Origin of the sequence: Citrobacter sp. CK199 (genome assembly GCF_030333285.1) — a bacterium.
GTDB classification, from domain to species: Bacteria; Pseudomonadota; Gammaproteobacteria; order Enterobacterales; family Enterobacteriaceae; genus Citrobacter_B; species Citrobacter_B koseri.
On sequence record NZ_JAOWGF010000024.1, the window covers coordinates 57,672 to 173,014 of the forward strand.

General features: G+C 53.5%; 99 protein-coding genes and 1 riboswitch (1 of these 100 only partly in view). Of the genes, 49 read left to right on the top strand and 50 right to left on the bottom strand.

Features of this window, described 5'->3' with window-relative positions:
• The 3 genes in view from ddpC to OGX75_RS04465 are tightly spaced (each overlapping or abutting the next) and all read left to right on the top strand, a layout consistent with a single transcriptional unit that may run on beyond the window.
• Nucleotides 1-696, top strand: partial view of a D,D-dipeptide ABC transporter permease gene (ddpC, locus tag OGX75_RS04455; RefSeq protein ID WP_012132395.1) — the 3' portion only. The gene continues 201 nt to the left of window position 1, outside the view; the window shows 696 of its 897 coding nt (coding positions 202-897); its start codon lies beyond the left edge, outside the window; the stop codon is at nt 694-696.
• A complete protein-coding gene (locus OGX75_RS04460; protein ID WP_047463664.1) occupies nt 693-1,679 on the top strand; it encodes an ABC transporter ATP-binding protein in 987 nt (328 codons plus the stop codon). The genes ddpC and OGX75_RS04460 overlap by 4 nt, the downstream gene beginning before the upstream one ends.
• Nucleotides 1,672-2,616 (top strand): oligopeptide/dipeptide ABC transporter ATP-binding protein, encoded by a 945-nt coding sequence (locus tag OGX75_RS04465; protein ID WP_286451328.1) that lies wholly within the window; start codon nt 1,672-1,674, stop codon nt 2,614-2,616. Before OGX75_RS04460 ends, OGX75_RS04465 begins: the two co-directional genes overlap by 8 nt.
• Nucleotides 2,617-2,718: 102 nt before the next feature.
• On the opposite strand, the gene osmC is transcribed toward OGX75_RS04465, so the two are convergent.
• Nucleotides 2,719-3,150 carry a peroxiredoxin OsmC gene (osmC, locus tag OGX75_RS04470; RefSeq protein ID WP_012132392.1) on the bottom strand — a complete coding sequence of 144 codons (432 nt, stop codon included), beginning with the start codon at nt 3,148-3,150 and terminating at the stop codon, nt 2,719-2,721.
• 169 nt (nt 3,151-3,319) lie between these two features.
• Between osmC and sra the strand changes: the two genes are divergently transcribed.
• Together sra and maeA are read left to right on the top strand one after the other, a co-directional pair.
• Nucleotides 3,320-3,463 (top strand): stationary-phase-induced ribosome-associated protein, encoded by a 144-nt coding sequence (gene sra / locus OGX75_RS04475; protein ID WP_024130331.1) that lies wholly within the window; start codon nt 3,320-3,322, stop codon nt 3,461-3,463.
• Nucleotides 3,464-3,636: 173 nt separating this feature from the next.
• Nucleotides 3,637-5,334, top strand: a complete 1,698-nt coding sequence (maeA, locus tag OGX75_RS04480) for a malate dehydrogenase (RefSeq protein ID WP_012132390.1) — start codon at nt 3,637-3,639, stop codon at nt 5,332-5,334.
• A gap of 139 nt (nt 5,335-5,473) precedes the next feature.
• On the opposite strand, the gene fdnI is transcribed toward maeA, so the two are convergent.
• The 3 genes from fdnI to fdnG are packed head-to-tail and all read right to left on the bottom strand — an operon-like array spanning nt 5,474 to nt 10,068.
• Nucleotides 5,474-6,130: a formate dehydrogenase-N subunit gamma gene (gene fdnI / locus OGX75_RS04485; RefSeq protein ID WP_012132388.1), complete on the bottom strand. Its 657-nt coding sequence runs from the start codon at nt 6,128-6,130 to the stop codon at nt 5,474-5,476.
• The gene (gene fdxH / locus OGX75_RS04490; protein WP_012132387.1) at nt 6,123-7,007 is read right to left on the bottom strand and encodes a formate dehydrogenase subunit beta; all 885 of its coding nucleotides are present in this window, start codon (nt 7,005-7,007) and stop codon (nt 6,123-6,125) included. The genes fdnI and fdxH overlap by 8 nt, the downstream gene beginning before the upstream one ends.
• Before the next feature lie 13 nt (nt 7,008-7,020).
• Nucleotides 7,021-10,068, bottom strand: coding sequence for a formate dehydrogenase-N subunit alpha (gene fdnG, locus OGX75_RS04495; protein ID WP_286451327.1), 3,048 nt, complete (start codon nt 10,066-10,068; stop codon nt 7,021-7,023).
• Nucleotides 10,069-10,302: 234 nt separating this feature from the next.
• On the opposite strand from fdnG, the gene yddG reads away from it, so the two are divergent.
• The 3 genes from yddG (at nt 10,303) to OGX75_RS04510 (ending at nt 13,374) form a co-directional block, all read left to right on the top strand.
• Nucleotides 10,303-11,184 carry an aromatic amino acid efflux DMT transporter YddG gene (yddG, locus tag OGX75_RS04500; RefSeq protein WP_012132385.1) on the top strand — a complete coding sequence of 294 codons (882 nt, stop codon included), beginning with the start codon at nt 10,303-10,305 and terminating at the stop codon, nt 11,182-11,184.
• A 568-nt stretch (nt 11,185-11,752) separates the two neighbouring features.
• Entirely contained in the window at nt 11,753-12,853 is a 1,101-nt protein-coding gene (ompC, locus tag OGX75_RS04505; RefSeq protein ID WP_047463657.1) for a porin OmpC, read from the top strand.
• 80 nt (nt 12,854-12,933) lie between these two features.
• Nucleotides 12,934-13,374 (top strand): GFA family protein, encoded by a 441-nt coding sequence (locus OGX75_RS04510; RefSeq protein WP_024130326.1) that lies wholly within the window; start codon nt 12,934-12,936, stop codon nt 13,372-13,374.
• A 1-nt stretch (nt 13,375) separates the two neighbouring features.
• Here OGX75_RS04510 and OGX75_RS04515 read toward each other — a convergent pair whose 3' ends face one another.
• Complete coding sequence (locus OGX75_RS04515; RefSeq protein ID WP_012132380.1) at nt 13,376-14,863, bottom strand: MFS transporter; 1,488 nt, start codon at nt 14,861-14,863, stop codon at nt 13,376-13,378.
• 118 nt (nt 14,864-14,981) lie between these two features.
• On the opposite strand from OGX75_RS04515, the gene OGX75_RS04520 reads away from it, so the two are divergent.
• The 9 genes from OGX75_RS04520 (at nt 14,982) to OGX75_RS04560 (ending at nt 27,780) form a co-directional block, all read left to right on the top strand.
• Complete coding sequence (locus OGX75_RS04520; RefSeq protein WP_058669179.1) at nt 14,982-15,560, top strand: TetR family transcriptional regulator; 579 nt, start codon at nt 14,982-14,984, stop codon at nt 15,558-15,560.
• 217 nt (nt 15,561-15,777) lie between these two features.
• Nucleotides 15,778-17,172, top strand: coding sequence for a NarK family nitrate/nitrite MFS transporter (locus OGX75_RS04525; protein ID WP_104868660.1), 1,395 nt, complete (start codon nt 15,778-15,780; stop codon nt 17,170-17,172).
• A 124-nt stretch (nt 17,173-17,296) separates the two neighbouring features.
• Nucleotides 17,297-21,037, top strand: coding sequence for a nitrate reductase subunit alpha (locus tag OGX75_RS04530; protein ID WP_058669180.1), 3,741 nt, complete (start codon nt 17,297-17,299; stop codon nt 21,035-21,037).
• Nucleotides 21,034-22,578, top strand: a complete 1,545-nt coding sequence (gene narH / locus OGX75_RS04535) for a nitrate reductase subunit beta (protein WP_286451326.1) — start codon at nt 21,034-21,036, stop codon at nt 22,576-22,578. Before OGX75_RS04530 ends, narH begins: the two co-directional genes overlap by 4 nt.
• On the top strand, nt 22,578-23,273 hold the full coding sequence (narW, locus tag OGX75_RS04540; protein WP_286451325.1) for a nitrate reductase molybdenum cofactor assembly chaperone: 696 nt from the start codon (nt 22,578-22,580) through the stop codon (nt 23,271-23,273). The genes narH and narW overlap by 1 nt, the downstream gene beginning before the upstream one ends.
• Nucleotides 23,270-23,950, top strand: a complete 681-nt coding sequence (gene narI / locus OGX75_RS04545) for a respiratory nitrate reductase subunit gamma (RefSeq protein WP_012132374.1) — start codon at nt 23,270-23,272, stop codon at nt 23,948-23,950. Before narW ends, narI begins: the two co-directional genes overlap by 4 nt.
• A gap of 333 nt (nt 23,951-24,283) precedes the next feature.
• Nucleotides 24,284-25,492 (top strand): ribokinase, encoded by a 1,209-nt coding sequence (gene rbsK / locus OGX75_RS04550; RefSeq protein ID WP_286451324.1) that lies wholly within the window; start codon nt 24,284-24,286, stop codon nt 25,490-25,492.
• Nucleotides 25,493-25,505: 13 nt separating this feature from the next.
• Nucleotides 25,506-26,432 carry a nucleoside hydrolase gene (locus OGX75_RS04555; RefSeq protein WP_115181632.1) on the top strand — a complete coding sequence of 309 codons (927 nt, stop codon included), beginning with the start codon at nt 25,506-25,508 and terminating at the stop codon, nt 26,430-26,432.
• Nucleotides 26,433-26,454: 22 nt separating this feature from the next.
• Nucleotides 26,455-27,780: an APC family permease gene (locus tag OGX75_RS04560; protein WP_286451323.1), complete on the top strand. Its 1,326-nt coding sequence runs from the start codon at nt 26,455-26,457 to the stop codon at nt 27,778-27,780.
• 35 nt (nt 27,781-27,815) lie between these two features.
• On the opposite strand, the gene nhoA is transcribed toward OGX75_RS04560, so the two are convergent.
• A complete protein-coding gene (gene nhoA / locus OGX75_RS04565) occupies nt 27,816-28,661 on the bottom strand; it encodes an N-hydroxyarylamine O-acetyltransferase (RefSeq protein ID WP_286451322.1) in 846 nt (281 codons plus the stop codon).
• 234 nt (nt 28,662-28,895) lie between these two features.
• On the opposite strand from nhoA, the gene OGX75_RS04570 reads away from it, so the two are divergent.
• Both OGX75_RS04570 and OGX75_RS04575 read left to right on the top strand, forming a co-directional pair.
• Nucleotides 28,896-29,465 (top strand): flavin reductase family protein, encoded by a 570-nt coding sequence (locus tag OGX75_RS04570; RefSeq protein WP_286451321.1) that lies wholly within the window; start codon nt 28,896-28,898, stop codon nt 29,463-29,465.
• Between the two features lie 107 nt (nt 29,466-29,572).
• Nucleotides 29,573-30,622 carry a GGDEF domain-containing protein gene (locus OGX75_RS04575; protein ID WP_286451348.1) on the top strand — a complete coding sequence of 350 codons (1,050 nt, stop codon included), beginning with the start codon at nt 29,573-29,575 and terminating at the stop codon, nt 30,620-30,622.
• 24 nt (nt 30,623-30,646) lie between these two features.
• Here OGX75_RS04575 and OGX75_RS04580 read toward each other — a convergent pair whose 3' ends face one another.
• On the bottom strand, nt 30,647-31,264 hold the full coding sequence (locus OGX75_RS04580) for a glutathione S-transferase family protein (RefSeq protein WP_049009879.1): 618 nt from the start codon (nt 31,262-31,264) through the stop codon (nt 30,647-30,649).
• Between the two features lie 296 nt (nt 31,265-31,560).
• On the opposite strand from OGX75_RS04580, the gene ansP reads away from it, so the two are divergent.
• On the top strand, nt 31,561-33,060 hold the full coding sequence (ansP, locus tag OGX75_RS04585) for an L-asparagine permease (RefSeq protein WP_024130324.1): 1,500 nt from the start codon (nt 31,561-31,563) through the stop codon (nt 33,058-33,060).
• A 104-nt stretch (nt 33,061-33,164) separates the two neighbouring features.
• On the opposite strand, the gene yncE is transcribed toward ansP, so the two are convergent.
• Complete coding sequence (gene yncE, locus OGX75_RS04590; RefSeq protein ID WP_230032108.1) at nt 33,165-34,226, bottom strand: 7-bladed beta-propeller protein YncE; 1,062 nt, start codon at nt 34,224-34,226, stop codon at nt 33,165-33,167.
• A 265-nt stretch (nt 34,227-34,491) separates the two neighbouring features.
• Here yncE and pqqU point away from each other — a divergent pair, with 265 nt between their 5' ends.
• On the top strand, nt 34,492-36,615 hold the full coding sequence (pqqU, locus tag OGX75_RS04595) for a TonB-dependent receptor PqqU (protein ID WP_112002078.1): 2,124 nt from the start codon (nt 34,492-34,494) through the stop codon (nt 36,613-36,615).
• Between the two features lie 74 nt (nt 36,616-36,689).
• On the opposite strand, the gene curA is transcribed toward pqqU, so the two are convergent.
• Entirely contained in the window at nt 36,690-37,727 is a 1,038-nt protein-coding gene (gene curA / locus OGX75_RS04600) for an NADPH-dependent curcumin/dihydrocurcumin reductase (RefSeq protein ID WP_286451320.1), read from the bottom strand.
• A gap of 48 nt (nt 37,728-37,775) precedes the next feature.
• The gene (locus OGX75_RS04605; RefSeq protein WP_286451319.1) at nt 37,776-38,351 is read right to left on the bottom strand and encodes a helix-turn-helix domain-containing protein; all 576 of its coding nucleotides are present in this window, start codon (nt 38,349-38,351) and stop codon (nt 37,776-37,778) included.
• Nucleotides 38,352-38,388: 37 nt separating this feature from the next.
• Between OGX75_RS04605 and OGX75_RS04610 the strand changes: the two genes are divergently transcribed.
• Nucleotides 38,389-38,907 carry a GNAT family N-acetyltransferase gene (locus OGX75_RS04610; protein ID WP_071258341.1) on the top strand — a complete coding sequence of 173 codons (519 nt, stop codon included), beginning with the start codon at nt 38,389-38,391 and terminating at the stop codon, nt 38,905-38,907.
• On the top strand, nt 38,904-39,353 hold the full coding sequence (locus OGX75_RS04615; protein ID WP_047463644.1) for a DMT family transporter: 450 nt from the start codon (nt 38,904-38,906) through the stop codon (nt 39,351-39,353). Before OGX75_RS04610 ends, OGX75_RS04615 begins: the two co-directional genes overlap by 4 nt.
• A gap of 82 nt (nt 39,354-39,435) precedes the next feature.
• On the opposite strand, the gene OGX75_RS04620 is transcribed toward OGX75_RS04615, so the two are convergent.
• Nucleotides 39,436-39,669, bottom strand: coding sequence for a YdcY family protein (locus tag OGX75_RS04620; protein ID WP_012132361.1), 234 nt, complete (start codon nt 39,667-39,669; stop codon nt 39,436-39,438).
• Between the two features lie 17 nt (nt 39,670-39,686).
• On the bottom strand, nt 39,687-41,285 hold the full coding sequence (locus OGX75_RS04625; RefSeq protein WP_024130321.1) for an ABC transporter substrate-binding protein: 1,599 nt from the start codon (nt 41,283-41,285) through the stop codon (nt 39,687-39,689).
• A gap of 282 nt (nt 41,286-41,567) precedes the next feature.
• Here OGX75_RS04625 and OGX75_RS04630 point away from each other — a divergent pair, with 282 nt between their 5' ends.
• From OGX75_RS04630 to OGX75_RS04640, 3 genes are read left to right on the top strand one after another with little or no spacing between them, the layout of a single operon-like run.
• Entirely contained in the window at nt 41,568-42,899 is a 1,332-nt protein-coding gene (locus OGX75_RS04630) for an SrfA family protein (RefSeq protein ID WP_049008496.1), read from the top strand.
• Nucleotides 42,900-42,903: 4 nt separating this feature from the next.
• Nucleotides 42,904-45,885, top strand: a complete 2,982-nt coding sequence (locus tag OGX75_RS04635) for a virulence factor SrfB (protein WP_286451318.1) — start codon at nt 42,904-42,906, stop codon at nt 45,883-45,885.
• Nucleotides 45,882-48,044: a virulence factor SrfC family protein gene (locus OGX75_RS04640; RefSeq protein ID WP_286451317.1), complete on the top strand. Its 2,163-nt coding sequence runs from the start codon at nt 45,882-45,884 to the stop codon at nt 48,042-48,044. The genes OGX75_RS04635 and OGX75_RS04640 overlap by 4 nt, the downstream gene beginning before the upstream one ends.
• A 64-nt stretch (nt 48,045-48,108) precedes the next feature.
• Here OGX75_RS04640 and OGX75_RS04645 read toward each other — a convergent pair whose 3' ends face one another.
• Entirely contained in the window at nt 48,109-48,282 is a 174-nt protein-coding gene (locus tag OGX75_RS04645) for a GhoT/OrtT family toxin (RefSeq protein ID WP_047464087.1), read from the bottom strand.
• A 191-nt stretch (nt 48,283-48,473) separates the two neighbouring features.
• Between OGX75_RS04645 and yncL the strand changes: the two genes are divergently transcribed.
• Nucleotides 48,474-48,569 carry a stress response membrane protein YncL gene (yncL, locus tag OGX75_RS04650; RefSeq protein WP_071818853.1) on the top strand — a complete coding sequence of 32 codons (96 nt, stop codon included), beginning with the start codon at nt 48,474-48,476 and terminating at the stop codon, nt 48,567-48,569.
• A 98-nt stretch (nt 48,570-48,667) separates the two neighbouring features.
• On the opposite strand, the gene patD is transcribed toward yncL, so the two are convergent.
• The 6 genes from patD to OGX75_RS04680 form a co-directional block, all read right to left on the bottom strand.
• Nucleotides 48,668-50,092, bottom strand: a complete 1,425-nt coding sequence (gene patD, locus OGX75_RS04655) for an aminobutyraldehyde dehydrogenase (RefSeq protein ID WP_060816081.1) — start codon at nt 50,090-50,092, stop codon at nt 48,668-48,670.
• A gap of 320 nt (nt 50,093-50,412) precedes the next feature.
• Entirely contained in the window at nt 50,413-51,822 is a 1,410-nt protein-coding gene (locus OGX75_RS04660; protein ID WP_047463638.1) for an aminotransferase-like domain-containing protein, read from the bottom strand.
• Nucleotides 51,823-51,872: 50 nt separating this feature from the next.
• Nucleotides 51,873-52,289, bottom strand: a complete 417-nt coding sequence (locus tag OGX75_RS04665; RefSeq protein WP_125337124.1) for a type II toxin-antitoxin system HicB family antitoxin — start codon at nt 52,287-52,289, stop codon at nt 51,873-51,875.
• A gap of 46 nt (nt 52,290-52,335) precedes the next feature.
• Nucleotides 52,336-52,512 carry a type II toxin-antitoxin system HicA family toxin gene (locus OGX75_RS04670; RefSeq protein ID WP_071818852.1) on the bottom strand — a complete coding sequence of 59 codons (177 nt, stop codon included), beginning with the start codon at nt 52,510-52,512 and terminating at the stop codon, nt 52,336-52,338.
• Nucleotides 52,513-52,733: 221 nt separating this feature from the next.
• Nucleotides 52,734-54,695 (bottom strand): peptidase U32 family protein, encoded by a 1,962-nt coding sequence (locus tag OGX75_RS04675; protein ID WP_286451316.1) that lies wholly within the window; start codon nt 54,693-54,695, stop codon nt 52,734-52,736.
• Nucleotides 54,696-54,773: 78 nt separating this feature from the next.
• Nucleotides 54,774-55,310, bottom strand: a complete 537-nt coding sequence (locus tag OGX75_RS04680) for a helix-turn-helix domain-containing protein (RefSeq protein WP_286451315.1) — start codon at nt 55,308-55,310, stop codon at nt 54,774-54,776.
• 92 nt (nt 55,311-55,402) lie between these two features.
• Here OGX75_RS04680 and OGX75_RS04685 point away from each other — a divergent pair, with 92 nt between their 5' ends.
• The gene (locus OGX75_RS04685; RefSeq protein WP_200030223.1) at nt 55,403-56,569 is read left to right on the top strand and encodes a benzoate/H(+) symporter BenE family transporter; all 1,167 of its coding nucleotides are present in this window, start codon (nt 55,403-55,405) and stop codon (nt 56,567-56,569) included.
• On the opposite strand, the gene OGX75_RS04690 is transcribed toward OGX75_RS04685, so the two are convergent.
• A complete protein-coding gene (locus tag OGX75_RS04690) occupies nt 56,546-57,421 on the bottom strand; it encodes an AraC family transcriptional regulator (RefSeq protein ID WP_012132344.1) in 876 nt (291 codons plus the stop codon). The genes OGX75_RS04685 and OGX75_RS04690 overlap by 24 nt on opposite strands.
• Before the next feature lie 193 nt (nt 57,422-57,614).
• On the opposite strand from OGX75_RS04690, the gene OGX75_RS04695 reads away from it, so the two are divergent.
• A complete protein-coding gene (locus tag OGX75_RS04695) occupies nt 57,615-58,523 on the top strand; it encodes a DMT family transporter (RefSeq protein WP_286451314.1) in 909 nt (302 codons plus the stop codon).
• A 32-nt stretch (nt 58,524-58,555) separates the two neighbouring features.
• On the opposite strand, the gene OGX75_RS04700 is transcribed toward OGX75_RS04695, so the two are convergent.
• From OGX75_RS04700 to tehA, 3 genes are all read right to left on the bottom strand, one after another.
• Nucleotides 58,556-59,224 (bottom strand): DUF3313 domain-containing protein, encoded by a 669-nt coding sequence (locus OGX75_RS04700; protein WP_012132342.1) that lies wholly within the window; start codon nt 59,222-59,224, stop codon nt 58,556-58,558.
• 151 nt (nt 59,225-59,375) lie between these two features.
• A complete protein-coding gene (gene tehB / locus OGX75_RS04705; RefSeq protein WP_012132341.1) occupies nt 59,376-59,972 on the bottom strand; it encodes a tellurite resistance methyltransferase TehB in 597 nt (198 codons plus the stop codon).
• The gene (tehA, locus tag OGX75_RS04710; RefSeq protein ID WP_058669188.1) at nt 59,972-60,973 is read right to left on the bottom strand and encodes a dicarboxylate transporter/tellurite-resistance protein TehA; all 1,002 of its coding nucleotides are present in this window, start codon (nt 60,971-60,973) and stop codon (nt 59,972-59,974) included. Before tehA ends, tehB begins: the two co-directional genes overlap by 1 nt.
• A 112-nt stretch (nt 60,974-61,085) precedes the next feature.
• On the opposite strand from tehA, the gene ydcK reads away from it, so the two are divergent.
• Entirely contained in the window at nt 61,086-62,066 is a 981-nt protein-coding gene (ydcK, locus tag OGX75_RS04715; RefSeq protein ID WP_286451313.1) for a YdcK family protein, read from the top strand.
• Here ydcK and rimL read toward each other — a convergent pair.
• The 6 genes from rimL to OGX75_RS04745 all read right to left on the bottom strand — a co-directional run bounded on the left by rimL (nt 62,058) and on the right by OGX75_RS04745 (nt 68,925).
• The gene (gene rimL, locus OGX75_RS04720) at nt 62,058-62,603 is read right to left on the bottom strand and encodes a 50S ribosomal protein L7/L12-serine acetyltransferase (RefSeq protein WP_012132338.1); all 546 of its coding nucleotides are present in this window, start codon (nt 62,601-62,603) and stop codon (nt 62,058-62,060) included. The genes ydcK and rimL overlap by 9 nt on opposite strands.
• 141 nt (nt 62,604-62,744) lie before the next feature.
• A complete protein-coding gene (locus OGX75_RS04725) occupies nt 62,745-62,969 on the bottom strand; it encodes an HP1242/YdcH family protein (protein WP_012132337.1) in 225 nt (74 codons plus the stop codon).
• Nucleotides 62,970-63,147: 178 nt separating this feature from the next.
• Nucleotides 63,148-64,803, bottom strand: a complete 1,656-nt coding sequence (locus tag OGX75_RS04730) for a glucan biosynthesis protein D (RefSeq protein ID WP_286451312.1) — start codon at nt 64,801-64,803, stop codon at nt 63,148-63,150.
• A 244-nt stretch (nt 64,804-65,047) separates the two neighbouring features.
• Nucleotides 65,048-66,556 carry a carboxylesterase/lipase family protein gene (locus OGX75_RS04735; RefSeq protein ID WP_112002072.1) on the bottom strand — a complete coding sequence of 503 codons (1,509 nt, stop codon included), beginning with the start codon at nt 66,554-66,556 and terminating at the stop codon, nt 65,048-65,050.
• 41 nt (nt 66,557-66,597) lie between these two features.
• Complete coding sequence (gene hglS, locus OGX75_RS04740) at nt 66,598-67,941, bottom strand: 2-oxoadipate dioxygenase/decarboxylase HglS (protein WP_286451311.1); 1,344 nt, start codon at nt 67,939-67,941, stop codon at nt 66,598-66,600.
• A gap of 81 nt (nt 67,942-68,022) precedes the next feature.
• Nucleotides 68,023-68,925 (bottom strand): DHHA2 domain-containing protein, encoded by a 903-nt coding sequence (locus OGX75_RS04745; RefSeq protein ID WP_112002071.1) that lies wholly within the window; start codon nt 68,923-68,925, stop codon nt 68,023-68,025.
• Between the two features lie 75 nt (nt 68,926-69,000).
• Nucleotides 69,001-69,073, bottom strand: a riboswitch (Fluoride riboswitch).
• A 230-nt stretch (nt 69,074-69,303) separates the two neighbouring features.
• Here OGX75_RS04745 and OGX75_RS04750 point away from each other — a divergent pair.
• Entirely contained in the window at nt 69,304-70,227 is a 924-nt protein-coding gene (locus tag OGX75_RS04750) for a LysR substrate-binding domain-containing protein (RefSeq protein WP_012132331.1), read from the top strand.
• Between the two features lie 62 nt (nt 70,228-70,289).
• Here OGX75_RS04750 and OGX75_RS04755 read toward each other — a convergent pair whose 3' ends face one another.
• The 4 genes from OGX75_RS04755 to cybB form a co-directional block, all read right to left on the bottom strand.
• Complete coding sequence (locus OGX75_RS04755; RefSeq protein ID WP_200073719.1) at nt 70,290-71,978, bottom strand: methyl-accepting chemotaxis protein; 1,689 nt, start codon at nt 71,976-71,978, stop codon at nt 70,290-70,292.
• A gap of 169 nt (nt 71,979-72,147) precedes the next feature.
• The gene (locus tag OGX75_RS04760; RefSeq protein WP_115626707.1) at nt 72,148-73,266 is read right to left on the bottom strand and encodes an S-(hydroxymethyl)glutathione dehydrogenase/class III alcohol dehydrogenase; all 1,119 of its coding nucleotides are present in this window, start codon (nt 73,264-73,266) and stop codon (nt 72,148-72,150) included.
• Nucleotides 73,267-73,298: 32 nt separating this feature from the next.
• On the bottom strand, nt 73,299-73,574 hold the full coding sequence (locus OGX75_RS04765) for a metal/formaldehyde-sensitive transcriptional repressor (protein ID WP_012132328.1): 276 nt from the start codon (nt 73,572-73,574) through the stop codon (nt 73,299-73,301).
• 203 nt (nt 73,575-73,777) lie between these two features.
• A complete protein-coding gene (gene cybB, locus OGX75_RS04770) occupies nt 73,778-74,308 on the bottom strand; it encodes a cytochrome b561 (protein WP_012132327.1) in 531 nt (176 codons plus the stop codon).
• Nucleotides 74,309-74,498: 190 nt separating this feature from the next.
• Here cybB and gap point away from each other — a divergent pair, with 190 nt between their 5' ends.
• Nucleotides 74,499-75,500, top strand: a complete 1,002-nt coding sequence (gap, locus tag OGX75_RS04775) for a type I glyceraldehyde-3-phosphate dehydrogenase (protein WP_286451310.1) — start codon at nt 74,499-74,501, stop codon at nt 75,498-75,500.
• A gap of 132 nt (nt 75,501-75,632) precedes the next feature.
• Nucleotides 75,633-76,559, top strand: coding sequence for an alpha/beta hydrolase (locus OGX75_RS04780; protein WP_047463615.1), 927 nt, complete (start codon nt 75,633-75,635; stop codon nt 76,557-76,559).
• Nucleotides 76,560-76,598: 39 nt separating this feature from the next.
• Here the strand turns inward: OGX75_RS04780 and aldA are convergent, their stop codons facing one another.
• Entirely contained in the window at nt 76,599-78,038 is a 1,440-nt protein-coding gene (gene aldA / locus OGX75_RS04785) for an aldehyde dehydrogenase (protein WP_286451309.1), read from the bottom strand.
• A 204-nt stretch (nt 78,039-78,242) separates the two neighbouring features.
• Nucleotides 78,243-79,043 carry a YdcF family protein gene (locus tag OGX75_RS04790; protein WP_199972067.1) on the bottom strand — a complete coding sequence of 267 codons (801 nt, stop codon included), beginning with the start codon at nt 79,041-79,043 and terminating at the stop codon, nt 78,243-78,245.
• A gap of 270 nt (nt 79,044-79,313) precedes the next feature.
• On the opposite strand from OGX75_RS04790, the gene OGX75_RS04795 reads away from it, so the two are divergent.
• The 3 genes from OGX75_RS04795 to OGX75_RS04805 are packed head-to-tail and all read left to right on the top strand — an operon-like array spanning nt 79,314 to nt 83,463.
• The gene (locus OGX75_RS04795; protein WP_502873181.1) at nt 79,314-80,966 is read left to right on the top strand and encodes an MFS transporter; all 1,653 of its coding nucleotides are present in this window, start codon (nt 79,314-79,316) and stop codon (nt 80,964-80,966) included.
• Between the two features lie 41 nt (nt 80,967-81,007).
• Nucleotides 81,008-82,090: an HlyD family secretion protein gene (locus tag OGX75_RS04800; protein WP_047463610.1), complete on the top strand. Its 1,083-nt coding sequence runs from the start codon at nt 81,008-81,010 to the stop codon at nt 82,088-82,090.
• Nucleotides 82,087-83,463 (top strand): efflux transporter outer membrane subunit, encoded by a 1,377-nt coding sequence (locus OGX75_RS04805; RefSeq protein WP_230011036.1) that lies wholly within the window; start codon nt 82,087-82,089, stop codon nt 83,461-83,463. The genes OGX75_RS04800 and OGX75_RS04805 overlap by 4 nt, the downstream gene beginning before the upstream one ends.
• A 2-nt stretch (nt 83,464-83,465) precedes the next feature.
• Here the strand turns inward: OGX75_RS04805 and OGX75_RS04810 are convergent, their stop codons facing one another.
• Entirely contained in the window at nt 83,466-84,101 is a 636-nt protein-coding gene (locus tag OGX75_RS04810) for a LysE family translocator (protein ID WP_071259026.1), read from the bottom strand.
• 128 nt (nt 84,102-84,229) lie between these two features.
• On the opposite strand from OGX75_RS04810, the gene OGX75_RS04815 reads away from it, so the two are divergent.
• Nucleotides 84,230-85,135: a LysR family transcriptional regulator gene (locus OGX75_RS04815; protein ID WP_110494241.1), complete on the top strand. Its 906-nt coding sequence runs from the start codon at nt 84,230-84,232 to the stop codon at nt 85,133-85,135.
• An 8-nt stretch (nt 85,136-85,143) separates the two neighbouring features.
• On the opposite strand, the gene hrpA is transcribed toward OGX75_RS04815, so the two are convergent.
• The gene (hrpA, locus tag OGX75_RS04820; RefSeq protein WP_047463604.1) at nt 85,144-89,046 is read right to left on the bottom strand and encodes an ATP-dependent RNA helicase HrpA; all 3,903 of its coding nucleotides are present in this window, start codon (nt 89,044-89,046) and stop codon (nt 85,144-85,146) included.
• Nucleotides 89,047-89,247: 201 nt separating this feature from the next.
• On the opposite strand from hrpA, the gene azoR reads away from it, so the two are divergent.
• On the top strand, nt 89,248-89,853 hold the full coding sequence (azoR, locus tag OGX75_RS04825) for an FMN-dependent NADH-azoreductase (RefSeq protein WP_049011899.1): 606 nt from the start codon (nt 89,248-89,250) through the stop codon (nt 89,851-89,853).
• Nucleotides 89,854-89,925: 72 nt separating this feature from the next.
• Here the strand turns inward: azoR and OGX75_RS04830 are convergent, their stop codons facing one another.
• The 8 genes from OGX75_RS04830 to OGX75_RS04865 form a co-directional block, all read right to left on the bottom strand.
• A complete protein-coding gene (locus tag OGX75_RS04830) occupies nt 89,926-90,795 on the bottom strand; it encodes an aldo/keto reductase family oxidoreductase (RefSeq protein ID WP_047463600.1) in 870 nt (289 codons plus the stop codon).
• 117 nt (nt 90,796-90,912) lie between these two features.
• Complete coding sequence (locus OGX75_RS04835) at nt 90,913-91,236, bottom strand: YdbL family probable chaperone protein (RefSeq protein ID WP_024130313.1); 324 nt, start codon at nt 91,234-91,236, stop codon at nt 90,913-90,915.
• Nucleotides 91,237-91,243: 7 nt separating this feature from the next.
• The gene (locus OGX75_RS04840; protein ID WP_012132311.1) at nt 91,244-91,426 is read right to left on the bottom strand and encodes a YnbE family lipoprotein; all 183 of its coding nucleotides are present in this window, start codon (nt 91,424-91,426) and stop codon (nt 91,244-91,246) included.
• Nucleotides 91,423-94,062 carry a YdbH family protein gene (locus OGX75_RS04845; RefSeq protein WP_286451308.1) on the bottom strand — a complete coding sequence of 880 codons (2,640 nt, stop codon included), beginning with the start codon at nt 94,060-94,062 and terminating at the stop codon, nt 91,423-91,425. Before OGX75_RS04845 ends, OGX75_RS04840 begins: the two co-directional genes overlap by 4 nt.
• A 344-nt stretch (nt 94,063-94,406) precedes the next feature.
• The gene (locus OGX75_RS04850) at nt 94,407-94,850 is read right to left on the bottom strand and encodes a DUF417 family protein (protein ID WP_049011902.1); all 444 of its coding nucleotides are present in this window, start codon (nt 94,848-94,850) and stop codon (nt 94,407-94,409) included.
• Nucleotides 94,851-94,897: 47 nt separating this feature from the next.
• Complete coding sequence (locus tag OGX75_RS04855) at nt 94,898-95,359, bottom strand: helix-turn-helix transcriptional regulator (RefSeq protein WP_112002060.1); 462 nt, start codon at nt 95,357-95,359, stop codon at nt 94,898-94,900.
• A gap of 48 nt (nt 95,360-95,407) precedes the next feature.
• Nucleotides 95,408-96,520 (bottom strand): YadA-like family protein, encoded by a 1,113-nt coding sequence (locus OGX75_RS04860; RefSeq protein ID WP_115181610.1) that lies wholly within the window; start codon nt 96,518-96,520, stop codon nt 95,408-95,410.
• A 34-nt stretch (nt 96,521-96,554) separates the two neighbouring features.
• Nucleotides 96,555-97,190 carry a hypothetical protein gene (locus OGX75_RS04865; RefSeq protein WP_123907487.1) on the bottom strand — a complete coding sequence of 212 codons (636 nt, stop codon included), beginning with the start codon at nt 97,188-97,190 and terminating at the stop codon, nt 96,555-96,557.
• A 788-nt stretch (nt 97,191-97,978) separates the two neighbouring features.
• On the opposite strand from OGX75_RS04865, the gene ldhA reads away from it, so the two are divergent.
• Nucleotides 97,979-98,968, top strand: coding sequence for a D-lactate dehydrogenase (gene ldhA / locus OGX75_RS04870; RefSeq protein WP_012132304.1), 990 nt, complete (start codon nt 97,979-97,981; stop codon nt 98,966-98,968).
• Between the two features lie 113 nt (nt 98,969-99,081).
• On the top strand, nt 99,082-99,504 hold the full coding sequence (hslJ, locus tag OGX75_RS04875) for a heat shock protein HslJ (RefSeq protein WP_047463583.1): 423 nt from the start codon (nt 99,082-99,084) through the stop codon (nt 99,502-99,504).
• Here the strand turns inward: hslJ and OGX75_RS04880 are convergent.
• The gene (locus tag OGX75_RS04880) at nt 99,501-99,767 is read right to left on the bottom strand and encodes a putative hemolysin (protein ID WP_012132302.1); all 267 of its coding nucleotides are present in this window, start codon (nt 99,765-99,767) and stop codon (nt 99,501-99,503) included. The two genes, hslJ and OGX75_RS04880, sit on opposite strands and share 4 nt — an antisense overlap.
• 275 nt (nt 99,768-100,042) lie before the next feature.
• Between OGX75_RS04880 and nifJ the strand changes: the two genes are divergently transcribed.
• The 5 genes from nifJ (at nt 100,043) to ttcA (ending at nt 107,080) form a co-directional block, all read left to right on the top strand.
• A complete protein-coding gene (gene nifJ, locus OGX75_RS04885) occupies nt 100,043-103,567 on the top strand; it encodes a pyruvate:ferredoxin (flavodoxin) oxidoreductase (protein ID WP_286451307.1) in 3,525 nt (1,174 codons plus the stop codon).
• A gap of 364 nt (nt 103,568-103,931) precedes the next feature.
• Nucleotides 103,932-105,056 (top strand): porin OmpC, encoded by a 1,125-nt coding sequence (ompC, locus tag OGX75_RS04890; RefSeq protein WP_071258364.1) that lies wholly within the window; start codon nt 103,932-103,934, stop codon nt 105,054-105,056.
• Nucleotides 105,057-105,197: 141 nt separating this feature from the next.
• The gene (locus OGX75_RS04895; RefSeq protein WP_012132297.1) at nt 105,198-105,416 is read left to right on the top strand and encodes a KTSC domain-containing protein; all 219 of its coding nucleotides are present in this window, start codon (nt 105,198-105,200) and stop codon (nt 105,414-105,416) included.
• A 75-nt stretch (nt 105,417-105,491) separates the two neighbouring features.
• Nucleotides 105,492-105,926, top strand: a complete 435-nt coding sequence (gene uspF / locus OGX75_RS04900; RefSeq protein ID WP_012132296.1) for a universal stress protein UspF — start codon at nt 105,492-105,494, stop codon at nt 105,924-105,926.
• 218 nt (nt 105,927-106,144) lie between these two features.
• A complete protein-coding gene (ttcA, locus tag OGX75_RS04905; RefSeq protein WP_047463577.1) occupies nt 106,145-107,080 on the top strand; it encodes a tRNA 2-thiocytidine(32) synthetase TtcA in 936 nt (311 codons plus the stop codon).
• Nucleotides 107,081-107,175: 95 nt separating this feature from the next.
• Here the strand turns inward: ttcA and dbpA are convergent, their stop codons facing one another.
• The 3 genes from dbpA to zntB all read right to left on the bottom strand — a co-directional run bounded on the left by dbpA (nt 107,176) and on the right by zntB (nt 110,020).
• The gene (gene dbpA, locus OGX75_RS04910; RefSeq protein WP_112002057.1) at nt 107,176-108,549 is read right to left on the bottom strand and encodes an ATP-dependent RNA helicase DbpA; all 1,374 of its coding nucleotides are present in this window, start codon (nt 108,547-108,549) and stop codon (nt 107,176-107,178) included.
• A 29-nt stretch (nt 108,550-108,578) separates the two neighbouring features.
• On the bottom strand, nt 108,579-108,761 hold the full coding sequence (ynaL, locus tag OGX75_RS04915; RefSeq protein WP_072025335.1) for a proline-rich small protein YnaL: 183 nt from the start codon (nt 108,759-108,761) through the stop codon (nt 108,579-108,581).
• 275 nt (nt 108,762-109,036) lie between these two features.
• The gene (gene zntB / locus OGX75_RS04920) at nt 109,037-110,020 is read right to left on the bottom strand and encodes a zinc transporter ZntB (RefSeq protein ID WP_049011948.1); all 984 of its coding nucleotides are present in this window, start codon (nt 110,018-110,020) and stop codon (nt 109,037-109,039) included.
• Between the two features lie 537 nt (nt 110,021-110,557).
• Between zntB and OGX75_RS04925 the strand changes: the two genes are divergently transcribed.
• Nucleotides 110,558-111,790 (top strand): sensor domain-containing diguanylate cyclase, encoded by a 1,233-nt coding sequence (locus tag OGX75_RS04925; protein WP_012132290.1) that lies wholly within the window; start codon nt 110,558-110,560, stop codon nt 111,788-111,790.
• Between the two features lie 40 nt (nt 111,791-111,830).
• On the opposite strand, the gene smrA is transcribed toward OGX75_RS04925, so the two are convergent.
• On the bottom strand, nt 111,831-112,394 hold the full coding sequence (gene smrA, locus OGX75_RS04930; protein WP_012132289.1) for a DNA endonuclease SmrA: 564 nt from the start codon (nt 112,392-112,394) through the stop codon (nt 111,831-111,833).
• Between the two features lie 521 nt (nt 112,395-112,915).
• Between smrA and ogt the strand changes: the two genes are divergently transcribed.
• From ogt to ydfZ, 3 genes are all read left to right on the top strand, one after another.
• Nucleotides 112,916-113,431 carry a methylated-DNA--[protein]-cysteine S-methyltransferase gene (gene ogt, locus OGX75_RS04935; protein WP_049008189.1) on the top strand — a complete coding sequence of 172 codons (516 nt, stop codon included), beginning with the start codon at nt 112,916-112,918 and terminating at the stop codon, nt 113,429-113,431.
• Between the two features lie 194 nt (nt 113,432-113,625).
• Entirely contained in the window at nt 113,626-114,378 is a 753-nt protein-coding gene (fnr, locus tag OGX75_RS04940; RefSeq protein WP_003020397.1) for a fumarate/nitrate reduction transcriptional regulator Fnr, read from the top strand.
• 511 nt (nt 114,379-114,889) lie between these two features.
• Nucleotides 114,890-115,093 (top strand): putative selenium delivery protein YdfZ, encoded by a 204-nt coding sequence (gene ydfZ / locus OGX75_RS04945; RefSeq protein WP_024130312.1) that lies wholly within the window; start codon nt 114,890-114,892, stop codon nt 115,091-115,093.
• Nucleotides 115,094-115,343 lie beyond the last annotated feature (250 nt).

A 115,343-nucleotide genomic window follows, 5' to 3' on the forward strand; every position in this document is an offset into this window, starting at 1 on the left:
CTTGCGCCCTCTGCGACGCACTGGTTCGGCACTGACGAAGTGGGACGCGATCTGTTCAGCCGCGTACTGGTCGGCAGCCAGCAATCCATTGTCGCCGGGCTGGTCGTCGTGGGGATTGCCGGTGGAATCGGCTCCTTGCTTGGCTGTCTTTCCGGCGTCATGGGCGGGCGCGCCGACGCCATTATTATGCGCCTGATGGATATTATGCTGTCGATTCCTTCGCTGGTGCTGACAATGGCGCTGGCCGCCGCGCTGGGGCCAAGCCTGTTTAACGCCATGATGGCGATCGCCATTGTCCGTATTCCTTTTTATGTGCGCCTGGCGCGGGGGCAAACGCTGGTCGTGCGCCAGTTTACCTATGTACAGGCTGCCCGAACGTATGGCGCTTCTCGCTGGCACCTTATCAGCTGGCATATCTTACGTAATTCGCTGCCGCCGCTTATCGTGCAGGCGTCGCTGGATATTGGCAGCGCGATCCTGATGGCCGCCACGCTGGGCTTTATTGGCCTTGGCGCACAACAGCCCTCCGCTGAATGGGGCGCAATGGTGGCTATTGGTCGTAACTATGTCCTCGACCAGTGGTGGTATTGCGCCTTTCCTGGGGCGGCGATCCTGATTACCGCTGTCGGGTTTAACCTGTTTGGCGATGGTATTCGCGATCTGCTTGACCCTAAAGCCGGAGGAAAACAGTCATGACCCAACCCGTGCTGGAAATTGAGGATTTACACCTGAGCTTTCCGGGTTACAAAGCCGATGTTCACGCCCTTAACCACGTATCGTTGCGTATCGACCGGGGCGAAATCGTCGGCGTGGTCGGCGAGTCCGGGTCAGGTAAATCCGTCACCGCCATGCTGGCAATGCGGCTGCTGCCGGAAGGCAGCTATCACATTCATCAGGGCCGCGTATCGCTGCTGGGCGAGGATGTGCTGAATGCCAGCGAAAAGCAGATGCGTAAATGGCGCGGCGCGCGCGTGTCGATGATCTTCCAGGAGCCAATGACGGCGCTGAATCCCACCCGGCGCATTGGACAACAAATGGTGGAAGTCATTCGCCATCATCAGGCGGTGAGCCGCCAGGCGGCGCGGGAAAAAGCCATCGCCCTGCTGGAAGAGATGCAAATTCCCGATGCGGCGCAGGTTATGGCGCGATTTCCGTTTGAGCTTTCCGGCGGGATGCGCCAGCGGGTGATGATCGCGCTGGCATTCTCCTGCGAGCCGGAGCTGATTATTGCCGACGAACCCACTACCGCGCTGGACGTCACGGTGCAGCTACAGGTTCTGCGTTTGCTGAAACTAAAAGCGCGAGCCAGCGGTACTGCGGTGCTGTTTATCAGTCATGATATGGCGGTGGTATCGCAGTTGTGCGATCGGCTGTATGTCATGTACGCCGGAAGCGTGATTGAGAGCGGCCCCACGCAGACGGTTATTCGCCGCCCCACGCATCCCTATTCCATTGGTTTGTTGAAATGCGCGCCGGAGCACGGCGAACCTCGCGCGCCGCTGCCCGCGATTCCAGGGACGGTGCCTAACCTGACCTGTCTGCCAACCGGATGCGCCTTCCGCGAACGCTGTTTTGCCGCCGGGACGCTGTGCGAGGCTGTCCCGGCGCTGGAGAATCATGGCGAACCTGAACAACAATCCGCCTGCTGGTATCCACAACAGGAGATGACGCATGTCTGACATATTGCTCTCGTTACGGGATGTCCATATCACCTTCCCCGCCCGTAAAAACTGGTTGGGGCGGGTGACGGAGCGCGTACATGCCCTGAACGGTATGGATTTGCAGATTCGCCAGGGAGAAACGCTTGGCATCGTGGGGGAATCCGGCTGCGGGAAAAGTACGCTGGCGCAACTGCTGATGGGAATGTTAAAACCCAGCCACGGCGAGTGCTCGCGGCCTGGCGTTGCGCGCACCAGCGCCAACAGCGGGATGCAGATGGTCTTTCAGGACCCGCTCTCTTCGCTGGACCCCCGATTACCCGTCTGGCGGATTATCACCGAGCCCGTCTGGCTCCAGAAGCATAACAGCGAACGTGAACGGCGGACGCTGGCGGAAGAACTGGCCTTACAGGTTGGCATCCGGCCTGAGTACCTCGACAGGCTTCCCCATGCGTTTTCCGGCGGACAACGCCAGCGCATCGCCATTGCCCGCGCCTTATCGTCAGAGCCGGACGTTATCGTGCTTGATGAACCAACTTCCGCGCTGGATATCTCCGTGCAGGCGCAGATCCTGAATTTGCTGGTTGCGCTACAGACGCGCCGTAAACTGACGTATGTGCTGATTTCACACAACGTGTCGGTTGTGCGATACATGAGCGATCGGGTGGCGGTGATGTATCTCGGGCAAATTGTTGAACTGGGCGACGCACAACAGGTGTTGACCACGCCTGCGCATCCCTATACCCGGCTGTTGCTGGATTCCGTGCCGAAAACGGGTGCGCCGCTGGCAGAAGATCTGGTGCTGCGCAAAACGGAATTACCGGGGAACCGCCACCTGCCGCAAGGGTGTTATTTTCGCGATCGCTGTCCGCTGGCAACCCGTGGCTGTGAAAAACCGCAGGCATTATTGACGCGGGGATCGGAGAGCGACGTTCGCTGCTGGCGAGCGGTGGAGTAAGAGCCAGACAATCGCCCGGTGGCGCTGTCGCTTACCGGGCCTACAGAGTGTTTTGTGGAGCCGACCCGACGCTCAATCACCGGGCCGTCGAGATTGATGCCGTTATGACGTCAACTGATAATCCAGCGTGATTTCTGCTTTCAGCACCTGCGAAACCGGGCACCCGGCTTTCGCTTTCTGAATAATGCCGTCAAAGGTGGATGCATCAATGCCGGGTACGGCCACTTCACTGTGCAACGCAATTTTCGTGATCGCAAAACCCGCGTCGACTTTATCCAGCGAGACATCGGCTGTCGTGTCGATTGACGATGGGGTAAAACCCGCTTCGCCCAGCATCAGCGAAAGCGCCATCGAGAAACAGGCCGCGTGGGCCGCGCCGATCAACTCTTCCGGGTTGGTTCCTTTTACGCCTTCAAAGCGTGTATTAAAGCCATAGGGTTGTTGATTCAACACGCCGCTTTCGGTCGATACCGTACCTTTTCCACCTTTAATATCGCCTTCCCAGTGTGCCTGACCTTTCTTATGGATTGTCATTCTTGCTCTCCTGTTGGCTCAAAACAGAAAGTATAGACCAACTCTGTTACACGCGTTCGGTCGCCTTCCCGGGAAAACCTGCTATGCTGTACCAGCAACCTAAGGGGTTACGTTTCTTTCGCAATTGCGAATTTGTCCTTAAAACTAGCAACAGGATTGAGGAGTTAAAATGAAATCGAACCGTCAGGCCCGTCATATTCTTGGACTGGACCATAAAATTTCCAACCAACGCAAGCTCGTGACCGAAGGCGACAAAGTCAGCGTGGTCAACAACCCTACTGGCAGAAAACGTCACGCTGACAGCCAAAAGTAAGCGCTCTGTTCTGATATGACGATAAACACCATTGCAACCGCAATGGTGTTTTTGCTTACAAAAGCCTGGATTCATTCACAATGCTTTATACTCTTTGCCCGACGCCCTGGTGAAAACCTAAGTACGCCCATAAAACAGCACCAGGAACGGATATTCGAAAAAGAGTGAGTGACATGGAAACCAAAATCAAGAAACAGCGTTCCCTTTATATTCCTTACGCTGGCCCTGTGCTGCTGGAATTTCCTCTCCTGAATAAAGGAAGCGCTTTCAGTATAGAAGAACGCCGTAACTTCAACCTGCTGGGGTTACTGCCGGAAGTGGTCGAATCGATTGAAGAACAGGCGGAGCGCGCCTGGATCCAGTATCAGGGATTCAAAACGGAAATCGATAAACATATCTATCTGCGCAACATTCAGGATACCAACGAAACCCTGTTCTACCGACTGGTGCAAAACCATCTCGATGAGATGATGCCGGTTATCTATACCCCAACGGTGGGCGCCGCCTGTGAGCGCTTCTCTGAGATCTACCGCCGCGCGCGCGGCGTGTTCATCTCTTATCAGAACCGCCACAACATGGACGATATCCTGCAAAACGTGCCTAACCACAATATCAAAGTGATTGTGGTGACGGACGGGGAACGCATCCTCGGTCTTGGCGATCAGGGCATTGGCGGAATGGGGATTCCAATCGGAAAACTGTCGCTGTACACCGCCTGTGGCGGCATTAGCCCGGCCTATACCCTGCCGGTGGTGCTGGACGTCGGCACCAACAATCAGCAGTTGCTGAACGATCCGCTCTATATGGGCTGGCGTAACCCGCGTATCACCGATGACGAATACTATGAATTCGTCGATGAGTTTATTCAGGCGGTGAAACAGCGCTGGCCGGACGTTTTGCTGCAATTCGAAGATTTCGCGCAGAAAAACGCGATGCCGCTGCTTAATCGCTATCGCGATGAAATCTGCTCTTTCAACGATGATATTCAGGGAACGGCGGCCGTGACCGTCGGTACTCTGATTGCCGCCAGCCGTGCGGCGGGCAGCCAGTTGAGCGAGCAGAAAATCGTCTTCCTTGGCGCGGGTTCTGCCGGTTGCGGGATTGCTGAACAGATCATCGCGCAAACCCAACGCGAAGGGCTCAGCGAAGAAGCCGCTCGCCAGAAAGTGTTTATGGTGGATCGCTTTGGTCTGTTGACGGATCAGATGCCTAACCTGCTCTCATTCCAGACGAAGCTGGTGCAAAAACGCGAGAACCTGCAACACTGGGACAGCGAAAGCGAAGTGCTCTCCCTGCTTGATGTTGTGCGCAACGTGAAGCCGGACATTCTGATCGGCGTGTCGGGGCAAACCGGACTCTTTACTGAAGAGATCATTCGCGAGATGCACAAGCACTGCCCACGTCCGATCGTGATGCCGCTGTCTAACCCGACGTCCCGCGTTGAAGCCACGCCTCAGGACATCATCGCCTGGACTGAAGGTAATGCGCTGGTCGCGACCGGCAGTCCTTTCGCGCCGGTGGCCTGGAAAGATAAAATTTACCCTATTGCGCAATGTAATAATGCCTACATCTTCCCGGGGATCGGCCTGGGCGTGATTGCGTCCGGCGCGTCGCGTATTACCGACGAAATGCTGATGTCGGCAAGCGAAACGCTGGCGAAATACTCTCCGCTGGTGCTCAACGGCGAAGGTCTGGTATTGCCGGAGCTGAAAGATATTCAGACCGTGTCGCGAGCGATTGCCTTTGCCGTGGGTAAAATGGCGCAGCAACAGGGCGTGGCGGTAAAAACGTCCGCAGAAGCGCTACAGCAAGCCATCGACGAGAATTTCTGGCAAGCGGAATACCGCGATTACCGCCGTACCTCTATCTGAGTGTTTGCCCGGTGGCGCTACGCTTACCGAGCCTGCGTTTTATACGGTTGTCGGCCGGATAAGCGCAGCGCCATCCGGCATTCTGTTGGCAAAAAAAAAAAGCGCTACAGACGTAGCGCTTTTGTCTTTTGAAAGCGGGTTATTGTAATCCCTCTTTACTTTCCTTTTTCGCTTCGACCTTCTCGACGTCGCGATACCAGCGCGGGTGGTGTTTCTTCGCCCAGCGACGACTCACCTTACCTTCGATCATCCCTTTAATCGATCCTTTCACCCAGAATGCCATATACATATGGATGAGGATGGCGTGCATCAGGATGATGCCTGCCGCCGCATGGATCAGCAGACTATAACGCACGACCTGCATCGGGAAGAACTGCGCAAAGTACGGACGCCAGATAATCACGCCCGTCACCAGCAGCACGAAAATCATGCTCATGATCGACCAGAACATCATTTTCTGCCCGGCATTGTACTTACCGACATCGGCGACTTTGTGTTCATTGCCCTTCAGAACTTCCACAATATTTTTCAGCCACGGAAGATCTTTCTTGTCCGGGATGTTGTGGTGTACAAAGCGCACAAACATGAACATCAGTGCGACAAAAATCGCTACGCCGAAGAACGGGTGCAAAATACGCCCCATCTGCGGCGTCCCGAAGGTTTGCGTCAGCCATTGCAGCGTCGGGAAGAAAAACGCAATTCCCGACAGCGACACCAGGAAGAAGCAAATCACCACCGTCCAGTGACAGGCGCGATCGATAAATTTCGTGCGCACAATCATTTTCGACTTACTCATGATGGTCCTCCTCTTCATCGTCCACTTCCTTGTTCGGGCCAATACCAATGTAGTGATAGATAAGCCCGGCGAAGGTGGCGATAAACCCGGCGGCAGCCAGAGGTTTCAGCGCCCCTTTCCACAAGTTGATAGAGGTATCGATCTGTGGATCTTTCGGTAAGCCGTGATACAGCTCCGGCTGGTTCGCGTGATGCAGAACGTACATGACGTGCGTACCGCCCACACCTTGTGGGTTGTAAACACCGGCATGTTCGAAACCGCGCGCTTTGAGTTTCTCCACGCGCTGCTCCCCCATCTCCAGCATCTCTTTCTTGGTGCCGAAATGGATTGCCCCGGTCGGGCAAGTTTTCACGCAAGCCGGTTCCTGACCGATACTGACGCGATCCACACACAGCGTACATTTATAGACGCGGTTGTCCTCTTTATTGAGGCGCGGAACATTAAATGGACACCCGGCGATGCAGTAGCCGCAGCCAATACAATGTTCGGACTGGAAATCAACAATCCCGTTAGCGTACTGGATGATCGCGCCGGCAGACGGGCATGCCTTCAGGCAGCCCGGATCTTCACAGTGCATACAGCCGTCTTTACGAATCAGCCATTCCAGCTTGCCGTTCTGTTCGGTTTCGCTAAAACGCATCACCGTCCAGGATTTCGCGCTAAGATCGGCCGGGTTGTCATACACCCCGACGCAATGACCTACCTCGTCACGAATGTCATTCCACTCGGAACAAGCCACCTGGCAGGCTTTACAGCCTACGCAGGAGGAGACGTCGATCAGTTTTGCGACTTCCGCTTTATAATCACGCGCCTGGGGAGGCGGCGTGATCGGGTTTGTTGCAGACCGTTTGATGATGTCCTGCGTTTCCAAAGACATATGTTCGCCTCCCTTACGCCTTCTCGATGTTAACTAAAAACGCTTTATATTCCGGCGTTTGCGAGTTGGAATCACCGACATTTGGCGTCAGGGTGTTCGCGATATAGCCTTTACGCGCAACCCCTTCAAAGCCCCAGTGCAGCGGAATACCCACGGTTTCAACCTGCTGACCATTGACGTTCAGCGTTTGCAGACGTCGGGTCACCACGGCAACCGCCCGGATGAATCCACGTTTGCTGCTGACTTTCACTGCGTCGCCGTTGGCAATCCCTTTCGAGGCCGCCAGGTTTTCGCTGATTTCCACAAACTGCTCTGGCTGAGCAATCGCATTCAGCAATGCGTGCTTGGTCCAGGTGTGGAAATGTTCGGTCAGACGATAGGTTGTACCGACATACGGGAACTGATCTTTCTTGCCCATACGCCGCGCATCTTCTTCGTACAGACGAACGACCGGGCTGGAGATCACGTTCGGGTGCAGCGGGTTGGTGCCCAGCGGCGTTTCCATCGGCTCGTAGTGTTCCGGGAACGGCCCTTCCGCCAGCTTATCGATGGCGAACAGACGTCCCAGCCCTTCCGGCTGCATGATAAACGGCCCGGTTGCGCTACCCGGTGCGGCGGTGTTGAAGTCCGGGATATCGTTCCCCGTCCACTTCGACCCGTTCCACTGGATCAGCATCCGTTTCGGGTCCCACGGTTTACCCTGTGGATCTGCCGAGGCGCGGTTATACAGTACGCGGCGGTTCAGTGGCCATGCCCATGCCCAACCCAACGTATTGCCGAGACCTGACGGGTCGGCGTTGTCACGGTTAGCCATCTGGTTGCCCTGCTCGGTCCAACTGCCGGTATAAATCCAGCAGGAGGACGACGTTGTTCCATCATCGCGTAACTGGGCAAAACTGCTCAGCAACTGGCCTTTCTTCGCCAGCAGGACGCCGTTGGCGTCATAGAGATCTTCCAGCGCGTAGCCGTTGTTCTCTTTCGCAATCTCTTCAGACTCAGGATGATCCGGCTGTTTGTAGTCCCAGCTCATCTTCAGTAGCGGTTCAACGCCTTTACCCCCTTCGCTGCGATACATCTCACGCAGACGGTGGTAAATACCGGCCAGAATTTGGCCGTCGTTGCGGGCTTCGCCCGGCGCATCCTGACCTTTCCAGTGCCACTGCAACCAGCGGCCAGAGTTGGCGATAGAGCCATCTTCTTCGGCAAAACAGGTTGACGGCAGACGGAAGACTTCAGTCTGGATCGACGCCGGATCGACGTCGTTAGACTCGCCGTGGTTCTGCCAGAACGTGGAGGTTTCCGTCACCAGCGGGTCAATGACCACCATGTACTTCAACTTGCTCAGCGACTGCACCACTTTGTTTTTGTCCGGGAAGGACGCAACCGGGTTAAAGCCCTGACAGATGTAGCCGGTCACTTTACCGCTATCCATCATGTTGAAGTATTTAATGACGTCGTAGGCCTGATCCCACTTCGGCAGCCATTCAAAGCCCCAGTCATTCTCTTTCTGCGCCGCATCGCCGTAGAACGATTTCATCAGACTGACGAAGAACTTCGGATAGTTGCCCCAGTAGTTCACCTGGTCGGCCAGCGTGGCTTTCGGCGTGTTTGCGCTCAAATAGGTTTGCAGATCCGCCTGCTTCTCGGACGGCAGAGTCAGATAACCGCTCAGGCTGGTGGAAAGCAGACCTAAATCCGTTAACCCCTGGATGTTAGAGTGGCCGCGTAAGGCGTTGACACCGCCGCCTGCCATCCCCATGTTGCCGAGCAGCAACTGGATCATCGCCATCGTACGGATGTTCTGCGCACCAACGGTATGTTGCGTCCAGCCCAGCGCGTACAGGAAGGTAGTGGTACGATCGGCGGCGCTGGTGGAGGCCAGCACTTCACACACTTTCAGGAAATCGGCTTTTGGCGTACCGCAGATGTTTTCGACAACATCCGGTGTATAGCGGGAAACGTGTTGTTTCAGCAGATGCCATACGCAGCGCGGATGGCTCAGCGTCTCATCACGTTTTGCATAGCCGTTTTCGTCGAACTGATAGTTCCAGGATGACTTGTCATACTGGCGTTTTTTGGCGTCATAGCCGCTAAACAGACCATCATCGAAAGCAAAATCGTCCCGCACCAGCAGGCTGGCGTTGGTGTAATGCTTAACGTATTCGGCATTGATTTTATTGTTTTCAATCAGATACAGCAGTACGCCGGACAGGAAGGTAATGTCCGTACCGGAACGAATAGGCGCGTAAATATCCGCGACCGAGGCTGTACGTGTAAAACGTGGATCGACGACAATCAGCGTTGCGTCGTTGTTGTTTTTCGCTTCTATCGCCCAGCGGAATCCCACCGGATGTGCTTCAGCGGCGTTACCGCCCATCACCATAACGACGTTGGCGTTTTTGATATCAACCCAGTGGTTGGTCATCGCACCGCGACCAAATGTTGGAGCAAGACTTGCTACCGTTGGTCCGTGTCAGACGCGTGCCTGGTTGTCTACTGCCAGCATGCCGAGGGAACGCGCGAACTTCTGCGTCAACATGCCTGTTTCGTTACTGGCGGCGGAGGCGCAAAGCATCCCCGTGGAAAGCCAGCGGTTTACCGTTACACCCTGTTCGTTCTTTTCAATAAAGTTGGCGTCACGGTCGGCTTTCATCAACTTTGCGATGCGGGTGAACGCGTCATCCCAGCTAATGCGTTGCCATTTATCTGAACCGGGCGCGCGATACTCCGGGTAACGCAAGCGGTTTTCACTGTGTACATAGTCCAGCAAACCTGCGCCCTTCGGACACAATGCGCCACGGCTGACCGGATGATCCGGGTCCCCTTCGATGTGATAAATTGCTTCTTTTGCGTTTTTTGCTCCATCGCCCAGGCTATACATTAATAGCCCGCAACCTACGGAACAGTATGTGCAGGTGTTTCGGATCTCTTTAGCGCGTAACAGCTTATAATTTCGCGCTTGAGCCAGTGCCATTTTGGGTGCAAAACCCAGAGCAGCGACTGTTGTTCCCGCCATACCGCCCGCGCAGATTTTAAAAAATTGTCTGCGGCTGACGTCCATTGCTTTCCTCTTTTTTCCAGGGATGTAACTTCGCGAGGAAACTAACAGCAATATCCATAACTTTTTTGCGTCAAATCAATAACGAATCGGTTCCGCTACTAAATAGTTCTTTTTGTCGAGTTTATATACCACCAAAGGAGTATCAGAAAGACAATGAATTAGCGCGGGAAGGTGTAAAAGTGCTATAAATTTCAGCGATATTTTTTTGACCAGGAATGGGGATAAACGGAGAGAATGACGACACAAAAAGCAACGTTAATTGGGCTTATTGCCATCGTACTCTGGAGCACGATGGTCGGGCTTATTCGTGGGGTAAGTGAAGGTCTTGGGCCTGTTGGCGGCGCTGCCGCTATTTATTCGCTAAGCGGATTATTGCTCATCTTTACCGTTGGGTTCCCCAATATTCGTCGTTTTCCTGTTCGTTATTTAATCGCTGGCAGCGTACTGTTTGTCAGTTATGAAATATGTCTGGCGCTCTCGCTGGGATATGCAGCAACGCGTCACCAGGCGATTGAAGTCGGCATGGTCAACTATTTATGGCCCAGTCTGACGATTCTTTTTGCTATTTTGTTCAATGGACAAAAAACAACCTGGCTGGTTGTTCCTGGATTAATTGTCGCGTTAACCGGCGTCTGTTGGGTTTTAGGCGGTGAACATGGACTCCATGCTGATGAAATTATCAGCAATATTGCAACCAGCCCATTAAGCTATTTTCTCGCTTTTCTCGGCGCGTTTATCTGGGCAACCTACTGTACCGTCACTAACAAATATGCCAGAGGGTTTAATGGCATTACGATATTTGTCCTCCTCACTGCTGCAAGTTTATGGGTACATTATTTTCTGACGCCGCAGCCGGAGATGATTTTTAGCACGCCTGTCGTTATCAAACTGTTTTCTGCTGCCCTGACGTTAGGATTTGCTTATGCAGCATGGAACGTGGGTATTTTGCATGGCAACGTCACGATTATGGCTGTGGGGTCCTATTTTACCCCGGTACTGTCATCTGCGCTGGCCGCTGTCCTGTTAAGCGCGCCGCTGTCATTTTCATTCTGGCAAGGTGCGGTTATGGTGTGTGCGGGTTCCCTGCTTTGTTGGTTAGCGACGCGTCGCGCCTGAAGCCAGTGATCGGGGCGGATTATCTTTCGAGTTCTGTGGCTGCCCCGACTCTCTTCCTGCTGTATTAATTTCGGTTAAATGAATATTGCGATCGGCGTTATTTCTTCAAAAATTCTTATTTGCTTTTTTTCTGGCTTCTTGCCATATAGTTATTTAAATGAAAATTTGTTGTTGCTGATGAATGGCGAACGGAGTGTATAATACTTCATCACTTGTTTTGTTTTTGTTAAAATTATGATATTCAATTGATAAAATAAAGCATTTTATGTTCATTTGTAACTGTATTTTCGTATATAGTCAGCAAGCGTGACTAGAGACAATAAAACCATCACCCGCAAAACAATTCCTTTTGAAAATATATTATCTCAGGATATACCCATCTAAAATTAATACCATGAGATCTATTATGTAGATCTGGATCACACAACTTCAAATAATTTGTAATCTTATGAAACTTATTATTGAATTAGTACCACGACGTCTATTAAAAATAGTCTGCCATTGACAAGCGGCCTCGTTTAGAAATGGTTTAGGAAACACGCTAAGAAAATTATAAGGATTAATTAAAATGAAACTTAAATTAGTTGCAGTGGCAGTGACTACCCTGTTGGCAGCAGGTGCGGTAAACGCAGCTGAGGTATATAACAAAGACGGCAACAAACTGGACCTGTACGGTAAAGTAACCGCTCTTCATTATTTCTCTGACGACAAGGGTGATGATGGCGATAAAACTTATGCGCGTCTGGGCTTCAAAGGCGAAACTCAGATCAACGACCAACTGACCGGTTTCGGCCAGTGGGAATATGAATTCAAAGGCAACAACGACGAGTCCAACGGCACCAAAGGCAACAAAACGCGTCTGGCGTTCGCTGGTCTGAAATTTGATCAGTTCGGTTCTCTGGACTACGGCCGTAACTACGGCGTCGTTTACGACATCGGCGCATGGACTGACGTTTTGCCTGAGTTCGGTGGCGATACCTGGACCCAGAGCGATGTGTTCATGACTGGCCGTACTACCGGCGTTGCAACCTACCGTAACACCGACTTCTTCGGTCTGGTTGAAGGTCTGAACTTTGCTGCTCAGTATCAGGGTAAAAACGAACGTAGTAACAGCGATAAAATCTACGGCGCTGACATCACTAAAGCGAATGGCGACGGTTTCGGTATCTCCTCTACCTATGAGTTCGACGGTTTCGGCGTGGGTGCATCTTATGCAAAATCTGACCGTACTGACGCGCAGGTGAATTCTGCTGCGAACGAACTGAACGCAGGCGGTAAAAACGCAGAAGTTTGGGCTGCTGGTCTGAAATACGATGCGAACAACATCTACCTGGCGACCACCTACTCTGAAACCCGCAATATGACTGCTTACGGCAGCGATCACATTGCGAACAAAGCGCAGAACTTCGAAGCTGTTGCTCAGTACCAGTTTGACTTCGGTCTGCGTCCGTCCATCGCTTACCTGAAATCCAAAGGTAAAGACATCGGTAGCTGGGGCGACCAGGATCTGGTTGAGTACATCGATGTGGGCGCGACCTACTACTTCAACAAAAACATGTCTACCTACGTTGATTACAAAATCAACCTGGTTGACGACAGCCGCTTCACCGAAGCAGCTGGCGTTAGCACTGACAACATCGTTGCTGTTGGTCTGACCTACCAGTTCTAATCTTTCTTGATTTGAACATAAGCCAGCCCATGATGGGCTGGCTTTTCTCCAGATGTTGATCCGGTCATAAGGAGTATGCCGTGCAAACGTTCACAGGACGTTGCCTCTGTGGGCAGAGTCATTTTACCGTTGACGTTGAAATGCTCGATGTTTATGCCTGTCACTGCACGCTGTGTCAAAAATGGTCTGGTGGTATTGCGATGTACCTGGAAGCCTGCGGTCGTCCGCTTATGGCTCCCCATTCACCAGAGCCCTCTCACTTCTCTTCTTCTTTGCGTGGCGAACGCTACTTCTGTTCAGGTTGTGGGTGTCCGCTGTGGTTCCGGCTGACGGAAAGCGACCGCTATTTTATGCCCTGGACGCTGTTGGAATTAACCGAAGATGAGCGGCGTCGTCTGATCCTGGCAGCCGAAATCTATACCGAAACGCAACCTGCGTTCTGGCGGTTGACGGGGCAATACGCTCGCCTGAGCGGTAAAGAGATCGAAGCGATGGATTACCCCTGTCAATTAGCACATTAGGTTAGCCGCGTTTTACTTTTGCCAGACTAAACCACATCCCTACTGCTAACAGAATTAACATGCTTCCGGCACTGCTCAGCGCCACGCTGTGCGACCAGGTAAACGCCTGTCTGGCGGCGTCCAGTATCGCCTCACCAAGTGAAGGCGAGAGCGTATCCGCCAGCTGTACCGCTTCTCCCATTGACGACGATGCGCGTTCGATTTCCTCTGCGTTCAGGCCGGAAGGAAGCAGGATAGATGCGGAAAAGCTGCGGCTTAACAACAAACCAAAGATTGCAATGCCAAGCCCGGCGCCCAGTTCATAGGCCATGGTTTCTATCGCCCCGGCCGCCGCCGCTTTTTCTGCGGGCGCGGCGGCCATAATGGCGGCGGTAGAGGCGAGCAACGCGCTGGCGGCGCTAAAACCCAGCAGCGCCATCAGGCACCAGGCCTGCCATTGCTGCGTGCTGAAATCCGTCATTGCCAGGCCATAAAAGCTCAGCGCGCTTAGCGCCATGCCGCCAGTCGCCACTGTTCGCAATCCCAGTCGTGAAACCAGCATCCCGGCAAGGGGGCCGCTGAATCCACTTGCGAGCATCACCGGCAGCATAAACAGCCCTGCTTCATACGGCGTTAAGCCATGAACAAACTGAAGCTCCTGCGCCATCAGCAACTCGAAGCCGACCAGCGTGATCATCGCCGTCATCGCCATCACAACGCCGCTCAGAATGATGCGATGCGTAAACAGACGCATATCGATCATCGGGCGCGCGGCGGCGAGCTGCGTGCGGATAAACATGCCCAACAACAGCGCGCCGATCATCAGCGTCAGGGCGATAACGCCGCTGGCCAGTTGCCCTTTCAGCGCGGTTTTCGCGCTGTATACCAGCAGCAGGATGGCGATAATCAGCATGACCGCATGGCTAAAGTTCAATGGCTGATCGCGGCGACCGGACTGGCGAGGCACAAAGCGCGCCGTTAACGCCATCACCACCAGAACAATGGGCACATTGATCAGAAAGACCGATCCCCAGTAAAAGTGCTCCAGTAACATACCGCCGACCAGCGGGCCGAACGCGGCGCCGCCCGACCCTACGGCCGCCCAGACGCCAAGCGCCATATTACGGTGACGGGCCTCAGAAAACGTGGCGCGGATACCGGCCAGCGTCGCCGGAACAATCATCGCCGCGCCGATAGCCAGAATCGCGCGGGTAGCAATCAGCCAACTGGCGCTGTGGGCGAACGCTGCCGCCAGCGACGCAAGACCGAATAAGCCTCCCCCCAGCAACAGCAGGCGTTTAAAGCCGATTCGATCGCCCAGCGCGCCCATCGGCAATACCATCCCTGCCATCACCAGAGAATAAATATCAATGATCCACAACAGCTCGTTGCCACTGGCGCCCAACGTCATGCTCAGCGTGGGTGCGGCAACGTGCAGCACCGTTGCATCAATCGCAACAGGGATGTAGACCAGTACAATAATCATTAACGTTAACCACTGACGAAACATAAAACGTCCTTTGAAAGCAAAAACTGAACACATGTTCAACTCTCACGATCCTACGGAAAGTTGAACGCATGTCCAGCTTTTTGTTACACTGCGCCAACTGCGAAAATGGGAGAAAGCCATGAGTTATCTGAATCGGGATGAGCGCCGTGAGGTGATCCTGCAAGCGGCAATGCGCGTCGCGCTGGAAGAGGGATTGAGCGGCATGACGGTAAGGCGAATCGCGCAGGAAGCCGGCGTCGCGACCGGACAACTCCACCACCATTTCAGCAGTTCGGGCGAGCTTAAATCTCAGGTATTCGTTCGTCTGATTCGCACCTTGCTGGATGCCAGCCTGGTGCCCGAGCACTGCACCTGGCGCATGCGGCTGCACGCCATGCTGGGGAGTGACGATGGCGGATTAGAGCCCTACATTAAACTCTGGCGGGAAGCGCAGATCCTGGCGGATAACGACCCGGAAATTAAAAGTGCCTACCTGCTGACCATGCAAATGTGGCATGAAGAAACGACCGCCATCATTGAAGGCGGTCAGGAGGCAGGAGAATTTTCATTGGCCTCAGCCGCCGCTGATGTCGCCTGGCGATTAATCGCATTAGCCTGCGGGCTGGACGGCATGTACGCCCTCGGTATGCCTGAAATGACCGACCCTGCCTACCAGCAGCATCTGGACCGCATGATTACGCTGGAGTTATTTCGCTGATGTTATACGTGAGTTAACAATACATCCTGTATGTTTACATTTGGTAACACTTAAGCAACTTATTAACCGCCCTTCACTCCTCGTGGTCTCGCTTTTTTATCTATCCTTTCAATCAATATTCTTAAAAGTCTTCAATAAATTCTAAAAAGGGCCCGCGCGCCCTTCCTGGACTTAATTTCTTTTTTTTTCATGAACGACGTGTGCGTGTGAGGGCAATATGGCGCTACAAAATGAGAAAAATAATCGTTATCTTTTGAGTGACTGGAGGCCAGAACAACCCGCTTTCTGGGAAAACAAAGGTAAACACATTGCCCGAAGAAATCTTTGGATATCAGTGGCTTGTTTATTGCTCGCATTCTGCGTCTGGATGTTATTTAGCGCCGTCGCCGTTAATTTGAATAAAATTGGTTTTAATTTCACCACTGACCAGCTCTTTTTATTAACCGCTTTACCTTCGCTGTCCGGGGCTATATTACGCGTGCCCTACTCCTTTATGGTACCTATATTTGGCGGGCGTCGCTGGACGATTTTTAGCACATTTATTCTGATTATTCCCTGTATCTGGCTCGGTTTTGCGGTGCAAAACACATCCACCCCTTTTGGAGTATTTATTATCATTGCGCTGCTGTGCGGTTTTGCTGGCGCTAACTTTGCCTCCAGCATGGGCAACATCAGTTTTTTCTTCCCGAAAGCAAAGCAAGGTAGCGCCCTCGGCGTGAACGGCGGTTTAGGCAACCTTGGCGTCAGCGTGATGCAACTTGTCGCCCCGCTGGTGATTTTCCTGCCCATGTTCACTTTTCTGGGCGTACAGGGCGTGCCGCAGCCCGATGGCTCGCTGCTTTCGCTGACGAACGCCGCGTGGATCTGGGTGCCGTTATTGCTTATCGCGACCCTCGCAGCCTGGACCGGGATGAATGATATCGCCAGTTCGAAAGCCTCTGTCGCATCTCAACTGCCGGTGCTGAAACGCTTTCACCTTTGGCTGCTCAGCCTGCTCTATCTCGCCACCTTTGGTTCTTTTATCGGTTTCTCCGCAGGATTCGCCATGCTGGCGAAAACCCAGTTTCCCGACGTCAATATTCTGCAACTGGCCTTCTTTGGCCCGTTTATCGGCGCGCTTGCGCGTTCTGCGGGCGGCGTTATTTCTGACAAGTTCGGCGGCGTTCGCGTCACGCTGATTAACTTCGTTTTCATGGCGCTGTTTACCGCCCTGCTGTTTCTGACATTACCGGGCTCCGGCTCAGGAAGTTTTATCGCCTTCTATCTGGTGTTTATGGGGCTTTTCCTGACGGCGGGTCTGGGAAGCGGCTCGACCTTCCAGATGATTGCGGTCATTTTCCGCCAGATCACGATCTACAGAGTGAAACTGCGCGGCGGCTCAGATGCGCAGGCCCAGCGTGAAGCCGTGACCGATACGGCCGCCGCCCTCGGTTTTATCTCTGCGATTGGCGCAGTCGGCGGTTTCTTTATCCCTAAAGCTTTTGGTTCTTCTCTGGCGTTAACCGGCTCGCCGGTTGGCGCAATGAAAATCTTTCTGGTGTTTTACATCGTTTGCGTACTGGTGACCTGGCTGGTTTATGGTCGCCGTAAACCGGCAGCAACAAAAAAATAAAACATATTCATCACAGGTTCGGACGTAGGCCGGATAAGACGCCGGGCGTCGCCATCAGGCAATCGCGCAGCGCCTTATCCGGCCTACAAGACCGCCTGACACATTATGGAGCAGGAGAAATGTCATGAGTAAACTGTTGGATCGCTTTCGCTATTTTAAGCAAAAAGGCGACACTTTTGCGGACGGTCACGGTCAGGTGATGCATACCAACCGGGACTGGGAGGACAGTTATCGTCAGCGCTGGCAGTTCGATAAAATCGTGCGCTCCACGCATGGCGTGAACTGCACCGGCTCCTGTAGCTGGAAAATCTACGTTAAAAATGGTCTGGTGACCTGGGAAACGCAGCAGACGGACTACCCCCGAACCCGCCCGGATCTGCCTAATCATGAACCGCGCGGCTGCCCACGCGGCGCCAGTTATTCCTGGTATCTCTATAGCGCTAACCGCCTGAAGTATCCGCTGGTGCGTAAACGCCTGATTGAACTGTGGCGTGACGCCCTTTCCCGCCAGCCTGATCCGGTACTGGCGTGGGAGTCGATCATGAACGATCCGCAAAAGTGCCAAAGCTACAAGCAGGTGCGCGGACGCGGTGGGTTTATTCGTTCTAACTGGAAAGAACTTAATCAGCTGATCGCGGCGGCCAACGTCTGGACCGTCAAAAACTATGGCCCTGACCGTGTCGCCGGGTTCTCGCCGATTCCGGCGATGTCGATGGTCTCCTACGCCGCCGGAACCCGTTATCTCTCGTTGCTCGGCGGAACCTGCCTGAGTTTCTATGACTGGTACTGCGATCTGCCGCCCGCATCGCCGATGACGTGGGGCGAGCAAACCGATGTCCCGGAATCCGCAGACTGGTACAACTCCAGCTATATCATCGCCTGGGGCTCTAACGTGCCGCAAACGCGCACGCCGGACGCACACTTCTTCACAGAAGTGCGTTACAAAGGCACCAAGACGATTGCCATTACGCCGGACTACTCAGAAGTCGCCAAGCTGTGCGACCAGTGGCTGGCGCCGAAGCAAGGTACTGACAGCGCGCTGGCGATGGCAATGGGCCACGTCATCCTCAAAGAGTTTCATCTCGATAACCCCAGCGACTATTTCCTGAATTACTGTCGCCGCTATACCGACATGCCGATGCTGGTCATGCTTGAAGCGCGCGAAGACGGCAGCTATGTGCCGGGTCGCATGATGCGGGCGTCCGATCTGGTCGACGGGCTGGGTGAAACCAATAACCCGGAATGGAAAACCGTCGCTTATAACCGCGCGGGTGAACTGGTGGTGCCGAACGGCTCTATCGGCTTTCGCTGGGGCGAGAAAGGCAAGTGGAATCTTGAGCCGCTGGCGGCAGGCAACGAAACGGAACTGACCCTCTCCTTGCTGGGCCAGCATGATGATGTCGCTGGCGTGGCGTTCCCTTACTTTGGCGGTAATGAGAACCCGCATTTTCGCAGCGTGAAGCAAGAACCGGTTCTGGTGCGCCAGTTGCCGGTGAAGCGTCTTACCCTGGCCGATGGCAGCCTCTGCCCGGTCGTCAGCGTCTACGACCTGGTGCTGGCGAATTATGGCCTGGACCGTGGTCTGGATGACGATCACAGCGCCAAAGATTACGCGGAAATTAAGGCCTACACTCCCGCCTGGGGCGAACAGATTACCGGCGTACCGCGTCGTCACATCGAAACGATCGCCCGGGAATTTGCCGATACCGCGCATAAAACGCATGGCCGTTCCATGATCATCCTCGGTGCCGGTGTGAACCACTGGTATCACATGGATATGAACTATCGCGGGATGATTAACATCCTCGTGTTCTGCGGCTGCGTGGGGCAAAGCGGTGGCGGCTGGGCGCACTACGTGGGGCAGGAAAAGTTACGCCCGCAAACCGGCTGGCTGCCGCTGGCGTTTGCGCTGGACTGGAACCGCCCGCCGCGTCAGATGAACAGCACGTCGTTTTTCTATAATCACGCCAGCCAGTGGCGTTATGAAAAACTAACCGCGCAGGAACTGCTGTCGCCGCTGGCTGATTCCTCACGCTTTACCGGTCATTTAATTGATTTCAACGTGCGAGCTGAACGTATGGGCTGGCTGCCTTCCGCGCCTCAGCTCAATCTCAACCCGCTCACGCTGAAAAGCAAAGCGGAACAGGCTGGATTATCCCCTGCCGATTACACCGTACAGGCGCTGAAGTCGGGAGATATTCGTTTTGCCTGCGAGCAGCCGGACAGCGGTAAAAACCACCCGCGCAACCTCTTCGTCTGGCGCTCGAATTTGCTGGGTTCATCCGGCAAGGGGCATGAATACATGCTCAAATACCTGCTGGGCACCGAAAGCGGCATTCAGGGAGAGGCGCTGGGGTCCAGTGACGGCGTCAAACCGGAAGATGTGGAGTGGCAAACGGCCGCCATTGAAGGCAAGCTCGACCTGCTGGTGACGCTGGATTTCCGTATGTCCAGCACCTGCCTGTTCTCGGATATTGTGCTGCCGACCGCCACCTGGTATGAAAAAGACGACATGAATACCTCGGATATGCATCCGTTTATTCATCCGCTGTCTGCTGCTGTTGACCCGGCGTGGGAATCGAAAAGCGACTGGGAAATCTACAAAGGGATCGCCAAAGTGTTCTCCGATGTCTGCGTGGGGCATCTTGGCAAAGAAACCGATGTGGTGCTGCAACCGCTACAGCATGACTCCCCGGCGGAGCTGGCGCAGCCGTTTGATATTCTCGACTGGCGCAAAGGCGAATGCGATCTGATCCCCGGTAAAACCGCGCCGAACATCGCGGTGGTGGAACGCGACTATCCGGCGACGTATGAGCGGTTCACCTCCCTTGGCCCATTGATGGATACGCTGGGCAACGGCGGGAAAGGCATTTCCTGGAATACGGAAAACGAAGTCGATTTCCTCGGTAAACTCAATTACACCAAACGCGAAGGCCCGGCGAAAGGTCGCCCGCTGATTGACACCGCGCTGGACGCCTCTGAGGTCATCCTTGCGCTGGCGCCGGAAACCAACGGTCAGGTGGCGGTCAAAGCCTGGGAGGCGCTGGGCGCGATTACCGGGCGCGATCATACTCATCTGGCGCTGAACAAAGAAGACGAGAAAATCCGCTTCCGGGATATTCAGGCCCAGCCGCGCAAAATTATCTCCAGCCCGACCTGGTCCGGTCTTGAAAGCGAGCATGTCTCTTACAATGCCGGGTACACCAACGTTCATGAGCTGATCCCGTGGCGCACGCTGTCCGGTCGTCAGCAGCTCTATCAGGATCACGCCTGGATGCGCGCCTTCGGGGAAAGTCTGGTGGCCTACCGTCCGCCGATTGACACTCGTAGCGTCAGCGAAATGCGCGAAATCCCGCCGAACGGTTTCCCGGAAAAAGCGCTGAACTTCCTCACGCCGCACCAGAAATGGGGCATTCACTCCACCTATAGCGAAAACCTGCTCATGCTGACGCTGTCGCGCGGCGGGCCGATTGTCTGGATCAGTGAAACTGATGCCCGTGAGCTCGGCATTGAGGATAACGACTGGATCGAGGCCTTCAACGCCAACGGCGCCCTCACCGCGCGTGCGGTGGTCAGCCAGCGCGTGCCGCCGGGTATGACCATGATGTACCACGCTCAGGAACGCATCATGAATATCCCGGGTTCTGAAGTCACAGGGATGCGCGGCGGGATCCACAACTCCGTTACGCGCGTCTGCCCGAAACCGACCCATATGATCGGCGGCTATGCGCAGCTGGCCTACAGCTTTAACTACTACGGTACGGTCGGATCGAACCGCGACGAGTTCATCATGATTAGAAAAATGAAAAATATTAACTGGCTGGATGATGAAGGTCGGGATCAGGTACAGGAGGCGAAAAAATGAAAATACGCTCACAGGTAGGCATGGTTCTCAACCTTGATAAGTGCATCGGCTGCCACACCTGCTCCGTCACCTGTAAAAACGTCTGGACCGGGCGTGAAGGTATGGAGTACGCGTGGTTTAACAACGTTGAGACAAAACCCGGTATCGGCTATCCGAAAAACTGGGAAGATCAGGAGGAGTGGCAAGGCGGCTGGGTTCGCGATATCAACGGCAAGATAAGACCGCGTCTGGGCGGCAAGATGGGCGTTATCACCAAAATTTTCGCCAACCCGGTGATCCCGCAAATCGATGATTACTACGAACCGTTTACCTACGATTATCAGCATCTGCACAGCGCGCCGGAGAGCAAAAACCAGCCCACCGCCCGCCCGCGTTCGCTGATTGACGGCAAAAGGATGGACAAAATTGTCTGGGGGCCAAACTGGGAAGAACTGCTCGGCGGCGAATTTTCAAAACGTGCCCGCGATCGTAACTTCGAGAAGATGCAAAAGGAGATGTACGGCCAGTTCGAAAACACCTTCATGATGTATCTGCCGCGTCTGTGCGAACACTGCCTTAACCCAAGCTGTGTGGCGACCTGCCCGAGCGGCGCGATTTATAAGCGTGAAGAAGATGGCATTGTGCTGATCGACCAGGACAAATGTCGCGGCTGGCGTCTGTGCATCAGCGGTTGTCCATACAAAAAAATCTACTTCAACTGGAAAAGCGGCAAATCAGAAAAATGTATTTTCTGTTATCCGCGTATCGAATCCGGTCAGCCGACCGTCTGCTCGGAAACCTGTGTTGGCCGTATTCGCTATCTCGGCGTGTTGTTGTATGACGCGGACCGCATTGAAGAAGCGGCCAGCACCGAACACGAAACCGATCTCTATGAACGTCAGTGCGACGTATTCCTTGACCCGAACGATCCGGCGGTGATTGAAGAAGCGCTGAAACAGGGTATTCCGCAAAACGTGATTGAGGCCGCTCAGCGTTCCCCGGTCTACAAAATGGCGATGGACTGGAAGCTGGCGCTGCCGTTACACCCGGAATACCGCACCCTGCCGATGGTCTGGTACGTGCCACCGCTGTCGCCAATTCAGTCTTATGCCGATGCTGGCGGCCTGCCGCAAACCGAAGGTGTGCTTCCGGCGATCGAAAGCCTGCGTATTCCGGTGCAGTACCTTGCCAATATGCTGAGCGCAGGCGATACCGGCCCGGTGCTGCGCGCCCTGAAACGGATGATGGCGATGCGCCACTATATGCGTTCGCAGACGGTGGAAGGCGTTACGGACACCCGCGCTATTGAGGAAGTCGGCTTAAGTGTGGAACAGGTGGAAGAGATGTATCGCTACCTGGCGATCGCCAACTACGAAGACCGTTTCGTGATCCCAACCAGCCACCGTGAAATGGCGCGTGACGCCTTCCCTGAGCGTAACGGCTGCGGTTTCACCTTCGGCGATGGCTGCCACGGTTCCGACACCAAATTTAACCTGTTTAACAGCAGCCGCATTGACGCCATCAACATCACCGAAGTACGCGATAAGGCGGAGGGCGAATAATGCAGATCCTCAAGATTATCGGCTTGCTGATGGAGTACCCGGATGAGCTGTTGTGGGAGTGCCGTGACGACGCCATCGCGCTTATTCGCCATGACGCGCCAATGCTCACCGACTTCACCACTGAGCTGTTAAACGCCCCGCTGCTGGATAAGCAGGCGCAGTGGTGCGAAGTCTTTGATCGCGGGCGCGCGACGTCGCTGTTGCTGTTTGAACACGTTCATGCGGAATCGCGCGATCGGGGCCAGGCGATGGTCGATCTGCTGGCCCAGTATGAAAAGGTGGGACTGCAACTCGACTGCCGCGAGTTACCCGACCATCTGCCGCTCTATCTGGAGTATTTGAGCGTGCTGCCGGAAGCAGAAGCGCGGGAGGGATTGCAGAACATCGCGCCGATCCTCGCGCTGCTGGGCGGGCGTTTAAAACAACGGGAAACGCCGTGGTATCAGCTGTTTGACGCCCTGCTGTCGCTGGCGGGTAGCCCACTTTCCAGTGACAGTGTCACGCAGCAAATCGGCGACGAAGCGCGTGACGATACGCGTCAGGCGCTGGATGCCGTCTGGGAAGAGGAACAGGTGAAGTTTATCGAAGATAACGCCACCGCCTGCGACAGTTCTCCGTTACAACACTATCAACGACGCTTTAGCCAGGACGTGGCGCCACAGTATGTCGACGTCAGCGCGGGAGGCCCGAAATGATACAGTACCTGAACGTCTTTTTTTACGACATCTACCCCTACCTCTGCGGCACGGTGTTTATTCTCGGCAGTTGGTTGCGCTATGACTACGGACAGTACACCTGGCGCGCCTCGTCCAGCCAGATGCTGGACAAACGCGGCATGGTGCTATGGTCAAACCTGTTCCATATCGGCATCCTGGGGATCTTCTTCGGCCATCTGTTCGGTATGTTAACGCCCCACTGGATGTACGCCTGGTTCCTGCCCATTGCGGTGAAACAGCAAATGGCGATGATTCTTGGCGGGGTCTGCGGTGTGCTGACGCTGGTCGGCGGCGCTGGTCTGCTGATTCGGCGTCTGTTTAATCAGCGCGTGCGCGCCAGCTCATCCACGGCGGATATTTTGATCCTCTGTATCCTGCTGATCCAGTGCATCCTCGGGCTGACGACAATACCGTTCTCCGCGCAACACCCGGACGGAAGCGAGATGCTGAAACTGGTCGGTTGGGCGCAGGCGGTTGTGACGTTCCAGGGCGGCGCTTCGGCGCATCTGGACGGCGTGGCGCCAATTTTCCGCGCGCATCTGGTGTTGGGAATGACCATCTTCCTGATTTTCCCGTTCACGCGTCTGGTGCATGTCTGGAGCGCGCCGTTTGAGTATTTCACTCGCCGCTACCAGATTGTCCGCTCACGTCGCTGACCCCATGCCCGGTGGCGCGACGCTTACCGGGCCTACAAAATACTCCCTGTAGGCCGGATCAGGCGTAAGCCGCCATCCGGCATATACCCGGAATCTCTTCTCTTGTAAAACGTAAGCCCCCCTCTTTTCCCTGCCTGCCGTATATACATTACAAATTCATTAGACTCGCTATTTAACTTACTCATTCATCTAATACCCGTTACTCAAAATACAAATTGTTACTTCTTCAATCTTCGCCTGTTTGCTTCCGTTTTGCTCTAATTAATGAGATTACGGTCACTTTTTCATATCCACAGTAATTAATAGTATTATTCAACCGACGAGGACAACCCTATGCTTTTAGAAGAAAGACGTGCAAAAATATTAGCAATTCTTATTAAAAATGAACGCGTGCTGGTTAATAATTTAGCCGAATTATTCTCTGTATCAAAGGAAACAATTCGTCGCGACCTGTCTTATCTCGAAAAAAATCAGGCTATTGAACGATGCTATGGTGGCGCAATTCTTAATAAAAAGAATGTCATGGTCTCTTTCAGAAAAGAGATGCTTTCAAATATTAGTGATTTGTTAAAATATCAGGATGCAATAAAAGTTATGACTGAAGAAAAAAAAGGTAAGGTATGTGTTTTTGGATCTTTCAATGTAGATATTGTTTCCTATGTTGCAAGACTTCCACACCCAGGAGAAACTATTGTATCACAAAGTTGCTCATTTGGGCCTGGGGGGAAAGGCGCTAACCAGGCCATTGCAGCAAGTAATGCAATGTGCAAAGTTGATTTTATTACAAAAGTGGGTAACGATCAGCTAAGTTCACATGCTTATTCTCATTTAGAAGCATCAAACATAGACTCATTAACGATATATGTTTCAGACTCCGCACCTACAGGTAATGCATTAATATACGTTTCTGAATTAGATGGCGAAAATATGATTGCTATTAATCAAGGAGCTAATGTAACAATTACCGATGAGGAGATTATAAACTCACATAAAAACATATTAAACTCTAACATATTGCTGGTACAGCTTGAGAATAATCTTTCCGCAACCATCAACGCAATAAAGTATGCCAGAGAGAACGATGTTACGGTTATTTTAAATCCCGCCCCTTTTACTTCAGATGCGAAAATAATGTTACCGTTTGTCGATATAGTCACCCCAAACCAAACAGAAGCTACGCTTCTTAGCGGCATTAATATTACTGATATTGAAACAGCAAAAAAAGCCGCTGAACGAATCGCTCAAATGGGACCGCAATGCGTAATCGTGACGCTTGGGAATAAAGGTGCACTTTTATATGATAAGGGACAATTTTATATGATTCCTGCTTATCCGGCGATGGTCGTTGATACTACGGGTGCTGGTGATGCTTTCAATGGGGCGTTAGCTGCTTCCTTATCTAAAGGTGAAACAATAAAACATGCCTGTCATTATGCTGCTGCATTTTCTTCTCTGGCCGTAGAGCTAAATGGGGCATCAAATATGCCTGAACATAAAAATGTTCTCATTCGATTGAACGAATCAAGCTATTCAAAAATGTAACGAGAGAAAAACCATGACTAAAGTAATTATTGATACTGATATTGGCGTCGACGATGCTTTTGCGATCGCCTATGCCGCAGGATATTTAGATATTATTGGCATTACTACTGTTTTTGGTAATGTTCCGGTTGAACAGGCGGTTAAAAACGCAAAACTTTTCTGCGAGAAGATCAATCTTGGAACAAAAATATATCGGGGATGCTCAAGACCTCTGGCTATTGAACCTGCTCCGCCAGGGACAAAAGTACATGGAGAAGATGGTCTTGGCGGCGTTTTTTCAAACCCGCATGATAGTCATGCAGAGGATGCAATTTCATTCATCATTGACAGTATCAAGTCTAACCCTGGAGAGATTACATTAATCCTTATTGGGCCATTAACAAACATTAGCGTTGCACTGAATCAAGCACCAGAAATCGCGGAGTTAGTTAAACAAGTTGTTATCATGGGGGGAGCATACGGTACTCATGGTCACTCCGGTAATTCGACACCATTTGCTGAGTTCAATTTCTGGAAAGATCCTCATGCTGCCGATCAGGTTCTTTCTTCGGCGCTGCCAGTAACCATCGTCCCTTTGGATGTTACGCATCAGGTATTAATTACAGGGAAAGAAATTCGCGACACTGGAAATGAATTATTTACAAGCATAGCCGATTTTTATCTGCAATATAGCCTCAAGGAAGAAGGTTTTGAAGGAATGGCACTACATGATTCCTTAGCCGTATCTTATCTTTTAAATCCTGAGTGGTTTGATACAGTTGAAAGTTCTCTACGCGTCGTTACCGAAGGTATCTGTATTGGTCAGTCGCTGCTGAAGCCTAAGTATAGAGCAACACGAGTTGATCCTTTTGCAAATTTGAAATCTCAACAAATTTGTCTTGATGTGGACGTTAATGAAGTGAAGAAACACTTCCTGAACGCACTTGCTAATAATTTTTAGTTTATCGAGTAACGGGGGCGTTATGAATTCAGATAACAATACCGCAGCAAAGTTTGGTTTAATTGGTGCGGTTATTTATGGTGTTAACTCGATTATTGGATCTGGTATATTTCTTTTGCCTGGAGAGTTATATAAGTTAACGGGACCGGCTTCAATTATTATGATTCTCATCGATGTTTTTGTGGTGCTTTGTTTTGCACTCTGTTTTGCTGAGTGCTCTAAGTATTTTGACAAAAATGGTGGAGCATATCAGTACGCAAAATTTTCGATGGGAGAACTCGCTGGGTTTAATATTGGTGTGCTTGGTTGGCTTACTAATGTTATTGGTTGGGGCGTTATGGCGGTTGGCTTTGCTAAACTATTTCTTGCCTTTTTTCCCGAACTCCCACTGACAGTTTCGCAAACAGCACTACTTATCATCTGGGTGTTTGCTATCTCAAACTTATTTGGTATGAGGACGTCTAAAAATCTCACATTGGTTATTACTGTCATAAAACTCATTCCAATTATAGGGTTCTGTTTTGTCTCGCTATTTTTTCTTAAGTCTGGAATTGAAAATGCCAACTTCACACCATTTGTTCAACTCCCGACAGATAAAAGCCTATTTGATGGTGTAAGCCAGAGCACACTGCTACTTTTTTATGCCTTTCTTGGATTTGAAGCACTACCCATAATTGCGGCTGAAATTAAATCTCCAGAGAAAAATGTCTCTCGTGCTATTCTTATTACTGTTTTCTTTGTGTCACTAATTTATTTTCTCATTATCGCAGGCGCTGTTGCAATTTTAGGTAAAGACATTATCCATTATGACAGCCCTATTCAGCAGGCAGCCAAATTAACATTGGGTTCGGTAGGCGGAAGCATAATAGCTCTTGGCGCAATCATTTCAATTGCCGGGTTAAACATGTCATGCTCGATTATCACACCTCGCATTGCCAGTGCTATTGCTGATGATGGTATGCTGCCAGGTATTTTTGCAAGAAAAAATAATGCAGGAGCACCTGTATTTTCAACCTTAATCTCAGCGCTTATCGCATCTGTTATTGTTATGAGTGGAACATTTGCACAACTGGCTGAGTTGGCGGTTTTAATGTTTTTCTTGCAATATATTCCAACGCCGATAGCGACTATCATTATGAAGTACCGCAGGAAGAAAAATAATGAAGTAGAGAAAGAAGGATTTGTTCTGCCTCTTGGATATATCTTTCCAGTATTAGCGCTGGCAATTAGTTTTATCATCATCTGTAACTCACGACCTGTTAATATTATTTTTATGCTGTCGTCAATTATCTTATCTAGTGTCGTTTGGTTTATTTCTTTCAGAAGACAAAGTGTTCGCAGTGAGTAGTCTGTTACAGGCCGGATAAGATCCGGCCTGCAATTTTATTTCCCTGCCTCCGGGTGGGTATCAAACGCCGCCATGACGGCCGCTAATTCCGCCTCGGTAAACCCGTGCTTCGCATCATCGACTCCCAGCCCAAACTGCTCCTGCAATAGCGCGTAAAGCGACGCCACATCCGACACATTACGCTGTTCTATCGCATGGCCTTCCTGATAATGGGTGAAATGGAAATTGGTCAGCGTCAGCTTACCGCCATCCGGCAAATGGCGGCACATCAACAGGTGATGGCGAAAATGCGACTGCGGCCAGTGCGCTGACCAGAAGTTGCCCATCACGTAATCGCTCTGCTGCTGAACTCCCAGATCGAAGCAATACATCGACTGCCAGTGATCGTGATGGCGAAACTGCAAAATCCAGTTATTCCCCTCTTGTCGCAAACGGTATTCGCCATGCGGCGTCTGTTGTTCACATTCTGCCTGCAAACGGATGGGCGCGGTCAATGTCTGCCCGCCAAATCCGACGTCTGCAATCCACGGCTCGCCTTGCAGTTCGACCAGTAACAGCCGGTGCGTACGTGGCGGCAAGCTGGTCGGGTTTGTCAGTACGACGCGCCCCAGCAGGCTGCGCACGGTAAAGCCTGTCTCCCGTAAAGCACGCTCAAACAGCCCATTTTGTTCGAAGCAATAGCCGCCGCGACGGGCGGTCAGCAATTTTTCCTCCAGCGACAGATCGTCGAGCTGAATTTCGCGCGGCAGTAAGACATCCAGATTTTCAAACGGAATGGTGCTGTTATGCTGCAAATGCAGCGCTCGTAAAGTGTCAAGATTAGCTTCGGCAGCGCCCGACCAATTTATGCGGGCAAAATAGGCGGTCAAAAAAGACGTCATAAGGCATTCCTGTCTGTAGGGGTTCACGCAAAAAAGCTGATTCTACGCTGATGGCGGCAATCTGTTACCCCGCCGCCTGACGTAATATGTCACGGATGCAGTTCTCAACCTGGAGTATGATTGATTTTTGGCGGTATTACGTACAATAACGTGCGTTGCACATGTATCCTTTAGCCACTATTTTCAATAGTGTCGTTACGATAAGACGATAATCCCCCTGAACGAGGCATACCTATGAGTCGTTTTCGTCCTGTAGAGCTACATCATGCCAGCCGTCTGTTAAATCACGGCCCGACGGTTCTGATCACCAGCCGGGACGATCGCACGGAGCGGCGGAATGTTATGGCGGCGGCGTGGTCTATGCCCGTCGAGTTTGAGCCTCCCCGTCTTGCCATTGTGCTGGATAAAACCACCTGGTCGCGCGAGCTTATAGAACGCAGCGGTATGTTTGGCATCGTGATTCCCGGCGTAGCGGCAACGAACTGGACGTATGCGGTAGGCAGCGTCTCTGGCCGCGAAGAAGATAAATTCAACTGCTATGGCATCCCGGTGGTAAAAGGCCCGGTGCTCGGTTTACCCATGATCGAAGAGAAATGCCTCGCCTGGATGGAATGCCGACTGCTGCCCGCAACGTCGGCACAGGAAAAATATGACACGCTTTTTGGCGAAGTGGTTTCGACTGCGGCGGATGAACGTGTTTTTATTGAAGGCCGCTGGCAGTTTGATGACGATAAACTGAATACCCTGCATCATTTAGGCGCGGGAACCTTCGTTACCTCGGGCAAAAAAATTACCGCGGGCTGAAGGCGAAATGACCCCCGGCATCCCCGTTTATCATCCACTCTTCAGATAACGCTATGGCTCAGGATAACAGAAAAGCGAAACATACCATCTGGACCACTCGCGAGGATATGGTGAGACGAGGAATGGCTCTCAGCCTGCCGTGGTTTGCTTTTGTGAATATCAGTTTTGCGCTGATGATCTTTTTTCGTGACGCGTTATTCCACGATACCCACGCGCGCTATCTGGCAGAGATGCGTATTGTCCGCACTATTGATGACGCCGTTATCGGCATTATGCTGGTCTGTGCCCTGCTGTTGATTACCACCCGGCGGCAATCCTGGCTGACGCAGGGATTATTAATCATCCTTAGCCTGTTCTGGTCCTGGTGCAGTTATTATTTCATCAGCCACTGGCAATTAACGTTCGCCTATCCTCTCTGTGCGGTGTTATTACTCAGCGCCGTGATCGCACTCTATTTTCATACGCCGAGCGTACTCGCTTTTCTGCTCCCGCTATGGCTGACCGTCCCCGTCGCCAGCGTTGTTTTGAATCAGAAAGTGAATATTCATTTCACGGTGATCTGGGGCATTTTCTCGCTTATTTTGCTGGGCGGCCGTTTTATGCTGATTCGCTGGTTTGATGAAGCCTGGCGACAGAATCAACACAACAACCTGCTTATTTCGCGCCTGGATAACCTTGCGCATCGCGACGCGCTCACCGGTACGGCAAACCGGCGCGCAATGGAAAAACTGCTGCATAGCGCAACGGCGCAGCAAAATGCGTTTGCGCTGATCATGCTCGATGTCGATTTTTTTAAACGCTATAACGACGCCTACGGGCACCCGGCCGGTGATGCCTGCTTGAGTCAGGTCGCGGATATATTCGCTCAGTCGGTGCGCAGCCCGGAAGATGTGGTCGCCCGCTATGGCGGCGAAGAGTTCGCTGTTATTTTGTTTGACGCGACGTTGCAAGATGCAGAGCGCGTGGCGGCGAGAATACAAAAAGCGCTGGAAGCGGCGGCGATCCCTCACCCGGCGTCAACGATAAGTGACAGTGTCACGGTAAGTCAGGGTATCGCCTGCTCAGAGAAAGGAAAAACCGCTGAACAGACGATAGCGGATGCCGATGCCGCGCTGTACCGGGCTAAAGAGGCCGGACGGAATCGTTGGGCGCGCTGACGGCCATCATCGGCGCCGCCCGTGCTAAATGATGTCGTTATTTTTCAGCACCGTCTGGAGCGGTGGATGCTGGCAGACCGCATCGGCAATCGCGCTAATGTTCGGGGCGTTGTCCTGAAACCAGTCATGGCCCGGCCCCCAGGTGCGCATCACGCACAGATAACAGTCCAGTAGCGTTAGCTGCCCGCCAAAGGCGTAGGGTTCCGCTATCAGCCGATCGTTGAGCCACATATACAGCGCCTTACGGTATTCAAGGCAGCTTTTCTTCAACTGCTCCGGGGCATTTTGCACCCAGCGTTCAGGGTAATCAGCATACGTGAATGTGGGATAAACGTTCGCTACCAGCCAGATTAACAAACGCTGAAACTGCTGACGCTCGGCGTGTCCGACCGGCGGCGCGAGATCGGGACGGCGATCGAGGATCATCAGCGCAATGGCGGCGCTCTCCGTCATGATTTCTCCGTTTTCCAGCGCCAGCGTTGGAATCTGGCACAGCGGGTTGAGCTTCTGGAGCAGATCCCGCTGCGGCCCCTCGGCATCAAACCCCTTCACATCGATAAATTGATACGGAATCTCCGCCAGAGTCAGCATGACTTCGCTAATTGCCGAGCCCCAGCCGGGTACGCCATAAACTTTGATCATGCGGCCTCCACAACGTGTAAAACGCTAAGTGTAGTTGATTCACCGTGCTACTGGCTGAATCGTGACCACAGCGCGGCTGAGCTGACCACACGTAAAAGCACGACGTCTTAACGCTGTGCTTCCGGGTATGTTTTGCGTCGTTTAACAATTGCAGGTAGGATGCTCCGCCGATGGTTTTATCCCTACCACAGAATGATGGGAAAAACCGTTTCAGCGTTAGCCAGGCAATCGTTTGGTTAGCAAAAGGTGCGGCACAAAAAGTATCTCTTCTGTCCGACAGGTCAACAGGTAACACAATGAAAACACACAATACAAACGCGCTTGAACAACATGCCGCGAAACGACGCTGGTTGAACGCCCATGAAGAGGGTTATCACAAGGCGATGGGCAACCGACAGGTACAAATGATTGCCATTGGCGGCGCAATTGGCACCGGATTGTTTTTAGGGGCTGGCGCACGACTACAAATGGCTGGCCCTGCCCTGGCGCTGGTTTATCTGGTATGCGGTATTTTCTCATTCTTTATTCTTCGCGCGCTCGGCGAGCTGGTTTTACATCGCCCTTCCAGCGGTAGCTTCGTCTCCTACGCCCGTGAATTTTTAGGCGAGAAAGCGGCATACGTCGCAGGCTGGATGTACTTCATCAACTGGGCGATGACCGGGATCGTCGATATCACCGCAGTGGCGCTGTATATGCACTACTGGGGCGCATTCGGTGACGTTCCACAATGGGTGTTTGCCCTGGGCGCGCTGGCGATCGTGGGCACAATGAACATGATTGGCGTGAAGTGGTTCGCCGAGATGGAGTTCTGGTTCGCGCTGGTAAAAGTGCTGGCGATTGTCCTGTTTCTGGTTGTCGGCACAATCTTTTTAGGAAGCGGCAAACCGCTGGATGGCAACACAACAGGCTTCCATCTGATCACCGATAACGGCGGGTTCTTCCCGCATGGCCTGTTGCCTGCTCTGGTGCTGGTTCAGGGCGTTGTCTTCGCCTTCGCGTCGATTGAGCTTGTTGGTACGGCGGCCGGAGAGTGCAAAGATCCGCAAACGATGGTGCCAAAAGCGATCAACAGCGTGATCTGGCGTATTGGTCTGTTCTATGTCGGTTCTGTTGTCCTGCTGGTGTTGCTGCTGCCGTGGAACGCGTATCAGGCCGGTCAGAGCCCCTTCGTGACCTTCTTCTCAAAACTGGGCGTGCCTTACATCGGCAGCATCATGAACATTGTGGTGTTGACGGCGGCCCTCTCCAGTCTGAATTCAGGTCTGTACTGCACCGGCCGTATTTTACGTTCGATGTCGATGGGCGGTTCCGCGCCGAAATTTATGGCGAAAATGAGTCGTCAACAGGTGCCGTACGCCGGTATTCTGGCGACGCTGGGCGTGTATGTCATCGGGGTGTTGCTCAACTATCTGGTGCCTTCTCAGGTCTTTGAAATTGTCCTTAACTTCGCATCGCTGGGTATTATCGCCTCCTGGGGCTTCATCGTGGTGTGCCAGATGCGTTTGCGTAAGGCGATTAAAGAAGGCAAAGCGGCTGACGTCAGCTTTAAGTTACCGGGCGCGCCGTTTACCTCCTGGCTCACCCTGCTGTTCCTGCTGAGCGTTCTGGTACTGATGGCGTTTGATTACCCTAACGGCACCTATACCATCGCTTCACTTCCGCTGATTGCTATTCTGCTGGTCGCTGGCTGGTTTGGCGTGCGCAACCGCGTGGCGGAAATTCACCGCACCGCGCCGGTTGTGCCGCAGGAAGAGAGTAAGCAGGACATGGTATTACGAGAAGAGACGGCGAGTTAACACTGGCAGCCCGGTGGCGTGACGTTTATCGGGATGTTGTTACGCAGTAAAAAGGAGGGGCTTGTCCCTCCTTTTTACTTAATGCTTACAGCGTTATTTAACCGTTACAGCGCGATGCGGATAACATCATCTGGCTGAGTGGCTTCCTGCTCACGGGTTGATTTCTGCTTCACGCTCACGAACAGCGTTTGCCCGTCCGCAGACAGCGCCAGGCTATTCGGGAATGTCGGCGTGTCGTAAGTTTTCACGACCTTATAGCTTTTCGCGTCAATCACGCTCACTTTACCGGCCTGGCGGTGCGTTACATAGGCTTCGTTGCGGGTCGGGTTGAACAGCACGGCCAGTGATTCCGGCGCGGCTACTTTTGCCAGCACATTGCCATTACGGGTATCTACCACCAGAACTTCAGCCGCTTTGGAGTCGGTGATAAAAGCGCGATGGCCCGCGGGGTCGAGGCTCAGGTTGATAAAGAAGTGCTCTTTCCCGTCATCCAGCAATGTCTTGCGGCTCAGGATCTTGTTGTCCGCAGTATCGATGGTGATGAACTCGCCGTCTGCGTTAGTGGTGTAAAGACGCTTCGCTTTACTGTCAATGGCCAGACCCGTGCTCATTTTACCGGTATTCTGGATGGTCGTTTTCAGGGCGATTTTTTCACCGTCAACCACCCAAATCACGCTCTCTTTACCAATGCCGCTGATATATACGGTGTTGGTCGCATCATCGCTGACCAGTTCGCGTGGTTGCAGCGGACGGACATCTTCGGAACGCTTGCGCTCATCCAGCACCAGACGCCCTTTTACATCACCTGTTTTGGCATCGATTGCCGTCAGCGCACTGTTTACGGTGTTACCAAACCACAGCGTTTGCGTCGCGTTGTTGATGGTCGCGCCAAACGGTTTGAGATCGTTATGGATGGCCTGCGTCACCTCAAGGGTAACCGGGTCTAGGCGATAAACCACCCCACCTTTGTCCGTTTTGCGGCTTTGCGAAGTAGCCAGCCACAGCGCATTTTCCTGCTGGCTATAGGCCATTTCATAAGCGCCCTTGCCGACGGCTTTACGCAGCATTTCTTCTGCCGCCTGCGTGCTAAATGAAGACGCGACCAGCAGTGAACCTAACAGTAAAGAACCACGCAGGCGCGGCGAAAACAGATGACGTAAATGCATGACGACTCCCTTTGATAAACACGTTTGTAGCTGCTTCACATGGCTTCGGCGAGTGAATCCGTGTCCCACTCGCTGTACGTAGATGCGAATAGTAATCATTATTTAGTGCAAAGTGGAGCGTTTCTTTGCAGGCAGTCTACAATTTCTTTAATTTTTTCATGTTCCATTAACGCATCGTGCTATTAAATTTTTCATATATTTACAAAGTAATTAAAGTATTCATCAAATTTCATTTGGCACGTTTACTCGTGATTGGTTTTTTTTCATGAAGATCATTACCGCTCGTCAGGCCGCATTTCCCGCCCTTTTATTCCCTTTCGTTTTCTCGCCGGTGAGCCAGGCGGCCACGGCTGAAGATGAACAAACGATGATTGTTAGCGCGACGCCGCAAACGGTGTCTGAACTGGACACGCCCGCCGCCGTCACCGTGGTTGAAGGGGAAGATATGCGACTGGCGACGCCGCGTATTAATCTGTCTGAATCCTTAAACGGCGTGCCCGGTTTGCAGGTGCAAAACCGTCAGAACTATGCGCAGGACCTACAGTTGTCAATTCGCGGATTTGGCTCCCGCTCTGCGTACGGCATTCGCGGTATTCGTCTGTATGTTGACGGCATCCCGGCCACCATGCCGGACGGACAAGGGCAGACGTCCAATATCGATCTGAGCAGCGTCCAGAATGTGGAAGTGCTGCGCGGCCCCTTCTCCGCGCTGTACGGCAACTCTTCCGGCGGCGTGATGAACGTGACGACGGAAACCGGACGCCAGCCGCCGACGATTGAAGCCAGCAGCTATTACGGCAGTTTCGGGAGCTGGCGCTATGGCATGAAAGCTACGGGGGCGATGGGTGACGGAACGCAGGCGGGTGACGTGGATTACACCGTCTCCACGACCCGATTCACCACCCACGGTTTTCGCGATCGCAGCAGCGCGCAAAAGAATCTGGCTAACGCAAAACTGGGGGTGCGTCTGGACGATGCCAGTAAGTTAAGCCTGATTTTCAATAGCGTAGACATTCACGCGAACGACCCCGGCGGCCTGACCGAATCCGAATGGAAAGCCAACCCGCAGCAGTCGCCGCGTGCCGAACAGTTCAACACGCGAAAAACCATCAAGCAGACTCAGGCAGGCCTGCGCTATGAGCGTCAGCTCAGCGAACACGACGATCTGAGCGTGATGATGTATGCCGGTGAACGTGAAACCACACAATACCAGTCCATACCGATGGCGCCGCAGCGGGATAACCCCGCGCATGCAGGCGGCGTAATCGTGCTTCAGCGTCATTATCAGGGTATCGACACCCGCTGGACGCACCGGGGCGAGCTGGGCGTACCTGTGACGTTCACCACCGGCCTGAACTATGAAAATATGAGCGAAAATCGCAAGGGATACGAGAACTACCGCCTGAATAACGGCGTGCCGCAGTTTGGCGTGAAAGGCGATTTGCGTCGTAATGAACGCAACCTGATGTGGAACGCCGATCCCTACCTGCAAACGCAGTGGCAACTGACCGAAAAACTTTCGCTTGATGCCGGCGTGCGGTACAGCTCAGTCTGGTTTGACTCTAACGATCATTACGTTACGCCTGGAAACAGAGATGACAGCGGCGAGGCCAGCTACCATCAATGGCTCCCTGCCGGGGCGATCAAGTATGCGTTCACCGATGCGTGGAACGTTTATCTGGCCGCAGGGCGCGGTTTTGAAACGCCGACCATCAATGAACTCTCCTATCGCCCGGACGGACAAAGCGGCCTGAACTTCGGCCTGAAACCCGCCACCAATGACACGGTGGAAATTGGCAGTAAAACGCGTATTGGCGATGGTTTACTGACGGCGGCGCTCTTCCAGACGGATACGGATGATGAAATTGTCGTCGCCACCAGCGGCGGTGGGCGCACCACATATAAAAACGCCGGAAAAACCCGCCGCCAGGGCGCGGAATTATCATGGGATCAGCGTTTCGCCGGTAACTGGCGGGTAAACGCCTCCTGGACCTGGCTGGATGCGACCTACCGCAGCAACGTCTGCAAAAGTGGCGATTGCAACGGTAACCGCATGCCGGGCATTGCACGTAATATGGGGTTCGCCTCGTTGGGATATGTACCGGATGAAGGCTGGTATGCTGGCACCGATGCCCGCTATATGGGGGACATCATGGCAGACGATCACAACACGGCAAAAGCGCCCTCGTATACCGTGGTTGGCCTGAACACCGGGTATAAGTTTAACTACAGCAACTTAACGGTCGATGTGTTTGGCCGGGTCGATAACCTGTTTGATAAAGAGTATGTCGGTTCGGTGATCGTCAACGAATCAAACGGACGCTATTACGAACCGGCGCCGGGGAGAAACTACGGCGTTGGCGTCAATCTGGCATGGCGTTTTGAGTAAGTGCCAGAGCTAAAAAAGCTAAAAAAATAGCGGGGAATCACCTCGCTATTTTTAATGTCATGCAGCGTCAATTCTCAGGCATCATCCGCCAGGCGAATCACGACCTTGCCGAAGTTCTTCCCGGTCAGCAGACCGATAAACGCCCCCGGCGCTTTTTCCAGTCCGTCGGTGATCTGTTCGCGGTAGTGGATCTTCCCTTCTTTGACCCAGCGCCCCATCTCCTGCTGAAACTCATGAATCCGGTGCCCGTAGTCCTGACCAATAATAAACCCTTGCAGGCGGATGCGTTTTTTTAACAGCGTCGCCATTAATAGTGGCAGCCGGTCAGGTCTGTCGGGGAGTTTTGTGGCGTTATATCCGCTCACCAGACCACACAACGGGATACGTGCCGAAGTATTCAACAGCGGCAGAACCGCATCAAACACCTTGCCGCCGACATTTTCATAATACACATCAATTCCCTGCGGGCAGGCTTTCGCCAGTTGTTCCGCAAAATCCGCCGCGTGGTGATCGAGGCATATGTCAAAACCGAGAATCTCGGTCGCGTAGCGGCATTTTTCTGCGCCGCCTGCGACACCCACCACATGACAGCCCTTCAGTTTGCCGATTTGCCCGACGGTTGCGCCGACCGGCCCGGTGGCGGCCGCAACGACCAGCGTTTCCCCTGCTTTGGGCTGGCCGATATCCAGCAGTCCCATATAGGCGGTAAAGCCCGGCATCCCCAGCACGCCCAGCGCCCATGACGGATGCTCAGGGTTGTCACCGAGTTTCACCAGCCCTTTCCCGTCGGAAATATCATAATCCTGCCAGCCGCTGTAACTTAATACCCATTCTCCCGGACGGTAATCCGGGTGACTGGACTCCACGACCCGGCTGACCGTTCCGCCAACCATCACGCCGTCGATCTCCACCGGCGGTGAGTAGGACGGTTCGTCGCTCATTCTTCCGCGCATGTAGGGATCGAGGGACAGGAAAATTGTACGTAACAGCACTTGCCCTTCACCGGGCGTCGCCACGTCGTCCTCTTCCATGCGGAAGTTGCTCTCAACCGGCGCGCCATGCGGACGCGAAGCCAGAACCCAACGACGATTACGGTATGCTTGTTGGCCCATGATGTTCTCCTCTGCTTGTGGCATGAATCCCTCAATAGTAGCCGAACATTAATTACCCGCGTGGTTTAAGCGCACAACCAGGTAAACGCATGTTTCCTGCGTCTCATTGATAAAACGGCAGTCGTTTGGCGGCCCCAGCTCCAGGCAGTCGCCCGCTTTCATCTCATGGCGAACCCCGCCTTCGACAAAGACCAGCTCTCCCTGCTGTAGCCAGATAAGCTGTCTTGCCAGCGCGTAGGATGCCGCAGGCATCGGTACGTCACTCCCCGTCGGAAGCGAGATTTGTACGAGATCGATGGGCAGGTCGCTGCGCGGTGAAACGTGGCGGCGCAGGTAGTGCGTCTGCGGGTCGTGCCAGACGGGTTGATCGGCAAAACGCAGCAGCTTGCCCTCCTGCATTTCTGCCCGCGCGATCAGCGTTGACATGCTGATGCCAAACGCCCCGGAAAGCCGCCCCAGCAACGTGGCCGTCGGGCTGCTCTCTCCGCGTTCGATTTTGTGGATCATGGCGCGCGATACGCCTGCCCGCTCGGCAAGCTCCGTCAGCGACCAGCCCCGCGATTCACGCTCAATGCGAATTCTTGCACTGATCCGTTGATTTATGCTGTCTTCGATAGTATTCATATCGTAATACTATAGTGAACAACAACTGAGGTTCAACATGTCTATTCGATTTGCTGGCAAAGAAGACTGCGCCGCCATCGCCGAAATCTACAATCACGCGGTATTGCACACGGCGGCAATCTGGAACGATCAAACGGTCGATGTGGATAACCGCATCGCATGGTTTGATGCGCGTCAGCTATCAGGCTATCCGGTTCTGGTCAGTGAAGAGAATGGCGTCGTCACCGGGTACGCCTCCTTTGGCGACTGGCGTAACTTTGATGGTTTCCGCCATACGGTCGAACATTCCGTATATGTCCACCCGGATCATCAGGGAAAAGGCCTCGGGCGGGCGCTTCTCAGCCGTCTGATCGAGGAAGCGCGCGCATGCGGCAAGCATGTGATGGTCGCCGGAATCGAGTCGCAAAACCAGGCATCGCTGCATCTGCACGAAACGCTGGGGTTCAGCATTACCGCCCAAATGCCGCAGGTTGGCACCAAATTCGGCCGCTGGCTGGATCTGACGTTTATGCAGCTTCAGCTTGACGATCGCCGCGACCCGGATGCGCGCGGATGAACCAGACGCTGACCCTCGCCTTTCTGATTGCCGCCGGTATTGGGCTGGTTGTGCAAAACACGCTTATGGTGCGCATTACACAGAACTCGTCAACGATTCTCATCGCCATGCTGCTGAACTCGCTGGTCGGGATTGTCCTGTTTGTCAGCATTTTGTGGTTTAAACAAGGCGCGGCGGGGTTTAGCGAGCTGGCTTCCAGCGTGCGCTGGTGGACGTTGATTCCCGGCTTGCTCGGATCGTTTTTTGTTTTCGCCAGTATTAGCGGGTATCAGTACGTTGGCGCGGCGACGACTATCGCGGTTCTGGTTGCCAGCCAGCTTATTGGCGGCCTGGTATTGGACATTTTGAGAAGTCATGGCGTGCCGTTACGTGCGCTGGCAGGCCCGGTTTGCGGAGCGGTGTTGTTGGTGATCGGCGCGTGGCTGGTCGCCAGACGCCAGTTTTAACTGCCGCTTCGCCGGATGGCGGCGTCGCGGCGTAAACGCCTTATCCGGCCTGTACATCCCTCACAGGCCGTGCTTATTAACGTCAGAGAATGCTACCGCCTTTGGTAAGCTGTTCGCGACGCGCTTCCATATCTTCCTTGTACTGACGACCGTGATGCGCAATCGCCGTCCGTAGCCGCTGTTGCTGGGTGTAACGATCTTCCCGGCTCAGTTCGGCGTCATCGCTCAGCGCGATCAGCAGTTCGTTCATATGGGTAATGACGCTCTCTTCGATAGCGGCATCTACGCGCGCAGTGACCTCTTCCAGGTGCGACATAAACTCTCCTTAAACCATCAATTCAATTTAGCTTTTGAAAAATCACTGCCCATCAGGCTTACGCTGTATCCGGTTACGTTGCTGCGTGTGGCGTAGAACGTTTTGCCGTTTGCCAGCGCGATCCACGGCGCTTGCTGATAGAAAATATCCTGCGCCTGCTGGTAGAGCTGCGCACGTTCTTCCGGCTTGCTCACCCGTTTCGCTTTCTGGACGAGATCATCATACCCTTTATCGCACCAGCGCGCGGCATTTGAGCCGGTTTTTATGCTGTTGCAGCCCAGCAGCACATCGGCAAAGTTATCTGGATCGCCATTGTCAGACATCCAGCCGAACAGCGCGGTATCGTGCTCGCCTTTACGCATCCCGGACAGATACTCTCCCCATTCGTAAGAGACGATTTTCGCCGTCACGCCGACTTTTGCCCAGTCGCTCTGGATCATCTCCGCAATGCGCCGGGAATTGGGGTTATAAGGGCGTTGCACCGGCATCGACCAGAGCGTTGCCTCAAACCCCTTCTCCAGCCCCGCCTGCTTCAGCAAATCTTTGGCTTTTTGCGGATCGTAGTCGTAATCCTTCAGGTTGTTATTAAAGCCCATCATATTTGGCGGAATGGGCGATTTCGCCACCGTACCGGAACCGAGGAACACCGCGTTGATAATGGCTTTTTTATCAGTGGCGTAATTTAACGCCTGGCGCACCAGTACGTTATCAAACGGTTTTTTCTCGGTATTAAAGGCCAGATAGCCGACGTTCAGCGCATCGACCGAATGCAGCGTTAACGCATTATTCTTTTTAATCTCGTCAAACTGTACGGGTGATGGCGCCGGAATAATCTGGCACTCGTTGGTTTGCAGTTTTGCCAGGCGCGTCTGGGCGTTAGGCGTAATCGAGAAAATAAGATGTCTGGTCGGCACTTCGCCATCCCAGTAGTTCGGGTTCGCCAGGTAGCGAATCTGTGAATCCTGCTTGTAGTGTTGCAGTACGTAAGGGCCAGTGCCGACAGGCCAGTTATCGACGTTTTCCGGTGTGCCTTTTTTCAGCATCGCATCGGCATACTCTGCGGAGAGAATGGAGGCGAAATCCATGCCCCAGTCAGCGAGGAATGCCGCATTGGGTTCGTTCAGCACAAACTGGACGTGATAATCGTCGACCTTTTTCACCTCTTTAATCAACTTATCGAGGCCGACATCATTGAAGTATTCGTAGCTGCCCTGCGACACATTATGGTACGGATGATCTGCATCCTTCTGGCGCAGCACCGAGAAAATAACGTCATCGGCATTAAAATCGCGCGTCGGTTTAAAGAATTTATTGCTGTTGAATTTCACGCCCTGACGCAGCGTAAACGTGTATGTTTTCCCGTCCGGGGAAATCGTCCAGTCGGTCGCCAGCGACGGCACCGGCGTATTTTTTACCGGATCGAAATTGATCAGTCGGTTGTACAGCACCTGCGAACTGGCCACGAATGACGGGCCGGAACTGGCGATTTGCGGGTTAAACGATTCGGGTGAGGCTTCAGAACAGTAGATGATGGTATCGGTATTGGCCGCAAATGCCGCCCCTGCCGGTAAAAGTGCGCTGAGCGCCAGCGCGAGCAACGTTTTCCCTGTAGACATCGTTATAAGCCTTTTCATTTGATTATAAAGAGAGTCATATGAGCATAGCTTACAAAAGCTGACAAATAACGAATCACTCTCAGGTTATTCCGTTCTGGTATTTTTCGCTAATGAATGCGTCCTGCGGCGTGAAATAATTTCCCTTAAGTCTTTTTGAAAACGTCAAGATTTTTCCCCCGGCGCTATGCCATGAAAATTAGCCCCTTTTTGCCTCTCTTCCGCCGTTTGCTTGTCTTTGTAATCCGTAAAGTAGATGCGTGAAGAAGTCTAAGGGACAACAACGTGGCAAAAACTCTCTTACGTAGCGGCAATCTGGACGACTATCAGGCCGTGGGCGGCGGCGGTCAGGCCGTATTTGATTCCGCATTGCAAATTCGTGAAACGCTTCGTCTGCGTAAACAGCAGGCAATGGTGGATTGTCTGGCGATTCCGCAAATTAATGACAGCGGCGATCGCGTCGACTGGTATTCCCCGGTAGAGGGAAAAGCCATCGCATGGAAGGCCGCAGAGGAAGAGGCGCGATTTCGGGCGCTGCGCTACCTGAGCAGCACGCTGGAAAACGCGGCGGCGCTGAGCCGCAAAAGTCTGCAATCCGGGAAAACTTCGTTGCAGCTGTTCGGTTCCCTGCTGGAAAAAGCGGTTCAGTTCCCTGGGGAAAACCACGTTTTTCTGGTTGATGGCAAACCGGTCATCACCTTCTGGGGGTTTGTGAATCTTAATGAAAACACCCGTGAGGACGTACTTGACTGCCTGCGCGCCATTGATGTTCCGCCCGTCCTGCCGCCTGCCGCTGAACCCGAGCAGGAGGTGGAAGATGAGCCGTTGCCAGAGGTGACGTTTGCCCGTTCCGATGAGCCGTTACTGACGCCGGTGATGATTGAACGCCCCCAGGAACCCGAACCTGAACCGGTCGCCCCTGTTGTTGTCAGCGAACCGCAGGCGCCTTCGCCATCTCCAACCGCTCCCGTGAAGCCCTCTTCGCGTCTGCCGCTATGGAGCCTGCCGGTTGCCGCCGTGATCGTCGCCGCCGTTGCGGCGCCGCTGTTGTGGAAACCGTCTGCCCCCGCCGCCGAAGCCACGACGGTCAGTACGCCGGTTGTCGCCGCGAAAGTGGACAGTAAACCGTTGCCGAAGATGATTGCCCAACTGCCGCTGCATCAGGCGGAAGTGATTCCGCCGGTGAAAAAAGCGAAGCCCGCAGATGAACCGGTAGTGATCGCCGCCATCCCCAAAGATGCGCTGGTGATGGATGCCGGTCAGATGAAAGCGGGAGTCACGCGCTTTTTGAATGGAAACTGGCGCGTACTGATTGACGTTAAAGATCCGGTCAGCGGAAAAGCGCCTTCTCTGCGTTACCAGATCCAGAACAACAAAGGCACCGCCCGGGTGGTACACGGCGACAACATCGTCTGCCGGGCGGACATTTTCTCCGGCCTGCATCAGACCGGAGAGCTGATGATCAAGAGCCGTGGTCACGCACGTTGCACCGATGGTTCGCGCTACCCGATGCCGGAAATCACCTGTAAAGCCAGCACGAATGACGTTGCGGCTTGCTCAGCGCGTTATGACGCCCATGCGGAAGTCCCGTTGACGATCAAAAAGATAGGTGCCTGATTTTATGTTGGTGAATCTGTGTGATTACAAACAGAGCGTAACGCTCATCGCAAACAGCGGCGTACAATTCCTCGACTTCGGCCTGACGCCGCAGGAGTCTGCCCATCTTGGTCGTTTCGTGCGTAAAACGGCGAACGGCCCCCTGCTCCGGCTCGACTTTGATCTGACCAACGGGCGCTATACGGTACCGGGGCGCACGGGGGGGCAACCTGAAGTGGTCAAACCGGAAAACACCCAGATGTTGCACTATTCGCTGGATGTGCTGGATGGCGTCTGGTTGCCGCTCCCTTTCCTGCGCTTTAACCCTCCCCGTACGTTTGTGGAAGGCCCCGACAACTGGGCGCGCGTACAGGTGCGTAAGTTGCCTGAACCCGACAGCGCGGGCCATACGCACCGCATTACCGTGGCGCTGGACAGCCAGTTAAGCGAGAACGCGCCGGCGGCGCTGGCGCCTAACGAAAACGACCTGCTCAATGGCACGCGGTTCGCGCTGGCCTGGCGCGATGATGAAATTGCCGATTTTCTTGACCAGACGTGGATTGACGGCTGGCTGCGCGAATCCTTCCTTCATCACGTCACCCAGGAGGAGAACCGCTCTGAGCAGGAGATTCAGCAGGCGCTGCGTAACTTTGAGTACCAGGCGCACTGGTTGAATCTGATGACGTTACTGGGGGAACAGCTTTCCGTACCAGAAGTGAAGCTGGTCACCCACACGCTCAGCACGCCTGCGATTCCGGTGGATCTGATTCTGGACGTCGGCAATACCCATACCTGCGGCGTATTGATTGAAGATCACGGCGACGCCAATGACGGTTTACGCCAGACGGCGGAATTACAGGTACGCTCCTTAAGTGAGCCGCAATGTCTTAACGATCCGCTGTTCACCAGCCGACTGGAGTTCTCTGAAGCGCGTTTCGGCAAACAGCATTTTTCGGTTGAAAGCGGCCGCGACGACGCCTTTATCTGGCCATCGATTGTGCGCGTGGGCGACGAAGCCCGCAAACTGGCTATGCAGCGTCTGGGAACGGAAGGCAGCAGCGGGATCTCCAGCCCGCGTCGTTATTTGTGGGACGAAACCCCGGTTTTACAGGACTGGCGCTTCAGCCAGATGAACAGCAAAACGCAGCGAGAACCGCTCGCCACCGCCTTCCCGCTGATGAATCTGATGAATGACGACGGACAACCGTTATTCAGCCTGCCGCCTGATGACCGGTTGCCGGTCTTTTCGCCGCAGTACAGCCGCAGCACGCTGATGACGCACATGCTGTGCGAAATTCTGTCGCAGGCGCTGGGGCAAATGAACAGCGTGGCGACGCGGTTACGCCTCGGTTTTCCGGCGTCGCCGCGTCAGTTGCGCACGCTGATTCTGACCCTGCCATCGGCAATGCCGAAACAGGAACGCGAAATTTTCCGCCAGCGTATGTTCGAAGCCATCGCACTGGTATGGAAAGCGATGGGCTGGCATCCGCAGGATGAGGATTTTTCCTCCCGTAAGCAGCAGGAAAAGAGCGTTGTTCCGGTGCCGGACATTCAGATGGAATGGGATGAAGCCAGCTGCGGACAGCTGGTATGGCTGTATAACGAAGCGATTTCCCATTACGCCGGGCGCACGGAGACGTTCTTCAACGCCCTGGCTCGCCCGGACCGTTTGCCGGAACCGGGCGAAACCAAAGGTCGGGCGCTACGCGTGGCGTCTATCGACATTGGCGGCGGCACGACGGATATGGCAGTCGTTCACTACCAGCTTGATGACGGCGTCGGCGCGAACGTCAAGATCACCCCGCACTTACTGTTCCGTGAAGGGTTTAAAGTCGCGGGCGATGACATGCTGCTGGACGTCATCCAGAAATGCATATTGCCTGCGCTGCAAACTCGCTTGCAGCAGGCCGGCGTGACGGATGCCGCCGCCCTGCTGGCAACGCTGTTTGGAGATTCAGGCCGCATTGATACGCAGGCGATTTTGCGTCAACAAACGGCGCTACAGCTGTTTATGCCGCTGGGGCACGCCGTACTGGCCGCCTGGGAACAGAGCGATGTTAACGATCCGCTGGCGGGTCTACACGCGACCTTCGGCGAACTGCTGACTCAACGCCCTACGCGCAACGTGATGAATTACATCCAGCAGGCGATCGACCATGCGCTGCCTTCAGGCTCACCGGCGTTCGATCTGCTGAGCGTGCCGTTGCAGGTGCAGTTCAGCCACTTACAGGAGGCACTACTGGCCGGTCAGTTTACCCTGACCTCGCCGCTGCATGCCGTTTGCGAAGCGATTTCTCATTACCGCTGCGACATTCTGCTGGTGACGGGCAGACCAACCTGCCTGCCCGGCGTGCAGGCGCTCATCCGCCATTTACAGCCGGTTCCCGTTAACCGCATCGTCTGGATGGACAAGTATCGCGTCCATGAATGGTACCCCTTCAGCCAACAGGGGCGGATTGGCAACCCGAAATCAACCGCCGCCGTGGGGGCGATGCTGTGTAGCCTGGCGCTGGATTTACGGCTGCCGCGCTTTAACTTTAAAGCCGCCGATATCGGCGCCTATTCCACCGTACGCTATCTCGGCGTTCTGGATAACACGGTCAATACCTTGCGTGATGAAAACGTCTGGTATCAGGAGATCGACCTCGATAAACCCGGCGCGAAGCTGGATACCCGTCTGCACTTCCCGCTTCGCGGCAATGTGACGCTCGGTTTCCGCCAACTGGCGAACAGCCGCTGGCCTGCGACCCCACTCTATACCCTGAGCATTAACTCAGCAGAGCTGGCGAAAACCATCGCCGGTGATGGCGTTCTCAATGTCCGGCTGCAACTGCGCGGCGGGAACAAAGAGACGGGGCCGGAATCGTTTGTGCTGAGTGACGCCTGGCTACAGGATGGAACGCCCGTCGCCGCGAATGCCCTGACCTTAAAACTGAATACCCTGGCCGACCGTCGTCATAGCGGCAGCCACTACTGGATCGACAGCGGGAGCGTGTACCTGAAATGAGCAAGACGTTAAACACCACACAGGCCGCCATTGCGTGGGTTAACCATACACGTCAGCACGCAGTACGCCTGGATGATGAAGCAGACGCCCTGCTGGCGCAGCTCACACTCGCCGCCGCCGGTGAATCGGCGCTGAACGCCGCGCAACAGGCAAGAGGCAGCATCGGTCTGTATGGCCATTCACAATCCTCAAAAGCGCATCTGCTTGGCGCGCTGTGCGGTAACGGCGAGGGAAAACTGAACATCGCCACGCCGGATCGCTGCTTTGACTATTTTACCCATATCAACCCAGGCCATGCGCCAGCCAATATGGCGATCCGTTTTACGCAGGATGAAAGCGCGGCGGTTGATAGCGAATGGCCGCTGCGTCTGCGGCTCATCAGTGAAGCTGAACTGGTACAACTGTTTATCGCCTGGGCCAGCACCTCGCCCGATAACCGGCAGGTCGAAAAATCCATTATTGAGACGCGGTTAGAAAAGTGGCAGGCGCTGCGTCAGCGTCAGCCGGTTCAGGGCGTGACCGCAGAGGACGTCGCCGCCATTGCCCGTTTCTGGCGCGCCTGCGTTCCTGTCGGGCAACAGCAAATCGACGATGCGCTCTGGCATCAGTTCGCCTCCCTGCTGCCCTCGGTGGATCTGACGACCCGCGCCAGCGCCTGGGCATTACTCTGGGGCGAACAGCCTGAATTAACGCAACAGTGGCTAACGCTGGCGCGTACGCTGCAACAGACCGGCCATGCGCAAGAGTTAGCGGCGCCGTTGAGTCTGCTGGTCGATCATTTTGGCCTTCCGGCAGAAAGTTTTCTGACCCAGGGCGCGTTATCCGGCAACGACGCGCAGAGCGACGTCGTTATACATCCTGTCGAGCACCATCAGTTACTCAATGCGGTGAGCCTCTCTCTGGATTCACTGGCTTTGCTGACGCGTGAACTGGTGCTTAGCGTTGAAAACACGGCGCTGGATAATGTCGATCTGCTTGATATTCCGCTGGCGCCGGATGCGCACCCGCATCCACTCTGGCGGGCAAAACTCGGCTGGATGCTGGAACATTATCGCCAACATTTGCAGCCCGATGTGCTGGTCATTTGCAATGCCACCTCCGCCCGGTCGCAAACGCCCGCTGCCGCCCGCACGCTGCTGGGCTGGGTGAACGATACACAACCGCTGCGCGACGCCGCGCTACCGGGCGTGGTCTGGGCCATTACGCCGCAGGATGCGCGTTTCACAACGCAGCAGAATCTTGATGAAGCCGTGCAGCAGTTAATGGGGAAACCCGGCCTTCACTGGGGCACCCTTCAGGCGCTGGATAAACACAGCTTGCAGCGTCTGGTGGAATGGCTGTCACAGGCGACATCGCCGTTACAGCGCCAGGCGCGGCTGGCCTCCCTGAGTGAGCAGCATCAACAACGGCTTCATGACCTGCTGTTGAGCCATATCACCCCAAAAGACAGCGGCAATAAGGCGACGGAATCCGTTATTCGCCAGCTTCAGGGGCAGGCCGCCCGGCATGGCGAGTTGCTCGACGGGCTTCTGCCGCCGATACACCATTTTGAGTCGCTTTTGCGTATCCAGCAGCCGCGCGAGGAGCAGGTCAGCGGCCTGTTTAATGAAGCGATCGATCTGTTTGCGGATGAGCCAGACGCTCCCCGCCCGGCAGAAAACAAAGAGACAGGGTATCTGGCCCACAAAATGTGGATTAACCATGTGCGCCAGTGGAGCCGAAATGAGAGCAACGCCCGTCGTTTAGGTCTGGAGTCGTATACGCTCAGGCTGGTCGTGGATATTCTGATTACCGCCAGCTATCGGCTTAATGTGCCTCAGCAGTTACAGCAGATTATGCAGCGTGAAGAGGTTTGCGGCGCGCAGCTGCATGCCGGGATCGGTAACTTTATCGCCTGGCTTGGCTACGAAAATGTGGCGGAGGACGCCCGACCCGCCAGCCGGTTCCAGAAAGGATCGGCGATCTTCAGCGCGCCTCGCCTGCAACCGATGGCCCGGCTCACCCAACTGGATGAACAGCCGGTACATGCCGCCAGTCGCTATGTGTATGACTGGCTGGTCGCGCTCTATACCCGGGCAAATGAAAATAAGGGGTATCAGCATCCGCAGGATGTGTCCGACGCCGACAAAAAACGGCTGATGGCGCTGCTCAATGCCTGATGGCGCTACGCAACATCGTAAGCCGGATAAGGCGCTCGCCCGCCATCCGGCAATCTTCATCTCATCAAAACAACGAAAATAACAATGCGACGGGCAGACTCATCGGCCAGGTTGCGCCCACGAGAACGGCGCTCAGAAAGCGGATACGTTTTTTATCGTGGGAAAGAAACCAGGTAATCAGGCAGGCAATCGCCGCCATCACTGCGTAAAAAACCAACATTTTTTGGTAGAGCGACATTTCGGGCATCCGAACCAGAGGGGAAAAACGCGCGCAATATGCTCTTTTTTTTGACGTACATCAAGTTTTATCCGTACTATTCAGCAAAACGCTGAAATAGCGGCACCATTCACCATGTTCATATTTTGTCTTATTGCGGATTGCCTGAACCCGTACTATACACAAAGGGGTCATAACGAAAGGTGGCAAAAATGAATGTTTCCAGTAAAACCGTGGTGCTGATAAATGTCTTTGCTGCTATTGGACTTTTTGGCCTTATCTCATTGAGATTCGGCTGGTTTGCCTGATGTACTGAGTGCTTGCTGCGCATACTGGCAGAGAGCGTTCCTCCTCTCTGCCATCGATTTACGATCTTCCCATGCCGCGCCGGAACGGTAAATTATCCTTAATGTTTAACCATTATGTGGCGGATAACCGTATAGTCTTCCAGCCCATAAAGTGACATATCCTTGCCGTAGCCCGAGCGTTTTTGCCCACCGTGCGGCATCTCGCTCACCAGCATGAAATGCGTATTAACCCAGGTGCAGCCATATTGCAATCGCGCGCTCAGGCGATGCGCCCGCCCTACATCTTTCGTCCAGACGGATGATGCCAGCCCGTACTGAGTATCATTTGCCCACGCCAGCACCTGCTCTTCATCATCAAACACCGTCATGCTGACAACCGGGCCGAACACTTCTCGCTGCACGATGGCGTCCTCCTGTTTTGCGCCGGCCAGCAGCGTTGGCGCAAAATAGTATCCTGCGCCGTCCAGTTTCTGGCCGCCGGTCACCACGTTGATATGTCCGAGCGCTTTCGCCTCTTCCACCGCTTTTGTCACTCGCTCAAGGTGCGCCTGCGAGCTGAGCGGCCCAAGCTCAGTCGATTCGTCGTTTGGCGAACCGGTTTTCAGGCTGGCGACCGCCGCGCCGAGTTTCTCAACCAACGCGTCATAGATCCCTTTTTGCGCATAGATACGACAGGCCGCCGTACAATCCTGCCCGGCATTGTAGAAACCGAACGTTCGCACACCTTCGACAACGGCATCCAGATCGGCATCATCAAAGACAATCACCGGAGCCTTACCGCCTAATTCCATGTGCGTGCGCTTAATGGAGGGCGCGGTATGTTGAATAATGTGCTCGCCCGTCGCAATCGAGCCGGTCAGGGAGACCATCCGTACTTTTTCATGCCCGGTGAGCGGATCGCCGACCGTCTTGCCCCGCCCGAACAGCACGTTAAGCACGCCTGGCGGGAAAATATCCTTCGCAAACTCCGCCAGCTTCAATGCCGTCAGCGGCGTGATTTCAGACGGTTTTATCACCACACAGTTACCCGCCGCCAGCGCTGGCGCCAGTTTCCAGGCCGCCATCATCAGCGGATAGTTCCACGGCGCGATCGAGGCGACAACCCCAACCGGATCGCGGCGGATCATCGAGGTATGCCCTTCCAGATACTCCCCCGCCGCCAGGCCGTTCAGACAGCGTGCGGCGCCGGCAAAGAAGCGAAATACATCGACAATCGCCGGGATCTCATCATTGAGCGCGCAATGCAGCGGCTTCCCGCAGTTTTGCGACTCCAGTTCGGCGAATGTCTGCGCATTTTCCTCAATCACATCCGCCAGCGCTAGCAGCAGCTCCGCTCTGGTTTTTGGCGTGGTTTGCCCCCATTCCGCGAATGCCCGGTCTGCGGCGCGAACGGCGGCATCTACCTGTGCGGGCGAGGCCTCTGCAATCTCCAGAATCACCTCGCCCGTCGCCGGGTTGTAGACGGGCTGTTTTTCACCTTCACCGCTGACCAGCTCGCCGTTAATCAGTAATTGATGTGGCATACATCTTACTCCTGTCGCAAAATATTGAGCGGCAGCCTTGCCGTAAATATATGTCCTTTCCTAAAAATAGTCGGCGCGTCTGCCGCGCACCTGTTGGGATAAGGAAATTTAATCAGGTTGTGAGCTGACGCGCATTACGCCGCTCCACGCGGCGCGCATGTTCCATCTTTCGGAGTATAGACAAGGAGTTAGGCTGAAGACGGAAAAGACGGGGGGGTATTGATATTTCCTATGGCGAGTCAGCGATAAATAACGTTCTGCCCTGATAATCGATACGCTTTCTCTATTTTGACTAAAACCAAAAGATGGCAACGCGTATTTTATTTCAGCATATCGCGAATAAGTTTCCCCAGTTGAGATACCGCCTGCTCCTCTCTTTCTCCCCACCCCCATGCGGTATTAAACCGGAAAAAATGCGACCAGGTATCAGAGGTCGAAAACATTTTACCGGGGGCGATACTGATCTGATGCGCCAGAGCCTGCGCACTGAGTTCCCCGGCATCAAGAGATTCGGGCAGTTCCAGCCAGAGAAAATAGCCGCTGTCATTGTGGTGAATCTTCACCTCAGCGGGCAGATGACGCAGCAGCGTTTGCCAGGCCTGCTGTTTTCGCTCGGCCAACTGGCGGCGCAGACGACGCAAATGCGCGTCATAGCGGCGTGTCGAAAGGTAATCGACCAGAGCAAGCTGCATCGGTGAACTGGTGGATAACGTACTCATCAGCTGTAGCCGCTGAATTTGTCTGGCGTACTTTCCCGCTGCAACCCAACCAATACGAAAACCGGGAACCAGACATTTCGAGAATGACGAGCAATGCAATATTTTGTCGCGGCGATCCCAGGCTTTGGCAGGCAGCGGTTTGTCGCGGCCAAAATAGAGCTCGCTGTACACGTCATCTTCAATCAGCACGACGTTGTATTGATCCAGTAACGCGACCAGCCGCGCTTTTTTCTCCGGGCTAAGGGTGAAGCCGAGCGGGTTTTGGCTATTGGTCATCAGCCAGCATGCCTTCACCGGATACTCCTGTAATGCCTGTTCCAGCGCCGCTAAATCGATCCCCTCTTTTACATCCGTGGCGACCGAAAGCGCTTTCAGGCGGAGTCGCTCCAGCGCCTGTAACGCGCCATAAAAGCAGGGATTCTCCACAATAACCCAGTCGCCCGGTTCGGTAACCGCCTGAAGGCTGAGGTTCAGGGCTTCCAGCGCCCCGGCGGTAATGACGATTTCATCAGGAGAGACGGTAATTCCCTGCTGCGCATAGCGTCGGGCGATGGCATGCCGCAGCTCGCTGTTCCCCGGCGGCAGGTTCTCAATCACGCTCATGGCCGTGGCGGTTTTACTGACCTGCGCCAGGGAACGGTTAAGCTGCTGCAACGGAAACAGACGCGGGTCTGGAAAGGCTGAGGCGAACGGCATCACCGACGCATCCCGGCTGGCCTGCAACATTTCGAAAATATAAGTATTAATATCAACGGCTTCATCGCGCATTACCTGCACGGGCGGCATCGCAGGCTGGCGCACCGGGCGCGCCGCCACGTAATAACCCGACTGCGGACGCGCAATAATGCGCCCCTGGCTTTCCAGCAACTGATACGCATGTCCTACGGTCATAAAACTCATGCCGCTGCTGACCACCTGCTCACGCAAGGAGGGTAATCGATCGCCAGGCTGCCACACGCCGGAGGCGATTTGATCGCAAATTTGTTCCGCCAGTCGCTGATATTTCTTCATCGTTTTTTTATTTCACACAATATGTAAGCCTGCTGGAACAACCGGAAAAGCTAAAGCATAGTCAGCGATAACTCTTTACCCAATGCTCTGGCCGCAATCTGCACGGCATCGATTTTCGTTGCGTGTTTTAAGTCGAATAGTCGGGTAATTTCCTGCTTGGGTCTGCCAATGCGCCTCGCCAGCTCCTGCTGCGTGATTTTTGATTCAAGGAACGCATTCAACAAAAGGACTTTAGACGCAATGCTAAGAGGAATCTCCACATAATCATCAGCTTCATCAACCATTGAAGGTAAAGGAATTGGCTGGTTATCTTCAAAATAAAATTCAAAGGCGGTGACTAATGCGCCCTGCGCGGCTTCGAGAGACTCATGGCGGGTGTCACCTTGTGTTAACGCCTCTGGAATGTCCGGGAACGACACAACATAACCCCCTTCTTCTGCGGGAATGAGATTGACGGGATAACGCATAGTTTCTGGTAACGCTCTCATGTGATCAACCTTATATATCTGATGATTAATTCAAACCAAGCTGCTTTAGTATTGCTTTACGCAGGGTGTCTTTAATTTCATCACCAGGATGTCTGGGCATGACGCTTCGTTTGTCGTGATATCTCAACTTCAAATGATTCGTTCCATTTGTTACATCGACTCCCTGAGATTCAAGCCAGCGTCTGAACTCGCTCTGCTTCACCGCGCCTCCCTGCCATGTATTATAACCATAAGGTAAACATTTTTGTTTACCTTTTCTTTTTTTTTGAATGTTATACACCCCGAAATGGCTTTTGGCTGATTAACACTCAAAAACCGGAAAGCCGGTTCCAGTTTTGCGGGAAGGTTAACTATGGTGAGAGGGGGTTTAAGGTACATCAGGCGTGGCCGGGTGACGCTCAGCGTTCCCGGCCAGCCGCTGACTTAGCTTTTACGTTTTGGCAGCGTTTTCATCAGATCTTCCGGGCTTACGGAGGCGACAACGCTGCCGGGCAAGGGCATTTTCAGAATATGATTTTTGATCTTGCCGATAACGTGCATTTCGCACGGACGGCAATCAAACTTCAGCGTCAATACTTCGTCGCCGTGTACCAGTTGCATCGGCGTTGCTTTCCAGCTTTTGATATTCCCTTTCGCCTGTTTCGGGCACAGGTTAAAGGCAAAGCGCAAACAATGTTTGGTGATCATCACCGGCACATCGCCCTTCTCCTGGTGCGCCTCATACGCCGCGTCGATCAGTTGAACGCCGTAGCGATGATAAAACGCGCGCGCTTTGTGATTGTAGACGTTAGCCAGGAAGCTCAAATGCGTTTCCGGGTAGACCGGGGCTGGTTGCGCCACCGGCTTACGGCTGCCGCGTTGATAGTTCGCCAGACGCGCCGCATCCAGCATCTCTGCCGCTTCGCGACGGAACTGGTTGAGTAAACTGTTCGGCACGAACAGTGCGCCGGGGAGATTCACCTCGACATTACGCGCGTAGTACATCGTCTGTCCCAGCTTCGCCACGCCTTCTTTCAGGTTGTTCAACGCTTTTTCGGCGTTGTTCGCCTCGTCAAACTGACCCTCCAGCGTATGGGTGACGCTCACGCCCTCTTCGCTGGTCAGCGTCAGAATTAGCTGTTCCTGCCAGCCGCCTAACGCGATATCCACCGCCACCCGGCGTTCGCTGGAGGTTTTGGTTAACGCCTGCTGCCAGTTGTGGTCGAGATTACGGTTCAGCGGATGATGCGGGCGCACTTTATGCAGGTCGGACGGCATTTCATTTGGCCAGACGCGATAACGGTTCTGCCCCGTCTTTTCCACCGTATTGGCGCGAAATCCCACCACTTCACGTTTGATCAGCACATTCAGGCCATCGCCGTTGGATAACGGTTCCGTCACCTCAACGTCCAGGTGATCTTTTGCCACTTTGACGACTTCGCCTACCGGCAAACCGATAAATTTTGGCGAATCGAACGCGCCGATATCCCCTTTACGGGCGTTAACAAAATAGTCGGTACTGCCGCGATGGAAGGTTTTATCCGTAGAAGGAATAAAAAAGTGCTCAGTACGACCGGCGGAAGCCCGCGCCAGGTCGCCACGCTCCTCGATAATCGCATCCAGCATCTGGCGATAGTGCGCTGTGATGTTCTTCACATAGCTCATGTCTTTGTAGCGTCCTTCAATTTTGAAGGAACGCACGCCGGCATCGATCAACGCGCCCAGATTGGCCGTCTGGTCATTATCTTTCATCGACAACAGGTGTTTTTCGTACGAGACCACCCGCCCCTGATCGTCTTTTAAGGTGTACGGCAGGCGACAGGCCTGAGAGCAGTCGCCACGGTTAGCGCTGCGACCGGTCTGCGCATGAGAGATATAGCACTGCCCGGAATAAGCCACGCACAGCGCGCCGTGGATGAAAAACTCAATAGTGGCGTCGGTGGCCTGATGAATCGCCTGGATCTGGCTCAGACTCAGTTCGCGCGCCAGCACAATCTGGGTGAAACCGACGTCGGCAAGGAACTTCGCCTTTTCAACGCTGCGGATATCACACTGCGTACTGGCATGCAGTTCAATGGGGGGAATGTCCAGTTCCAGGATGCCCATATCCTGCACAATCAGCGCATCGACGCCGGTCTGGTACAGATCGGTAATCAGCCGTTGCGCGGGCTCAAGCTCATCATCATGCAGAATGGTGTTTAACGTCACAAAGATCTTCGCGCCATAGCGATGCGCAAAAGGCACCAGTTCCGCGATATCTTTCAGGCTGTTACTGGCATTATGCCGCGCGCCGAAGCCCGGCCCGCCGATGTAAACAGCATCGGCGCCATGTAAGATCGCTTCACGAGCAATGACGGTATCGCGTGCCGGACTTAACAGTTCAAGGTGATGAGGTTGCTGGCGCATACGGTTAATATCATCCAATAACAGCAAAATGGCGGCTATTGTAGTCAGAAGCGCGACGTTTCGGAATACTTTTCCCGTCTAACTATGTGGGTAATGGATCAAGGAGTGAAAGTGAACCGTCTGGTCGCTGCTATTGCGATACGCATGGGTGGCATCGCCCGCAAAACGCACGCCTTCGCCGGATTTGAGCGTGCGCCATTCCCCGGCAATACACATATCCAGCGTTCCCTGAATCACCACCACATGTTCGATGACGCCTGCCTCATGCGGCGTCGATTCACTAAGCGCGCCCGGGGCCATCAATATTGAAAAATGGTCAAAACGGAGCTGCGGGTCCCACGGAAACAGCGGCGTGATCACCATTGCCTGCTGCTGCGGGTCGAAGGTCGGGAGATCCTCCGCTTCCGGCGGGGAGATAAACGTTGAAAACGGGACATTCAATCCGGTGGCAATCTTCCATAATGTCGATACCGTCGGGCTGGATTCGTTGCGCTCTATCTGGCCGAGCATTGCTTTTGAAACCCCTGTCGCTTCCGCCAGACGCGACAGACTCCATTCTCGCTGTTGGCGCAGCGCCTTCAGCGTCGTCGCCAGATAATGGGTCAGGTTGTCCATTTTTCTCCTCCGGTAAAGCCGCAGTCTATCACTTGTGCGCTATAGCGCACAATGCTACAGTTTGTGACCGTTATAACGCACAAGGGGCATTCATGCGGTCATTTTCACTTCCTCTGCCAACCGTGTTGTCTGGTTTTGTTGCGGTCCTGGTCGGCTATGCAAGCTCAGCGGCAATCATCTGGCAAGCCGCGATTGCCGCCGGCGCATCAACCGGACAAATTGCCGGATGGATGACGGCGCTTGGCATCGCGATGGGCGTCAGTACGCTGGCGTTAACCCTATGGTATCGTGCTCCGGTGCTGACGGCATGGTCCACGCCCGGCGCCGCGTTACTGGTTACCGGCTTGCAGGGTCTCACGCTGGCGGAGGCCATCGGCGTATTTATTGTCGCGAATGCGTTAATCGTCCTGTGCGGCGTAACCGGGTTGTTTGCCCGCTTAATGCAGGTGATTCCGCATTCTCTTGCCGCCGCGATGCTGGCCGGTATTTTATTGCGTTTTGGTTTGCAGGCGTTCGGTCATCTGGATGGCGAGCTGTTTCTGTGCGGCAGTATGCTGCTGGCGTGGTTAGCGCTGAAAGTGCTGGCGCCGCGCTATGCGGTTATCGCCGCAATGGTTGTCGGTATTCTGGTTGCAGGCATGAAAGGTGACATTGTCACGTCTGGCATAACCTTCTCCCCGGTGCTACCAGCGTTTATCGCGCCCCATTTTTCGCTTGCTCATAGCCTCGGCGTCGCCATTCCACTGTTTCTGGTGACAATGGCGTCACAAAACGCGCCCGGTATCGCCACGATGAAAGCCTCCGGTTACTCCCTTCCGGTTTCGCCGCTGATCGTGTTTACAGGGCTGCTGGCGCTGGTTTTATCTCCCTTTGGCGTCTACTCCATATGCATTGCCGCTATTACCGCCGCCATTTGCCAGAGTCCCGAAGCGCACCCGGACGCCGGGCGTCGCTGGTTGGCTGCGGCTGTCGCAGGCGGGTTCTATCTGCTGGCGGGATTGTTCGGCGGTTCCGTCACCGCTCTGATGGCCGCCCTGCCCGTAAGCTGGATTCAGATGCTGGCCGGGCTGGCGCTGCTGGGAACAATCAGCGGCAGTCTGTACCAGGCATTGCTTAATGAAACGGAGCGTGATGCCGCTATCGTGACCTTTCTCGTCACCGCAAGCGGGTTGACGCTGCTGGGCATTGGCTCTGCGTTTTGGGGACTGGTAGTCGGAGGCGTCTGCTACGGGGTGCTATCGTTTGCTCGCCGCGCGTAACTGCGACGGCGTCTTACCGGTCACCTGCTTAAAGCGATTGCTGAAATGGCTCGCCGAACTGAATCCGCAGGCCATCGCGATCTCTGACAGCGAACGGGTTGAATGGCAGACCCATTGCTGCGCCAGCGCCATACGCCGCTGCATCACGTACTGGTGCGGCGCCATGTTCATCGACTGGCGAAACATTCTGGCGAAATGAAATTCGCTCAATGCCGCCTCGCGTGCCAGATCGCTTAACGTCAGCGGCTCAGCAAGATGCGCTTCAATGTACGCCAGCACATTGCGCAGCGTGGCGGGCGCCAACCCGCCAGTAACCGTCGGGAGACGCCACTGCACGTTACTGTAATGCTGCACCAGATGCGTCAACAGCAGTGACGAGGCGGCGCTGAGCGTCATATGATTCGCCGGTTGCTGCCAGTCATTTCCCAGCAGGAACTGGCGATAAACCGCCGTTATTCCCGGATCGTTGCCAAAGGTGCGCTCATCCAGGGTAAAGCTGTACGGGCTTTTATCCCAGACTTTTTCCCCAACATCCCGCAGATGGGCATCTGTACAGTAGAGATGGACAAACGACAGGTCGTCGCGAATGTCCCAGACGGACTCACTCTCTTTTGGCATCAGACAGAAGCGATCCGGCCCCCCACCATTCTTCCAGCCGCCCGGCGTTTTGTGGTAGCTCTCGTAGCCGTCAGCGACATACAGGCTGAGAGTATGGTGATCGCAATATTGCGTAATGTTGTCACGTTTATTTGACCATGCCGCCAGCTGGACACCCGAATGCAACGCAACCGAGTCATGCAGCACGGCATTATGTTTGCGTAAATTTTCAAAGGCATCATAAGACTGAGACATACCATCACATCACAAAGCAGTAATAAGTAGAATCTCAGTCTATAACAGCCACGATCCGTTTCCAGCCCTCACCGCTCAGACAGCGGCAAAAAAGCGCAAGATTTTGCAAGTCATCCGCAAACCGGTGCAAGCGCGCGCATTTTTTACATGTCACATTCCTTCTTCGGATAATAAAGATAAAGAAGAGAGTGTTATGAACGCATTATTATACTGTCTGGTGGTTGTCATTTGGGGAACCACCTGGATTGCGATTTATCTGCAACAAGGCCCGGTATCGGCGCCCGTGTCCATTTTCTGGCGGTTTGCCGTCGCCAGCGCGTTAATGATGCTCATCCTGCTGGCGAGCGGGAAATTACGTAAATTATCCGGGCGCGACCACCTGTTTTGCCTGTTACAGGGCGGATGCGTCTTCTGTTTTAACTTCTGGTGTTTTTATAGCGCCGCCGCCTGGATCAATACGGGGCTGGAGTCCGTCATTTTCTCAATGGCCGTACTGTTTAATGCAGTTAACAGCTTTGTGTTCTTCGGGCATAAACCGCCGCTACGCTTTTATTACGCTGCTGGTCTGGGATTAACGGGCATTATCACGCTGTTCTGGCAGGATCTGGCCAACAGCGGCTGGAACCACTCGCTGTTACTGGGGATTGGTCTGAGCGCGCTGGGAACGTTTGGCTTCTCTTTGGGAAATATGATCAGCATGCGCCATCAGAGAAAAGGTCTGGAAGTCATGACCACCAACAGCTGGGCGATGCTGTACGGCACGCTGCTGATCGCCGCCATTGCCTGTATACGCGGCGATAACTTCACGCCGCAATGGACGTTGAGCTACCTCGGCGCCCTGCTGTATCTGGCAATATTCGGTTCCGTTATCGCGTTTGGCGCGTATTTTACTCTGGTGGGACGCATCGGCCCCGGCAACGCGGCCTACAGTACGCTGCTGTTTCCTCTGGTGGCGCTGACAATATCCACACTCTATGAAAGTTACGTCTGGCAAATGAATGCCGTTGTTGGATTAGTGCTGATTCTGGTTGGCAATCTGGTGATGTTCACGCGTCCAGAGGCGTTAATGAGTAAGCTAATTTACCGTCGCCGGGCGGCATAAAAAAACGCGCCATCCGAAGATGGCGCGTGAACTTATTTTTTACCGACATCAAACATGGTGGCATCAGTCGCCATGTCATCAATCACTTCTTTCAACGTTTCAAACGCCATCGGCGTATTTTCGTTGCTCAGGTCTTTACCCTCGCCCTGACGAACCACTTTCACCACCGGTTTATTGGTGGCGGCATCAATCAGCTCGCCTTCAAAGTAAAGATGCGTATCCATTGTGCGATGGCCTGTCGCCATCTGCGTACCCGCAACGACCAGGGCGACCGGCACCACTTCATAGAATTGCAGCCCCTCTTTGCTGGTATCAACGCCAGTTATCGCGCCGCGGAAAATCAGGCTACGCGGCCCTGGGGTCGTCACCAGAGGTTTACGTTTCTCAATGGCCGTTTTCAGTTGGGTATCGGTATAGCTTCGTAATTTATCCAGAACCTGCTGCCCGACCTGCGTTGTGGGTTTCGGCACCGGATAGTAGGTTATCGGGTTCCAGACGATGCTGTCATATTTAGATTCATCAAAGCTGGGGTCAACCCAACGGAGCACCGGTTTTCCCGTTGCGGAGGTTGTTTCTTTCAGCCCTGAATAATCTTTTAAGAACCCAGAATATTTATCCGGCTGAGTAATTTTTGACGCACAGCCAGATAAAGCCAATAAGCCAGAAAGCACTGCAACTTTAAATAAAGTATGAGTACGCATGGAAACTATCCCTTTTGTTTTTGCAGATATGCAATTGGAATAGTAGCAAAAGGAAACTAATCTGGATGGACTATAAATGGTATCGCCAGCACAAATTCAACACGGCGAGTTGCAGGCCGTATCAGGCCTGCAACTCTATCGTAAAATTGCGTTATGCGCTTTTACGCGCCAGCAGCGTCGCAAAACGCAGTTTGATGCGGTTGCCGTTGGCGTCCGTGCGGTGAAGTTCACCCACATCCTCGTTGTATTTCAGCAATTCCCAGCCTTCGTAGTAACGGCGCAGTTCCCCTTCTTTAAACGCAAACGGGAAACCCACGGTGCAGGGGAAATCTTCCGTATCCATTGCCGCCACAATCAGGTTATGCCCGCCCGGTTTGGTGCAACGCTGCATATTGGCAATCAGCCCCGGAATAGTTTTCGCTTCCAGGAACATCATTACTACCGTTGAGAGAATAAAATCGTAGTCGCCTTCGAAGCTTAACGCGTTAAGGTCAACCACCTTTGCTTGCAGGTTTTCCAGCCCTTCCGCCGCTTTGATGCGCTCAACGTTGGCGATGCTCATCGGATTCTTATCCCAGGCGGTAACGTCATAGCCGTTCGCCGCCAGATAGAGGCTATTACGGCCATTTCCGCAGCCCAGATCCAACGTTTTACCCGGCGCGACCACCTTTGCCGCCTCAACGACGTCGGAGTGCGTGCGGGTTAAATCGTATTTTTCAGTAAAGTAATTTTCGTCACGAAGGGTCATTAGTTATCCTCAGATTTCAGTAATGCGGCGCGTTCTGTGCGCACGAGAAGTTTCCCCTGCATCAGCAGCGCAAACGTGCGTACGAGCAATAACGCTATGATAAAATTGGTAAAAATAAACAACGGAATCGCCAGCGTATGAAAAAATCCCGACGCGCTGGCGTGCCCTAAATGCAGCCCTGTCGTCGCCAGCGCTGAAACGCCGAACGAGAAGCTCCAGAAAGAGGCATTAAACGGCTGCGACAGATACCACGGCATCAGGCGCAGCATGAAAAGCAGTTGCAGCAAGCCATAGCCAAACAGCATTTTCGCCAGCGTATCGCCTTCTCCGCCGTTGACGCTCAGCCAGGCGCTACAGGCCACTAACGCCGGAGCCAACTGAATGCCCAGCGATGTGCGCAGTACCGCCGGTAATTCACCGGAACTGCGCAAACGTTGCAAAATAACGGGTTCCAGACTCAACCACGAGAATACGCCAGCCCCTAAAAAGACCAGCCCGGCGTCGTTGTAACCCAACGCGCCGCAGGCCATCGCGCTAATAAAGTTATTCGCTACCGTCGGCAGATACAGCCCCGGCGTTGTCGCCTCTTCAGGATGCGAACCGCGCCAGAGTCCCGCCGTTTGCCATGCGGCATAAGCCAGTTGCACCACGACGCCAATGCTGAACAATCCCACGGCTAATCCACGACACCAGGGGACAAAACCAATCGCCACCAGCATCGTGGTCGCAGGAAAAAGGCTGACAAAACTGCTCTTTACCGGATGCCGTACCTCCGCCAGTACGCTCTGTGGAAAACGCAGCAGACGGTTAAGAAAGGCAAGCGTCAGCAAGCTCCAGATGATCATTGCCAGGATCACCAGACCATCGCCAATCCAGTGACTGACGGGCCAGATATGGCTGGCATAGCGCCACGCGAAGCCCATGCCAATGGTGCCCAGTACCATCCCAAAATAGCCAGCCGGAAGATTGAGCACCCGGTCGCTCTGCTTGTTCTTACTCATTTTGTTTAATTTATAAAGTATATTTTAAATGCATTTTATGGAATTTCGCCCTGTTTAGCCAGTGCTGAAAAATTTGCTACGGTTATCTTAAGCGAGCAAAGGGAAATTCCCCATGAGCAAATATCACCTGAGTGAAGAATCGCGTGCCTTTAGTTATCAGGATAACGGCCACAAGAAAAGCGTCCTGCTGCGCCAGCTCATTGCCCTTACCGACTTTAACGACGTCAAAGCCGGAACCGCTGGCGGCTGGGTAGACGACGAAAGCGTGCTGGCGCAAGAAGGACACTGCTGGATTTACGACGAGAATGCCCTCGCATTCGCCGGGGCGATGATTTCAGGCAACGCCCGCATCACCCAGGCCTGCATCATCAGAGATCGCGCGCAAATCGGTGATAACGTCTGGATTGATCTGGCCGAGATCAGTCACGGCGCCCGGATAAGCAACAACGTCACCGTGCAGAATTCGCTCGTTCGCGGTGAATGTCATCTGTCTGGCGACGCTCGTATTCTGCACCATTCGGAGATTATCGCCGCAAAAGGCCTAACCCAGGAAAGCGACCTGACGCTGCAAATCTACGATCGCGCCACCGTCAGCAGCTCGCGCATTGTCCATCAGGCGCAAATCTACGGCGATGCGATAGTCACCCAGGCGTTTATTGAACACCGCGCGGAAGTGTTTGATTTCGCGATCGTTGAAGGAAATGAAGAGAATAACGTCTGGCTTTGCGACTGTGCCAAAGTGTACGGTCACGCCCGCGTTATTGCGGGAACGGAGGAAGATGCCATCCCTACGCTGCGTTACAGTGCTCAGGTGGCGGAGCACGCGACGGTTGAAGGTAACTGCGTATTGAAACATCACGTTCTGGTCGGTGGTCATGCCGAACTACGCGGCGGCCCTGTCCTGCTTGACGATCATATCCTGATCGAAGGCCATGCCCGCATTCTGGGGGACGTGCTGATTGAGCATCATGTGGAAATCACCGATCGGGCGACGATCGAAACCTTTGATGGCGACAGCATCCATCTGCGTGGCCCAAAAGTGATTAACGGTGAACAGCATATTACACGAACACCGTTGGCAGGGTTACTCTGAGGCGTTCTCGATAATGCGGGCGTACAGGTTAACGTCGTGATACTCCCCGTTGAGAAACTCCGCTTGTTTCAGGCATCCTTCCAGTTCAAAACCATTGCGGCGCGCCACCTGGTTGCTCGCCTGGTTCGCAACACGACATTTAATCACAAAGCGTCGAAGCTCGCCGCGCCCGGCATAATGGCCGATAAACGCCTGAAGCGCGCGCGACATAATACCCTGCCGCTGGTGAGATTCATCCAGCCAGTAACCGATATAGGCGGTTTTATTCAACGGCTCTATCAGATTAAACGAGATGACGCCCACCACCTCCTCTTCCTGAAAGATAAGGAACATTTTGGCGTAGCCGCGCTGGTGCAACATCATATTACCCTGCACATTTTTGCGCGTATCGTCTTCGCTGGCGACAAACTGCGGCCAGTTTAGCGATGCCTGTAGCCAGTCTTTGTTTTTAAGCACCAGTTGATGTAACGGCGTAACATGGCACTCTTCCACCGCTCGCAGTTCCAGTGTTTCGCTGATCGTGATGACTTCAGCCATTTCTCCATCCTTTACGGTGACAACAGCAGGATTTATTAGCTTATCACAGACTTGCCCGTATACCTGAAAACAGGAAGGGCTTCCTTGTCTGTCAGGAAGCCCTTTTAAGCAGGACAAAGACTGCGCAGTGCCTACAACGAATCAGCTCTCATTCAAACTTTCTTTCTGCAATATTCTGAGCAGATCCTCCTTCAGATGGAGTTTCTCTTTTTTCAGACGAACAATATCCAAACTGTATCCCCTGCCGTCAGAACCTTCCAGCCGGGCAATCTCATGATCAAGGGTGTTGTGTTTTTCGAACAAGGAAAGAAAGCGAGGATTCTCGGTTTTCAGTCGTGAAATCAGATCTCTGTATTCTGGAAACATACGCACTCCCTGTTAGTGGCTGTAAAACGTGTACTGAAGTACACACCGTCAGCTTACGCATTTGACATAAGGAATAATGCGAACGGGATCGAGTTTAAATAATGAGCAGAAAATGCGCCGGGAATCGTCGGGAGAAAAGAGCCGCCAGCAGTGTGGCGGCTCGGGGCAGCAGAGCGGATTAACGCATCACACGGTCATCAACGTAGCGACGCTTATCCGGCGTCGGCGGGAAATACTGATACAGCCAGGTTTCGCTAATGGCGTCCCCCTGGCAGCGCAGGAACATACGCATATCCACCGGGTCGGTCGAATCTGACGTCGGATACCAGTCAAACTGGATGCGATAACCATCGAACGGTTCGACATAGAGGATCTCAACCTGTTTCGCTTCGCCGTTAGACAGCGTAATGACAGGCTCGATCCCCTTCGGCGCAGCGGCTTTCAGGTCGCCGCCGACAAAATCAATGGCAAAGCGGCGCGCCCATTTTTCCGGGTAGTGTTCACCTGGCGCCCACCCTTCGGGGAAACCGCCCATACCGGTACGGGTCGCCATCACGCGCGCCAACGGCGAGCGAACCGGCGGTTGCGCGCTCCAGTAAAGACGGTATTTGAACGCCAGATCATCGCCCGCTTTGATCGCTTTTTCCGGCTGCCAGAAGCACACCACGTTATCGAGCGTTTCACCGGTCGTCGGGATTTCCATCAGGCCGATAGACCCTTTCCCCCATTTGTTACGCGGCTCCACCCACAGGCTTGGGCGTTTGTTATACCAGCCCATGATGTCCTGATAGTGGGAAAAGTCACGGTCAAGTTGCAGCAGGCCGAACCCTTTCGGGTTATTGTCGAGATAGGCGTTGAACTGCAATTTCTGCGGATTATTCAGCGGACGGCAGATCCATTCGCCATTGCCCAGCCACATTGCCAGGCGGTCAGAATCGTGAATTTGCGGATGAATGGTGTCGCACATCCGGCGTTCATTGTTGCCGCAGCTGAACATGCTGGTCATTGGCGCGATACCCAGCTGCTTGATGTCTTTACGCGCATAAATGTGGTTTTCCACATCCATGATCACCTGACTCTCTTCACAGTGGATCACAAATTTATAGGCGCCAGTGACGCTTGGGCTGTCCAGCAGCGCGTACACGGTAAACGTGGTGTCGCCCGGTTTCGCCGTCTCAAACCAGAATGCGGTGAAGTCCGGGAACTCTTCTTTGCTGTCGGTATAGGTGTCTATCGCCAGGCCTCGCGCGGACAGCCCGTACTGATAAGTGTCATCCACCGCGCGGAAGTAGCTTGCCCCCAGGAAGGAGACGATGTCGCGACGCGCCAGTTCAGGCGCTTTAAAGGCGCGAAAGCCCGCGAAGCCAAGGTCGGTTTGCCCTTCCAGTTGACGGGTATCGACACCGGCATCGTTGTATTTGAACAGTTCCGGGCGGAAATGAATTTCGCGCGCCTGATGCGTGCTGGCATCAAGCGAGAACATACGCACGCGACGACGAAAGCCCATTCCTACGTGGAAAAATTGCACATCCAGCTTGCGGCCTTCGATGTTGTTCCACAGAGAGTGCGCCGCATCGTACTGAATGCTGTTGTAGGCCTGCGGCGTCAGATTCGCCAGCGTATTGGGTAACGCCCGGGGTTCGCCGCCCCACGGCTTTTGCGCTAAATCGTTCGCCATTGATTGCAGAACGGAAAAGTCAAAACGGACGGTTTGACCATCTGCAATATCAGACTCTGCCGCGAAAGCGGCGCGGGAAAAGAGTGAAGCAATACCGCTCGTACCGCACACGGCGGCCATTGCCATTGAACCTTTAATAAATCGTCTACGATCCATACCTGAAAGTGAGTCCTTCTGGTCGTGTGAATGGTCCCGCGCTGGTCTCTATCAGCGGCAAGAAGTGCAACGTTTCTGACCGCTCACTCTAGACAAAATTCATTAATAATCCAATTGTTGGCTGTCGATAATCTGTACAAAAGCCAAAATATTTTATGTCGATAAGAACTGACTGAATACCGTGTAAATACAGATGGGCGCGCTTTCAGGTTATGAAAAGCGCAACCTGCCGGACATCTCGCCATTATTCCAGACTGACGTGATGTTTCATCACCCGTTTGAACAGCGCCATTCGCGCGCCCATAAAGCGGTTCTCTACTTTAAAACCGGCAAATTTATTCAGTCCGATGCGTAACAAGCGATCCCGCCCCTGAACGCTGGCGGGCCAGCGCACCGGACCATGCAGAACATCGCAGGTCCGGCTGGCGTGACGGGCGAAATTAACCCAGTAATCGGCGATATGCCGGGCAAACGCCATATCGTTGTCATTCACGTAATTGCGCGCGGGTTCCGCCAGCGTCAGCGTATCAAAGACATACGGCACTTCATTTCCGTGCCAGGCGCCGTTGGCGTAGGTTGTGTGTTCAGTTTCCGCGACATAGTCAAACCAGTATCGCCAGCACGGTTCACCTACCCGCTGCTGCGCCTGCATCACCACATAGCCCAACGTGGTGAACGCCATATCGCGGCAGACCTGACGCCCCAGCTCTTCATCGCCTTTCACGCCGGGATAGAGCAGCTTGATCAGCCCTAACCCCAGTCGGCGTTCGCGCCGCAATTTCGCGATCTGCCCGGCGAGATCAACGCCAAACACCGCCATCACGCTCGCTTCGTCGCTGTTGGAGCCAATCAGAACCGGCATTGGGTGCTGCTTTCCGGCAAAGAAGGTCTCCATCATCGGCTGTGGCAATATCGCATCGCCGGAAATCGGCGTCGGCGCGATTTTCAACGGTGCGCCCAGCGGCCAGAATGCCTCCGCCGGTAGCGCCCGCAACTGTTCAGCAGTAGCGTCCGGCAAATTAAAATGCGCCGCCAGTTCGATGCCCTTTTGCAGCGCGACCTCGCGCGGCGTATCCGGTAACGTATAACCACTCTGAATAATGGCTTTATGGAACAGGCCCTTTGCCCGTGGGGACGCCATCAACGACAGGACGCTACGCGCGCCAGCGGACTCGCCGAACAGCGTCACATTCTGCGCATCGCCGCCGAAAGCGGCAATATTGTCCTGCACCCAGCGTAGCGCCGCGATCTGATCGAGCAAGGCGAAGTTATGCACGCATTCGCCGTCCTCGCCATCAAGGGCCGGATGAGCAAAAAATCCCAGGTGACCAAGACGATAATTGAGCGTGACTACCACGACATCGCGCTTCGCCAGCGCACAACCGTCGTAAGGCGGTAATCCTCCCGCGCCGATGGTGTAGCCGCCGCCATGCAGCCAGACCATCACCGGCAACGGCTGCGGGCGCACCGCGGGCGCCCAGATGTTCAGATACAGGCAATCCTCGGAAAAACGCCCTGGATCGCCCCCGCCAAGCTCGCGACAATATTCAATATCCTGCCAGCTGGCGCATGAAAATGTATTCGCAGGGCGTTCGCCCTGCCAGGGTGCGGCAGGCTGTGGCGCCCGCCAGCGGAGCTGACCCGTAGGCGGCGCGGCATACGGTATACCGCGCCAGATGTGGATGTCGTTTTGCACGACACCCATGACATTTCCCTGTTGCGTTTCGACAAGCGGGATGGAGGGATTCAACATGACGCATTCCTTTTCCTTCACATCCCGACAGCATACCGCGATCAGAGCAGTCCGCAACGCCGTTTACTGCGTTCTTCCGCCGCCTGATAAAGCGCAAACTCATCATATACCGGGCACCCCAACGCCTGCTCAAAGGCGTCGCGGCTGGCATTGCCGTGGCTGCGCGCCTGGGTTTCGTTACCCAGGTTAGACTGGAATATTCCGGCCGCGCTTACCGGCAGAAAATCTTCATAGGTAATGGGTTGTGCCACCACCCAACCGCGTTCAATCAGCGGCTGTGGGTCGTCGCCCGGATGAATAGACTGGCGGTGCGATTCACCGGCAGGCGTTAACCGGTAGCGAAACCAGGCGAGCCCCTGCTGGCGCAGTAAAAATTCGCTGTCCGGGAAAGCGTTAAAGACCGCCTGCAAATGCAGCTGATGCGTAAGATTATCTTTGCCCGTCCCCGCCTTATGCAGTAACGCATCGTACAACCGCCGCCCTTCAGGCGTCAGCGCCACGCCGCGCTGTTCAATCTCACCAAAACGTGCCGTATGGCTGCCCTCCGTTTCACCGGCAAACAGCACCGACTCTTCCAGCGCCTTGAAACTGGTCTGGCGTAACAGAATCGGCACCTCACGGCGCGGCGGCCCTTCAATCAGGATCTTGGGTTCGATACCGCATTCCGGCATCATCAACTGTACTTTGTCGATATCCAGCGTGCGCGGCGTCAGGTGGTTAATGTGGCACCCCGGAAAACACACCACGTCAGCAATCAGACGGTGTTCATTATGTAATGCCTGATACGTTTCCCTGTCCACCGTGGCGTGCCGGTGCCAGCGGAAAGTCTCCAGCGCCTCCTGCACAAACTCCCGCGCCTGCGCCCCGGTAAAATTGCCCTGCGCATCAAAGACGTCCAGAAGTTCGCGACAGCGCGGCGTAAAGATATCGCGCTTCGCCAGAATATCCGCCGCGCGTTGGTGCAGCGCCGCGTTCTCAATTAACTCCAGCCGTAATAGCGAGGTGAAGACGCGAAACGGGTTGCGGGAAAGCGACGCATCGTCAATGGGGCGAAAGGCGGTGGAATGAACGGGAACGCCCGCCTGAGAAAGGTCGTAATAACTGACGGGATACATCCCCATAATCGCAAACATTCGGCGCAAGGTGGAAAGCTCCTGCGCCGTACCCACCCGAATCGCGCCATGCCGCTCAACGTTCAGCCGCGCCAGCTCATCCGCGTTGGCCAGCTTTTCATGCAGCGTAGGATTATTTTCCAGTACCGTCAGATTCACATCAGCGACAAGTTCCAGCAATGTACCGTACTGTGGAACTTCCTGCTGGTACATTGCTGACATTGCCTGCGAAAAGTGTTCCCGAATCTCATCAGCCGCGATGGTGTTCGCCATAATGTCATGCCTCCAGTGAATATTACCTGGAGTGTAGAAAACGCCGTTCACTCTGGTGGGAAGAATTTACAAAGTGTGATCTCACCTGTGCGGATTCAGGTGATGTTCCAGCCAGGGGAGCATCTGTTTCTTACGGCTCAGCATCCCTTCCACCTCGCAGGGGTGCGGGACATCCGGCCGGGCATCTCCGGCAAACCAGAGGCGGGAATAACCGAGATTGATATCCGTGAGCATCAGAACAACCAGCGCCGCATCTGCCCCGGAGGCATAGCACGCCATTTCCTCACGCAGGTCGTCCATCATCGCATCAACCTGTTCCAGCGCATACAGCTCAAGCTGCGCCACGCAAACCCGCTGCCCGTGGACAGTAAAGGTTTTCATGTCCTTCTGAAGAAGCTGGCTGGCGCTCATCCCTTCCACGCTGGTTTTCGCGTACAGAAGATCGCGGCTAAAGCGTTCAAGAGACAGACCGGCAAGCTGGCTGAGCGATTCCACCGCAAGGCGGTCATCCGGGGTCGTTGTCGGCGAACGAAGCGTGACAGTGTCACTCAGAACGGCGCCCAGTAATAACGTCGCTTCTGCGGATGAAAGCTGTTTTCGAATGGCATCCGTCATCAGTTGCCACAGTAATGTCGCGCTACTGCCAACAGGTTTTACCCACACTTCCGGCGGCAGTCGGGTGATCAACCCGCCTAAGCGGTGATGGTCAATAATGCCAACAACGTTACTCTGCGCTAAAGAATCCGGCCCCTGGGCTGGTTCGGTAAAATCAACCAGCCAGACGTCCCGATCGGTGAGCGGAACGCTTAATCGTTCAGGAATGGGCAACCCCGCCTGCGCAAAAATAAACTGCGTCTCACGGTTGGCTTCCCCCGTGCGGAACGCCACTGCCTCCTGCCCGCGTAACGTCAGCCAGCGCGCCGTCATCATGGCCGTACAGATAGCATCGCTATCAGGATTGAGGTGACCAATTACATATATCATTGTTGTTTCCTGTTGGAAAAAGCATGAGGAACCGGAAGAGTATTGACCAGCCCGACACGCTCCTGGTGATAAAGAGTCATATCAGGCGTCATCAGCCTACTGAAACGAGGCGGTTGGAATAAGGTGGAACGCCATCACCCTGCACTGGATTGTGAACCCGCTTGATGTCTCTTTCAAGTATGAACTCACGTTATGACCTGTCGCTTTCTGCGTCACGCATTGTCATTATTCTCACATCACTGTGAATCGTACAAAACATAAGCAAAACAAACTTATTGTAAAAGAAATGAGTTAGATGTTAATAATATTTTGCTATCAGGTTATCAAAAACCAATAACTTTACTTGTCACCGGCACCGCTCTGTTTTTAACATCGCTTATGGAAAAAAATAGCTTGTTTAGTCAGCGCATCCGTTTGCGCCATCTTCATACTTTTGTAGCTGTCGCCCAACAAGGAACACTGGGGCGCGCGGCTGAAACCCTTAACCTGAGTCAACCTGCACTCTCTAAAACGCTTAACGAGCTGGAGCAACTGACCGGAACCCGCCTTTTTGAGCGCGGTCGCCTCGGCGCGCAGTTAACGCTGCCCGGCGAACAGTTCCTCACCCATGCGGTAAAAGTGCTTGATGCGCTTAATACCGCGGGCCAGGCGTTGAATCGCAAAGAAAGCCTCAATAATGATGTGGTGCGCATTGGCGCATTGCCCACCGCCGCGTTGGGTATCCTTCCGGCCGTTATTGGTCAGTTCCATAAGCAGCAAAAAGAGACGACGTTACAGGTCGCCACCATGAATAACCCGATGCTGCTCGCTGGCTTAAAAACGGGGGAAATCGACCTCGGTATTGGCCGGATGTCCGACCCGGAATTGATGAGCGGTCTGAATTACGAGCTGCTGTTTCTGGAGTCGCTGAAGCTGGTTGTGCGCCCTAATCACCCGCTGTTACAGGAAACCGTCACCTTAAGCCGTGTGATGGAATGGCCGGTGGTTGTGTCGCCCAAAGGCACCGCTCCCCGGCAGAATGCGGAAGGTCTGCTACAAAGTCAGGGCTGCAAAATGCCCGTTGGCTGCATCGAAACGCTGTCGGCCTCGTTGTCTCGCCAGCTTACCGTTGATTATGACTACGTCTGGTTTGTTCCTTCAGGCGCGGTGAAAGAAGATCTGCGCCAGGCTACGCTGGTATCACTGCCGATTCCCACCCTGGGCGCTGGCGAACCGATTGGCATCCTCACCCGCGTGGACACGCCGCTTTCTCCCGGCGCGCAGGCGCTGATCGCCGCTATCCGCAAATCCATGCCGCACTGAATGCGCCCTCAAATAAATGCCGGATAAGACGCGTTAGCGTCGTTACCCGGCAATATTAAGGCTTAAAACGTTTCCCAGTTATCACCGCTGGTTGTTACCGGTTGCGGTGATGAACTGGCGACGACGTTCTCAGACGGCGCGCGTTTAATCGCACTTCCCCCCTGCAAACGAAATGCCCCGACCGCTTCGGTTAAGCGAGCGGCCTGTTCTTCCAGAGATGCGGCGGCGGCAGAGGCCTCTTCGACCAGCGAAGCGTTTTGCTGCGTGACCTTATCCATCTCGGAAATCGCCTGACTCACCTGCACAATCCCACGACTTTGCTCATCAGAGGCTGCGGCGATCTCCAGCATGATGTCCGTTACGCGTCGCACGGCATCGACAATATCATTCATGGTGTTGCCTGCTGCGACGACTTCCCCGGAGCCCTGGTCAATCAGTCTGACCGATTCGCTGATCAGCCCTTCAATTTCCTTCGCCGCCTGCGCACTGCGGCTTGCCAGCGTGCGCACTTCACTGGCGACCACGGCGAAACCGCGCCCTTGTTCACCCGCTCGCGCCGCTTCGACCGCCGCGTTAAGCGCCAGGATATTGGTCTGGAAAGCGATGCTGTTGATGACGGCGGTGATCTCGGAAATTTTCTTCGAGCTATTGGAGATGTTGCCCATTGTTTTTACGACGCCAGACACCATCTGACCGCCGTGACTGGCTTTGCCGGAGGCGTCTTCCGCCAGTTTGCTGGCATGGTGCGCGTTGTCCGCATTTTGTTTCACCGTGGCCGTGAGCTCTTCCATGCTGGCTGCTGTCTGTTCAATTGCTGCGGCCTGCTCTTCCGTACGCGATGACAAATCGGTATTGCCGGCGGAAATCTCACTGGTGCCGCGATAAATCTCTTCCGCCCCCTGGCGTACCGTCCCCACCGTTTGCCCCAGAGAGGACTGCATCTTCTGGAGATGGCGGCTTAAGCGGCCGATTTCGCTGCGTCCGGTTGGATCATCCGGCATGGTGAGATCGCCTGCGGCAATCTGTTCAATACGCTGCGCAGCACGTTGCAGAGGGTTGATTACCGTCCGGCGGAGCGCGATAAACGTCAGTAGCGTAAGCACCAGCGCCAGCGCGAACGCCCCAATCATGAACATCAATCCCAGTTGGCTGCGCTGATGCGCCTGGTCGCTAAGCTGATTCGCGCGCGCCGTGCGTAGCTCAATCGCCTTGAGCAATACGGTGTTATACGCGGTATCGAGCGGTCTGGCCTGTTCGTTTTCATGGTTGATAATCGCCTCGAACATGCCGTTTCTGGCGTATTTCAACATAGGTTGCAGGCCATCAATATAGGCTTTGAAGCGGGTATTCAGCTCCGCATCCAGCGCTTCGTCCGCCGGTGTTTTTACCGCCCGCGCCATAAAGACGTTAAAGCCTTCCTGCGACTGCTTAATCCGCTTCTCCGCCTCAGCGATATTGGCTTTCATGTCGTCCATTTCAGCAATGCGGCTCGCCGCGCCTGCATGGATCATATTGATACGCGCGGTACGCAGATGGTTAGAACTGTTGGATAAGCCCATCCGCACCTGAATTTCGTCCGTCACATCCCGCTGGTCACGATCTGCCTGTAGCAGGAAGTACCCCGCCAGCCCGGAACTGAGTGCGAACAGAAGAAGGATGCCACCGAGAATGGAGGAAAACAGCGGAACCAGCCGAATATGATGCAGAAAACCCAGCTTATGCGGTGCTTGCATCGTTGATGTGTTGTCCATGACCGTCGACTCTCTTGTAGGTTATTGCGTATAAAACACGCCCGTTAGATAGTCATCGGCATTCCAGGAAGTTTGCTTACGGTGAAAATCGGAATGTTTGTCACATTTTCACAACATTTATTCCTGAAAATTCAGGAAAGTGCCAGCGGCAGACCCGCTGGCATGTGAATCAGTTATCACCGAAATGGATAACGGTGCGAATGGACTTGCCCTGATGCATTAAATCAAAGGCATCGTTGATTTGATCAAGCGGCAAGCGATGGGTAATGAACGGGTCCAGACGAATTTTCCCCGCCATCGCCTCTTCCACCATGCCAGGCAGTTGGCTACGCCCTTTCACACCGCCAAAAGCGGAACCGCGCCAGACGCGCCCGGTAACAAGCTGGAACGGACGGGTTTTAATTTCCTGGCCTGCGCCAGCCACGCCGATGATGATGCTCTCGCCCCAGCCTTTGTGGCAGCACTCCAGCGCTGCGCGCATCACATTGACGTTACCGATACATTCAAAACTGAAATCGACGCCGCCATCGGTCAGCTCAACAATCACATCCTGAATGGGTTTGTCATAGTCATTCGGGTTAATGAAATCGGTCGCGCCCATTTCTTCCGCCAGTTTGAATTTCTCCGGGTTGGTGTCAACCGCCAGAATACGCCCGGCTTTCGCCTGCACCGCTCCCTGAATCACCGCCAGGCCGATACCGCCCAGGCCAAAGACCGCAACGCTATCCCCTTCTTTTACTTTTGCCGTGTTGTGTACCGCGCCAATCCCTGTGGTTACGCCGCACCCCAGCAGACAGACTTTATCCAGCGGCGCCTGCGGATTGACTTTCGCCAGGGAAATTTCAGCACAAACGGTATATTCACTGAATGTGCTGGTGCCCATATAGTGATAGACAGGTTCGCCGTTGTAAGAAAAACGGGTGGTGCCATCCGGCATCAGCCCTTTACCCTGCGTGGCGCGCACCGCCTGACACAGGTTGGTTTTGCCGGATTTACAGAACTTACACTCGCCGCATTCTGCGGTGTACAGCGGAATAACATGATCGCCAGGCTTCAGACTGGTGACGCCTTCGCCAACTTCAACCACCACGCCACCGCCTTCGTGACCCAGCACCGCCGGGAACACGCCTTCCGGGTCGTCGCCGGAGAGCGTAAACGCATCCGTATGGCAAACGCCGGTATGGGTAATTTTGACCAGCACTTCGCCTTTTTGCGGCGGCGCGACGTCAATTTCAACAATCTTTAACGGCTGGCCGGGGCCAAATGCAACTGCTGCACGTGATTTCATTTGTCTCTTCCCATTATTGTGAGGTGATCTGTTTATTTTAGATAAGCGCGCAGAAGGTGGCCGATTTCAGCCATGCGCACGGCGCGTTGATCCGGCGTGGTGTCGCCGCTGACCAGTTCATCTTTCAGGTGAATCTCAACCATCTCTCCCATCAGCCCGTTAGATGCGCCGCGAACGGCGGCAATCTGTTGCAGAATCGCCAGACAAGGTTCCCCTGACTCCAGCGCCCGTTCCAGCGCGTCAACCTGCCCGCGGATACGGCGAACCCGAGTGAGAATACGTTTTTTATCTTCAGGTGAATGCGGCATACGCCCTCCATACTATAGGGGGGTATACTATCAGATTTGTTATGTGACTGTAAAACCAACAGCAGCATCTCGCTATTTGTATGACAAATGGCTATACTGCCCGCTTCCGATGTAGACCCGTTTTCTTCACCTGCGTCACGGGTCTGGTTACACGCAGGTGTTTTCTAAAAGAAACCCCGCATTACGCGGGGTGGTGAGAAGAGTCAGGAACGTTTGCGCGGCATCATGCGCAACAGCGTATTGTCTTTCCAGACGTAGTGATGCATCAGCGCCGCGGCGGCATGCAAACCAATGACAAAATACCCCAGTTTCGCCAGCGTGATATGCCAGGTTTTCAGCATATCCACCACCTCAAAATTAGCGTCTGACGCATGCGGCATCACCAGGCCGAACGCAACCCAGGGATTGCCCCGGTTATACATCATCACCAGGCCAATAATCGGCAAGACAATAAACAGCAGATAGATCACCAGATGCCCAAGATGCGCCATTCCGGTCACCATCGGCTTTGGTTTTGGCACAATGGGCGGCGCCGGGTATTTCAGTCTGACCAGCAGGCGCGTCACCATCAACACCAGGATGGTCATCCCGCACGAGACATGAACCATATTGATCCACGGACGATAGCTGCGGGGCGCAAATCCCCTCAACTCCATCGCACAGTAGGTCACAATAACCAGTAAAAAGACCAGCCAGTGGATGCCAATTTGCAGGCTTGTGTACTTATTGCTCATAACACGTCCTGAGTAAAAAAATAAAGCGTCAACATAGCGAGCTTTTGTTAAAAATTCATTAACTTTTGTTCACCCAATTTCAACCAGTTACGCTTAGCCGCAAAATCTGTTATTGCCCTGGACGCCTGACTGGACTATGCCTGGTAGGGAAAAAATGTGTCGTACCGTTGCATCCTGACAGGAGAAAACCATGAGTAAAATTGGCATTAACGGCTTTGGTCGTATCGGTCGTCTGGTGTTACGTCGTCTGCTGGAAGTGAAAAGCGACATTGATGTCGTCGCCATCAATGACCTGACCTCCCCTAAAATCCTCGCGTATCTGTTGAAATATGACTCAAACTACGGCGTATTCCCCTGGAGTGTGGATTTCACCGAAGACGCGCTGATTGTGGACGGCAAAAAAATTGCGGTTTACGCAGAAAAAGAGGCTAAAAATATTCCGTGGAAAACCACCGGCGCCGGGATCATTGTCGAGTGCACCGGCTTCTATACCTCAGCCGAGAAGTCCAAATCGCACCTCGACGCTGGCGCTAAAAAAGTGCTGATTTCCGCCCCGGCTGGCGATATGAAAACCATTGTCTTCAACGTGAATGACGACACGCTGGATGCCAGCGACCAGATTGTTTCTGTCGCATCCTGCACCACCAACTGCCTGGCGCCGATGGCGAAAGCGCTGAATGACAACTTTGGCATTCAGGTTGGCACCATGACCACAATTCACGCCTACACCGGAACCCAGTCGCTGGTTGACGGGCCGCGCGGGAAGGATCTGCGCGCTTCGCGGGCGGCGGCGGAAAACATCATCCCCCACACCACCGGCGCGGCGAAAGCCATTGGTCTGGTGATTCCTGAACTGAGCGGAAAACTTAAAGGCCATGCTCAGCGCGTTCCGGTGAAAACCGGCTCTGTAACCGAGCTGGTCTCGATTCTGGAGAAAAAAGTCACTGCGGAAGAGATCAACGCGGCGCTGAAGAAAGCGACAACCCATAATCCGTCGTTCGGCTATACCGATGAAGAGATCGTCTCTTCCGATATCATCGGTTCACATTTCGGTTCGGTGTTCGATGCCACGCAAACTGAAATCAGCACAGTGGGCGATCTGCAACTGGTGAAAACCGTCGCCTGGTACGATAACGAGTACGGTTTTGTGACCCAACTTATTCGCACGCTGGATAAATTCGCCAAACTCTGACCCTCTGGCGGAGGCATTGTTCCTCCGCCGTTTTCACCATTTATCTGGTCATTCAAGACGATGTGAATCCCTTCCGATTTTCAATGGATTAACTGTGTTATAGATAACGTTTATCACTGAGTGAGCACAGTCATGGACGTATTCAGCCGCGAAACCTTAGAAGAAATGATGGCGCAAGCCGTCTCCCGCTCAGCCACATTTACCCTCTGGCCTGATGGCGAAGCCCCCGGAGCGAAAAACAGCGATGCTGTTTTTACGCCAGAACCGCGGCATACCGGTACATCCATCTTCGATCGCGCCGTCACGGGCGTCCGATCTCCTGAAATCACCGTTTACGCGCCAGATAAACCCAACGGCGTGGGGCTTCTCGTGACGCCTGGCGGTTCCTACCGGCGCGTCGTACTGGACAAAGAAGGCAGCGCGCTGGCGCCCTTTTTTAATGCGCGTGGTTATACCCTGTTCGTGATGACCTACCGGATGCCCGGAGATGGCCATGATGAGGGGGCAAACGCGCCGCTGGCGGATGTGCAGCGCGCGATGCGCTATCTTCGCGCCAATGCGCAAGCGTGGAAGATCGACCCGGAACGCATCGGGGTGCTGGGTTTTTCTGCCGGTGCGCATGTCGCCGCCAGTCTGGGAACGCGCTTTGCTGAACCCGCCTGTCCCCCCATCGACAGCCTGGATAAAATCAACGCCCGCCCTGCTTTTATGGCGCTGGTCTATCCGGTCATCACCATGCGTGACGACATTCATCATCCCGGCTCACGCCTTGAGCTGATGGGTGCGGAACCTGACGATGAACAGATTCGCCACTACTCGCTTGAGGAACGCGTGGATGCCGCTACGCCGCCCACATTTCTGCTGCATGCCATCGACGATCCGGCGGTAAAGGTGGAAAACAGCCTGGTATTTTTTAACGCGCTGCGCCGTTCTGGCGTAGCGGTGGAAATGCATCTGTTTGAGCGAGGAAAACACGGGTTTGGCATTCGTGATACGCAGGGATTGCCGGTCGCGGTCTGGCCGGAACTGATGATGAACTGGATTGCGACCAAAGTGTGACCGCCATTAGCAGGCCGGGGAAAACCCCGGCCTGTTACATCAGGACTGCAAATAGACCACCTGCGTTTGCAGATACTCGTTCAGACCGTGTTTGCCATCCGCCCCGCCAATACCTGACTTGCGCCAGCCAGCATGGAATCCCTGCATCGCCTCAAAGTTTTCGCGATTGATATAGGTCTCGCCGAATTTCAGCCCGCCGATCGCCTTCATCGCAACATTCAGGTTTTGCGTATATACAGACGATGTCAGACCGTAATCGCTGTCGTTCGCCATCTCCAGCGCCTCTTTCAGCGTATCAAACGCCACAACCGGCAGCACGGGGCCAAATGTCTCCTCATGCATGATGGTCATCTCCTGGCGAACGTCCAGCAGCAGCGTCGGTGGATAATAATAACCTTTGCCCTCCACGGCCTTGCCGCCCAACGCCACGCGAGCGCCCTCCTGTACAGCGCGCGCCACTTTCTGCTCTACCCGCTCCAGCGCGGCAGCGTTAATCAGCGGCCCCATTGCGATGTCATCACGCTGTGCCGGATCGCCAAACTGAACCGCTTTCATCGCCTCGCCCAGACGATTCACAAAGCGATCGTAAATCCCTTTTTGTACATAAACGCGCTCAGCACAGTTACAGACCTGTCCGGTGTTGATCACTCTGGAATCCACAATCGCTTTCACGGCCAGCTCAAGATCCGCATCGTCCATCACGATTGCCGGGGCTTTCCCGCCCAGTTCCAGGCAAACTTTAGTGATGTTTTTCGCTGCCGCCGCCATAATTTTCTCGCCAGCAGCCACGCTGCCAGTCATGCTCACCATCGCGACTTTCGGGTTCCCCGCCAGCTCCTGCCCAACCGTTTCACCGCGTCCCAGCACCAGGTTGAATACGCCTTTCGGTAAGCCGATGTCATGCACGATCTGCGCGAAAGCAATGGCATTGTTTGGCGTAAATTCGCTGGGTTTAATGACGATGGTATTCCCGGTCAACAACGCCGGAGCGAGCTTCCGGGCAATCAAAAAGAACGGAAAGTTCCACGGCAGAATCCCGGTGGTGACGCCCAGCGCGCGTTTAAAGACCAGAATATTTTCTCCGGGGCGGTCGCTTTGCAGGATCTCGCCTTCATAACGGCGCGCCCACTCGGCCATATATTCGATGTAGTCGGCGGTGAACGCGACTTCCACCTGCGCCAGCTGCTGGATTTTTCCGCCTTCCGCGACAATCAGCGCGCTGATCTCTTCTGCCCGCTCACGAATCCCTGCCGCGATCTTTCTCAGCCACCCCGCGCGTTCAATCGCAGGCAGCGCCTCCCATTCCGGCTGAGCGCGCGCAGCGGCGTCAATGGCCTGACGCGCCTCTTGCGCGCCGCCATCAGGAATACGGGAGAGCAGTTCTTCGGTGGCAGGATTCACCACATCAATCCATGCGTCTCCCTGCCAGCTAACAAATTGACCATTGATATACATCGGGTGTTGTACGGGTGCGGACATGCGCTGCTCCTGTAATTTAATTGTTTTTAACAAGTAAAATCATTGTTAAGTAATAACAATCACATGTTCTCAGGGTCGTCTGCGGTGCTGGTTTTGTGATGTGCTTCATAAAAGCAGCCAGGAAGGTTCTGTCAGAGGGGCGATATCGGGGAGAGAGTTTGCCCGTTTGAGCGTAAATTTCCGCAAACGGGCAAGAAAGTAACATTAACGCAACGAACGACTGTTCATGGTCTCAATCAGGTCAGCGTCATTTTGCAGCGTCTGCCACGCCGCCTCAACGTCAGCGGGAATATCAACGTGCACAATAAAGTCGCGGCCACGCGGCCCGTAGCCGGTTTCATCATCCCGTAAGCGCGGAAGCTCTCCCGCAATCAGGGAGAGATAGCGATCCACGGACCACAACCCCTTCTGTTCTCCGGCAAAATCCACGCCGTCATCGTGCTGGCACAGCGTCGGGACAATACCAGGATAGCTCAACCAGCGGGGCGAATCGGGATCGTCGCAGGTGACGCGGCGGAACGTCGCCATCGTCCGGCGTTGCATTGTCGGGTCCTGTACGATAATGGCGGTGTTAATGGGCGCCGATACCTGACTAATCAGGGCGCAGCTAAACTGCGCGTTCTCACCGCAGTTTGTTGACTTGTCTTCTGGCCAAATGTTCTCCGTCGGGATCTGCCAGAACTGATGAGCGATATCCGCGAGGATTTTGGCTTCCGTACGCCCGGTGGTGCGTATGGTGTTGTAGCGCGGGTGCCCGGCGATGGCGGCATAGAGAAACGTGGTGGAATGGCCGATACCGCCGCTGATCAACAACGGGATCTGCTGCGCTTTCGCTATGTTGCAGGCGGCGTCTATCGCCGGGATGACGGCATTCCCCGCCAGCACAACGCAGTCAGCCTGATACGGCGCGTCACCAGAGAAGTCATTTTGGGCCAGCCAATGCCCCAGCGTATTCGCTGCTTCCAGCGTTGCACTGGATAATGCCGGAAACGGTCTCATTCTCATGGTTCTTCCTCCTGTGTTCCTTGCAGAGTACCGGAGTGGCTTCTGGTGAGTACCAGATCACTCCGAAAGACGATCCGCTGATTATCCTGTGGTGCGAGGGTGAGATAAAGCGTTGATGTCAAACAACGTTCAATGAGCGAAAATCCCGGCTTAACGGCAATGAATATTTGATTTACCGGGCGTTTTCATATTCACTTGAATTATGGTTTACGTCAGACGTAGAATCATTAGCCAGCTAATCATTAAAATAATACAAAGGTATACGACGTTATGCGCCTGCCCCAACGCGATCCTTATGCTCCTCGCGAGTGGCAGCCTCACGAAAAGCCCGCGCTGTTAGGCTCACCTTCGACTCCCATTCACAGCACGCCGAAACGCATCGCCTACGGCGTGGTCGGCCTGCTGGTGTGTCTGACCGGCGCACTCGGGAACGCGGTCGTGACCGCGAATCTGCAAAATTTACAGGGCACCTTTGCCGCCTGGTCGACGGAGATCGCCTGGCTGCCTGCCGTTTATGTCATGACCAATGTCTCAATTAACCTGCTGCTGGTGAAATTTCGCCAGCAGTTTGGTCTGCGGGCATTTACCGAAGGTTTTCTGGTGCTGTATATGCTGGTCACCTTTTTTCACCTCTTCGTCAACGATCTGAGTTCCGCGCTAATGGTACGCGCGGCGCACGGTATGGTCGCCGCCGCGCTCAGTTCGCTGGGTATTTATTATCAGATACAGGCCTGGCCTGCGAAACACCGTCTGAAAGCGTTAACGATCGGTATTACCGGGTCGTCGCTGGCTATTCCCCTCGCCCGGTTGTTCTCTACCGAACTGCTGCAACTGGATGAGTGGCGCGGCCTGTACTTCTTTGAGCTGGGACTGGCGCTGGTTTCGCTGGGCTGCGTCATCGCCTTAAAACTGCCTCCCGGCGACAGACGTAAGGTTTTTGAAAAGAAAGACTTTATTACTTTTATTCTGCTCGCGCCCGGCATGGCGCTGGTTTGTGCCGTGCTGTCGCTGGGGCGACTGGACTGGTGGTTTGAAGCGCCCTGGATTGGCTGGTCTCTGGCGCTGGCGACGGTACTCATCATCAGCGCAATTGTGTTCGAGCATAACCGCAGCAATCCGCTGTTGAATACGCGCTGGCTCTCCAGCGGCAGTATTCTCCGCCTGGGGCTGATTATGTTGCTGATCCGCATTGTGCTGGCGGAGCAAAACACCGGCGTAATTGGCTGGCTACAATACGCTGGCTTACAGAATGAGCAAATGACGCATCTGGCCTGGTCAATTTTCGCTGGCATTGTGTGCGGCATCATCACCAGTTGCCTGACGATTAAACCGACGAGGCTGGCCTGGCCCGTGATTACGTCGCTGGCATTGATGATCGTCGCCTCGCTGCTCGACAGCCACTCCACAAACCTGACGCGCCCCGACCAGTTAATGGTCAGCCAATTCTTACTCGGCTTTGGCAGCGCGTTCTTCCTTGCCCCGGCAATGCTGGCGGGTATCGGCGGCGTCATCGCCGATCCGCGCAATCTGGTCAGTTTTTCCGTCTTATTTGGGATGAGTCAGAACATCGGCGGTCTGCTGGGCTCCGCCATTCTCGGCACGTTCCAGACCTGGCGTGAAAAATATCACTCCAGCCTGCTGGCCGATCAGCTCACCACGCTAAATCCGCTGGTGAATGAGCGTCTACAGATGTACAGCCAGATGTACAAAAGCCTGATTGGCGACAGCGCATTGCTGAACACCCAGGCGATCGCCCAGCTACAAACCGTTACGTCGCTTGAGGCAAATATCCTCGCCTATAACGATACTTATTTACTGACGGCCAGCATTGCCGCCGCTACGCTAATCTGGATTTTATGGCGCTTGCTGCGACTGCGTATTACCGCCCGGATGGCGCTGAAAAAAGCCACCGGAACCAAGTAACAGATGAAAATTATGTTTATCGCTTTACCTCAGGAGCCGCTATGAGTCAGCAGGATGCCGCCAAAGAGCAGGCAAATACCCGAAACAATCTCCGTGTGGTGTCAATTTTTGCCGCTGCCGCCATTGGCCTCGTCGGGGTTCTGGTGATCCTCTACGCCTGGCAATTACCGCCGTTTACCCGCCATACGCAATTTACGGATAACGCCTATGTGCGTGGACAAACCACCTTTATTAGCCCGCAGGTGAATGGATATATCACGCAGGTGAATGTGCAGGACTTTGTGCAGGTGAAAAAAGGCGAACTGCTGATGCAGATCGACGACCGTATTTATCGCCAGCGTGTCCATCAGGCCGAAGCGCAGCTGGCCATGAAAATCGCCGCGTTAAATAACAACCTGCAACAGCGTAAAAGCGCCGAAGCCGTGATTGCGCGCAATGAAGCGGTACTGAAGAACGCCAAAGCGCAAAGTCTGAAGACTCAGGCAGATTTGAAACGCGTGAAAGATCTCACCGCCGACGGTTCACTGTCGATTCGTGAACGCGATGCGGCGCTGGCCAGCGCCGCGCAAGGCAGCGCGGATATCGACCAGGCGAAAGCCACGCTGGAGATGTCACGACAGGATTTACAAACGGTGATCGTCAACCGGGGAGCGCTGGAAGCCGACGTTGAAAATGCCCGCGCAGCGTTAGAGCTGGCGCAGATCGATCTGCAAAATACCCGCATTGTCGCGCCGCGCGACGGCCAGCTTGGGCAGATTGCCGTCCGCCTCGGCGCGTACGTCACCGCCGGAACGCACCTCACCACGCTGGTGCCGCCGCAGCACTGGGTTATCGCCAATATTAAAGAGACGCAACTGGCGGAGCTGCGCGTGGGTCAGCCGGTACGATTTACCGTCGATGCGCTGAATGATCGGGCTTATGAAGGCCGGGTGGAGAGCATTTCTCCGGCAACCGGCGTGGAGTTCAGCGCCATTACGCCGGACAACGCGACCGGCAACTTTGTCAAAATCGCCCAGCGCATTCCGGTTCGGGTGGAGGTGCTGGGTAAACCGGAGGAGATTGCGCGATTGCGTCCGGGTATGTCGGTGCAGGTACATATCGATACCCGGGAGGCGAAACAATGACGCGCCGTCCCGTTGCCGCTTTGCTGTTCGCCCTGCTGCTCAGTGGCTGTCAGTCGGTTGATGTGGCACCCGCAAAACCGTCTTTGCAAATCCCCGCCGCCTGGCGAACCGCCACCGGCCCCGCCAGCGTAACAGAACAGGTATGGTGGAGAAATTTTCACGACAGTCATCTGAATCGTTATGTCGATCAGGCGCTGCAAAATAACAGCGACGTGCTGATTGCCCGCGAACGGGTAAATGAATACCAGGCCAGGGTCTATGCCGCCGAAGGCAGCCTGTTCCCCTCGCTGAATGCGGGCGTTAGCGGAGCGCGGGCGCGAACGCAGTCTGCGGCAACTGGACTTCCGATCTACAGTACGTTGTATAAGGGCAGCCTGACGGCAAGCTACGATGTCGATATCTGGGGCGTTAATCGCAGCACCGCCAGTGCAGCGCAGGCCTCGCTGGCGGCGCAAAAAGCGGCGGCGGCCGCCGCCGATCTGACCGTTGCCTCGTCCGTTGCGTCCGGTTATGTCACGCTGCTGGCGCTGGATGAGCAGCTCAACGTGACAAAATCGACGCTGAAATCGCGTGAAGAAGCCTGGAATCTGGCAAAACGGCAATATGAAACAGGCTACAGCTCGCGCCTGGAATTGATGCAGTCGGATTCTGAGCTTCGCTCGACGCGCGCGCAAATTCCCCTGCTTGAGCACCAGATCGCACAACAGGAAAACGCGCTGAGTCTTCTGCTGGGCAGCAACCCGACGCGGCTGGCCCGTAGCGACCGTTTTGATGCGCTGACGCCCTTAACGTTGCCGTCACAGTTGCCCTCTTCGTTGCTCAACCGCCGTCCTGATGTTGTGCAGGCCGAGAGACAGCTTATTGCGACCGATGCGACGCTTGCCGCCTCTCGCGCCAGCCTGCTGCCGTCGATCAACCTGACGGCGACCGGATCGGTGCAGGATCGCACGCTCCCCGGTCTGCTTGACGACCCGCTCCGCTTATGGAGTATCGGCGGCAGCATTCTCGCCCCTCTGCTTAACCGTCAGGCATTGAATGCGCAGGTTGATATTTCCCAGTCCCAGCGTAATCAGGCGCTGTACAGTTATGAAAAAACCGTGCGTAACGCCTTCAGAGAGGTAAACGATAGCCTCGACGCCATCACCCGCTATCAGGAACAACTCAGTGAACTACAGGCGCAGCAGGATGTGGCGCAGGAAACATTGCGCATCGCCCAGAATCGCTATCGCAATGGCTATTCGTCTTATCTGGATGTACTGGACGCCCAGCGCACGCTGTTCTCAGTGCAAACCAATGTGGTGCAGGTGAAAAACAATCTGCTGCTGGCGCAGATTGATCTCTACAAAGCGCTGGGCGGCGGCTGGTCAGTCTGACGTCATCCGTACGGCAAGTGGTGAATGATTTCGCGGACGTTATAGACCATGCCAGACAGCGATACCACCAGCAAAAACAGCGATGACGCCAGCCCAATACGCCTGCTGTGATGCGGTGACAACCATTTATTGATGAGCAGGATGTACAGCGATAAAACAGCAAAATCAAAAATGATCCACACCACCGTCAGCGTCATAATGCTGGCGGCGAAGTTCTGCGTCACCGCAATAAACTGAGGGAAGAAAGCGACAAAGAAAAGGATGTCTTTCGGATTTGAAATGCCGGTAATAAATCCCCGGATCACCCCGCCGTCGCCCGCAGCGACCGTGTTTTCTTGCGCATTTGCCTGCGGATTCCCCGCCCGCAGGCTGATTAACGCGCCGTAGCCGATATACAACGACCCTGCGATCCCCAGCAAAGACAGAAACAAACCGGAGATCGACACCACCCCGGCCAGCATCAGCGCCGCCAGGATAATCAGCACCAGAGAGGCGCTGTTCGTTCCGATCACCGTCGCAAAGGCTTTACGCGCGCCGTGCCGGGCCGCCGTTCCGGTTACCAGCGCAACCACCGGGCCGGGCGTGACCAGCAACAGTAAAACCGATAAACTATACGCACTCAGCAATGTCAGATTAATCAACGCCTTTTCTCCTTCATAACGCACACAGGCCCGGAAACTCCCGGCATTATTCAGCGAGCGATGACGTTTGAAAAACGAATAAAACTGCTATTTAATGTGAGTAAAACTCACAATAGCGTATCGCCATGACTCTGCCGCCACTGTATGCCCTGCGCGCTTTTGAAGCCGCCGCCCGCCTCGGATCATTCAGCAAAGCCGCTGACGCGCTGAACGTCACTCCGGGCGCGATCAGCAGACATATCCGTACTCTGGAGACAACGTTTGACTGCCCGCTGTTTCACCGCAACGGCCCGCAGGTTGAGGTAACGGAAGCGGGACGCGCGCTGGCGGAGCAGCTGGCCGCAGGCTTTCGGACGCTGGAAAACGCCTGCTCCGCGTTTCGCAACCAGCAGCACGGTCTGCGCTTAAAGGCGCCTTCAACCCTGACAATGGGCTGGTTGCTGGACGTGCTGAACAGCGTACATCAGCAGGAGCCCTCGCTTAACGTGGAGCTTTCCAGCGTCTGGATGGACACCGATACGGTGGATTTCAATCGCGAACCCTTTCACTGCGCCATCCTGTTAGGCAACGGTCATTTTGGTTCCGGCACGCAAAGCAGGCTGCTTTTTAAAGAGTGGCTGATCCCGATATGCGCCCCCGAGCTGCTTGAACAGGTACGAGAAAACATTGCCGACTGCGAGCTTATTCATCCTTCGCCGGACCGGCGCGACTGGACGCGATGGCTGGCACGCAGCGGTAAATTTAACGGGCTGAATACCCGTCGGGGAAAAGTGTTCGACACGCTGGAACAGGGAAATCAGGCGGCGATAAGAGGGCATGGCGTCTCCGTGGGCGATCTGCTGCTCAGTCTGGAGGCGGTAAAAAGCGGTCTGCTCGCCCTTCCGTTCAATGAAGCGGTAGCAACCGGAGAAGGCTACTATCTGGTCTGGCCGCAAGATACGGCATTCGAAAAAGACATTGCGCTGCTTTATGACAGGCTAAAGCGCGCCGCCCCGCAGGAGATACCCGAAGGTATCTCCTGCCTGAGCTGAGCATGGAGCTACAGGCTGATTTGCTCCATCGCCTGTAAAATGCGCTTATCGGAGATCGGGTACGGCGTGCCGAGCTGTTGTGCAAAGTAGCTGACGCGCAGCTCCTCAATCATCCAGCGGATTTCTTTGACGTCGTCATCATCACGGCGGGCTGGCGGCAGCTTGTTAATCCACTGCTGCCAGGCCTGCTGCACGCTTTCGATTTTCAGCATCTGCGCCCTGTCACGGTGCGGATCGACCGCCAGTTTCTCCAGCCGTTTTTCAATCGCCTGCAAATAGCGCAGCGTATCGCCGAGGCGCTTAAAGCCGTTGCCGGTGACAAAACCGCGATACACCAGCCCGCCCATTTGCGCTTTGATATCAGACAGCCCCAGCGCCATCGTCATATCCACGCGTCCTTTCAGACGTTTGTTGATCGTGAACACGGCGGTCAGGATCTGCTCGACCTGCTTCGCGATATCGACAACGGTGTCGTTCAGCTCAGCACGCACCTTCTCATGCAGCGCGGCAAAAGCCTCTTCCGTCCATACCGGGCCGCCATTGGCGTCGATCAGCTTGTCCACGCCGCAGGAGATGCAGTCGTCAATCAACTCCAGCACTTTGCCATACGGGTTGAAGTACAGACCGAGCTTGGCTTTATTCGGCAGCTTTTCGTGCAGATACTTAATCGGCGACGGAATATTCAGCAGCAGTAAGCGGCGTAAACCGCACCACATTGCCTGTTGCTGCTCCAGCGGATTGTCGAACAGCCTGATGGCGACGCTATCACGCTCGTCTACCAGCGCTGGCCACGCCTTCACTTTGTAATTGCCGCGTTTCTGCTCATAGCTTTCCGGCAGCTGACCGAAACTCCAGATGTGCAGCCCACTCTGCTCGATGCCGTCATCAGCCACCGCCGAGAGCGTCTCCTGGACTTTCCCTTTCAGCGCCTCTTTCAGCCCCTGCAAAGCTCGCCCTTCCTGCAACTTCTTGTTTTTGTCATCCACCACGCGGAAGGTGATCTTCAGATGATCGGGCACCTGATCCCAGTGCCAGTCTTCGCGATCTACCGTCACGCCGGTCATCCGCCGCAATTCACGCTCCAGCGCATCCAGCAACGGTAGCTCCAGCGGTGTTACGCGACCTAAAAACGCTTCGGCATAGTTCGGCGCCGGAACAAAGTTCCGTCGTACCGGTTTCGGCAGCGATTTAATCAGCGCAATCACCAGCTCTCGGCGCAGACCTGGAATTTGCCATTCAAACCCGGACTCTTCCACCTGGTTTAACAACGGAAGCGGGATATGGACGGTGACGCCGTCGGCGTCGGCGCCCGGTTCAAACTGATAGCTCAGCCGCAGCTTAAGATTTCCCTGGTGCCAGAAGTTCGGGTAATCCAGCTTACTGATTTTTTCCGCGCCCTCTTTGATGAGCATACTCTTTTCAAAGTTGAGCAGATCCGGCGTTTCACGGCTGACTTTTTTCCACCAGTTGTCGAAGTGGCGCGCGGAGATCACGTCATGACTGATGCGCTGGTCGTAGAACTCAAACAGCGTCTCATCATCGACCAGAATGTCGCGACGGCGCGATTTGTGCTCCAGCTCTTCCACTTCCGCACGCAGTTTCAGGTTGTCGCGGAAGAAGGCGTGGCGCGTCTGCCAGTCGCCCTCTACCAGCGCATGACGAATAAACAACTCGCGACACAGCGCCGGGTCGATCTGGCTGTAATTCACCTTACGCGCGGCCACTATCGGCAGACCGTACACGGTCACTTTCTCCGTCGCCATCACCGCGCCCTGCGCCCGTTCCCAGTGCGGTTCGCTGTAAGAACGCTTAATCAGATGCTGGGCAACCGGTTCCACCCACTCGGGATCGATGCGCGCCGCAATGCGCCCCCACAGGCGGCTGGTTTCCACCAGTTCTGCGACCATCGCCCACTTCGGCGGCTTCTTGAACAAACCGGAACCCGGGAAGATGGAGAAACGGGCGTTGCGCGCGCCGGTATACTCCTGCTTGTCGGCATCTTTCATCCCGATATGCGACAGCAGCCCGGTCAGCAGCGCGATATGCACTTCACGGTATTGCGCCGGTTCGCTGTTTACCGGAATACCCAGCTCTTTCACCACCTGGCGCAATTGGGTGTAGATATCCTGCCATTCGCGCACGCGCAAATAGTTCAGGTAATCGGTGCGGCACAGGCGGCGGAACTGGTTCGACGACAGCGCTTTCTGCTGCTCGCCGAGGTAATTCCACAGATTCACAAAGGCGAGGAAGTCAGACTCTTTATCGTGGAAACGACGGTGTTTCTCATCGGACGCCTGCTGTTTATCCATCGGGCGCTCACGCGGGTCCTGAATAGACAGCGCGGAGGTGATGATCATCGCCTCACGCACGCAGCCGTGTTTCTGCGCTTCCAGCACCATCCGCGCCAGACGCGGGTCTACCGGCAACTGCGACAACTGGCGTCCTGAAGGCGTCAGTTTATAAGCCGTTTGCTGCTCATCGGTCGTAATCGCCCCAAGCTCTTCCAGCAGACGCACGCCGTCCTGAATGTTGCGTTTATCCGGCGCTTCAACAAACGGGAATGCGGCGATATCGCCCAGCCCCAGCGCCGTCATTTGCAAAATAACCGAAGCCAGGTTGGTACGCAGAATCTCCGGGTCGGTAAATTCCGGGCGCGACAGGAAGTCATCTTCCGAATACAGACGGATGCAGATCCCTTCCGACACACGTCCACAGCGGCCTTTACGCTGGTTAGCGGAAGCCTGTGAAACCGGTTCAATCGGCAGCCGCTGCACTTTGGTGCGGTAGCTGTAGCGACTGATGCGCGCGGTGCCGGGATCGATAACGTACTTAATGCCCGGTACGGTCAGCGAGGTTTCCGCCACGTTAGTCGCCAGCACGATGCGACGTCCGCTGTGCGACTGGAACACGCGGTTCTGCTCGCTGTTAGAGAGGCGTGCATACAGCGGCAATACTTCGGTATGGCGCAAATTGAGTTTATTGAGCGCATCGGCGGTATCGCGGATTTCACGCTCGCCGCTCATAAAGATCAGGATATCGCCGGGACTTTCACGCCCCAGTTCATCCACCGCGTCAAAAATCGCCTGAAGCTGATCGCGCTCGGTATCGTCCGCTTCTTCGACAATTGGACGATAGCGCACCTCAACCGGGTACGTTCTGCCGGAAACTTCAATGATCGGCGCATTGTTAAAATGACGCGAGAAGCGCTCCGGGTCGATGGTCGCGGAGGTGATGATGATTTTCAGATCCGGGCGACGCGGCAACAGCTCTTTCAGGTAGCCAAGCAGAAAGTCGATATTCAGGCTGCGCTCGTGCGCTTCATCAATGATGATGGTGTCGTACTGCATCAGCAGCCTGTCCTGCTGGATTTCCGCCAGCAGGATACCGTCCGTCATCAGCTTGACCATCGTGTTGTCGCTGACGTGATCGCTGAAACGGACTTTATAACCGATGCAGCCGCCCGGTTCCGTTTGCAACTCTTCGGCAATACGGTTGGCAACGGTACGCGCCGCCAGACGACGCGGCTGCGTATGGCCGATCAGCCCTTTAATACCGCGCCCCAGCTCCATACAAATTTTCGGCAACTGCGTGGTTTTACCCGAGCCGGTCTCCCCCGCCACAATCACCACCTGGTGGTCGCGAACGGCCTCCAGGATGGCCTGTTTTTTCTGGCTGACAGGCAGGTTTTCTGGATACGTTATTTCCGGTCTGGCGGCTTCGCGCAGCACAATTTTACCTGCTGCCTGTTCAATCTCTTTCGCCATCTCCAGGAGAATGGCCTGTTGTGCATCAGGTTTTTTAACCTTCTTCACGCCATGCAGGCGGCGGGCAAAGCGCTGCCTGTCACGCAGCATCAGCGTATCCAGCTGTTGCTGAAGTGCGGCGAAGGTGATTTTCTGTTGTTCTGTCATAGCATTAGAGGGCAGTGCTCTGCCGGGTAAAATCTCTTTTTAATGATTGGTATAGAGTACCACATCGGCGCTTTTCGTGTGTTGTTCAATAATTTCGAACATAGGATTCGATATATTGCGCTATCTCTGCGACAGGATTGTGAATAGAGTGTCAACAAGCAACGGGGCTCACCCCATTCAAACACATAAAAGGAAACACCCATGAGCAAAGTATTAGTTCTTAAATCCAGTATTCTGGCAGGGTACTCTCAGTCTGGTCAGTTGTCTGATTATTTTGTTGAACAGTGGCGCGAAAAGCATCCTGCGGATGCAATCACCGTGCGCGACCTGGCCGCGAATCCTGTTCCGGTACTGGATGGCGAACTGGTGGGTGCCCTGCGCCCGAGCGACGCTCCGCTGACTCCTCGTCAACAGGACGCGCTGTCGCTGTCCGACGAGCTGATCGCGGAACTGCAAGCGCACGATGTGATCGTCATTGCGGCGCCGATGTACAACTTCAACATCCCGACTCAGTTGAAAAACTATTTTGACCTGGTTGCCCGCGCGGGCGTCACCTTCCGTTACACCGAGAAAGGGCCGGAAGGTCTGGTGACCGGTAAACGTGCGGTGATTCTCTCCAGCCGTGGTGGTATCCACAAAGATACTCCGACTGACCTGATCGCGCCGTACCTGAAAGTCTTCCTGGGCTTTATTGGTATCACCGACGTGAACTTCGTGTTTGCTGAAGGGATTGCTTACGGCCCGGAAGTCGCGGCCAAAGCGCAGTCTGATGCCAAAGCGGCGATTGACAGCGTTGTTGCTGCATAAGATTTTTCATCGCTAATTTGCCTCATCCGGCCTGCAAGGGGTGTCATCCTCCCGCAGGCCGGATAACCTCCATCAGGCATTCATGCCATTCAGCACCGCAAGAACCTCATCCGAAAGTTGCAAATCCCCTGCCGCCATATTTTCACGCAAATGCGTCACTGACGACGTTCCCGGAATTAACAGGATATTGGCTGAACGTTGCAGCAACCATGCCAGCGCTACCTGCATTGGCGTCGCATTCAGGCTGGCGGCAACGTCGGAGAGCGTTGATGACTGCAACGGCGTAAACCCGCCCAGCGGGAAGAACGGCACATAAGCGATACCCTCGCCCGCCAGCGCGTCAATAAGTGCGTCATCCTGGCGATGGGCGATATTGTACTCATTCTGCACGCAAACAATTTCGGCAATCTTCCTCGCCTCAGCCACCTGGTTCGCGGTGACATTGCTCAGACCGATATGCTTCACCAGCCCCTGCTGCTGAAGTTCAGCCAGCACGCTAAAACTCTCTTCGATAGATCCTTCATGCGGGCCATGACCGTCGCCGAACATAACGCGCAGGTTGACCACATCCAGCACATCAAGTCCGAGATTACGCAGATTATCGTGAACCGCCTGCTTCAGTTCCGCAGGCGAGAAAGCGGGCAACCACGACGCATCTTCCCCGCGACGGGCGCCAATTTTGGTGACGATCGCCAGATCGTCAGGGTACGGATGCAGCGCTTCTCGAATGATTTGGTTCGTAACATGCGGGCCGTAAAAATCGCTGGTATCAATGTGATTCACACCCAGCGAAATCGCCTCCCGAAGCACCGTCAGCGCGACGTGACGGTCTCTCGGCGGGCCAAATACACCAGGTCCTGCCAGTTGCATTGCCCCATACCCCAGCCGTTTTACCTGCCGGGAACCGAGAGAAAACGTCGCTGAATTACCGTGACTTGCCATAACTGCCCCTCTTGCTGAATATCGCTTCGGAGCAGACAGTATAGAAACTTACCCTGCAAATTATCGCGCTTTATCATACAAAACAGAAAATACGTAGAAGCTACGCACTGTTGCCAGTTACTTTTTCAGCCACTTACCGTTAATACCCTGTACATACTCACCCGGCTTTGCACGGTCGACCAGCTTTTGTCCGGCCATTTTCGCCACCTCATCCACCGGAATCTGATGGCTTTTCGCCAGCTGTTGATAACTGGCGCTACGCTCTTTATTAATCTCGCTGACGAGCGAGCGCGTTTCTGGATCGGTTGCCAGCGCCACCAGATAACCATTAAGCGTTTCCCCCACTCGCCCTTGCGTTCTCGCTTCGCTCAGGGTCAACGCGATGGCGTTGCAGCTCAATAAACTCAGGATAAGAACGGTCGCTCTAAGCTGTTTTTTCATCATGACCTCAGAACAAATCACTGCGTGACTTCAATAAACTTTCCACGTCCTTATCAACCTTGATATGAATTTCATGCTCAATTTTGACGTTCATATTGATGGTGATCGGTTCCTTCGGCGCTGCAACTTCAATACGCGGCGTACAGCCCGCCAGTAAGAAGAGCGCCAGCATGGCAATCATCGTTTTCATTGTTGTTCCTCACATTCCTTGCCTTCCGGGCAACGGGTTTCCGGCAACGCGGTGTTTTGTTCAAGCCATGCCTGTAAGTTGTCGCCAAAACGCAAACTGCGCCAGAGCGTAAAGACATTTTCTTCATGGGTATAGTTCAGGTTAACCGTGCCGACTTTACCGTCCACATGGCTTTTACCCGTGACCGTCGCCTGCATGGTCAGCACACCCAGATTGTCCAGATTAATTTTCGTCCACGAACGGGCAATCTCCATATAGCGTAACCAGTTGATTGCCGCGCCTGCCGCCATATTGTCTTTGACGACCGCATCGGCGGTATCTTTATCGATACGCAGCGTCATCGGGCCTGGATTGGTTAACCAGCCGTCTTTAATGATCCATTTTTCATTGCTCAGCCACAGCGGAAGCGCGCCGCTAACCGGGCCGGACATCGCAAATTGTTTGGGATTCACCGCGCTGATCAGTTCGCTGGAAGAGACATTTTGCACCCGCAGCAGTGCCGGATCGTGCTGCGGCATACGTAACTGCTTCATGATGATTTTGCCGCCCAGCACATCCACGCTCACGTCACTCAGCAATAAAGGATTCTCTTCGCTCCACGGATAACTTCCCTGGAGATCGGCCGTGATATTTTTCGCGGTGACCTGGTTTACCACCTCTGCGATGCGTAATGACACCGGCCCGCGCGTTCCCAGTTGCCAGGCGCCCTGACTGAAACGGAACGGCAACACAAAATCGACGCCGTTGATTTGGTTGTCCGGCATCCAGGCGCTACCGCCTTTCAGTACGCCGTGTCCACCCGCTTCGAACCCCTGATCCTCTGCGGCGGAAAAAGCCACCTGCGCGTACAGTTCGCCTGCGCGCAAATTCATTTTCCAGTCAGGAGGCAGCAAGGGCTGGAAGACCGTAACCGACTGTTTTGGCCACCAGGCCTGCCCGCGTAAACGAATGCCGTCCCAGCGCCCATTTACCCGCACTGGCCCAATCGCCCCGGCATGCAGGTCGCCTTTGAACTGGAATACCGTTGGGTCCGTTCCTTCAACGCTGAATTTGAGCGTTGACGGCGGTAAGACGCTGCCGCCGGTGAACACGGTATTGCCCGCATCCAGCGATAACGCGCCGCTGAAGGTCGGGTTCCCGGCATCACGAACCCACACGATCGGTTTATCCAGCACCAGGCGCGGAGACGCCACCGTCATCGTGCCGTATTGCAGTTGATCGAACCCGGTGGACAGGTCGGTAAGCGTGATGGTGTTGTCGTGCCATTCTCCTTTCCCGGCAACATCCCAACCGGCGTTCATCGGGGTGAAGCTGCCCTCGCCCCAGTAGCGCCACTGCCAGTGCCCCGCATCGGGAAGAAAATCATTCGCCAGCCCATCAAGATGCAGGACAAAGTCGCCCATCTTATTTTCGTGCGCGCGTAAAATTGCCTGTAATCGGCCATCAACTCCGCGTTGGGTGACTTTTATGCCAGCCAGCGGCCAGCGAATTTCGTCAATATCCAGAGAGTCGATCACCCGGCCACGAGAACGCAACAGCGCGCCGGGTTCAAAGGTCAGTTGTGGATCGGCCAGACTGCCGGTGAGCTGTGTCGGCAGTACCGCGTAAAAAATCAGATCGTCCTGTTTCGCTTCACCGGTTAAACGCAAGGGCATGTCGCTGTTATCCATACTCAGCTTGCCTGGCCCAATCGTCAGCACCGCATTGCCTTTACCCGCATCGCCTTGCGTCAGAACATTCAACCGGCCGCTTATCACCGCATTTTCAAGACCTGCCTGCCAGTTATTAATGTTGATCCCCAGACGTCCGCTCAGCGGAAAGCCCTGATACGGCCAGTTCCAGCGTCCATCGCTGATGGCAAGTTGCTGGCGAGTGACCTGCCAGGGGAGATCGAGCAGCGGCTCCGGGTTACCGCGCGCCATGACGATCAGCTGTCCGGCGTTGTCCCGCCACTCCAGTTCCGCATCCACCAGCGACGGTTCCTGCGGCAGGCTCAGCGTTGCGACGGCGTGTCCGTTCACCGGCAGCCCGTCCGGCACCAGAGGCAGCGTAAATTCCCCTTCCAGTTTTACAGGGGGCTGATTTTCGAAGGCGCTCACCTCCAGTTGGCTGACGGTGAAGTTTTGCCCGTGCAGCCGCCCCTGAAAGTTGACCTTCTCGCCCTGATAACGAATCTGTTGGAGGGCTGGCGTCAGCGAAAGCGACAATTTCCCCTGCCATTCCTGCCAGGGAGAAAGAATAAGCCTGTCGATATTAACCCAGGTATCAGGCAGCATAGACTGCCATTCTGCGAGCGTGCGCGGCGCTGCGGGCGATGGTTCAGATTCAGGGAGTTTTGCCAGACAGGCGGAGTCCAGTTCAAGCGTACCGATATTCAGCTGCCAGCGGCTGGGATGGGTGAGTTCCGCGCCGCTCATGCGTGCTAACGGGCAGTCCTCCACCAGATAACGCAGCTCCGGGATATGCAGGCCGTGGCGCGTAAGTTTCGGGCTTTCATCCAGCGCGATACGCGTACCAACCGGTAACCAGATGCCCGCCAGCGTAGGAAGCCACAGGCCAAGCGTCATGAGCAGCGTTAACGGTATAAGGATCAATAATAAAAGTAGCGCGAGAACGGCTTTGTATTTACCCTTCATGGGTAGTTAATATCCTGATTTAGCAAAAATTAAGCCGATAAGGCCCGTATTGTGGCATGTTTGGGCGCTCAGTTGAAGGCATCGCCCTCACTAAGGATAGATGTTCTGCCGCGACCCAACAATTTTGAGGCCGTCTTAGAAATGATAAAGTTGATGATATAACAGAGCGTTAGTATCCGATCCTTCTGCCATCTCACCGTGATGGCGCACATCCGCAGTCAGGCAAACATTTTGTACTGAATTAACTCAGTCTCCTGATTTATTACGGAAAACAGAGGCGCAGAGGACTGACCATTTGCAGATCCTCTGCCTGGGCTCACATTCCTGCCATCCTGTAGCAGCGTTTATACCCGGTATGTTCCATTCCTGAATGCCAGATACCGGGTAAGGTCATATTTCAGCAAAACTGCGCCAGCGCCAATCAAGAGAACATCCTTGATAATGAAGCTGTCAATTTTCCCCAGTTGTGGCAGCAGGCTCAGAGTCGTTACTCCTGTAGTGATAACAATGAGATCGCCTAGTATGCCAACACCAGGTCGGGCGAAGCCAATGATCAACGCAAGAAATGTAATGGTTTCCATAACGCCAAGGAAATAACTTCCCCCGTGGACACCAAAAATCAAATACAGAATATTGAGCCATGTTGATGAAATCAGAGGCTCCAGGGCCATAACTTCAAAATCAAACCATTTATAAGTACCAAACAGCATAAATACACCGATAACGCTCAGGCGAAGAATGACGATATCGTAATCTGAGCGAATAAATCGATTAATGAAATTCTTCATTCATATTCTCCGGGAAGATAATAATGAGATGCCAGCCAGATTTTATCTCAGATGAGAAATATCAGTTCAAAAAAAGCATTCCGATCAATGCCGTTACTTTTAAATGGCAGGTGCATTCCATTTTTTAAGCCGATTTTTTTCTTGATATTGTAAATATGCGAATATACTGTTTTCTTACTTCGACCTCTCATCCTGGCGATTTGCTCTACACTAAAGTGTTTATAGTATAAAAGGAAAGCGATAATTCTTTCATTATGTGTTAATGATTTACCTTGGTCATTCAAACAAGATCCATGCTTCATATTGCAAGGCTCTGACTTGCAGGCAAGGTAAAAATCATACCCGTAGAAAAGTATGCTCATGAGTCCGGCGAACTCATTATCACAGATAATAAAATACGTTTCTCTTTCGCTGTTAAAATGTTCAACGCCAAGTGCCTCACACGAATTGAATAATACTTCAGCGCCTTGCTGAAAATAAAAATCATGCGTCGCGATGATAATTTTCATTATTGCTCCATGAGCAGGGAGTAAAATACCCCCTGCTGTAAGCTTTAATCAGAACTCCAGACTAATACCCGTGTTCCATGAAACGGAATCTCCACCGGCCGCAACTGCCATTTTACCTGCAACATTGTCTGTAAAGCGGTAGCCGATCCCAACGGCTACTGCCTGCTTATCTGAATATCCTCCCAATGCCGCAGTAGCATTAAATTTACCCACGCTATAAGGCTGGAATAAACCTGCAAGCGCCGCATTCTGAGCTGCACTTTCACGAATTTCTTTGCGGTTGTTAGATATCTGTTTTTGCAGACCATTCATTCTGTCTGCCGCCATTTTTTGCCAGGATTCATGAAGATCTAAACGGCGACTATTCTTACTGGCCGCAGACTGGTTAGCATTGATTTTTCCAGATAAATATTTGCTGGTCTGAGAAAGCTCGCCACGAACAGCTTCCGTATTGTTGTCTATACGCGCGTAAGCATCCCTTTTGACACTGCCGATTTCGCCGCGCAAGGAATCACCCTGCTGCTTAAGCTCGTCACGCACGGCTTTTGCATTACTGTCGGCCCGTGCGTAGGCATCCCTTTTGGCGCTGCCGATTTCACCACGCAGGGAATCACCCTGCTGCTTAAGCTCACCACGCACGACTTTCGCATTATTGTCAGCCTGTGCAATTGCATCAGCTTTGGCCTGGCCGATTTCGCCGCGCAGAACATCCTTTTGTTCATCCAGTTCTTTATTAACCTTCCCAACGCTTACGGTCACGTCCTGTTTCACCGTATTTATTGCGTCCCGCTGTGAAGACAGCGAGCGATTTTGAGCATCAATATGCTCCGCTAAAACATCAGTATAAACACTCTGCAAGATATCCCGAGCACTAATAGCATTATCAACATACTCTCTCGTACTTTTATCTGTAGATTTAATATACTCTCTCGTACTGTCATTTGTAGCCTTTACATGACTATCTATATACTTAATCAGTTCTTCTTTAGAAACGCCCCCTTTTTGAGAAACGGTTTGAGCTAATGTAGCCAGTTGGGTATATAGCTCACGTTTAGTGACTGTTTTATCGAGATCGTTGTCCTGGCCCGCTGCCCAACTGATATTGCTTAGAGCCCCGAACAAAACCACACCTAACATAGAGGCCATAACATTCTTATGCATGTAAACACCCTTAAATTAAAATTAGGAACAATTTTTATCTATTGCAGAAATAAACAGACTCAACCAGAGAACAACAATCTGGAATTCGCCATCTTTTGCGTAGGAAGTTTTCAATCAACCAGACTTGCCTGATTCCAACTTTTAAATTAATTGCTATCATCTCTCGACTGAAGCCAGAAAGTATTAGTGCAAGAACACTTTTAGACAGCTTCGATAACCTCCCGGAAGAAAGTCGCGCATGTGTTATTTCATTAAGTAAAGGTACTGTATCCGTAAGATATGCTGTATCCTGAACAGATTCTTTCCTTAGTAAAACAGGAGGAAGAAAATAAATTACACGCTGTATTGTTTTATCGTGGTGTTTTACACCGCTTCTCCCTTCAATAGTGAAGTAGTTAAAAAACTCAGCAATGGTCTCATCCACAGGCAAAAAATAGCCATGCTTAAATATCAATGCTGCGCACGGGTAACATTCCCGAACATGCAGCCAGAAACTCAAAAATAAAGACGGCCGCCCATATATTACGACAGTAGCTGAAGGATACCTGTGAAGCTGCTCCAGTAGACTACATGTAGAGCAGGCATTTTCAGTTATTGAAATTGGTTTATTCAATAAGGTTATCTTGCTTACTGTTCCAGGCTTATTCATCGACAGATTCATCGCGTACATTTTTATTCCATTAAAAAGTCGCTACGATACTGCGCGCAGTCATAATAATACCTCCAACTTAACTTCGCCGGATAAGACAGGATTTAACATGCTGTGTTGTTAATAGTATGTATTAAGTTACGGCAATATCACCCCTCCACTCTTGTTTGTATTAAACGTGTTAATAAAAATCACGAGGATTCAAGTTAAAATAACAAAACTAATTTCTTGGTTAAATTATGCTTATTTGGAATCCTTTGACAATCCCTTGATAAACGGGATAACAGGAGCATATCAACGCCTGTTTAAATAAGTGCAAAAAATAAAAGGGAAATTACCGCTGGTCACACCAGACAGGACAATTGGTGAAATTTGCAGAAATGTGATAAGCATCACAGCAAATGAAAAAACGCATTAAATTCATCATGGAATGGAGCGATGAGCAGAGCAATTATCAATTTTTGTCAATCAATTGAAGCGATAGGTGATTTCGTATGAAAGTGAGGGTTTGCAGGTTATGTCTGTCGGTTGTTCGACGTTACGAACGTCTGTCAGCCTGATTCGCTACAGAAAGGATACGTCAGTCTGTGGAAGAGTAACTGACCCACTGATAAGGCGTGGGTTCAGAATGACCGAAAGGGAAATATGTGTTAAAGAAAGTTGTTTAATTTTAGTATGATAGGTGCCTTAAGAAGAGATGTTCTAAAATTATTCATTATGTCATGGTCACGCCTATCAATTATTTTTTAAATTTTGTAAGATAATTTTAATTGATTCAATGTTATTCCACCATCGCTGGAGAAAGTCTTATGAAACTCGCTGTTTACAGTACAAAGCAGTACGACAAGAAGTACCTGCAACATGTTAACGAGTCCTTTGGTTTTGAACTTGAATTTTTTGACTTTCTGCTGACTGAGAAAACGGCAAAAACCGCCAACGGTTGCGAGGCGGTATGCATCTTCGTTAATGACGACGGCAGCCGCCCGGTTCTGGAAGAGCTGAAAAAGCACGGCGTAAAATACATTGCGCTGCGTTGCGCTGGCTTCAATAACGTCGATCTGGACGCCGCAAAAGAGCTGGGTCTGCAAGTCGTGCGCGTCCCGGCCTATTCTCCTGAAGCCGTCGCCGAACATGCGATTGGTATGATGATGACGCTGAACCGTCGCATTCATCGCGCTTATCAACGTACCCGTGATGCAAACTTTTCACTGGAAGGTCTGACCGGTTTTACCATGCACGGTAAAACGGCTGGCGTGATCGGGACGGGCAAGATCGGCGTCGCCGCGTTGCGTATTCTGAAAGGTTTTGGTATGCGACTGCTGGCGTTTGATCCTTACCCAAGCGCCGCCGCGCTGGAGCTTGGCGTGGAGTATGTCGATCTGCCGACGCTGTTTGCGGAATCTGATGTCATTTCTCTGCATTGCCCGTTGACAGCTGAAAACTACCATTTGCTTAATCATGCCGCGTTCGATCAGATGAAAAATGGGGTGATGGTGATCAACACCAGTCGTGGGGCGTTGATTGATTCGCAGGCGGCAATTGAAGCGCTGAAAAACCAGAAGATTGGCTCACTGGGGATGGACGTCTATGAAAACGAACGCGATCTGTTCTTTGAGGACAAGTCCAACGATGTGATTCAGGATGACGTATTCCGTCGTCTGTCTGCCTGCCATAACGTGCTATTCACCGGGCACCAGGCTTTCCTGACCGCGGAAGCGTTGACCAGCATCTCGGAAACCACTCTGCAAAATCTGGAACAGCTCTCAAAAGGTGAAACCTGCCCGAACGCCCTGTTCTGACCCTTCTGCTCCCCTGCGTTCAGGGGAGCACTTTCAGATAATCCCCGATGATATACCAGGCTATATCATTACAATTATGAATGATTTCCCGTCAGCAAATGTAGAGAGTTTTAATGAAGAAGATCGTCGCACTGGTTGCACTCAGCATGCTTATGGCAGGCTGCGTCAGCAATGGAAAAGTCTCCGTTAACCGTGATCAGCTACAGCATCACCGTTTTGTTCTGGAGAGTGTAAACGGAAAACCAGTCGCTGCGGGTAAGAACGCCCCGGAGTTAAGCTTCGGTGAAAAAATGACGGTTTCCGGCCGCATGTGCAACCGCTTCAGTGGCCAGGGCAAGCTGTCTGATGGCGAGCTGAAAGTCAAAGAAATGGCGATGACGCGTATGATGTGCGCCGACCCGCAGTTAAATGAACTGGATCACACCATTAGCGCGATGCTCAAACAGGGCGCGCAGGTCGACTTAACGGCTAACCAGTTGACGCTGGCGACCGCAGAACAAACGCTGATGTTCCGACTGGCTGATTTAGTGCATTAATAGCTGCCGCAGCTTCCAGCGGCGAGCGACTGTTCACTACAGCGTTTGCCGTTGGGTAATGCACACATGCCAATCGCCGATCCGTCAAGCTGACGGGCAACAGAGAGCGACCCGCCAATCATGGCGCAGTTGGCTTCCCCGGAACTGGACATTGCCGCCTTTAACCCCGGAGCAACATGCGCTGCCGTCGCCTGCTGAACAGGCTCATTACTACAGGCCGACAATAATAACGCGGCACACCCCACTAAAAACGCTGCGCGCATCTCTCTCCCCTCTGAACGTTAGCCGAAACGACACCGCCATAAATAATAGGCAGGCTGCCCTGCGTCGTCGAGAGGCAAACTGCCCATTTATGCGGTTCATTGACATTTTTTAGCAATTTTTTTGCCCTCTCTTTGATCAAATCATTCATTCCCTCTATTCCAGGGACACAAAAGCGAAAATGGTAGAGATCGGGGTTTGCTAAAATAGAGAGATAACTATCAGGGCCCGCCGATGTTTCGCGAGTCCCTCTTTTTGTGCAATGTAAGGGTGTCATATGATCACTATTGACGGTAATGGCGCGGTTGCTTCGGTCGCATTCCGTACCAGCGAAGTTATCGCCATCTACCCAATTACGCCCAGTTCGACAATGGCTGAGCAGGCGGATGCCTGGGCCGGAAACGGGCTTAAGAACGTCTGGGGCGATACCCCTCGCGTCGTAGAAATGCAGTCGGAAGGCGGCGCCATCGCCACCGTTCACGGGGCATTACAGACCGGCGCGCTCTCGACCTCATTTACCTCATCTCAGGGCCTGCTGCTGATGATCCCAACGTTGTACAAACTGGCGGGACAGCTCACGCCGTTTGTACTCCACGTCGCCGCACGCACCATTGCTACTCATGCCTTGTCTATTTTTGGCGATCACTCTGATGTGATGGCGGTTCGCCAGACCGGCTGCGCCATGCTGAGCGCCGGTAGCGTTCAGGAAGCGCAGGATTTCGCGCTCATTTCGCAGATTGCCACGCTGAAAAGCCGCGTGCCATTTATTCATTTCTTTGATGGTTTCCGCACCTCGCATGAAATCAATAAAATTGTGCCGCTGGCGGATGACACCATTCTGAAACTGATGCCGCAGGCTGAAATTGACGCGCACCGCTCCCGCGCGCTCAATCCTGAACATCCGGTGATTCGCGGCACGTCTGCCAACCCGGATACCTACTTCCAGTCCCGTGAAGCCACGAACCCGTGGTACAACGCGGTTTATGACCACGTTGAACAGGCAATGAATGATTTCGCCGGGGCCACCGGTCGCCAGTACAAGCCGTTTGAATACTATGGCCATCCGCAGGCGGAACGCGTCATTATTCTGATGGGTTCCGCAATCGGCACCTGTGAGGAAGTGGTGGACGAGCTACTGGCGCGCGGCGAAAAAGTGGGCGTACTGAAAATCCGTCTGTTCCGTCCGTTCTCAGCAAAACATTTATTACAGGCGCTGCCGGAAACCGTACGTACCGTCGCCGTACTGGATCGCACCAAAGAGCCTGGCGCACAGGCCGAACCGCTGTATCTGGATGTGATGACCGCGCTGGCGGAGGCATTCAACAGCGGCGAGAGAGAAACCTTACCGCGGGTGATCGGCGGGCGCTATGGCCTCTCTTCAAAAGAGTTTGGCCCCGATTGCGTGCTGGCTGTTTTCAACGAACTGGCGAGCGCCAGACCCAAATCCCGCTTTACGGTTGGCATCTATGATGATGTCACTAATCTGTCTCTGCCCCTGCCGGAAAACACCCTGCCCGGTACAGCGAAACTGGAAGCGCTATTTTACGGTCTGGGCAGCGACGGCAGCGTTTCTGCAACCAAAAACAACATCAAGATTATTGGTAACTCCACGCCGTGGTATGCACAGGGTTACTTTGTCTATGACTCGAAGAAAGCTGGCGGCCTGACGGTCTCTCACCTGCGCGTCAGCGAGCAGCCGATTCGTTCCGCTTACCTGGTGGCGCAGGCTGATTTTGTCGGCTGCCACCAGTTGCAGTTTATTGATAAGTATCAGATGGCGGAACGTCTGAAACCAGGCGGTATTTTCCTGCTCAATACGCCGTACAACGCAGATGAAGTCTGGGCACGTCTGCCGCAGGAAGTTCAGGCGGTGCTGAACCAGAAAAAAGCGCGGTTCTTTGTGATTAACGCGGCTAAAATCGCCCGCGAATGCGGACTGGCGGCACGTATTAATACCGTGATGCAGATGGCCTTCTTCCACCTGACGCAGATTCTGCCTGGCGATAGCGCGCTGGCGGAATTACAGGGGGCGATAGCGAAAAGCTACAGCAGTAAAGGCCAGGAGCTGGTTGAGCGTAACTGGCAGGCGCTGGCGCTGGCGCGCGAATCGGTAACAGAAGTTCCGTTGCAGGCGGTGGACCCGCACAGCGCAAATCGTCCTCCGGTGGTGTCTGACGCCGCGCCCGATTTCGTTAAAACGGTTACAGCCGCCATGCTCGCCGGGCTTGGTGACGCCCTGCCCGTTTCAGCGTTGCCGCCAGACGGCACCTGGCCGATGGGGACGACCCGTTGGGAAAAACGCAACATCGCCGAAGAGATCCCTATCTGGAAAGAAGAGTTGTGTACCCAGTGTAACCACTGTGTCGCCGCCTGCCCGCACTCGGCGATCCGCGCTAAAGTGGTTTCGCCGGAAGCAATGGAGAACGCCCCGGCCAGCCTGCACTCGCTGGATGTGAAATCACGCGATATGCGTGGTCAGAAATACGTGTTGCAGGTGGCGCCGGAAGACTGCACGGGTTGTAACCTGTGTGTTGAAGTTTGCCCGGCGAAAGACCGCCAGAACCCTGAAATCAAGGCCATCAATATGATGTCCCGCCTTGAACATGTCGAAGAAGAAAAAGTGAATTATGACTTCTTCCTCAATCTGCCGGAAATCGACAAGAGCAAGCTGGAGCGTATTGATATTCGCACCTCTCAGTTGATCACGCCGCTGTTCGAATACTCCGGCGCCTGCTCCGGTTGTGGTGAAACGCCGTATATCAAGCTGCTGACCCAGCTGTATGGCGACCGCATGTTAATTGCCAACGCGACCGGCTGTTCTTCTATTTATGGCGGTAATCTGCCTTCAACGCCTTACACCACCGATGCCAACGGTCGCGGCCCTGCATGGGCGAACTCGCTGTTTGAAGATAACGCCGAATTCGGTCTGGGCTTCCGCCTGACGGTTGATCAACATCGCGTGCGCGTCATGCGCCTGCTGGAACAGTTCGCCGATCGCATCCCAACGGATTTAAACGACGCATTGCACGCCGAAGCGACGCCGGAAGTTCGTCGTGAACAGGTCGCCGCATTACGCCAGCATCTGAAAGATGTCGACGGCGCGCATGAACTGTTAACCGATGCCGATGCGCTGATTGAGAAATCAATCTGGCTGATTGGCGGTGACGGCTGGGCCTACGATATTGGCTTTGGCGGTCTGGATCATGTGCTGAGCCTGACCGAGAACGTCAATATTCTGGTTCTGGACACGCAGTGTTATTCCAATACCGGCGGACAGGCGTCGAAAGCGACGCCGCTTGGCGCGGTCACGAAGTTTGGCGAACACGGCAAGCGCAAAGCGCGTAAGGATCTGGGTGTGAGCATGATGATGTACGGTCATGTGTATGTCGCGCAGATCTCGCTGGGCGCGCAGTTAAACCAGACGGTGAAAGCAATCCAGGAAGCGGAAGCGTATCCGGGGCCATCGCTGATCATTGCCTACAGCCCATGTGAAGAACACGGCTACGACCTGGCGCTGAGCCACGATCAGATGCGTCAGTTAACGGCTACCGGCTTCTGGCCACTGTACCGCTTTGACCCGCGTCGCGCCGATGAGGGTAAACTGCCGCTGGCGCTGGACTCCCGTCCACCGTCAGACGCGCTGGCAGAGACGCTGCTCAACGAGCAACGCTTCCGCCGTCTGAATGCACAGCAGCCAGACGTTGCTGAACAGCTCTGGAAGGATGCGACGGCGGATCTGCAAAAACGCTATGACTTCCTTGCTCAACTGGCAGGTAAAGCGGAAAAGAGCGGTGCTGAATAATACGGCTGTTTGAGTATTCGTCAGAACGAAAAAAAGCCCGAACCAAGGTTCGGGCTTGTCAATTCATTCGCTGGAAGATCAGTACTTATCGCAATGGCCCAACGAAAAAAGCAAAATGTGACAATAAAGGCATATAACCCGCGCAGAATATCGCAACAAAATTAAATTGTATAATTTTTATTTTATATGTTTTATTAAAAAACATTCATGTCAATTATCATCATTTCTGTAGAATTATTTAATTAAGATTTTACTTAAGACGTAACAATTCATATTTATCTCTTTACGGAACTTCTCCTTTAGCATGATTTCACTTCCCTTATGGGGAGTCACAGGTAAATAAAAAAACTAAAGGGTTATTTCAATGAAAAGAAAAGTACTGGCTCTCGTAATCCCTGCCCTGTTAGCCGCAGGCGCGGCCCACGCCGCTGAAGTTTATAATAAAGACGGCAATAAATTAGATCTCTATGGCAAAGTAGACGGTCTGCATTATTTCTCTGATGACGCAAATTCTGACGGCGATCAAACATACATGCGTATGGGTTTCAAGGGTGAAACTCAGGTTAACGATATGATCACGGGTTACGGCCAGTGGGAATATCAGGTTCAGGCTAACGGTACCGAAGGTGATAAAGGTGACTCCTGGACTCGTCTGGCATTCGCAGGTATTAAAGTCGGTGACTATGGTTCATTCGACTACGGCCGTAACTACGGCGTACTGTACGACGTGGAAGGCTGGACCGATATGTTGCCAGAATTCGGCGGCGACTCTTATACCAAAGCAGACAACTTCATGACCGGTCGTGCTAACGGCGTAGCAACCTACCGTAATACCGACTTCTTCGGTCTGGTGGATGGTCTGAGCTTTGCGCTGCAATATCAGGGGGCGAATGAAAACCAGGTTACCAACGAGCAGGAAGGTACGGGCAACGGCGGCGACCGTAACGTGAAAAACTCCAACGGCGACGGCTTCGGTATCTCTTCAACTTACGATCTGGGTATGGGCGTCAGCTTCGGTGCGGCATATACCACCTCCGACCGAACAAATCAGCAAGCAAACCACTCCACTGCTGGCGGTGATAAAGCAGATGCGTGGACTGCTGGCCTGAAATATGACGCTAACAACATCTATCTGGCGACCATGTATTCTGAAACCCGTAATATGACTCCTTACGGTGGCTCAAACGGCAGTGATAACACCATTGCCAACAAAACCCAGAACTTTGAAGTTACAGCGCAGTACCAGTTCGACTTCGGTCTGCGTCCTGCCGTATCTTTCCTGATGTCTAAAGGTAAGGATCTGGCCGGCGGTGAAGATAAAGACCTGGTTAAATATGCTGACGTAGGCGCGACCTACTACTTCAACAAAAACTTTTCCACTTATGTTGATTACAAAATCAACCTGCTGGATGAAGACGACAGCTTCTACACTCGCAACGATATGTCTACCGACGACGTCGTTGCTCTGGGTATGGTTTACCAGTTCTAAGTCCGTCAGCCCGCTGGCAACGGCGGGCTTTTCTCATAACAACAGTGTTTTATCTATACTAAAACAATATATTTGTTGCGCTAAAACTCTCCATTGATAGATGATATATTGCATAAAGATCTGCTGTAGAGGACGCCGGCAATGAACCATCATCCCGTTAAATCATCCCGTATTGCATCCGTCGGCTATGACGAAACCTCCAGCACGCTGGAAATTCGTTTTCATCGAACCGGTACTCTGCAATATCTCGGCGTCCCGTCGCGTATTTTTCGTGATTTTCTTGTCGTGGTTTCTAAAGGCCGCTTTTATGACGGCGTGATCAAAGGGAAATTTCCAGAGCAGAAACCAAACTCACGCTAAAATGTGACTCCTGTCATTGTACATAAAGTGCCATTAAGGGTTAAACTTTAATCGGATACTTAAACAGGAGGTTTTATGAGCAGAACGATTCTTGTGCCCATCGATATTTCAGATTCAGAATTAACTCAACGCGTTATCACCCATGTTGAAGCCGAGGCAAAAATAGATGACGCAGAGGTCCATTTCCTGACCGTTATTCCGTCACTGCCCTATTACGCCTCTTTAGGCCTGGCCTACTCAGCAGAGTTACCGGCTATGGACGATCTGAAAGCCGAAGCAAAATCTCAACTGGAAGAGATTATCAAGAAGTTCAGTATTCCTGCCGACAGAGTACAGATTCATATCGCGGAAGGTTCTCCGAAAGATAAAATTCTGGAAATGGCTAAAAAATTACCGGCAGACATGGTGATTATTGCTTCTCACCGCCCGGACATCACCACGTATCTGCTGGGCTCCAACGCCGCAGCGGTCGTACGCCATGCCGAATGTTCCGTCCTGGTGGTCCGCTAAACGCATCAGCCCGCACGCCGTTGCGGGCTTTTCATATCCACTTTTCAACCCTGCACGCTTACCTGTAACCTGAGGTATAACGGGTATAAATGTGCTGACATTCTTCTCGCCAATCCGTACCATACACGCCACAGTTTTTATATCAGATTTCTTTTGCCGGTCTTTCCGGCGTGATGCATACTTTTCTGATGCCACACAATGAATTGAGCCTCTATTAAATGTCGCAAAATCAAGATATTAGCAAGAAAGAACAGTACAACCTGAACAAATTACAAAAGCGTCTGCGTCGTAACGTGGGCGAAGCGATTGCTGACTTCAATATGATCGAAGAAGGCGATCGCATCATGGTGTGCCTTTCCGGCGGGAAAGACAGCTATACCATGCTGGAAATTCTGCGTAATTTGCAGCAAAGCGCGCCCGTCAACTTTTCACTGGTCGCCGTTAACCTTGACCAGAAGCAACCGGGTTTTCCTGAACACATTCTGCCGGAATATCTCGAGAAACTGGGCGTAGAGTATAAGATCGTTGAAGAAAACACCTATGGGATCGTTAAAGAGAAAATTCCTGAAGGCAAAACGACCTGCTCTCTGTGCTCCCGACTGCGCCGCGGTATTCTCTACCGCACCGCAACAGAACTGGGTGCGACCAAAATTGCGTTAGGCCACCACCGCGACGATATCCTGCAAACGTTATTCCTGAACATGTTCTACGGCGGGAAAATGAAAGGGATGCCGCCGAAGCTGATGAGCGATGATGGCAAACACATCGTTATCCGCCCGCTGGCCTACTGCCGCGAGAAAGATATTGAGCGTTTTTCAGAAGCCAAAGCGTTCCCTATTATTCCGTGCAACCTGTGCGGGTCGCAGCCAAACCTGCAACGCCAGGTCATCGCCGACATGCTGCGCGACTGGGATAAGCGTTATCCAGGGCGTATTGAAACCATGTTCAGCGCGATGCAGAACGTGGTGCCTTCTCATCTGAGCGATATTAATCTTTTTGATTTCAAAGGCATTAATCATGATTCCGACGTAGTAGACGGTGGTGATTTAGCCTTTGACCGCGAAGAGATCCCTCTGCAACCCGCAGGCTGGCAGCCAGAGGAAGACGATAATCAGCTGGATGAACTGCGTCTGAACGTCGTGGAAGTGAAGTAATTTCTGACTCAGCCGGATGGCGATGTAAACATCTTATCCGGCCTACGATGCGCATAAACACCTGTAGGCCGGATAAGCGGAGCGCCAACGGGCATTTATTTCAATAAACGAACCCGACAGCTCTTCCCTTTTATCTTTCCGTTCTGTAATTGCTTCCAGGCTTTCTGCGCCACAGGCTGACGAACCGCCACATAGACATGAGCCGGATGTACGGTAATTTTGCCAATATCAGCGCTATCCAGACCAATATCTCCCGTTAATGCTCCCAGCACGTCGCCCGGGCGCATTTTTGCCTTTTTACCGCCATCAATGCACAGCGTCGCCATTTCAGCTTCCAGCGGTACAACCGGAACGTTGCCCGGCGGCGTCAGCCAGTTCAGTTTAAGCTGCAACATTTCAGACAGAATATTGGCGCGCTGCGCCTCTTCCGGCGCGCAAAAACTGATCGCCAGACCGCTGTTGCCTGCACGGGCGGTACGACCAATACGGTGTACGTGAACTTCCGGGTCCCACGCCAGCTCGAAGTTTACGACCAGCTCCAGCGACTTGATATCCAGCCCACGCGCGGCGACGTCCGTCGCTACCAGTACGCGCGCGCTGCCGTTTGCAAAACGAACCAGCGTCTGGTCACGATCGCGCTGCTCAAGGTCGCCATGCAGCGATAATGCGCTCTGCCCGACAGAATTGAGCGCATCACAAACCGCCTGACAATCTTTTTTGGTATTACAGAAAACAACGCATGACGCAGGCTGATGCTGGCTCAGCAGCTTTTGCAGTAGCGGGATTTTCCCCTGCGAAGATGTTTCAAAAAACTGCTGCTCGATAGATGGCAGCGCGTCCACCGAATCAATTTCAATCGTCAATGGATTTTGCTGAACCCGACCGCTGATCGCCGCGATGGCCTCAGGCCAGGTGGCGGAAAACAGCAGAGTCTGACGGCGTGACGGCGCAAAGCGAATCACCTCGTCAATAGCGTCGCTAAAGCCCATATCCAGCATCCTGTCGGCTTCATCCATCACCAGCGTTTGCAGGGCATCCAGAGAAACGGTGCCTTTTTGCAGATGGTCAAGCAGGCGACCCGGCGTCGCGACAATAATATGCGGCGCATGCTGGAGAGAGTCTCGCTGCGCGCCGAAAGGTTGCCCGCCGCACAACGTCAGGATTTTGGTATTAGGCAGAAAACGCGCCAGACGACGCAGCTCCCCTGCCACCTGATCGGCCAGTTCGCGCGTAGGACAAAGCACCAGCGACTGGGTCTGGAACAGACTGGCATCAATATGCTGTAAAAGCCCGAGACCAAATGCAGCCGTTTTTCCGCTGCCGGTTTTTGCCTGCACGCGCACATCTTTTCCGGCCAGGATCGCCGGTAACGCAGCGGCCTGGACAGGCGTCATCTCAAGATAACCCAACTCGTTAAGATTCTCGAGTTGGGCGGCAGGCAGGACATTCAGAGTAGAAAAAGCGGTCACAATTTAATCTCGCGGTAAAAGACACACAGTCAGCAGGCGCGTATCCTCGCAGATCTCCGCTCTTGATGCGACAATTTAATCGGTTCTTCATCCGGCGGCGGATCTGGCATAGGTTGTGGGCGCGGGATAGGATCGGGAATCGGCACCGGATCGGTTGGTACGGAATCCGACTGGCGTGTTTGCATTTGCAATAACGTGAACAGGCTGGTCATATTACCCTCCGGTCATACAGATTGACTCTTTTAGGGTAGACGCTGATATCCCGCAGGCAAAAAAAAGCCGACTAATCTAAGTCGGCGTCGTACGAATCAATTGTGCTATGCAGTAATTCAAAAAAGGAAGTAAGACAATATGGAGCGCAACGCCCATCGCTTGACGTTGCATTCACCTGCGAGAGAGATATTGCCCCGAATGGGTAGATTGTTTATTGACTTCGCTCAAATTATGCGGCGTTTTTCTGCTCAAAGGACGATGAAAAGCGTTGTTGTTACAACCATTTACTACGATGCAACCATAAGGTAACACCACCAATCAGGACAACTAACAGAATACAGAACATAGAAAATCCAAAATGCCATGCGCCGCCCGGAATTCCCCCGAGATTCACGCCGAACAATCCGGTTAAAAATGTACTGGGCAGAAAGACCATCGCCATCAGCGACATCGTATAGGTTCTGCGCGCTAAGGACTCCTGCATGACTTGCGCGATTTCATCGGCCATCACGCCCGTGCGCGCAATACACGCGTCGATCTCATCCAGCCCCCTTCCCAGACGATCCGCGATATCCTGCATTCGACGACGCTGATCATCATTCATCCAGGCCAGACGCTCGCTTGCCAGTCGCGCATAAACATCACGCTGAGGCGCCATGTATCGACGCATCACAATCAGTTGCTTACGCAGTAACGCCAGGAATCCACGCGGCGGGATCTGCTGATCGAGCAGATTGTCTTCCAGGTCGATAATTTTATCGTGTAATTGCTCGATAAATTCGCTGGCGTGATCCGTCAGGGCGTCACACACGTCGACCAGCCAGCCGCCGCAATCGGACGGGCCCGTCCCTTCCTGCAAGTCGCTAACCACCTCATCAAGCGCCAGAACTTTTCGCTGTCGCGTTGAGACGATAAAACGTTCATCCATATATACACGCATCGCCACTAGCTGATCAGGGCGTTCATCGGTACTGCCGTTGATGCAGCGTAAGGTGATCAGCGTGCCATCCCCCATCCGACTGACGCGTGGGCGCGAACTCTCGCCAGCCAGCGCATCGCGTACAGAATTCGGTAACAAAGGCGTCGACGCCAGCCACTGCGCGCTGTCAGGGTGGGTGTAATTGAGATGCAACCAGCAGGGATGCTGGCTATCGATAATATCGTCATTTTCAAGCGGTTTAATGCCGCCGCGACCATCCAGTAGCCAGGCAAAAACGGCATCCGGCACATTGACTTCCGATCCCTTGATGGCTTCCACAACGCCTCCACATTCATTCAACGCTTTTTCGTTAGTCTAGCCTTCGGCGTATGTTAAGCAATACCTCATTATCCCATTGCGCTGAAATGATTCAGAAAAGTACGGTATGGCAGGAAAGGCGCCGGCATCACCGGCGCAAATGTGTTGTGCGAGACAATATGGGGTGTTCAACGGATGATAATTTACTTAATCGAAATTTATGAATTTTAGTCTGTAGATCGATAACCTTGCGTTGCATCATCAGCTTTAATATGTCGTACGGGAAAGGGTTAACCTCTTTCAGAATGATTAGCCTGAGTAATGTTTATATAAGTCGCCATCAACCTTTCTTCCTTTTTACTCGTTCACACTTATATCGACCATTGAAAAAAAACTTATCATTCGTGGATTTGTCCTGGTTCCCTGCTAGATTTATCTGCACGTCTATTGTTGTCTCCCGATTTGTGAAAAAACGCTCCATATCACTGTAAGCTGTTAATAAAAAAGCCATTCACCAATAAACCGGCAACACAGCATGTGAAGATAACGGGATTATCGATGATTGCTCACGAACTCAATGCTCTGGATTTATTAAGTTTTCCTGTCTGGATTGTTTTACCACACACAGAAGAGTTAGTTTTCGCTAATACCGCCGCACGCGAACTGACACAGGAACAGACTTTCAGCCGTCTCAGAAAGGGGATATTTTCAACTTATGCGCAAAATGAACTGCGCATGTACGTTGCTGATTTACACCACCATCACGATATTGTTGAAATTCTGACGGTCTGTCGTGATGGTAAAGAAATCGCCTTAACCTGCCGCCTCTCGGTTAAAACCCTGTCGACGCAGGGGGACGTTATTATTTTTGAAGGCATAGAGACACCCACGGCGCAAGGCCTCAAGGCCAGCCGTTCGGCAAACTATCAGCGTAAAAAACAAGGGTTTTACGCCCGTTTTTTCCTGACGAACTCCGCGCCGATGCTGTTGATAGACCCTTCACGGGACGGTCTGATCGTCGATGCCAATCTGGCCGCACTCAATTTCTATGGCTACAGCCATGAAGCGATGTGCCAGAAACATACATGGGAAATCAACGTATTAGGCCGCCAGATCTTACCCGTTATGCATGAGATTGCCCGTCTGCCCGGCGGGCATAAGCCCTTAAACTTCGTCCATAAACTCTCTGACGGCACCACCCGGCACGTACAAACCTATGCGGGTCCCCTTGAGATATACGGCGATAAGCTCATGTTATGCATCATTCATGACATTACCGAGCAAAAACGGCTGGAACAGGAGCTGGAACGCGCTGCCCTGCATGATGCGCTGACCGGCTTACTGAACCGCAGGCAATTTTATCTTCTTACTGAGCAAAACCATACGCCCCATCTGTCGATGACAATGGATTACAGCCTGCTGCTCATCGATACCGATCGCTTCAAAAGCATTAACGATTTGTACGGTCATTTGAAAGGCGATGAAGTGCTGTGCGCTCTGGCGCGAACGCTGGAAGCCCGCGCACGTAAAGGCGACCTGGTCTTTCGCTGGGGCGGTGAAGAATTTGTCTTGCTGCTGCCGCGAACCTCGCTGGAAGTTGCACTTAATCTTGCAGAATCAATACGCGCCGCCGTGGCGAAAGTCTGTATTCCTGGCCTGCCCCGTTTTACCGTCAGCATCGGCGTCGCACGGCACGAATCGAATGAAAGTATTGATGAATTATTTAAGCGGGTGGACGATGCCCTGTACAAAGCCAAAAACGACGGCAGAAATCGGGTACTGGCGGCGTAATAAACGTCACAGGCTGCCCGTAAGTAGCCTGTGAACGCCCTTAACGGCTGCGTTTCGCGTGACGCTCCCAGTTTTCCTGCTTTGCCTGCGCCGTTTTACGCAACGCAACATAACACGCTCCGCTGCCGCCATGATGAGGCAGCGCCGTACAGTAAGCCTGAACGTCGTCAAATTCCGTCAGCCAACGCGCCACATAACTGCGCACAATATTGGCATGCGCGTTATCTTCCCGCCCTTTGCCATGAATGATCAGCACGTTGCGTAAACCATCCTGACGCGCCTGGCAGATGAAGCTAAACAGCATCTTGCGACATTCCTCAACCGGCTGACGAAGCAAATTGAGACTCGCCTGCTGGCTGTATTTTCCCGAACGCAGTTTGTCGAGCACGCCCTGCTGCAATCCTTCCCGGCGAAATTCCAGCGGTTCGCCCAAAGGAAGAATATCCAGAAACCCGGTGGTAAGAAAATTATCGAGCTGGAGCGTATCGATACGCTGCGGCGCCCGTGAATTGCGTGTGGGCTGCCAGTGTACATCAGCGCAACGTTTCAACGGTTGGACATCCTCCATGGCGTCAAGAAACAGCGTTTTGTCGTCAAGGTTCATGATTCCTCCTCCAGCACGTTAAGACAGGCACTATCATAACCGCGCGCTATTATACCGACAACGGTTTACAGTTATTTCCAATAAACGACACTGGCTCAATTATCTGGCTATGCGCATCTCACTATTTCATCCCCGGTAAAGCCACGTTTTATCCTGCGTTAACCGACAATTTCAGCGGGGCTTTTGTAAAATCAATTATGCCCTGAAAGTGGAATATCTCTTTTATAGCCGTTATAACTTTATTACCCGCTGAGGGAAAACCAGGTCGGGAAAAGGTTAAGGAAGCACTGCTGTGTAGATTTTAGGGGCTGGCGGATGTCGACAGTCCCTGTTTTTTATTCTCCTGCTGTGCTTCATTTTTCCAGCATCTTTATTTGTTCGTTTTTTCAACAAACAATGACGCTAAACGTATTATGCCCGCTTATCTTTTTAGGGGTATGGTTGCGGATATTGGTCGCATGGTATCTTGTTGAACTGCTGATGAGTCCGGGAATTATCCCGCCTGCAATGAGAGATAACGGATGCTGAGATTACTTGAAGACAATATCGCGACCCCGCTGGGGTCGTTATGGGTGATTTGCGATGAGCAATTCCGCCTGCGCGCCGTCGAATGGGAGCAACACAGCGACCGTATGGAACAGCTACTGGACATACATTATCGTTCAGAGGGATACGAGCGCATCGCCGCCAAAAATCCGGGTGGCCTGAGCGATAAGCTCACCGCGTATTTTGAGGGAAATCTCAGCATCATTGATACGCTGGAGACCGCCACCGGGGGAACACCTTTTCAGCGGGAAGTGTGGCAGGCGCTGCGCACCATCCCCTGCGGTCAGGTTATGCATTATGGTCAACTCGCCGAAAAATTAGGCCGTCCGGGAGCCGCTCGCGCCGTAGGCGCCGCTAACGGATCTAACCCGGTCAGTATCGTTGTGCCCTGCCATCGCGTGATCGGACGCAACGGGACAATGACGGGATATGCTGGCGGCGTACAGAGAAAAGAGTGGTTATTACGCCATGAAGGGTATCTGCTGTTGTAGAAACCAGGCATTTTGTGCCTTACCCGTCACACTTTGATGTAAAGTAACCACTTATAAAGCATGGATTTTCAAAGGGATATAAATATTTCTCCTGCTTATGCCTGAATTATCCTCTATTGGGAGTAGCTCAGGCTTACGTGCTCACCAAAAAGATGTTAAAATTGACAAATATCAATTACGGCTTGAGCAGACCTATGATCCCGGAAAAGCGAATTATACGGCGCATTCAGTCTGGCGGTTGTGCTATCCATTGCCAGGATTGCAGTATCAGCCAGCTTTGCATCCCGTTCACACTTAACGAACATGAGCTTGATCAGCTTGATAATATCATCGAGCGTAAAAAGCCTATTCAGAAAGGGCAAACGCTGTTTAAAGCAGGTGATGAACTGAAATCGCTCTATGCTATCCGCTCCGGTACGATTAAAAGCTACACCATTACCGAGCAGGGCGACGAGCAGATCACTGGTTTTCATTTAGCGGGCGACCTGGTCGGCTTTGACGCGATTGGCAGCGGGCACCACCCGAGCTTTGCCCAGGCGCTGGAAACCTCAATGGTATGTGAAATCCCGTTTGAGACTCTGGACGATCTCTCCGGTAAGATGCCTAACCTACGTCAACAGATGATGCGTCTGATGAGCGGCGAGATCAAAGGCGATCAGGATATGATCCTGTTACTGTCGAAGAAAAATGCGGAAGAACGTCTGGCAGCCTTTATCTACAATCTGTCCCGTCGTTTTGCCCAGCGCGGTTTCTCTCCGCGTGAATTCCGCCTGACGATGACCCGTGGCGATATCGGTAACTACCTTGGCTTAACGGTCGAAACGATCAGCCGTCTGCTGGGTCGTTTCCAGAAAAGCGGTATGCTGGCGGTGAAAGGTAAATACATCACCATCGAAAACAGCGATGCGCTCGCAGTGCTTGCTGGTCATACTCGCAACGTTGCTTAATCTTTCCGCAAGTAAGTCAGTTATCCTTCTGTTAAATCATTAAATTTTCCTGATTTATTGGTTTGACAGAAGGAATCACACCACGTCAATAAGCTAAAGAAATCTCAAATACGTAGCCATCACTCCAGTTGGACACCACTGGCATGGTTTACGCCCTGCCAGGCCATTTTCGGATTAACCACATTGATTCATCATGCCGGAAAAGTACAATCCGCAGCGGCTGGCAACCGTTCTATATTCATTCGCACTATCGAACGATCGCCAGCTGGCCGCAGTTGCGTTCTTGCATACGACGCAACTGCGGCAACCCTAACACCTTGTCATTTACAATGATTATTGATTTAACTCCCCCCGAAAACTGCGGTTTGGTGGGTATAGAAAAAGTGTGACCTTGATCAAAAACAAAAAAAGATTATGGCAAAGGTGTATTTATATTACGTTCGCTTCTGGACTGCGGCCCGGATTGTTAAGCGAATTTTTTGATACCCAGATATTAAGAGGAGAAATAACCATGATCACTTATGATCGTAACCATAATCCTATTACTAATGGCAGTCGGGTTATGATTAATGGGACGGGCAGAACGGGTAAAATCGTTGCCATACATTCTAACGGGTTAACTCCAGCCCAGTTACGCCGCAACAAAACCGTCGAAGTGGAAGGCTGTGAAGGCCAGTTCGAACCCGTTGAACTGATCCGTCTTGGTTCCCACTAACGATAAGAATGCCGCTATGGCGGCATTCATGAATCAAACAGATTTAATTACAGACTCTACTAAGCCGCTATTTACCCCAGGTATGCCCCGGAAGTCTGATTTTACTGATAGAAATTGTTTACATTCAATACACTGCCCTATAGAACAGCAAATTTTCCTGATTTATTGATCTGGCAGAAGGTTCCCCCCTGTTTCATTCAACATATATGGGTTACTCTTTTAATTACAAACTGCGGTGACAGTTGTAAGG

Excerpts from the sequence above, each read along its gene's own strand:
- OGX75_RS04460 (WP_047463664.1), top strand. The coding sequence starts at position 693 with ATGACCCAACCCGTGCTGGAAATTGAGGATTTACACCTGAGCTTTCCG.
- OGX75_RS04465 (WP_286451328.1), top strand. The coding sequence starts at position 1,672 with ATGTCTGACATATTGCTCTCGTTACGGGATGTCCATATCACCTTCCCC.
- osmC (WP_012132392.1), bottom strand. The coding sequence starts at position 3,150 with ATGACAATCCATAAGAAAGGTCAGGCACACTGGGAAGGCGATATTAAA.
- sra (WP_024130331.1), top strand. The coding sequence starts at position 3,320 with ATGAAATCGAACCGTCAGGCCCGTCATATTCTTGGACTGGACCATAAA.
- maeA (WP_012132390.1), top strand. The coding sequence starts at position 3,637 with ATGGAAACCAAAATCAAGAAACAGCGTTCCCTTTATATTCCTTACGCT.
- fdnI (WP_012132388.1), bottom strand. The coding sequence starts at position 6,130 with ATGAGTAAGTCGAAAATGATTGTGCGCACGAAATTTATCGATCGCGCC.
- fdxH (WP_012132387.1), bottom strand. The coding sequence starts at position 7,007 with ATGTCTTTGGAAACGCAGGACATCATCAAACGGTCTGCAACAAACCCG.
- yddG (WP_012132385.1), top strand. The coding sequence starts at position 10,303 with ATGACGACACAAAAAGCAACGTTAATTGGGCTTATTGCCATCGTACTC.
- ompC (WP_047463657.1), top strand. The coding sequence starts at position 11,753 with ATGAAACTTAAATTAGTTGCAGTGGCAGTGACTACCCTGTTGGCAGCA.
- OGX75_RS04515 (WP_012132380.1), bottom strand. The coding sequence starts at position 14,863 with ATGTTTCGTCAGTGGTTAACGTTAATGATTATTGTACTGGTCTACATC.
- OGX75_RS04520 (WP_058669179.1), top strand. The coding sequence starts at position 14,982 with ATGAGTTATCTGAATCGGGATGAGCGCCGTGAGGTGATCCTGCAAGCG.
- OGX75_RS04525 (WP_104868660.1), top strand. The coding sequence starts at position 15,778 with ATGGCGCTACAAAATGAGAAAAATAATCGTTATCTTTTGAGTGACTGG.
- OGX75_RS04530 (WP_058669180.1), top strand. The coding sequence starts at position 17,297 with ATGAGTAAACTGTTGGATCGCTTTCGCTATTTTAAGCAAAAAGGCGAC.
- narH (WP_286451326.1), top strand. The coding sequence starts at position 21,034 with ATGAAAATACGCTCACAGGTAGGCATGGTTCTCAACCTTGATAAGTGC.
- narW (WP_286451325.1), top strand. The coding sequence starts at position 22,578 with ATGCAGATCCTCAAGATTATCGGCTTGCTGATGGAGTACCCGGATGAG.
- narI (WP_012132374.1), top strand. The coding sequence starts at position 23,270 with ATGATACAGTACCTGAACGTCTTTTTTTACGACATCTACCCCTACCTC.
- rbsK (WP_286451324.1), top strand. The coding sequence starts at position 24,284 with ATGCTTTTAGAAGAAAGACGTGCAAAAATATTAGCAATTCTTATTAAA.
- OGX75_RS04555 (WP_115181632.1), top strand. The coding sequence starts at position 25,506 with ATGACTAAAGTAATTATTGATACTGATATTGGCGTCGACGATGCTTTT.
- OGX75_RS04560 (WP_286451323.1), top strand. The coding sequence starts at position 26,455 with ATGAATTCAGATAACAATACCGCAGCAAAGTTTGGTTTAATTGGTGCG.
- nhoA (WP_286451322.1), bottom strand. The coding sequence starts at position 28,661 with ATGACGTCTTTTTTGACCGCCTATTTTGCCCGCATAAATTGGTCGGGC.
- OGX75_RS04570 (WP_286451321.1), top strand. The coding sequence starts at position 28,896 with ATGAGTCGTTTTCGTCCTGTAGAGCTACATCATGCCAGCCGTCTGTTA.
- OGX75_RS04575 (WP_286451348.1), top strand. The coding sequence starts at position 29,573 with ATGGTGAGACGAGGAATGGCTCTCAGCCTGCCGTGGTTTGCTTTTGTG.
- OGX75_RS04580 (WP_049009879.1), bottom strand. The coding sequence starts at position 31,264 with ATGATCAAAGTTTATGGCGTACCCGGCTGGGGCTCGGCAATTAGCGAA.
- ansP (WP_024130324.1), top strand. The coding sequence starts at position 31,561 with ATGAAAACACACAATACAAACGCGCTTGAACAACATGCCGCGAAACGA.
- yncE (WP_230032108.1), bottom strand. The coding sequence starts at position 34,226 with ATGCATTTACGTCATCTGTTTTCGCCGCGCCTGCGTGGTTCTTTACTG.
- pqqU (WP_112002078.1), top strand. The coding sequence starts at position 34,492 with ATGAAGATCATTACCGCTCGTCAGGCCGCATTTCCCGCCCTTTTATTC.
- curA (WP_286451320.1), bottom strand. The coding sequence starts at position 37,727 with ATGGGCCAACAAGCATACCGTAATCGTCGTTGGGTTCTGGCTTCGCGT.
- OGX75_RS04605 (WP_286451319.1), bottom strand. The coding sequence starts at position 38,351 with ATGAATACTATCGAAGACAGCATAAATCAACGGATCAGTGCAAGAATT.
- OGX75_RS04610 (WP_071258341.1), top strand. The coding sequence starts at position 38,389 with ATGTCTATTCGATTTGCTGGCAAAGAAGACTGCGCCGCCATCGCCGAA.
- OGX75_RS04615 (WP_047463644.1), top strand. The coding sequence starts at position 38,904 with ATGAACCAGACGCTGACCCTCGCCTTTCTGATTGCCGCCGGTATTGGG.
- OGX75_RS04620 (WP_012132361.1), bottom strand. The coding sequence starts at position 39,669 with ATGTCGCACCTGGAAGAGGTCACTGCGCGCGTAGATGCCGCTATCGAA.
- OGX75_RS04625 (WP_024130321.1), bottom strand. The coding sequence starts at position 41,285 with ATGTCTACAGGGAAAACGTTGCTCGCGCTGGCGCTCAGCGCACTTTTA.
- OGX75_RS04635 (WP_286451318.1), top strand. The coding sequence starts at position 42,904 with ATGTTGGTGAATCTGTGTGATTACAAACAGAGCGTAACGCTCATCGCA.
- OGX75_RS04640 (WP_286451317.1), top strand. The coding sequence starts at position 45,882 with ATGAGCAAGACGTTAAACACCACACAGGCCGCCATTGCGTGGGTTAAC.
- OGX75_RS04645 (WP_047464087.1), bottom strand. The coding sequence starts at position 48,282 with ATGTCGCTCTACCAAAAAATGTTGGTTTTTTACGCAGTGATGGCGGCG.
- yncL (WP_071818853.1), top strand. The coding sequence starts at position 48,474 with ATGAATGTTTCCAGTAAAACCGTGGTGCTGATAAATGTCTTTGCTGCT.
- patD (WP_060816081.1), bottom strand. The coding sequence starts at position 50,092 with ATGCCACATCAATTACTGATTAACGGCGAGCTGGTCAGCGGTGAAGGT.
- OGX75_RS04660 (WP_047463638.1), bottom strand. The coding sequence starts at position 51,822 with ATGAAGAAATATCAGCGACTGGCGGAACAAATTTGCGATCAAATCGCC.
- OGX75_RS04665 (WP_125337124.1), bottom strand. The coding sequence starts at position 52,289 with ATGCGTTATCCCGTCAATCTCATTCCCGCAGAAGAAGGGGGTTATGTT.
- OGX75_RS04675 (WP_286451316.1), bottom strand. The coding sequence starts at position 54,695 with ATGCGCCAGCAACCTCATCACCTTGAACTGTTAAGTCCGGCACGCGAT.
- OGX75_RS04680 (WP_286451315.1), bottom strand. The coding sequence starts at position 55,310 with ATGGACAACCTGACCCATTATCTGGCGACGACGCTGAAGGCGCTGCGC.
- OGX75_RS04685 (WP_200030223.1), top strand. The coding sequence starts at position 55,403 with ATGCGGTCATTTTCACTTCCTCTGCCAACCGTGTTGTCTGGTTTTGTT.
- OGX75_RS04690 (WP_012132344.1), bottom strand. The coding sequence starts at position 57,421 with ATGTCTCAGTCTTATGATGCCTTTGAAAATTTACGCAAACATAATGCC.
- OGX75_RS04695 (WP_286451314.1), top strand. The coding sequence starts at position 57,615 with ATGAACGCATTATTATACTGTCTGGTGGTTGTCATTTGGGGAACCACC.
- OGX75_RS04700 (WP_012132342.1), bottom strand. The coding sequence starts at position 59,224 with ATGCGTACTCATACTTTATTTAAAGTTGCAGTGCTTTCTGGCTTATTG.
- tehB (WP_012132341.1), bottom strand. The coding sequence starts at position 59,972 with ATGACCCTTCGTGACGAAAATTACTTTACTGAAAAATACGATTTAACC.
- tehA (WP_058669188.1), bottom strand. The coding sequence starts at position 60,973 with ATGAGTAAGAACAAGCAGAGCGACCGGGTGCTCAATCTTCCGGCTGGC.
- ydcK (WP_286451313.1), top strand. The coding sequence starts at position 61,086 with ATGAGCAAATATCACCTGAGTGAAGAATCGCGTGCCTTTAGTTATCAG.
- rimL (WP_012132338.1), bottom strand. The coding sequence starts at position 62,603 with ATGGCTGAAGTCATCACGATCAGCGAAACACTGGAACTGCGAGCGGTG.
- OGX75_RS04725 (WP_012132337.1), bottom strand. The coding sequence starts at position 62,969 with ATGTTTCCAGAATACAGAGATCTGATTTCACGACTGAAAACCGAGAAT.
- OGX75_RS04730 (WP_286451312.1), bottom strand. The coding sequence starts at position 64,803 with ATGGATCGTAGACGATTTATTAAAGGTTCAATGGCAATGGCCGCCGTG.
- OGX75_RS04735 (WP_112002072.1), bottom strand. The coding sequence starts at position 66,556 with ATGTTGAATCCCTCCATCCCGCTTGTCGAAACGCAACAGGGAAATGTC.
- hglS (WP_286451311.1), bottom strand. The coding sequence starts at position 67,941 with ATGGCGAACACCATCGCGGCTGATGAGATTCGGGAACACTTTTCGCAG.
- OGX75_RS04745 (WP_112002071.1), bottom strand. The coding sequence starts at position 68,925 with ATGATATATGTAATTGGTCACCTCAATCCTGATAGCGATGCTATCTGT.
- OGX75_RS04750 (WP_012132331.1), top strand. The coding sequence starts at position 69,304 with ATGGAAAAAAATAGCTTGTTTAGTCAGCGCATCCGTTTGCGCCATCTT.
- OGX75_RS04755 (WP_200073719.1), bottom strand. The coding sequence starts at position 71,978 with ATGGACAACACATCAACGATGCAAGCACCGCATAAGCTGGGTTTTCTG.
- OGX75_RS04760 (WP_115626707.1), bottom strand. The coding sequence starts at position 73,266 with ATGAAATCACGTGCAGCAGTTGCATTTGGCCCCGGCCAGCCGTTAAAG.
- OGX75_RS04765 (WP_012132328.1), bottom strand. The coding sequence starts at position 73,574 with ATGCCGCATTCACCTGAAGATAAAAAACGTATTCTCACTCGGGTTCGC.
- cybB (WP_012132327.1), bottom strand. The coding sequence starts at position 74,308 with ATGAGCAATAAGTACACAAGCCTGCAAATTGGCATCCACTGGCTGGTC.
- gap (WP_286451310.1), top strand. The coding sequence starts at position 74,499 with ATGAGTAAAATTGGCATTAACGGCTTTGGTCGTATCGGTCGTCTGGTG.
- OGX75_RS04780 (WP_047463615.1), top strand. The coding sequence starts at position 75,633 with ATGGACGTATTCAGCCGCGAAACCTTAGAAGAAATGATGGCGCAAGCC.
- aldA (WP_286451309.1), bottom strand. The coding sequence starts at position 78,038 with ATGTCCGCACCCGTACAACACCCGATGTATATCAATGGTCAATTTGTT.
- OGX75_RS04790 (WP_199972067.1), bottom strand. The coding sequence starts at position 79,043 with ATGAGAATGAGACCGTTTCCGGCATTATCCAGTGCAACGCTGGAAGCA.
- OGX75_RS04795 (WP_502873181.1), top strand. The coding sequence starts at position 79,314 with ATGCGCCTGCCCCAACGCGATCCTTATGCTCCTCGCGAGTGGCAGCCT.
- OGX75_RS04800 (WP_047463610.1), top strand. The coding sequence starts at position 81,008 with ATGAGTCAGCAGGATGCCGCCAAAGAGCAGGCAAATACCCGAAACAAT.
- OGX75_RS04805 (WP_230011036.1), top strand. The coding sequence starts at position 82,087 with ATGACGCGCCGTCCCGTTGCCGCTTTGCTGTTCGCCCTGCTGCTCAGT.
- OGX75_RS04815 (WP_110494241.1), top strand. The coding sequence starts at position 84,230 with ATGACTCTGCCGCCACTGTATGCCCTGCGCGCTTTTGAAGCCGCCGCC.
- hrpA (WP_047463604.1), bottom strand. The coding sequence starts at position 89,046 with ATGACAGAACAACAGAAAATCACCTTCGCCGCACTTCAGCAACAGCTG.
- azoR (WP_049011899.1), top strand. The coding sequence starts at position 89,248 with ATGAGCAAAGTATTAGTTCTTAAATCCAGTATTCTGGCAGGGTACTCT.
- OGX75_RS04830 (WP_047463600.1), bottom strand. The coding sequence starts at position 90,795 with ATGGCAAGTCACGGTAATTCAGCGACGTTTTCTCTCGGTTCCCGGCAG.
- OGX75_RS04835 (WP_024130313.1), bottom strand. The coding sequence starts at position 91,236 with ATGAAAAAACAGCTTAGAGCGACCGTTCTTATCCTGAGTTTATTGAGC.
- OGX75_RS04840 (WP_012132311.1), bottom strand. The coding sequence starts at position 91,426 with ATGAAAACGATGATTGCCATGCTGGCGCTCTTCTTACTGGCGGGCTGT.
- OGX75_RS04845 (WP_286451308.1), bottom strand. The coding sequence starts at position 94,062 with ATGAAGGGTAAATACAAAGCCGTTCTCGCGCTACTTTTATTATTGATC.
- OGX75_RS04850 (WP_049011902.1), bottom strand. The coding sequence starts at position 94,850 with ATGAAGAATTTCATTAATCGATTTATTCGCTCAGATTACGATATCGTC.
- OGX75_RS04855 (WP_112002060.1), bottom strand. The coding sequence starts at position 95,359 with ATGAAAATTATCATCGCGACGCATGATTTTTATTTTCAGCAAGGCGCT.
- OGX75_RS04860 (WP_115181610.1), bottom strand. The coding sequence starts at position 96,520 with ATGCATAAGAATGTTATGGCCTCTATGTTAGGTGTGGTTTTGTTCGGG.
- OGX75_RS04865 (WP_123907487.1), bottom strand. The coding sequence starts at position 97,190 with ATGTACGCGATGAATCTGTCGATGAATAAGCCTGGAACAGTAAGCAAG.
- ldhA (WP_012132304.1), top strand. The coding sequence starts at position 97,979 with ATGAAACTCGCTGTTTACAGTACAAAGCAGTACGACAAGAAGTACCTG.
- hslJ (WP_047463583.1), top strand. The coding sequence starts at position 99,082 with ATGAAGAAGATCGTCGCACTGGTTGCACTCAGCATGCTTATGGCAGGC.
- OGX75_RS04880 (WP_012132302.1), bottom strand. The coding sequence starts at position 99,767 with ATGCGCGCAGCGTTTTTAGTGGGGTGTGCCGCGTTATTATTGTCGGCC.
- nifJ (WP_286451307.1), top strand. The coding sequence starts at position 100,043 with ATGATCACTATTGACGGTAATGGCGCGGTTGCTTCGGTCGCATTCCGT.
- ompC (WP_071258364.1), top strand. The coding sequence starts at position 103,932 with ATGAAAAGAAAAGTACTGGCTCTCGTAATCCCTGCCCTGTTAGCCGCA.
- OGX75_RS04895 (WP_012132297.1), top strand. The coding sequence starts at position 105,198 with ATGAACCATCATCCCGTTAAATCATCCCGTATTGCATCCGTCGGCTAT.
- uspF (WP_012132296.1), top strand. The coding sequence starts at position 105,492 with ATGAGCAGAACGATTCTTGTGCCCATCGATATTTCAGATTCAGAATTA.
- ttcA (WP_047463577.1), top strand. The coding sequence starts at position 106,145 with ATGTCGCAAAATCAAGATATTAGCAAGAAAGAACAGTACAACCTGAAC.
- ynaL (WP_072025335.1), bottom strand. The coding sequence starts at position 108,761 with ATGACCAGCCTGTTCACGTTATTGCAAATGCAAACACGCCAGTCGGAT.
- OGX75_RS04925 (WP_012132290.1), top strand. The coding sequence starts at position 110,558 with ATGATTGCTCACGAACTCAATGCTCTGGATTTATTAAGTTTTCCTGTC.
- smrA (WP_012132289.1), bottom strand. The coding sequence starts at position 112,394 with ATGAACCTTGACGACAAAACGCTGTTTCTTGACGCCATGGAGGATGTC.
- ogt (WP_049008189.1), top strand. The coding sequence starts at position 112,916 with ATGCTGAGATTACTTGAAGACAATATCGCGACCCCGCTGGGGTCGTTA.
- fnr (WP_003020397.1), top strand. The coding sequence starts at position 113,626 with ATGATCCCGGAAAAGCGAATTATACGGCGCATTCAGTCTGGCGGTTGT.
- ydfZ (WP_024130312.1), top strand. The coding sequence starts at position 114,890 with ATGATCACTTATGATCGTAACCATAATCCTATTACTAATGGCAGTCGG.